The organism is Rhizobium sp. Root1334 (assembly GCF_001426665.1).
GTDB lineage: Bacteria > Pseudomonadota > Alphaproteobacteria > Rhizobiales > Rhizobiaceae > Pararhizobium.
In genome coordinates, this window is the sequence record NZ_LMEY01000001.1 from 57,672 (window position 1) to 171,603 (window position 113,932).

General features: G+C 60.2%; 111 protein-coding genes (2 of these 111 only partly in view). 57 read left to right on the forward strand and 54 right to left on the reverse strand.

The genetic code is table 11. The annotated features are described in order from the left end of the window. Positions 1–11 carry the beginning of an aspartate--tRNA ligase gene (gene aspS / locus ASD36_RS00250; RefSeq protein WP_060502198.1) on the reverse strand. The gene continues 1,783 nt to the left of window position 1, outside the view, so 11 of the gene's 1,794 nt are visible here — the first part of the coding sequence; its start codon is at positions 9–11; the stop codon falls past the left edge of the window. A 304-nt stretch (positions 12–315) separates the two neighbouring features. On the opposite strand from aspS, the gene ASD36_RS00255 reads away from it, so the two are divergent. From ASD36_RS00255 to rnd, 4 genes are all read left to right on the forward strand, one after another. Beyond that, positions 316–1,266 carry a sensor domain-containing diguanylate cyclase gene (locus ASD36_RS00255; RefSeq protein WP_060502199.1) on the forward strand — a complete coding sequence of 317 codons (951 nt, stop codon included), beginning with the start codon at positions 316–318 and terminating at the stop codon, positions 1,264–1,266. Positions 1,267–1,415: 149 nt separating this feature from the next. Next, positions 1,416–2,648 (forward strand): MFS transporter, encoded by a 1,233-nt coding sequence (locus ASD36_RS00260; protein WP_037107441.1) that lies wholly within the window; start codon positions 1,416–1,418, stop codon positions 2,646–2,648. 95 nt (positions 2,649–2,743) lie between these two features. Next, positions 2,744–4,147 (forward strand): multicopper oxidase family protein, encoded by a 1,404-nt coding sequence (locus ASD36_RS00265; protein ID WP_060502200.1) that lies wholly within the window; start codon positions 2,744–2,746, stop codon positions 4,145–4,147. A gap of 86 nt (positions 4,148–4,233) precedes the next feature. Next, positions 4,234–5,379: a ribonuclease D gene (rnd, locus tag ASD36_RS00270; protein WP_060502201.1), complete on the forward strand. Its 1,146-nt coding sequence runs from the start codon at positions 4,234–4,236 to the stop codon at positions 5,377–5,379. Between the two features lie 9 nt (positions 5,380–5,388). On the opposite strand, the gene ASD36_RS00275 is transcribed toward rnd, so the two are convergent. Continuing rightward, entirely contained in the window at positions 5,389–5,796 is a 408-nt protein-coding gene (locus tag ASD36_RS00275) for a DUF2000 family protein (protein WP_060502202.1), read from the reverse strand. 100 nt (positions 5,797–5,896) lie between these two features. Here ASD36_RS00275 and ASD36_RS00280 point away from each other — a divergent pair, with 100 nt between their 5' ends. The 3 genes from ASD36_RS00280 to ASD36_RS00290 all read left to right on the forward strand — a co-directional run bounded on the left by ASD36_RS00280 (position 5,897) and on the right by ASD36_RS00290 (position 9,322). Further along, positions 5,897–6,703 carry an AraC family transcriptional regulator gene (locus tag ASD36_RS00280; protein WP_060502240.1) on the forward strand — a complete coding sequence of 269 codons (807 nt, stop codon included), beginning with the start codon at positions 5,897–5,899 and terminating at the stop codon, positions 6,701–6,703. Positions 6,704–6,790: 87 nt separating this feature from the next. Continuing rightward, the gene (locus ASD36_RS00285; RefSeq protein ID WP_060502203.1) at positions 6,791–7,858 is read left to right on the forward strand and encodes an adenylate/guanylate cyclase domain-containing protein; all 1,068 of its coding nucleotides are present in this window, start codon (positions 6,791–6,793) and stop codon (positions 7,856–7,858) included. A 105-nt stretch (positions 7,859–7,963) separates the two neighbouring features. After that, positions 7,964–9,322 carry an esterase-like activity of phytase family protein gene (locus ASD36_RS00290; protein ID WP_060508663.1) on the forward strand — a complete coding sequence of 453 codons (1,359 nt, stop codon included), beginning with the start codon at positions 7,964–7,966 and terminating at the stop codon, positions 9,320–9,322. Between the two features lie 81 nt (positions 9,323–9,403). On the opposite strand, the gene ASD36_RS00295 is transcribed toward ASD36_RS00290, so the two are convergent. The 5 genes from ASD36_RS00295 to ASD36_RS00315 form a co-directional block, all read right to left on the reverse strand. Then, a complete protein-coding gene (locus ASD36_RS00295) occupies positions 9,404–10,462 on the reverse strand; it encodes a calcium-binding protein (protein WP_060502204.1) in 1,059 nt (352 codons plus the stop codon). An 89-nt stretch (positions 10,463–10,551) separates the two neighbouring features. Then, the gene (gene ppx / locus ASD36_RS00300) at positions 10,552–12,072 is read right to left on the reverse strand and encodes an exopolyphosphatase (RefSeq protein ID WP_060502205.1); all 1,521 of its coding nucleotides are present in this window, start codon (positions 12,070–12,072) and stop codon (positions 10,552–10,554) included. Positions 12,073–12,084: 12 nt separating this feature from the next. Then, entirely contained in the window at positions 12,085–14,271 is a 2,187-nt protein-coding gene (locus tag ASD36_RS00305; RefSeq protein WP_060502206.1) for an RNA degradosome polyphosphate kinase, read from the reverse strand. Between the two features lie 67 nt (positions 14,272–14,338). Further along, positions 14,339–15,025, reverse strand: a complete 687-nt coding sequence (hdaA, locus tag ASD36_RS00310) for a DnaA regulatory inactivator HdaA (protein ID WP_060502207.1) — start codon at positions 15,023–15,025, stop codon at positions 14,339–14,341. 5 nt (positions 15,026–15,030) lie between these two features. Further along, positions 15,031–16,161: an AI-2E family transporter gene (locus ASD36_RS00315; RefSeq protein WP_060502208.1), complete on the reverse strand. Its 1,131-nt coding sequence runs from the start codon at positions 16,159–16,161 to the stop codon at positions 15,031–15,033. A 218-nt stretch (positions 16,162–16,379) separates the two neighbouring features. Here ASD36_RS00315 and purM point away from each other — a divergent pair, with 218 nt between their 5' ends. Further along, positions 16,380–17,450: a phosphoribosylformylglycinamidine cyclo-ligase gene (gene purM / locus ASD36_RS00320; protein ID WP_060502209.1), complete on the forward strand. Its 1,071-nt coding sequence runs from the start codon at positions 16,380–16,382 to the stop codon at positions 17,448–17,450. Positions 17,451–17,458: 8 nt separating this feature from the next. Beyond that, the gene (gene purN, locus ASD36_RS00325; RefSeq protein ID WP_060502242.1) at positions 17,459–18,079 is read left to right on the forward strand and encodes a phosphoribosylglycinamide formyltransferase; all 621 of its coding nucleotides are present in this window, start codon (positions 17,459–17,461) and stop codon (positions 18,077–18,079) included. A gap of 31 nt (positions 18,080–18,110) precedes the next feature. Here purN and ASD36_RS00330 read toward each other — a convergent pair whose 3' ends face one another. Beyond that, a complete protein-coding gene (locus ASD36_RS00330; RefSeq protein ID WP_060502210.1) occupies positions 18,111–18,725 on the reverse strand; it encodes an NUDIX domain-containing protein in 615 nt (204 codons plus the stop codon). Between the two features lie 6 nt (positions 18,726–18,731). Beyond that, positions 18,732–20,864, reverse strand: a complete 2,133-nt coding sequence (locus tag ASD36_RS00335) for a molybdopterin oxidoreductase family protein (protein ID WP_060502211.1) — start codon at positions 20,862–20,864, stop codon at positions 18,732–18,734. A 67-nt stretch (positions 20,865–20,931) separates the two neighbouring features. Between ASD36_RS00335 and ASD36_RS00340 the strand changes: the two genes are divergently transcribed. From ASD36_RS00340 to ASD36_RS00355, 4 genes are all read left to right on the forward strand, one after another. Next, positions 20,932–21,798, forward strand: coding sequence for a 23S rRNA (adenine(2030)-N(6))-methyltransferase RlmJ (locus tag ASD36_RS00340; protein WP_060502212.1), 867 nt, complete (start codon positions 20,932–20,934; stop codon positions 21,796–21,798). Between the two features lie 90 nt (positions 21,799–21,888). After that, positions 21,889–22,338: a hypothetical protein gene (locus ASD36_RS00345; RefSeq protein ID WP_060502213.1), complete on the forward strand. Its 450-nt coding sequence runs from the start codon at positions 21,889–21,891 to the stop codon at positions 22,336–22,338. An 8-nt stretch (positions 22,339–22,346) separates the two neighbouring features. After that, positions 22,347–23,105 (forward strand): ribonuclease, encoded by a 759-nt coding sequence (locus ASD36_RS00350; RefSeq protein ID WP_060502243.1) that lies wholly within the window; start codon positions 22,347–22,349, stop codon positions 23,103–23,105. Positions 23,106–23,145: 40 nt separating this feature from the next. Beyond that, the gene (locus ASD36_RS00355) at positions 23,146–23,736 is read left to right on the forward strand and encodes a glutathione S-transferase (RefSeq protein WP_060502214.1); all 591 of its coding nucleotides are present in this window, start codon (positions 23,146–23,148) and stop codon (positions 23,734–23,736) included. Positions 23,737–23,813: 77 nt separating this feature from the next. On the opposite strand, the gene ASD36_RS00360 is transcribed toward ASD36_RS00355, so the two are convergent. Further along, positions 23,814–24,455, reverse strand: coding sequence for an outer membrane protein (locus ASD36_RS00360; RefSeq protein WP_060502215.1), 642 nt, complete (start codon positions 24,453–24,455; stop codon positions 23,814–23,816). A 333-nt stretch (positions 24,456–24,788) separates the two neighbouring features. On the opposite strand from ASD36_RS00360, the gene ASD36_RS00365 reads away from it, so the two are divergent. Together ASD36_RS00365 and uvrC are read left to right on the forward strand one after the other, a co-directional pair. Continuing rightward, a complete protein-coding gene (locus tag ASD36_RS00365) occupies positions 24,789–25,577 on the forward strand; it encodes an SDR family oxidoreductase (protein ID WP_060503499.1) in 789 nt (262 codons plus the stop codon). Beyond that, entirely contained in the window at positions 25,574–27,601 is a 2,028-nt protein-coding gene (gene uvrC, locus ASD36_RS00370; RefSeq protein ID WP_060503500.1) for an excinuclease ABC subunit UvrC, read from the forward strand. The genes ASD36_RS00365 and uvrC overlap by 4 nt, the downstream gene beginning before the upstream one ends. 63 nt (positions 27,602–27,664) lie before the next feature. Here uvrC and ASD36_RS00375 read toward each other — a convergent pair whose 3' ends face one another. From ASD36_RS00375 to ASD36_RS00385, 3 genes are all read right to left on the reverse strand, one after another. After that, positions 27,665–28,351 carry an alpha/beta hydrolase gene (locus tag ASD36_RS00375; RefSeq protein ID WP_060503501.1) on the reverse strand — a complete coding sequence of 229 codons (687 nt, stop codon included), beginning with the start codon at positions 28,349–28,351 and terminating at the stop codon, positions 27,665–27,667. 108 nt (positions 28,352–28,459) lie between these two features. Further along, entirely contained in the window at positions 28,460–29,191 is a 732-nt protein-coding gene (locus ASD36_RS00380) for a helix-turn-helix transcriptional regulator (RefSeq protein ID WP_156393790.1), read from the reverse strand. Next, positions 29,164–29,550: a hypothetical protein gene (locus ASD36_RS00385; protein ID WP_060503503.1), complete on the reverse strand. Its 387-nt coding sequence runs from the start codon at positions 29,548–29,550 to the stop codon at positions 29,164–29,166. The genes ASD36_RS00380 and ASD36_RS00385 overlap by 28 nt, the downstream gene beginning before the upstream one ends. Before the next feature lie 214 nt (positions 29,551–29,764). Here ASD36_RS00385 and pgsA point away from each other — a divergent pair, with 214 nt between their 5' ends. The 3 genes from pgsA to ASD36_RS00400 are packed head-to-tail and all read left to right on the forward strand — an operon-like array spanning position 29,765 to position 31,081. Beyond that, positions 29,765–30,352: a CDP-diacylglycerol--glycerol-3-phosphate 3-phosphatidyltransferase gene (gene pgsA / locus ASD36_RS00390; protein WP_060503504.1), complete on the forward strand. Its 588-nt coding sequence runs from the start codon at positions 29,765–29,767 to the stop codon at positions 30,350–30,352. After that, the gene (moaD, locus tag ASD36_RS00395; protein ID WP_060503505.1) at positions 30,352–30,612 is read left to right on the forward strand and encodes a molybdopterin converting factor subunit 1; all 261 of its coding nucleotides are present in this window, start codon (positions 30,352–30,354) and stop codon (positions 30,610–30,612) included. The genes pgsA and moaD overlap by 1 nt, the downstream gene beginning before the upstream one ends. Positions 30,613–30,616: 4 nt before the next feature. Further along, entirely contained in the window at positions 30,617–31,081 is a 465-nt protein-coding gene (locus ASD36_RS00400; RefSeq protein ID WP_060503506.1) for a molybdenum cofactor biosynthesis protein MoaE, read from the forward strand. Positions 31,082–31,093: 12 nt separating this feature from the next. Here ASD36_RS00400 and ASD36_RS00405 read toward each other — a convergent pair whose 3' ends face one another. Next, on the reverse strand, positions 31,094–31,990 hold the full coding sequence (locus tag ASD36_RS00405) for a branched-chain amino acid ABC transporter permease (protein ID WP_060503507.1): 897 nt from the start codon (positions 31,988–31,990) through the stop codon (positions 31,094–31,096). Between the two features lie 65 nt (positions 31,991–32,055). Between ASD36_RS00405 and ASD36_RS00410 the strand changes: the two genes are divergently transcribed. Together ASD36_RS00410 and ASD36_RS00415 are read left to right on the forward strand one after the other, a co-directional pair. Further along, positions 32,056–32,616: a CGNR zinc finger domain-containing protein gene (locus ASD36_RS00410; protein WP_060503508.1), complete on the forward strand. Its 561-nt coding sequence runs from the start codon at positions 32,056–32,058 to the stop codon at positions 32,614–32,616. Next, positions 32,613–33,122 (forward strand): hypothetical protein, encoded by a 510-nt coding sequence (locus tag ASD36_RS00415; RefSeq protein WP_060503509.1) that lies wholly within the window; start codon positions 32,613–32,615, stop codon positions 33,120–33,122. The genes ASD36_RS00410 and ASD36_RS00415 overlap by 4 nt, the downstream gene beginning before the upstream one ends. Positions 33,123–33,212: 90 nt before the next feature. Here the strand turns inward: ASD36_RS00415 and ndk are convergent, their stop codons facing one another. Beyond that, positions 33,213–33,635: a nucleoside-diphosphate kinase gene (gene ndk / locus ASD36_RS00420; protein WP_037108924.1), complete on the reverse strand. Its 423-nt coding sequence runs from the start codon at positions 33,633–33,635 to the stop codon at positions 33,213–33,215. Positions 33,636–33,734: 99 nt separating this feature from the next. Further along, positions 33,735–34,424, reverse strand: a complete 690-nt coding sequence (locus ASD36_RS00425) for a glutathione S-transferase family protein (RefSeq protein ID WP_060503510.1) — start codon at positions 34,422–34,424, stop codon at positions 33,735–33,737. A gap of 142 nt (positions 34,425–34,566) precedes the next feature. Between ASD36_RS00425 and ASD36_RS00430 the strand changes: the two genes are divergently transcribed. Together ASD36_RS00430 and ASD36_RS00435 are read left to right on the forward strand one after the other, a co-directional pair. After that, a complete protein-coding gene (locus ASD36_RS00430) occupies positions 34,567–35,082 on the forward strand; it encodes a DinB family protein (protein WP_060503511.1) in 516 nt (171 codons plus the stop codon). A 116-nt stretch (positions 35,083–35,198) separates the two neighbouring features. Next, entirely contained in the window at positions 35,199–35,420 is a 222-nt protein-coding gene (locus ASD36_RS00435) for a hypothetical protein (RefSeq protein ID WP_060503809.1), read from the forward strand. Positions 35,421–35,431: 11 nt separating this feature from the next. Here ASD36_RS00435 and ASD36_RS00440 read toward each other — a convergent pair whose 3' ends face one another. Then, on the reverse strand, positions 35,432–36,610 hold the full coding sequence (locus ASD36_RS00440) for a low temperature requirement protein A (RefSeq protein WP_060503512.1): 1,179 nt from the start codon (positions 36,608–36,610) through the stop codon (positions 35,432–35,434). A gap of 253 nt (positions 36,611–36,863) precedes the next feature. On the opposite strand from ASD36_RS00440, the gene ASD36_RS00445 reads away from it, so the two are divergent. The 3 genes from ASD36_RS00445 (at position 36,864) to ASD36_RS00455 (ending at position 41,129) form a co-directional block, all read left to right on the forward strand. Then, entirely contained in the window at positions 36,864–37,943 is a 1,080-nt protein-coding gene (locus tag ASD36_RS00445; RefSeq protein WP_060503513.1) for a GGDEF domain-containing protein, read from the forward strand. Positions 37,944–38,001: 58 nt separating this feature from the next. Then, complete coding sequence (locus tag ASD36_RS00450; RefSeq protein ID WP_060503514.1) at positions 38,002–39,891, forward strand: ABC-F family ATP-binding cassette domain-containing protein; 1,890 nt, start codon at positions 38,002–38,004, stop codon at positions 39,889–39,891. Positions 39,892–40,109: 218 nt separating this feature from the next. Then, positions 40,110–41,129, forward strand: coding sequence for a transporter (locus ASD36_RS00455; protein ID WP_060503515.1), 1,020 nt, complete (start codon positions 40,110–40,112; stop codon positions 41,127–41,129). A 181-nt stretch (positions 41,130–41,310) separates the two neighbouring features. Here ASD36_RS00455 and ASD36_RS00460 read toward each other — a convergent pair whose 3' ends face one another. Together ASD36_RS00460 and ASD36_RS00465 are read right to left on the reverse strand one after the other, a co-directional pair. After that, positions 41,311–42,216, reverse strand: coding sequence for an EamA family transporter (locus ASD36_RS00460; protein ID WP_060503516.1), 906 nt, complete (start codon positions 42,214–42,216; stop codon positions 41,311–41,313). Between the two features lie 134 nt (positions 42,217–42,350). Further along, complete coding sequence (locus ASD36_RS00465) at positions 42,351–43,214, reverse strand: DMT family transporter (RefSeq protein WP_060503517.1); 864 nt, start codon at positions 43,212–43,214, stop codon at positions 42,351–42,353. An 82-nt stretch (positions 43,215–43,296) separates the two neighbouring features. Here ASD36_RS00465 and ASD36_RS00470 point away from each other — a divergent pair, with 82 nt between their 5' ends. Further along, the gene (locus ASD36_RS00470; protein WP_060503518.1) at positions 43,297–44,715 is read left to right on the forward strand and encodes a PLP-dependent aminotransferase family protein; all 1,419 of its coding nucleotides are present in this window, start codon (positions 43,297–43,299) and stop codon (positions 44,713–44,715) included. A 17-nt stretch (positions 44,716–44,732) separates the two neighbouring features. On the opposite strand, the gene ASD36_RS00475 is transcribed toward ASD36_RS00470, so the two are convergent. Further along, positions 44,733–45,950 carry an MFS transporter gene (locus ASD36_RS00475; protein ID WP_060503519.1) on the reverse strand — a complete coding sequence of 406 codons (1,218 nt, stop codon included), beginning with the start codon at positions 45,948–45,950 and terminating at the stop codon, positions 44,733–44,735. Between the two features lie 119 nt (positions 45,951–46,069). Between ASD36_RS00475 and gcvA the strand changes: the two genes are divergently transcribed. Together gcvA and ASD36_RS00485 are read left to right on the forward strand one after the other, a co-directional pair. Further along, on the forward strand, positions 46,070–46,984 hold the full coding sequence (gene gcvA / locus ASD36_RS00480; RefSeq protein ID WP_060503520.1) for a transcriptional regulator GcvA: 915 nt from the start codon (positions 46,070–46,072) through the stop codon (positions 46,982–46,984). Positions 46,985–47,065: 81 nt separating this feature from the next. After that, positions 47,066–47,284 carry a hypothetical protein gene (locus tag ASD36_RS00485; RefSeq protein ID WP_060503521.1) on the forward strand — a complete coding sequence of 73 codons (219 nt, stop codon included), beginning with the start codon at positions 47,066–47,068 and terminating at the stop codon, positions 47,282–47,284. A gap of 6 nt (positions 47,285–47,290) precedes the next feature. Here the strand turns inward: ASD36_RS00485 and ASD36_RS00490 are convergent, their stop codons facing one another. Continuing rightward, positions 47,291–48,133 carry a GNAT family N-acetyltransferase gene (locus ASD36_RS00490; RefSeq protein ID WP_060503522.1) on the reverse strand — a complete coding sequence of 281 codons (843 nt, stop codon included), beginning with the start codon at positions 48,131–48,133 and terminating at the stop codon, positions 47,291–47,293. A gap of 176 nt (positions 48,134–48,309) precedes the next feature. On the opposite strand from ASD36_RS00490, the gene ASD36_RS00495 reads away from it, so the two are divergent. After that, positions 48,310–49,236: a Gfo/Idh/MocA family oxidoreductase gene (locus tag ASD36_RS00495; protein WP_060503523.1), complete on the forward strand. Its 927-nt coding sequence runs from the start codon at positions 48,310–48,312 to the stop codon at positions 49,234–49,236. Positions 49,237–49,506: 270 nt separating this feature from the next. Here the strand turns inward: ASD36_RS00495 and ASD36_RS00500 are convergent, their stop codons facing one another. Both ASD36_RS00500 and ASD36_RS00505 read right to left on the reverse strand, forming a co-directional pair. After that, complete coding sequence (locus ASD36_RS00500; RefSeq protein ID WP_082512058.1) at positions 49,507–50,400, reverse strand: MBL fold metallo-hydrolase; 894 nt, start codon at positions 50,398–50,400, stop codon at positions 49,507–49,509. A 15-nt stretch (positions 50,401–50,415) separates the two neighbouring features. Beyond that, a complete protein-coding gene (locus ASD36_RS00505) occupies positions 50,416–50,970 on the reverse strand; it encodes a cysteine hydrolase family protein (RefSeq protein ID WP_060503524.1) in 555 nt (184 codons plus the stop codon). A 55-nt stretch (positions 50,971–51,025) separates the two neighbouring features. Between ASD36_RS00505 and ASD36_RS00510 the strand changes: the two genes are divergently transcribed. Then, positions 51,026–52,039, forward strand: a complete 1,014-nt coding sequence (locus tag ASD36_RS00510) for a helix-turn-helix domain-containing protein (protein WP_060503525.1) — start codon at positions 51,026–51,028, stop codon at positions 52,037–52,039. Here the strand turns inward: ASD36_RS00510 and ASD36_RS30420 are convergent. The 3 genes from ASD36_RS30420 to ASD36_RS00520 all read right to left on the reverse strand — a co-directional run bounded on the left by ASD36_RS30420 (position 51,996) and on the right by ASD36_RS00520 (position 54,287). Continuing rightward, positions 51,996–52,244 carry a hypothetical protein gene (locus ASD36_RS30420; protein ID WP_156393791.1) on the reverse strand — a complete coding sequence of 83 codons (249 nt, stop codon included), beginning with the start codon at positions 52,242–52,244 and terminating at the stop codon, positions 51,996–51,998. The two genes, ASD36_RS00510 and ASD36_RS30420, sit on opposite strands and share 44 nt — an antisense overlap. A gap of 88 nt (positions 52,245–52,332) precedes the next feature. Next, a complete protein-coding gene (locus ASD36_RS00515; RefSeq protein WP_060503526.1) occupies positions 52,333–52,782 on the reverse strand; it encodes a DNA polymerase III subunit chi in 450 nt (149 codons plus the stop codon). Positions 52,783–52,790: 8 nt separating this feature from the next. Further along, the gene (locus ASD36_RS00520; protein WP_060503527.1) at positions 52,791–54,287 is read right to left on the reverse strand and encodes a leucyl aminopeptidase; all 1,497 of its coding nucleotides are present in this window, start codon (positions 54,285–54,287) and stop codon (positions 52,791–52,793) included. Between the two features lie 323 nt (positions 54,288–54,610). Between ASD36_RS00520 and lptF the strand changes: the two genes are divergently transcribed. The 6 genes from lptF (at position 54,611) to rsmA (ending at position 62,240) form a co-directional block, all read left to right on the forward strand. Further along, a complete protein-coding gene (gene lptF, locus ASD36_RS00525) occupies positions 54,611–55,786 on the forward strand; it encodes an LPS export ABC transporter permease LptF (RefSeq protein WP_060503528.1) in 1,176 nt (391 codons plus the stop codon). Beyond that, positions 55,783–56,868, forward strand: coding sequence for an LPS export ABC transporter permease LptG (gene lptG / locus ASD36_RS00530; RefSeq protein ID WP_060503529.1), 1,086 nt, complete (start codon positions 55,783–55,785; stop codon positions 56,866–56,868). Before lptF ends, lptG begins: the two co-directional genes overlap by 4 nt. Next, positions 56,868–59,201 carry an LPS-assembly protein LptD gene (locus ASD36_RS00535; protein ID WP_060503530.1) on the forward strand — a complete coding sequence of 778 codons (2,334 nt, stop codon included), beginning with the start codon at positions 56,868–56,870 and terminating at the stop codon, positions 59,199–59,201. Before lptG ends, ASD36_RS00535 begins: the two co-directional genes overlap by 1 nt. 232 nt (positions 59,202–59,433) lie before the next feature. Continuing rightward, a complete protein-coding gene (locus ASD36_RS00540; protein ID WP_060508670.1) occupies positions 59,434–60,375 on the forward strand; it encodes a molecular chaperone SurA in 942 nt (313 codons plus the stop codon). Positions 60,376–60,384: 9 nt separating this feature from the next. Next, positions 60,385–61,413, forward strand: coding sequence for a 4-hydroxythreonine-4-phosphate dehydrogenase PdxA (gene pdxA / locus ASD36_RS00545; RefSeq protein ID WP_060503532.1), 1,029 nt, complete (start codon positions 60,385–60,387; stop codon positions 61,411–61,413). After that, positions 61,413–62,240, forward strand: a complete 828-nt coding sequence (gene rsmA / locus ASD36_RS00550; protein WP_060503533.1) for a 16S rRNA (adenine(1518)-N(6)/adenine(1519)-N(6))-dimethyltransferase RsmA — start codon at positions 61,413–61,415, stop codon at positions 62,238–62,240. The genes pdxA and rsmA overlap by 1 nt, the downstream gene beginning before the upstream one ends. 169 nt (positions 62,241–62,409) lie before the next feature. Here the strand turns inward: rsmA and gmk are convergent, their stop codons facing one another. The 7 genes from gmk to fabD all read right to left on the reverse strand — a co-directional run bounded on the left by gmk (position 62,410) and on the right by fabD (position 69,353). Beyond that, on the reverse strand, positions 62,410–63,075 hold the full coding sequence (gene gmk / locus ASD36_RS00555) for a guanylate kinase (protein ID WP_060503534.1): 666 nt from the start codon (positions 63,073–63,075) through the stop codon (positions 62,410–62,412). Continuing rightward, the gene (locus ASD36_RS00560) at positions 63,072–63,959 is read right to left on the reverse strand and encodes a YicC/YloC family endoribonuclease (RefSeq protein WP_060503535.1); all 888 of its coding nucleotides are present in this window, start codon (positions 63,957–63,959) and stop codon (positions 63,072–63,074) included. The genes gmk and ASD36_RS00560 overlap by 4 nt, the downstream gene beginning before the upstream one ends. A gap of 156 nt (positions 63,960–64,115) precedes the next feature. Further along, the gene (gene mltG, locus ASD36_RS00565) at positions 64,116–65,294 is read right to left on the reverse strand and encodes an endolytic transglycosylase MltG (protein ID WP_060503536.1); all 1,179 of its coding nucleotides are present in this window, start codon (positions 65,292–65,294) and stop codon (positions 64,116–64,118) included. Positions 65,295–65,602: 308 nt separating this feature from the next. Next, positions 65,603–66,862 carry a beta-ketoacyl-ACP synthase II gene (gene fabF / locus ASD36_RS00570; RefSeq protein ID WP_060503537.1) on the reverse strand — a complete coding sequence of 420 codons (1,260 nt, stop codon included), beginning with the start codon at positions 66,860–66,862 and terminating at the stop codon, positions 65,603–65,605. Between the two features lie 220 nt (positions 66,863–67,082). Beyond that, on the reverse strand, positions 67,083–67,319 hold the full coding sequence (locus tag ASD36_RS00575; RefSeq protein ID WP_018327362.1) for an acyl carrier protein: 237 nt from the start codon (positions 67,317–67,319) through the stop codon (positions 67,083–67,085). A 325-nt stretch (positions 67,320–67,644) separates the two neighbouring features. Next, positions 67,645–68,382 (reverse strand): 3-oxoacyl-[acyl-carrier-protein] reductase, encoded by a 738-nt coding sequence (fabG, locus tag ASD36_RS00580; RefSeq protein ID WP_060503538.1) that lies wholly within the window; start codon positions 68,380–68,382, stop codon positions 67,645–67,647. 26 nt (positions 68,383–68,408) lie between these two features. After that, positions 68,409–69,353 (reverse strand): ACP S-malonyltransferase, encoded by a 945-nt coding sequence (gene fabD, locus ASD36_RS00585; protein ID WP_060503539.1) that lies wholly within the window; start codon positions 69,351–69,353, stop codon positions 68,409–68,411. A gap of 229 nt (positions 69,354–69,582) precedes the next feature. Here fabD and ASD36_RS00590 point away from each other — a divergent pair, with 229 nt between their 5' ends. After that, positions 69,583–70,626, forward strand: coding sequence for an aldo/keto reductase (locus ASD36_RS00590; protein ID WP_060503540.1), 1,044 nt, complete (start codon positions 69,583–69,585; stop codon positions 70,624–70,626). Between the two features lie 93 nt (positions 70,627–70,719). On the opposite strand, the gene ASD36_RS00595 is transcribed toward ASD36_RS00590, so the two are convergent. The 3 genes from ASD36_RS00595 to ASD36_RS00610 form a co-directional block, all read right to left on the reverse strand. Then, positions 70,720–71,712: a DUF1254 domain-containing protein gene (locus tag ASD36_RS00595; protein ID WP_060503541.1), complete on the reverse strand. Its 993-nt coding sequence runs from the start codon at positions 71,710–71,712 to the stop codon at positions 70,720–70,722. A 165-nt stretch (positions 71,713–71,877) separates the two neighbouring features. Then, complete coding sequence (locus ASD36_RS00600; RefSeq protein WP_060503542.1) at positions 71,878–73,284, reverse strand: DUF1254 domain-containing protein; 1,407 nt, start codon at positions 73,282–73,284, stop codon at positions 71,878–71,880. 742 nt (positions 73,285–74,026) lie between these two features. After that, positions 74,027–74,926 (reverse strand): LysR substrate-binding domain-containing protein, encoded by a 900-nt coding sequence (locus tag ASD36_RS00610; RefSeq protein ID WP_060503544.1) that lies wholly within the window; start codon positions 74,924–74,926, stop codon positions 74,027–74,029. 225 nt (positions 74,927–75,151) lie between these two features. Here ASD36_RS00610 and ASD36_RS00615 point away from each other — a divergent pair, with 225 nt between their 5' ends. The 3 genes from ASD36_RS00615 (at position 75,152) to ASD36_RS00625 (ending at position 79,230) form a co-directional block, all read left to right on the forward strand. Then, positions 75,152–75,775, forward strand: coding sequence for a glutathione S-transferase family protein (locus ASD36_RS00615; protein ID WP_060503545.1), 624 nt, complete (start codon positions 75,152–75,154; stop codon positions 75,773–75,775). A 27-nt stretch (positions 75,776–75,802) separates the two neighbouring features. After that, positions 75,803–76,852 carry an LLM class oxidoreductase gene (locus ASD36_RS00620; protein ID WP_060503546.1) on the forward strand — a complete coding sequence of 350 codons (1,050 nt, stop codon included), beginning with the start codon at positions 75,803–75,805 and terminating at the stop codon, positions 76,850–76,852. Positions 76,853–77,013: 161 nt separating this feature from the next. Further along, positions 77,014–79,230, forward strand: coding sequence for an adenylate/guanylate cyclase domain-containing protein (locus ASD36_RS00625; protein ID WP_060503547.1), 2,217 nt, complete (start codon positions 77,014–77,016; stop codon positions 79,228–79,230). 32 nt (positions 79,231–79,262) lie between these two features. Here the strand turns inward: ASD36_RS00625 and ASD36_RS00630 are convergent, their stop codons facing one another. Continuing rightward, positions 79,263–79,787 carry a YHS domain-containing (seleno)protein gene (locus ASD36_RS00630; RefSeq protein ID WP_060503548.1) on the reverse strand — a complete coding sequence of 175 codons (525 nt, stop codon included), beginning with the start codon at positions 79,785–79,787 and terminating at the stop codon, positions 79,263–79,265. 44 nt (positions 79,788–79,831) lie between these two features. Continuing rightward, positions 79,832–80,422: an ankyrin repeat domain-containing protein gene (locus tag ASD36_RS00635; protein WP_060503549.1), complete on the reverse strand. Its 591-nt coding sequence runs from the start codon at positions 80,420–80,422 to the stop codon at positions 79,832–79,834. A 603-nt stretch (positions 80,423–81,025) separates the two neighbouring features. Between ASD36_RS00635 and rpsF the strand changes: the two genes are divergently transcribed. From rpsF to rplI, 4 genes are all read left to right on the forward strand, one after another. Then, positions 81,026–81,469 carry a 30S ribosomal protein S6 gene (gene rpsF, locus ASD36_RS00640; protein ID WP_037107253.1) on the forward strand — a complete coding sequence of 148 codons (444 nt, stop codon included), beginning with the start codon at positions 81,026–81,028 and terminating at the stop codon, positions 81,467–81,469. Positions 81,470–81,481: 12 nt separating this feature from the next. Continuing rightward, positions 81,482–81,730 (forward strand): 30S ribosomal protein S18, encoded by a 249-nt coding sequence (gene rpsR / locus ASD36_RS00645; RefSeq protein ID WP_037107250.1) that lies wholly within the window; start codon positions 81,482–81,484, stop codon positions 81,728–81,730. A gap of 201 nt (positions 81,731–81,931) precedes the next feature. Beyond that, positions 81,932–82,909, forward strand: coding sequence for a DUF2232 domain-containing protein (locus ASD36_RS00650; RefSeq protein ID WP_060503550.1), 978 nt, complete (start codon positions 81,932–81,934; stop codon positions 82,907–82,909). 25 nt (positions 82,910–82,934) lie between these two features. Further along, a complete protein-coding gene (rplI, locus tag ASD36_RS00655) occupies positions 82,935–83,510 on the forward strand; it encodes a 50S ribosomal protein L9 (RefSeq protein WP_060503551.1) in 576 nt (191 codons plus the stop codon). 108 nt (positions 83,511–83,618) lie between these two features. Here the strand turns inward: rplI and ASD36_RS00660 are convergent, their stop codons facing one another. The 3 genes from ASD36_RS00660 to ASD36_RS00670 all read right to left on the reverse strand — a co-directional run bounded on the left by ASD36_RS00660 (position 83,619) and on the right by ASD36_RS00670 (position 86,817). Next, entirely contained in the window at positions 83,619–84,674 is a 1,056-nt protein-coding gene (locus ASD36_RS00660; RefSeq protein WP_060503552.1) for an HlyD family secretion protein, read from the reverse strand. Positions 84,675–84,692: 18 nt separating this feature from the next. Next, complete coding sequence (locus tag ASD36_RS00665; RefSeq protein WP_244482047.1) at positions 84,693–86,264, reverse strand: MFS transporter; 1,572 nt, start codon at positions 86,262–86,264, stop codon at positions 84,693–84,695. A gap of 109 nt (positions 86,265–86,373) precedes the next feature. Next, complete coding sequence (locus tag ASD36_RS00670; RefSeq protein ID WP_060503554.1) at positions 86,374–86,817, reverse strand: MarR family transcriptional regulator; 444 nt, start codon at positions 86,815–86,817, stop codon at positions 86,374–86,376. Positions 86,818–87,173: 356 nt separating this feature from the next. Here ASD36_RS00670 and ASD36_RS00675 point away from each other — a divergent pair, with 356 nt between their 5' ends. The 7 genes from ASD36_RS00675 to ASD36_RS00705 all read left to right on the forward strand — a co-directional run bounded on the left by ASD36_RS00675 (position 87,174) and on the right by ASD36_RS00705 (position 95,604). Further along, on the forward strand, positions 87,174–88,676 hold the full coding sequence (locus ASD36_RS00675) for a replicative DNA helicase (protein WP_060503555.1): 1,503 nt from the start codon (positions 87,174–87,176) through the stop codon (positions 88,674–88,676). Positions 88,677–88,810: 134 nt separating this feature from the next. Beyond that, a complete protein-coding gene (locus ASD36_RS00680) occupies positions 88,811–89,458 on the forward strand; it encodes a TerC family protein (protein WP_060503556.1) in 648 nt (215 codons plus the stop codon). A 130-nt stretch (positions 89,459–89,588) separates the two neighbouring features. Beyond that, entirely contained in the window at positions 89,589–90,749 is a 1,161-nt protein-coding gene (alr, locus tag ASD36_RS00685; protein WP_060503557.1) for an alanine racemase, read from the forward strand. Between the two features lie 179 nt (positions 90,750–90,928). Beyond that, the gene (gene radA, locus ASD36_RS00690) at positions 90,929–92,332 is read left to right on the forward strand and encodes a DNA repair protein RadA (RefSeq protein WP_060503558.1); all 1,404 of its coding nucleotides are present in this window, start codon (positions 90,929–90,931) and stop codon (positions 92,330–92,332) included. A 143-nt stretch (positions 92,333–92,475) separates the two neighbouring features. After that, positions 92,476–93,090, forward strand: a complete 615-nt coding sequence (locus ASD36_RS00695) for a CvpA family protein (RefSeq protein ID WP_060503559.1) — start codon at positions 92,476–92,478, stop codon at positions 93,088–93,090. Between the two features lie 153 nt (positions 93,091–93,243). Further along, positions 93,244–94,734 (forward strand): amidophosphoribosyltransferase, encoded by a 1,491-nt coding sequence (purF, locus tag ASD36_RS00700; protein ID WP_060503560.1) that lies wholly within the window; start codon positions 93,244–93,246, stop codon positions 94,732–94,734. 129 nt (positions 94,735–94,863) lie between these two features. Then, positions 94,864–95,604: an SDR family NAD(P)-dependent oxidoreductase gene (locus ASD36_RS00705; RefSeq protein ID WP_060503561.1), complete on the forward strand. Its 741-nt coding sequence runs from the start codon at positions 94,864–94,866 to the stop codon at positions 95,602–95,604. An 88-nt stretch (positions 95,605–95,692) separates the two neighbouring features. On the opposite strand, the gene pssA is transcribed toward ASD36_RS00705, so the two are convergent. Further along, positions 95,693–96,550, reverse strand: a complete 858-nt coding sequence (pssA, locus tag ASD36_RS00710) for a CDP-diacylglycerol--serine O-phosphatidyltransferase (protein WP_060503811.1) — start codon at positions 96,548–96,550, stop codon at positions 95,693–95,695. Between the two features lie 32 nt (positions 96,551–96,582). Then, complete coding sequence (locus ASD36_RS00715) at positions 96,583–97,281, reverse strand: phosphatidylserine decarboxylase (protein ID WP_060503562.1); 699 nt, start codon at positions 97,279–97,281, stop codon at positions 96,583–96,585. Positions 97,282–97,474: 193 nt separating this feature from the next. On the opposite strand from ASD36_RS00715, the gene ASD36_RS00720 reads away from it, so the two are divergent. After that, the gene (locus tag ASD36_RS00720) at positions 97,475–98,122 is read left to right on the forward strand and encodes a VOC family protein (protein ID WP_060503563.1); all 648 of its coding nucleotides are present in this window, start codon (positions 97,475–97,477) and stop codon (positions 98,120–98,122) included. Positions 98,123–98,125: 3 nt separating this feature from the next. Here the strand turns inward: ASD36_RS00720 and ASD36_RS00725 are convergent, their stop codons facing one another. Together ASD36_RS00725 and ASD36_RS00730 are read right to left on the reverse strand one after the other, a co-directional pair. Further along, entirely contained in the window at positions 98,126–100,012 is a 1,887-nt protein-coding gene (locus tag ASD36_RS00725; protein ID WP_060503564.1) for an ABC transporter ATP-binding protein/permease, read from the reverse strand. Positions 100,013–100,216: 204 nt separating this feature from the next. Then, on the reverse strand, positions 100,217–102,082 hold the full coding sequence (locus tag ASD36_RS00730) for a LysM peptidoglycan-binding domain-containing protein (protein ID WP_060503565.1): 1,866 nt from the start codon (positions 102,080–102,082) through the stop codon (positions 100,217–100,219). Between the two features lie 258 nt (positions 102,083–102,340). Between ASD36_RS00730 and ASD36_RS00735 the strand changes: the two genes are divergently transcribed. The 3 genes from ASD36_RS00735 (at position 102,341) to ASD36_RS00745 (ending at position 103,608) form a co-directional block, all read left to right on the forward strand. Further along, positions 102,341–102,961, forward strand: coding sequence for a TIGR00730 family Rossman fold protein (locus tag ASD36_RS00735; RefSeq protein ID WP_082512060.1), 621 nt, complete (start codon positions 102,341–102,343; stop codon positions 102,959–102,961). Between the two features lie 117 nt (positions 102,962–103,078). After that, positions 103,079–103,315 carry a hypothetical protein gene (locus ASD36_RS00740; RefSeq protein WP_060503566.1) on the forward strand — a complete coding sequence of 79 codons (237 nt, stop codon included), beginning with the start codon at positions 103,079–103,081 and terminating at the stop codon, positions 103,313–103,315. A gap of 5 nt (positions 103,316–103,320) precedes the next feature. Further along, complete coding sequence (locus ASD36_RS00745) at positions 103,321–103,608, forward strand: type II toxin-antitoxin system RelE/ParE family toxin (RefSeq protein WP_060503567.1); 288 nt, start codon at positions 103,321–103,323, stop codon at positions 103,606–103,608. An 86-nt stretch (positions 103,609–103,694) separates the two neighbouring features. Here the strand turns inward: ASD36_RS00745 and rarD are convergent, their stop codons facing one another. After that, positions 103,695–104,633, reverse strand: coding sequence for an EamA family transporter RarD (gene rarD, locus ASD36_RS00750; RefSeq protein ID WP_060503568.1), 939 nt, complete (start codon positions 104,631–104,633; stop codon positions 103,695–103,697). A gap of 244 nt (positions 104,634–104,877) precedes the next feature. On the opposite strand from rarD, the gene ASD36_RS00755 reads away from it, so the two are divergent. Both ASD36_RS00755 and ASD36_RS00760 read left to right on the forward strand, forming a co-directional pair. Beyond that, a complete protein-coding gene (locus ASD36_RS00755) occupies positions 104,878–106,863 on the forward strand; it encodes a bifunctional 2',3'-cyclic-nucleotide 2'-phosphodiesterase/3'-nucleotidase (RefSeq protein ID WP_060503569.1) in 1,986 nt (661 codons plus the stop codon). Between the two features lie 160 nt (positions 106,864–107,023). Then, complete coding sequence (locus tag ASD36_RS00760; protein ID WP_060503571.1) at positions 107,024–107,905, forward strand: DMT family transporter; 882 nt, start codon at positions 107,024–107,026, stop codon at positions 107,903–107,905. Between the two features lie 83 nt (positions 107,906–107,988). On the opposite strand, the gene cimA is transcribed toward ASD36_RS00760, so the two are convergent. The 8 genes from cimA to cysS all read right to left on the reverse strand — a co-directional run. Beyond that, entirely contained in the window at positions 107,989–109,605 is a 1,617-nt protein-coding gene (gene cimA, locus ASD36_RS00765; RefSeq protein ID WP_060503572.1) for a citramalate synthase, read from the reverse strand. Between the two features lie 210 nt (positions 109,606–109,815). Beyond that, positions 109,816–110,775 carry a prolyl aminopeptidase gene (gene pip, locus ASD36_RS00770; protein WP_060503573.1) on the reverse strand — a complete coding sequence of 320 codons (960 nt, stop codon included), beginning with the start codon at positions 110,773–110,775 and terminating at the stop codon, positions 109,816–109,818. A gap of 34 nt (positions 110,776–110,809) precedes the next feature. Next, positions 110,810–111,283 (reverse strand): GFA family protein, encoded by a 474-nt coding sequence (locus ASD36_RS00775; RefSeq protein ID WP_060503574.1) that lies wholly within the window; start codon positions 111,281–111,283, stop codon positions 110,810–110,812. Between the two features lies 1 nt (position 111,284). Then, positions 111,285–111,779: a GFA family protein gene (locus ASD36_RS00780; RefSeq protein WP_060503575.1), complete on the reverse strand. Its 495-nt coding sequence runs from the start codon at positions 111,777–111,779 to the stop codon at positions 111,285–111,287. Continuing rightward, positions 111,779–112,258, reverse strand: coding sequence for a GFA family protein (locus ASD36_RS00785; RefSeq protein WP_060503576.1), 480 nt, complete (start codon positions 112,256–112,258; stop codon positions 111,779–111,781). The genes ASD36_RS00780 and ASD36_RS00785 overlap by 1 nt, the downstream gene beginning before the upstream one ends. Next, on the reverse strand, positions 112,255–112,677 hold the full coding sequence (locus ASD36_RS00790; protein WP_060503577.1) for a type II toxin-antitoxin system VapC family toxin: 423 nt from the start codon (positions 112,675–112,677) through the stop codon (positions 112,255–112,257). Before ASD36_RS00790 ends, ASD36_RS00785 begins: the two co-directional genes overlap by 4 nt. Next, on the reverse strand, positions 112,674–112,928 hold the full coding sequence (locus tag ASD36_RS00795) for an AbrB/MazE/SpoVT family DNA-binding domain-containing protein (protein WP_112834565.1): 255 nt from the start codon (positions 112,926–112,928) through the stop codon (positions 112,674–112,676). Before ASD36_RS00795 ends, ASD36_RS00790 begins: the two co-directional genes overlap by 4 nt. Before the next feature lie 56 nt (positions 112,929–112,984). Beyond that, positions 112,985–113,932, reverse strand: partial view of a cysteine--tRNA ligase gene (gene cysS / locus ASD36_RS00800; RefSeq protein WP_060503579.1) — the 3' portion only. Its footprint extends 483 nt past the window's final position; 948 of the gene's 1,431 nt are visible here — the last part of the coding sequence; its start codon lies off the right edge, out of view; the stop codon is at positions 112,985–112,987.

Below are 113,932 nucleotides of genomic sequence, written 5' to 3' on the forward strand. Positions count from 1 at the left end.
TAACGATGCATGATAATATCCTGGAACCGAGGGGCCGCGCGGCCACGCCAAAGCGCGCTGCGGCAGCGTCAAAATCGGGCGGAAAAGCGCATGGTGGGGCCGATTTGTCAAGGCCGGGACAACTCAGCTGTCCTATGCAAAGAACTGCTTGCCCCATAAACGGCGTCAGAACGGCAGGTAGTAACCTCGCCGGCAATTGCTCTGCGTTGAGTGTTTCGAAGGAATTTCAGACTACCATCACATTCAAGCGATACGATGCATCGCAAACACGATGCCCGGCAATGCAATGAACGACGAGCGTTGGAAGCAGGATTCATGAGTGCCTCACCGAGCCTTCTCTCTTTGGTCACACAGAAGGAAAGCGGCACGCTTTTCTCCCGCGAGCAACTCACGTTCATCCTGTCCGCCTTACCGGACCCCGCCTTCATCCTGACCCGCAGCGGCCGCTATGCGGCGCTATTCGGTGGATCGGACCACCGGTATTACCACGACGGCAGTTCCCTTGTCGGACAGACGGTGTTTGACGTTCTCAATGAAGACAAGGCCGAATGGTTCGCCGGGGAAATCCGGCATGCACTTGATTCCAGGGTTCTTCACATCGTCGAATACAGCCTGGCGGGCAGCGATGTGAAAGGCTTGCAGGACACCGGACCAAGCCATCCCATCTGGTTTGAAGGACGCATTCAGGCGCTCGATTTTCCGGTCGACGGAGAGGATGCGGTGGTCTGGGTTGCCAGCAACATCACCGAGAAGAACGCCATCGAGACCCGGTTGCGCCTGCAGAGCGAAACCGATGCCCTGACGGGACTTTTCAACCGGCGCAAACTGATGGATGTTCTCGACAGCCGCTTCGAACTGTTCCGGCAGGACCATCATCCCACCGCCGCCTTGATGTTCGACGTCGACAACTTCAAGCATATCAATGACGTCTACGGTCATCCGGCCGGAGACCAGGTCCTCGTGCTAATCGCCAACGCCTGCAAGGAGGTTCTGCGGGGTAGCGATTTTGCGGCAAGGATCGGCGGCGATGAATTTGTCATCCTGATGCCGTCGATGCGGCGTGACCACGGCCATCTGGTCGCCGATCGTCTGCGCCAGCGCATTTCATCCGAACTGACACGGACGCTGAACCTGTCCATCACGATCAGCGGCGGTCTCAGCGAATTTTCCCGCGCGGACAAGACCTGCGACGATCTCCTCAAGCGCGCGGACGACGGCCTCTACCAGTCAAAACGTGCAGGGCGTGACCGGTTGACAGCTGCCTGATGTGAACGCCTCGTTCTGTTTTCCCAAAATTCCGATCCGGCAGGGAAAATCGGTGAATCCATGCTGTCTTCGCCCCAGAGAGGCAGCTACAAGCGTATTCGGTGCTCAAAATGCATCCGAGTCGCCGCCGAAATCCGGATTTTTCTTCGATGTCGCAGCTTCGTCCCCTCATCCCCCTCCTCATCACGGCCGGCATCCTGATCGGCGGCAACGGGCTTCAGGGGACCTATATTTCACTGCGCGCCCTGCAGGAGGGGTTTTCGACCTCGCTGATCGGCCTCGTCGGCACCGGCTATAATATCGGTTTTGCTATCGGCTGCATCTATGTGACGCGCATCCTGCGCTCGATCGGCCATATCCGCACATTTTCAGCCATGGCGGCAATTGCGTCGGCCGCTTCACTGGCCATGGTGCTTTTGATCGATCCGTGGTTCTGGTTCCTGATGCGGCTGATTGCCGGCATCTGTTTTGCCAGCCTCTTTGCCACCGTCGAAAGCTGGCTGAATGCCCGCGTGACCAATTCCAACCGCGCCCGCACATTGTCGATCTACCGCCTGGTCGATCTCGGCTCGGTGACAGCGGCCCAATACCTGATCCCTACCGTCGGGATCGAGGGCTTCCAGCTGTTTGCCATCGTGTCGATGGCGCTCACCCTGTCGCTGGTGCCGATCTCCTTTGCCGACCGCTCCAGCCCCGGTGCGCCGGAAGCGATCAAGTTCGATATCAAGGCGCTCTGGAACATCTCGCCGCTTGCCACGATCGGCTGCATCGTCGTTGGCCTTACCAATTCGACCTTCCGCTCGCTTGGACCGATCTATGCCGAGGGCATCGGCCTGTCGATCACGGCGATTGCCACATTCATGAGCGTCGGCATCATCGGCGGCGTGGTGCTGCAATATCCGCTCGGCCTCTATTCCGACCGGCTGGACCGGCGACTGATCATCCTGTTCGCCACCTTCGGCTCGCTGCTGGCCGGGCTTTTTCTTGCCTTTTATGCCGGTAGCGACGAATGGCTGAACTTCATCGGTATCTTCATCTTCGGCGCCTTCGCCATGCCGCTTTACTCGCTCTGTTCGGCCCATGCCAACGACCATGCCGCGGAGGGGCAGCACGCGCTGGTCTCGGCCGGCATGCTGTTCTTCTGGTCCTGCGGCGCCATCATCGGCCCACTGTTTGCCTCTTTCATGCTGGACATTTTCGGGCCGCAGGCGCTGTTCATCTATACCGCGGCGGTGCTGGCGGCCTTCATGCTCTACACGCTGCAGCGCATGACCGCCCGGCGCGCCGTGCCAACCGGCGAGCGCTCCATGCGGTTTCGCAATCTCTTGCGCACCTCCTCTTTCTTCAACAAGCTGGCGGCAAAGCCCGGCGACAAGAAATAGAACCTGCGGGCTGCGGCAAGATGCGCGCAAATGCCAATTGATGAATGCCTTCATCAAGTTTAAACCGGGACATCTCAATCTCCGGAATCCTGTCCATGCCGATTATCAGCCGCCGTACACTTCTGAAAGGATCGGCTGCGGCCGCTGCCTCATTCGCCGTCGGCGGCGGACTTGCGGCGCGCAACGGCATTGCCGCCCCGGCACCGTTGCTGCTCAAGGCGCAATTCACCGAGGCACAGATTGCCAGCGACGGCATCACGCCGAAAATCATGACCTACGGAACAGGCGAAGCGCCGTCCACCGGCATGCCGCCGGTGATCCGCATGAAGAAGGGCCAGCCCTTCGCCGCCCGGCTGGTGAATGCGCTGGACGAACCGACAACGGTCCACTGGCACGGCCTGCGCATCGTCAACGCCATGGACGGCGTACCGGAGATGACCCAGCCTTACGTCTATCCCGGCGACGGCTTCGACTATGCCTTCACGCCGCCGGATGCCGGCACCTTCTGGTATCATCCGCATTGCAACACGCTGACACAGATGGGCCACGGGCTGACCGGCGTCATCGTCGTCGAGGATCCGGCCGATCCGGTGTTCGATGCCGAGATCGTGCTCAACCTACGCGACTGGCGGCTCGGCACCGGCGGTGCGTTCATCGCACCCTTCAAGCCGCGCGATGCCGCACGCGGCGGCACCTACGGCACCGTGCGTACCGCCAACTGGGAGCAGGCGCCGAGCTACGATGCGCCGGCCGGCGGCCTTGTCCGTATCCGGATCGCAGACACGGACGTAACGCGCATCTATTCGCTTGCCGCAGAAGGTGCGCCAGCCCTGGTCATGGCGCTCGACGGCAATCCGGTCGACGCGCCCTACCCGCTCGATCTCCTCGATTTCGGTCCCGGCCAGCGTGTTGAACTCGTCGTGCGCATGCCGGACGACGAAGGCGCTAAGGTCAGGCTCGGCAATCTCCGTGGCTCCAACCCCTTCACGATTGCCACGCTGCGTGCGACCGGCGCTTCGCTGAAACGCGATATCCGCGACGTAAAACCGTTGCCCTCCAATCCGATTGCCGAAGCCGATCTGTCAACGGCGACCCGCATCCCGCTCGATTTCACCGCAACGGCTGAACATGCACCGGTTCCAAGCATTTGCGGCACCATTGGATATACATTCTGGGCGATCAACAAGGTGCCGTGGCAGGGCGATACGCCGGATCCGGGCGCACCGGTTTCCGAGCTGAAGCTCGGCAAAAGCTATGTGCTGCAGGTTCGCAACCGTACCCCGCATGCACACCCGATCCACCTGCACGGACTGAGCTTCCGAATTCTCAATTCCAACAAGCGTACGATCCTGCCGCCACCGACGGACACGATCCTGCTTCTGCCGGATGAACAGGCTGAACTCGGTCTCGTCGCCGACAATCCCGGCGACTGGCTGCTCCATTGCCATATCATCGAGCACCAGAAGACCGGCATGTCGGGATATTTCCGCGTCGTCTGAGCTTTTTTCGTTGTGGCACCGGGCGCGAAGGGATACATCGGGTGAGTTTTTAACGGCCGCATTTCCGCCACAGTGATTGAAGTTTGATGATCGAGACAACCGCCGAACTTGCCGCCGCCTGCGAAACGCTGGCCAGCGGGGAATACCTGACGATCGATACGGAATTTCTCCGCGAAACGACCTTCTGGCCACAGTTGTGCCTGATCCAGATGGCCGGGCCGGACATTGCCGTCATCGTCGATCCGATGGCCAAGGATATCGATCTTGCGCCATTCTTCGAACTGATGGCCAATACGAATGTCGTCAAGGTGTTCCATGCGGCCCGCCAAGACATCGAAATCATCTACAATCTCGGCAAGTTGATCCCGCACCCGATCTTCGACACGCAGGTTGCCGCGATGGTCTGTGGCTTCGGAGACAGCGTTTCCTACGACCAGCTCGTCAGCCGGATCAAGAACGTCCATATCGACAAATCATCGCGCTTTACCGACTGGAGCCGCCGGCCGCTGACGGAAAAGCAGCTCGACTATGCACTGGCCGACGTCACCCATCTGCGCGATGTCTACCTGCACCTGAAGGCCGAGCTTGAGCGCGAAGGCCGCTCGCTGTGGCTGACAGAGGAAATGGCCATTCTCGAGGCCAAGGAAACCTACGACATCCATCCGGACGATGCCTGGCAGCGCCTGAAGATGCGGTTGAAAAAGCCGATCGAGCTTGCTGTCCTGCAGAAGGTTGCCGCCTGGCGCGAGCGCGAAGCGCGCAACCGCAACGTTCCGCGCGGCCGCATCCTCAAGGACGACGGCCTCTACGAGATCGCCCAGCAGCAGCCAAAGGACGTCGAGGCACTCTCGCGCCTGCGCACCATCCCCAAGGGCTGGGAACGGTCGGCGGCAGGCACCGCAATCCTTGAGGCGGTCAGTGCCGCCCTCGAACTGCCGAAGGCCGAGATGCCGAAGCTGCCGCGCCAGAACCAGGCGCCGGAAGGCGCGCAGGCCGCCGGTGAAATGCTGAAGGTTCTGCTGAAGCTGATCGCCGAAAAGCAAGGTGTTGCCGCCAAGATCATCGCCAACAGCGACGATCTGGAGCGGATCGCCTCGGAAGGCCCGAAGGCCGATGTCGGCGCCCTGAAGGGCTGGCGGCGCGAGCTGTTCGGCGACACCGCGCTGAAGCTGATCAACGGCGAAGTCGCCCTGCGCTTCGTCGATCGCAAGATCGAAGCCGTCGAGCTTTAAGCAATTTTATCAGGGGTGCATCCTTGCCCCCTTGGTGATCTTGTCGGCGATCTTCTTGTCGGCGTGTAGCGCAATGCCGACAACTTTGGCATCGTCCGGTCCGAACTGGGAAAACACCTCACGATTTGCCGCATCATGGCCGGTCGAAAACATTTCCTCGACATAGAGCGAGGTTTTCACTTCGCGCTCCAGCGCCCGGCGATGAATGGTGCTCATGGTCTTTTCGTCGGCGGAGAGCACGATGACCGGCTGAATACTCAGCGGGTTATAGACGTTGCCATCGGCATCGCGGTAAACTTCGCCGATAATGCCGGGCTTTTCGGCAATGATGCCACTGGTCAGGAACGCGGTGACGTTCAGCTTTTGCCAGACGGCCAGGTCCTCGCGCAGCACGATTGCAAATTTGGTATCGAACATGAATGCCAACTCCACTCTTGGGAACAGGACGCTTGAAACGTCCGGGGCCTCCTTAGCCTGCGCCGGCAAGGGCGATCTTGAACGTTCGTGCACATCGGCGATGTCCGACAGCATAAAGGTCGCTCCCGTCTCCGGCGGCATCGAGCGAATCGAGGCGCATTTCCATGGCAACGCCTTCGAACCGCATCGCCACGACACCTATGCGCTCGGCTTAACGCTGCAAGGCGTGCAGGCCTTCCGCTATCGCGGCATGGTCCGCTACAGCCAGCCTGGCAACATCATCGTGCTCCACCCCGACGAACTGCATGATGGCGGGGCCGGAACCGACGAGGGGCTGCGCTACCGGATGATGTACCTGCCGCCGGAAATGCTGGCAGAGGCGCTCGGCGACACGCCGCGCGGCCTGCCCTTCGTGCCCTCACCCGTCATCGCCGACCGCACCTTTGCTGCCCATCTGGCGGGGGTGATGCACGATCTGGATGGTGCCATCGGCGGGCTGCAGCTGGACGAGATGCTGACCGGCATTGCCGACGCCCTGCTGCGGCATTCGGATGGTGGCGGCAAGGCGCGGATGAAACGGGCGGACCAGACTGCCATCCGCCGGGCCTGCGACTTTCTGCAGGCGCATTCCGATCGCCAGGTGAACTCCGATGAGCTCGAGGCCATCACCGGCCTCGACCGGTTCACCCTTGCCCGGCAATTCCGCGCGGCCCTTGGCACCAGCCCGCATCGGTACCTGGTGATGCGTAGGCTCGAGCGGGCACGGGCAATGATCGGCAACGGCAAAAGCCTCGTCGAGATCGCGCTCGATACCGGCTTTGCCGATCAGGCGCATTTCACCCGGCATTTCAAGAAGACCCACGGAATGACACCCGGCCGCTGGGCGAGCCTGTGCGGCCGGACATGAAGCGCCACAAACCGTTACACGAAATTGCTTGACCCGACCTGCTCAAATGGAACAATGCCTGCAAGCCCGGGGGAGCGGAGCTGATTCATGAGAGAAATATCCCCGACAGAGAACTGGTTGCTGATCACGCTTGGCATGGCTTTGAGCGGTGTCATTTACGGCCTGATCGCCTTTCCGGGTGAGCCGATGATCATCGGCGCGGTCTTCGCCGTGTTCATGGGCGTGCCCATGATTGCCTTCGAGCGGCGGATCTTGTTGCGCCCACTGTACCGGCGGATCGAGCGGCTTCCCACAATCGCCTACATCGCCGTGGCGTTGGTGATCTATGAAATACTGATGAGCGCCGGTTATGCTGCAGCAGCTCTGTTGATGTGGGCGCTGAAATTTATCGAGCCGAGATCACTGGCAGACGTCCTTGTCATGCCGTTCCACGTCTTCCTCTATGCGCTGGCCGTCTGCGCGCTGATCGTCTTCATCCTGCGTGTCCGTGACCTGCTCGGGCGCGATGTTTTCACCAGCATGTTGATCAGCCGCTACCGCCGGCCGGTGAAGGAGGAGCGCGTCTTCCTGTTCATCGACCTTGCCGATTCCACATCCTTTGCCGAGAAGCATGGCGACCTGCGGGCGCAGGAGTTTTTGAAGGCCCTATTTGCCACGTTTGCCGAACCGGTCCGGCGTCACCGGGGCGCGATCGATGACTATGTCGGCGATGCCGCGATCGTCACATGGCCGCTGGAACGCGGCGTCAAATTTGCGCGCTGTGTTCGCTGCATCTTCGATATCCTCGATGATATCGAAGCCAATGCAGCCACCTGGCGCAAGAATTTCGGCCAGGTCCCGCGGCTGCGCGCCGCCCTGCACGGCGGCTTTATCATCACCGCCGAAATCGGCGTCGATCATCACAAGATCACCTTCTTCGGCGATACGGTGAATACCACCGCGCGGCTGGAATCCTTGTGCAAGTCGCTGGGCCGGCAGGTGCTGATTTCAACCGAACTCGCCCAGCGGATCCGGCTGCCGGCGACAATTGAAGTCGAGGATCTCGGTGATCACGCCGTCAAGGGCCGTGGTCAAACACTGGGCGTCATGGCCTTGAGACAACAGGAAAAACTTGAAATGGCGCCCGCGTTCGATCTGCGCGTTCCAGCGGAGTAACGGCTCGTTCCTCAGCCGTCACCAAAGCTTCATCCAGCCGTCAATTCGCCGACATCAATGCCCTGCTAAGCGGTACGCCTCGACCAACCGCTCAATGGGGATATGATGAAAAACGCTCTCTTCGCTTCCGTGGCTTTCAACCTTCTGACGACATCGGCCGCTCTTGCCGAAGACACCGTCTTCCCGGCCAAGCTCGCCGCCCACGCCATTCTGCCGGCCAACACGATCATTGCAGCGCCTGCGGATGCGGCCGACTACCTGAAGACATCGGGCAAGTTCACCACTGCAGATCGCAAGCGCACCGAGGCGCTCGGCACCGTTCCCGGCAAGGATGGTGTGCGCCTCACCGGTCTGTCGCTGCCCTTCGACGGCCAGCCGATGCAGGGTTTTTCCGGCATCAAGACCATGCCTGATGGCACCTTCTGGAGCATGTCCGACAACGGTTTCGGCTCGAAGCTGAACTCCTCCGACGCGATGCTGATGCTGCACAACATCAAGATCGACTGGGATGCCGGCAAGGTCGAAGCCGTAAAGACCCTGTTTCTTTCCGATCCCGACAAGAAGGCTCCCTTCCCGATCGTCATGGAAGGCGCCGAAAAGCGTTACCTGACCGGCGCCGATTTCGACGTCGAATCGATCCAGCCGGTCGCCGACGGTTTCTGGGTTGGCGAAGAATTCGGGCCTTACATCCTGAAATTCGACCTCGACGGCAAGCTGACCGACGTCATCGCCACCACCGTTGACGGCAAGGCCGTCATGTCACCCGACAACCCGACGCTCGCCGTTCAGGCCGATCCGTCCAAGCCGATGCCTGCACTCAACGTCAAGCGCTCCGGCGGCTACGAGGGCCTTGCCATGTCGAAGGACGGCAGCAAGCTATACGGCCTGCTCGAAGGTCCGCTCTGGACCGACGCTGAAACCGTGGAACAGGCCGAAGGCCGCCCGGCATTGCGCATCATCGAACTCGATGTCGCGTCGAAGGCCTGGACCGGCCGCAGCTGGCTCTATCCGCTGGCTGAAGGCGGCGAGGCGATCGGCGATTTCAACATGCTCGACGACACAACTGCGCTGGTGATCGAGCGTGACAACGGAGCAGGTACCGTCGACAAGGCCTGCGCCGATCCGAAAGCACCGGCAGCCGATTGCTTTGCCGTCGGTTCCAAGGTCAAGCGCATCTACAAGATCGAGATGACCGACGAAAACGCCGGCAAGGCCGTGCGCAAGATCGGCTATATCGACCTCCTGAAGATCGCCGATCCCGACAACAAGAAGCGTCAGGGCGGCGGCGAAGGTTTTTACGACATGCCGTTCGTCACCATCGAGAACGTCGATCGCGTCGATGACACCCACATCATCGTCGGCAACGACAACAACCTGCCGTTCTCGGCCGGCCGCTTGCTCGACAAGGCCGACGACAACGAGTTCGTGCTGCTCGAAGTGGGTGAACTCCTGAACGCCAAGTAAAATCACCATCTGCGACAGACGAAGGCCCCGCAAAATCAATTGCGGGGCCTTTCGCGCCTCACTCAGATGGGCAAACCTGCCTCAGAGGATAAAATAGCCCTTCGACAACGTCAGCACGTCGTCAAAACGGATGGCGAAATCTGCCGTCTTGTCGCCATTGATATCGCCGTAGACGAAGGTCTCCGAGCCCTGTTTGACATAGCGCAATTCACCCGCCTTGCCGTGAAATTCTTGAGTGCCGATATAGGTGAAGGCGTCATTCTTGGCAGTATTGCTATTGGCGTCGATCGCCGACAGATCGATCCTGTCGCCGCCTGCGCCGGAAAAATCAAGGATCGTGTCACGGCCAGCGGCCGATAATGTCGAGTCGGAGGCTACACGGAACACAAATGTGTCCTTGCCCGAACCGCCGGTCAGCTTGTCCGCGCCTGCATCGCCATAAATTCTGTCGTTGCCGGCAGCACCATCGAGAACATCATTTCCTCCTGCACCCGCCAGGACATTGATGCCACTATCGCCAGTGAGCTTGTCGGCGAAACGGGATCCGACCAGATTCTCGATGGACGAATAGGTATCGCCTCTTGCTTCACCCGTGTTGACAGAACTCTTCGCGAGATTGGCGGTCACGCCGCTTGCCGCTGCAAAGTAATAGGCCGTGTCCTTGCCCGTTCCACCCACAAGTTTATCGGCACCGGCACCACCCATCAGGTTGTCGTCGCCACCATTCCCGTTCAACGTATCGTTGCCGCGGCCGCCGACGAGACCATCCGAATATTTCGTGCCATTGATCACATCGTTGCCCGACAGAACCAGATCGATGAATGCTGCATCATTACCGGCAAAAATCGTATCGGCCACCTTGGCGGCTGAGAGTTTGAGGCCGGTGACCGTCAATGCATCCTTGCCGCCGACCACGACCTTGATCCCGGTCAGCGTTCCAGCCGTTATGTCGGTAAGCCGTCCGAAACTCGACGTACCTTTGAAGCCCGTACCGATAAAGGAGGTGTAATACGAAGCGTTATCGTAGACTTTGATGTGTGTGGGGGAAATCTGTGAGAAATCATAGTCGAAAAGACCTGCAGTACTCGTCGCCAACATATCGACGCTACCGCCGAAGTCCGCATAACTAAACGTCGCCATCAACTTCCTCCATCACGCTTTCCAAAAACGGAAAACCGCTCCACAGCGGAGAAAATATACAGGCGGCGCTTGCAATTACAACGCGAATATTACTCGAACCGGAATGCAATCCGCTTGCCTGTCAGCTTGGCAAGTTGCTGCAGGCGGCCATCGAGCCGTTCGCCGGCAAATTCCGAGTAGGCGGATGGAACGATGAATTCCAGATCGAGGTCTGGCGAAGCGGATGGCCGGATATCGAGATTGCGCACGACGCCCGGCATGGACGCCGACAGCAGATAGACCACCCTCAGAAGGCCACCGAGAAGCTTGGCGAGTTCCAGCAGACGCGGCGTGGCGATCGCGGCCAACGGCTCGGTTGCGCCGTCGTCGTTCAGGCCCTCGAAACGATAATAATTGGCAAGGGCGACATAGGCGCGGCCTGCATGGGTGATGCCGGAAAAGGTGCTGTGGGCGATGATGTTGATCGCCTGCAGGCCGCGATAATCCGGATGGGCGCGCCAGCTGATATCGGCAAGCAGGCAGGCAGCCTGACGGTAACGCCCCTCTTCCTCAGTCTCAGCGATCCCGAAATGCGGCACCATCTTGCCGCTCCAGTCGGCCAGCTCGCGGGCATGTTCAGGCGAGCGGGCCCGCAGGATGGCAATTTCGCGCGCGGCAGCCAGCAGCGGATCGTGCGCCCGCACGGTGTCGGACAAAAGTGAATAGAGATAACCTTCGCGAACACCAAGCGCCGAAAATGAAATCACCGACGGCCTCATCTGGGCGATGACTTCCTGCAGGGCAACAGCGCCGAACGGCAGAAGCACACGGCGGCTTTTCGAAATATGCGAATAAGCCGGCGACTTCATATCCTTCGGCTCAATCACCTCGGGCAGAAAGGCCATGGCTTCGTCAAAGGAGATTTCATAGCCCTGCATCATGTGCAGCGGATAATTGCGCAGTTCCATATGCAGCTTGGCGATCGCCCGCCAGGTACCGCCAACCGCGTAGAATGTACGGCCGCTGGTGTTCTGCAGAACCTGGGCGCCCTTTACGTAGCGGCGCACGTGGCTGCGGGCCTTGACCACCGATCCCTCTGCATGCTCCGACAGACGGATACCGCCAAGCGGCAGGGTGATGCCCTTGCCGACCTTGGGGCCGAAGACATCGACGAGCTCCAGTGAACCGCCACCGAAGTCGCCGACAACGCCGTCCGGGTCGTGATAGCCACTGATGATGCCGAGGGCGGAGAAATAGGCTTCTTCCTCGCCGGTCAACACACGGACTTTCTGACCAAGGATAATCTCGGCCCTGCGGATGAAATCAGGACCATTCGAGGCATCGCGCGCGGCAGCCGTCGCCAGCACGAAAACCGTGGAGGCGCGCGCCTGCGTCGACAATGCCCTAAACCGATGCAGCGCCTTCAGCGCCCGCTCGACGCTTTCAGCGTCCATCCGGCCGGTCGCATCAATGCCCTTGCCGAGACCGCACATGACTTTTTCGTTGAACAGAATGGCCGGAGACCGGCTCAGCCCCTCATAGATCACCAATCGAATCGAGTTCGACCCAATGTCCACGACGGAGACGGGGGCAATACCAGGCAAACGCCCCTGGGCTTCAGACTCTACCATGCAATTCCAGTTTTATCTTCTGCGGCCGCTATCCCAGCCGGCAATTACCTTCGGCGTGCTGGATTTCAAGGCCTCGCCCCGCCCGGACAGGCTGGGATTGGTCATGAAATAGACCTGCGCATTGAACGGCTCGGAATCCTTGGCGACTTCCATACGCCGGGACGTTCCGTCAGGAAGAATCTCGTAGCTCTGCTGGTTATCGATGAGATTCCCCAGCATGATCTGCGACAGCACCTGTTCATGCACAGTCCGGTTGATGAGAGGCACAAGGGTCTCCACCCGCCGGTCCAGATTACGCGGCATCATGTCCGCAGACCCGATATAGACGAGCGCGTGCTCGGAGGGAAGCCCATGGCCGTTGCCGAAACAGAAGATGCGGGAATGCTCCAGGAACCGTCCGACGATCGATTTGACGCGGATCTTGTCGGATAGTCCGGGAACCTGCGGCCGCAAGCAGCAGATGCCGCGCACCACCAGATCGATCTCGACACCGGCACGGCTGGCGCGGTAGAGCGCATCGATGATTTCCGGATCGACCAGCGAATTCATCTTCATCCAGATCGACGCCGGGCGGCCAGCCTCAGCATGAACGATTTCCTCGTCGATATGCTGCAGGATGCGCGGACGCAGCGTATGCGGCGAAATCGCCAGTTTCATGCCCGCCTCCGGCTCGCCGTAACCGGTGATGAAATTGAAGATATTGGCCATGTCATGGGCAATCTTCGGATTGCAGGTGAAGAACGACAGGTCGGTGTAGATCTTCGCAGTGACCGGGTGATAGTTTCCGGTGCCGAGATGGCAGTAGGTTCGAAGCTTGCCCTCTTCGCGGCGCACCACCATCGACATCTTGGCATGCGTCTTCAGCTCGATGAAGCCGAACACGACCTGCACGCCGGCGCGTTCCAGATCGCGCGCCCAGCGGATATTGGCCTCTTCGTCAAAGCGCGCCTTCAACTCGACCAGTGCCGTTACGGACTTGCCGGCCTCGGCCGCATCGATCAGCGCCCGCACGATCGGGCTGTCGTTGGAGGTGCGGTACAGTGTCTGCTTTATCGCCAGAACGTCAGGATCGCGCGCAGCCTGAAGCAGAAACTGGACCACCACGTCGAAGCTTTCGTAGGGGTGGTGGACGACCATGTCCTTTTCGCGGATGGCGGCGAGGCAGTCTCCGGCGTGTTCGCGGACGCGCTCGGGAAATCGCGCATTGTACGGCTCGAAGCGCAAATCCTCGCGCGGCGCCTTTGTGATCTCTGAAAGCGTATTGAGGGCCAGAAGGCCCGGCAGCACGGCAACGCGATTTTCCGGCACGCCAAGTTCGCCGACAACGAACTGACGCAACCCGGCCGGCATTTCGGAATCGATCTCGATGCGGATGACCGAACCGCGGCGGCGGCGCTTCAGTGCCGTCTCATAGAAACGCACGAGATCTTCGGCCTCCTCCTCGACCTCGATATCGCTGTCTCGAATGATGCGGAACGTACCGGAGCCCTTCACCTCGTATCCCGGGAACAACCGTTCGATGAACAGGCTGACGGCATCTTCCAGCGTGATGTAGCGGATCACCGACTTTACGTCGGGCAAGCGAATGAAACGATCCAGCGCGACAGGCAGGCGCAACAGCGCCGTCATCGGTTCGCGGCCGCGTGTGCTCACCAGTTGCAGGCCCATCGTGAAGCCGAGGTTGGGAATGAACGGAAACGGATGGGCGGGATCGATCGACAGCGGCGTCAGGACCGGGAAGATCGACTGCTCGAACTCCATGGCAAGCCATCCGCGATCCTGTACCGACAGCGAGATCGGCCGGACGATCAATATGTCTTCCTTGGCCAGATATTGCTGCAGCACGGCCAGCGATGCCTGCTGTTCCATCTGGAGATTGTCGATCTCCTTGAGAATATCCTGCAACTGCTCGGCCGGCGTCTTGCCATCCGGGCTGCGTACGGCCACGCCCTGGCGGACCTGCCCTTCGAGACCGGCAACGCGCACCATGAAGAACTCATCGAGGTTTGCAGCCGAGATCGACAGGAAACGGACGCGTTCCAGCAGCGGATGGGCGGTATTGAGGGTTTCCTCGAGAACGCGGCGATTGAACTGCAGCCAGGAAAATTCGCGGTTTATGAAGCGCTCGGGACTGGTCAGAAGATCGATTTCCTCGGTCACCGGCACGTTTGCAGCCGTTGCAGATGTCGCAGTGTCCATGTCCCAGCCCGCCTTTTTTTGCTTTTCTCGAAGCAGCTAGCTCAGTTTGACGACGGAACTGTGACAGTCAATCGATTTCGCGTGTCTTTCCAAGGGTACTGAGCACTTCCAGAGCCAATGCCCGGTTGATGCGGCTGCCCCGCGCCAGCGCCAGATGATCCAGCCTTTCGACAATCGTCTGGGCGGATGCGAGCGAACGCTCCATGCGCGCAACGATATAGCTGATCAGCCGGTCATCAACAGCAAGCTGCCGGTCGGCCAGAAGCTTCACCAGAACCTGCGCCAGCAGCTCATCGTCCGGCTCGCCGATCTCGACGACGGTTGCCGCCTTCAGGCGCGAGCGCAGATCGGGCAGTTCCACCGGCCACGACATCGGCCAGAGCCGGCTGGTAATCAACAGACTGGTGCCGTTTTCGCGGACGCTGTTGATGACGTGGAACAGGGCGCGGTCATCAAAGCCTTGGCGGTCGGCATCCTCGAACAGAACCGGGCCGCCCGCCGCGAGCTCGGCAGCGTTGCTGCCAGCGGTTGGATGGATAGAAACCGCTTCGCTGTTTTCCCGCCAGATCGCCGCAAGATGCGATTTGCCCGACCCGACGGGGCCAGCCAGGATCACCACCGGCGATGGCCAGCGCGGCCAGCTGTCGATGATTGTCACCGCCGCCTTCAGGCGCTCGGATACGAGAAGATCGTCACGACCCGTCTGCGGTTCGTGCTCGAAAACGAGCGGCAATTGTTCGAACTTGCGGACCATACGCGTTACTCTGGAAGCTTGTGACTTTTGTGTTCGGGCTCGATCGTCAGAATATGACGGTGACCGTGGTAGAGCGTGCTGTCGAGATAACGGCCAATGCCAAAACGGACGAGCACACCGATGGCGGCAGCACAAGGGACCGCGACCAGCAACCCGACAAAGCCGAACAACGCCCCGAAGGCCAGCAGCGCGAACATCAGCCAGACCGGATGCAGGCCGACACTCTTACCGACCAGCCGCGGCTGTAGAATGTTGCCTTCCATGAACTGCCCGGCAAAAAAGATCGCTGCAATAATGACGATATGCAGGTAATCCGGCCAGAATTGGACAAGAGCCACACCAATGGCAAGCACAAGGCCAACCATCGACCCGACATAGGGAATAAAGCTGATCATGCCGGCAAACAGGCCGATCAACAGGCCGAAGTTAAGGCCGGCGAAGGATAGCGCGATACCGTAGAACAGGCCGAGAATGATGCAGAGCGATCCCTGCCCGCGCACGAAACCGGCGATCGTCGCATTCATGTCACGGGCGATCTGGCGCACGGTCGCGACGTGGTCACGCGGGATCCAGCTATCGACCCGCTCCACCATCCGGTCCCAGTCGAGCAGCAGATAAAAAGCGACGACGGGCGTGACGACGAATAGCGAGATGATGTCGAGCAGCGCCATGCCGGAGTTCCAGAGTTGCTGGAACAGTGTTCCCAGGAAACCTGCCCCCTGCTCGAGCAGCTTGGCGGAATTCTGCTTGATCGTATCCATCTGGCTGGAAATCCAGTCCGGCAGCCAAGCCGCGTCGGGACTGGTCAGGAAAGCCTGCAGCATCGAAATATAGCCCGGCATCTTCTGGATGAAGTCTGATGCCTGGGTGAACACGATCGGGATGATCACCACCAGCGACAAGGCGAAAACGACGATGAAGCCGATCAGGATGACGATCGTTGCCATCAGGCGGCTGAGGCCAATTCTCTCCAGCCGGTCGGCGACGGGATCAAGGAAATAGGCGAGCGCCATGCCGGCGATGAACGGCAGGAGAATGGTGGAGAACACCATGAGGAAAGCAATGAAGGCCGCAAGGAAAAGCAGCCAGAAGATGATCTGGCGCTGCAGCCCGCTGCCGCTCAATTTGTTGACCATACCGCTGTTCCGATGCCTTGCCGCCCGCGCCTCGCTGCGCCGCTTCTAGGGTTTGAGATAGGATGTGCCACCGACGATGGTCAAGCCTGCGGCGTAAAAGCCCGGCAATGGCGGGCAAAACATCAAAAAAGCGGGAGTAAACCGGGCAATATGCTTGCACTTGCGCCACCACCATGCCAATCGCAATCCAAATATGACGAGCCGGCGGAGATCAAGCCATGAGCGAGCCAGGAAAGAACGGTCTGACCTACAGCGATGCGGGTGTGGATATCGACGCCGGAAACCTTTTGGTGGAAAAGATCAAGCCGCATGTTCGCTCGACGCGGCGCCCCGGCGCCGACGGCGAGATCGGCGGGTTTGGCGGCCTGTTCGACCTGAAGGCCGCGGGCTTCAAGGATCCGGTCCTCGTTGCCGCCAATGACGGCGTCGGCACCAAGCTGAAGATCGCCATCGACGCCAACAAGCATGACACGGTCGGCATCGATCTCGTCGCCATGTGCGTCAACGACCTCGTCGTCCAGGGTGCGGAGCCCCTCTTCTTCCTCGACTATTTCGCCACCGGAAAGCTTGATCCCGACCAGGGTGCTGCCATCGTCGGCGGCATTGCGGCCGGTTGCCGAGAGGCAGGCTGCGCGCTGATCGGCGGCGAAACCGCCGAAATGCCGGGCATGTATGCTGGCGGTGACTACGATCTCGCAGGCTTTGCGGTCGGCGCTGCCGAGCGCGGCCAGTTGCTGCCGGCCGGTGATATCGCCGAAGGTGATGTCATTCTCGGCCTCGCCTCCTCCGGCGTTCATTCCAACGGCTACTCGCTGGTACGCAAGATCGTTTCGCTCTCGGGCCTTGCCTGGGACGCGCCAGCGCCGTTCGGCGAAGGTACGCTGGCTGATGTTCTCATGACGCCGACGCGCATCTACGTGAAGCCGCTGTTGAAGGCGATCCGTGAGACCGGCAAGCTGAAGGCACTCGCCCACATCACCGGCGGCGGTTTTCCGGAAAATATTCCGCGGGTGCTGCCGAAGCATCTCGCTGCCGAGATCGACCTTTCCGCCATCCAGGCCCCCTCCGTCTTCTCCTGGCTTGCAAAGACCGGCGGCGTTGCCGCCAATGAAATGCTACGCACCTTCAACTGCGGCGTCGGCATGATCGTCGTTGTGGCCGCTGAAGATGCCGATCAGGTCACGTCGGTGCTGAAGGCCGAAGGCGAGACCGTCTTTGCGCTCGGCCGCATGGTCGCCCGCGACGAAGGCGCCGCCGGCACGATCTACAAGGGCACGCTTACTCTATGAACGACACGGTGAAAGCGGCCCGCAAGCGAGCCGTGGTGTTCATTTCCGGCGGCGGCTCCAATATGCTGGCGCTGGTCAAGGCTGCCTCCGCACCGGATTACCCCGTCGAAATCGTTGCCGTCATTTCCGACAAGGCGGATGCGGGCGGGCTCGCCAAGGCCGCCGCTCTTGGTATTGCGACCTTCTCGTTTGTCCGGAAGGACTATGAAAGCAAGGACGCGCACGAAGCAGCGATCCTGTCGGCGCTGAAAACGCTTTCGCCCGACATCATTTGCCTGGCCGGCTACATGCGGCTGCTCACCGCCACTTTCATCAATGCCTATGAGGGCCGGATCATCAACATCCACCCGTCCCTGCTGCCACTCTTCCCCGGCCTGCACACGCATCAGCGGGCCATCGACGCCGGGATGACCGAGGCAGGCTGCACCGTGCATTTCGTCACCGAAGGCATGGACGAAGGGCCGGTAATCCTGCAGGCCAAGGTCCCGGTATTGCCGGGCGATACTGCCGACAGCCTCGCCGCCCGAGTGCTCGTCGAAGAGCACATGTCCTATCCGGCAGCGCTACGGCTGGTTGGCGAAGGCAAGGTGCGGATGGATGGTGATAAGGCGGCATCAGCGGCGGGCTGAGTTATCTCCGCCCGCGGCTTTATCCTGGCCCTCATGCACTGCTTGGATCTGCCGACTTCAATTTCCCTCTGTTCAGCATCGCCCACTGCAGCAGCATGATCGTCTTGCCGTCGCAGATCTCGCCACTGCCGATCATCGCCATGGCATCGGCAAGCGGGATTTCCAGGACCTCGATATCTTCGTCCTCATGCGCGGCACCCCCACCGTCTTCGGCGCGCACCGTTGCGTCGATGATGGCGACGAAGAAATGGACGGTTTCGGTGACCGCACCGGGCGACATGAACGCATGAAAGAGCGGCTGCACATCCGTCACCAGATAGCCGGTCTCCTCCATCACCTCGCGCTTGATCGCCTCGGCCGGATGGTCGCCGTCGAGCAGCCCCGCCGGTGTTTCCAGCAACCAGCCGGAATGAGCGTTGAGATATGCTGGGATGCGGAACTGCCGCACTAGAACGACGCTGTCACGCTTGGGATCGTAAAGCAGGATGGTGGCGCCGTTGCCACGGTCATAGACCTCCCGTTCCAGCTTTTTGGTGGTGCCGTTGGAGCCAGTATAGTTGAAGGTCACTTTGCGCAGGTGGTACCAGTTTTTCGATAGCGTCTCGTCCTTGAGGACGTCGACCTTCGCATTCTTAAATTTCGTCATTACCTGCTAATCCTTGCGCATCCATACGCGATTGTCATGAAAGGCCGCACCGCCATAAGGGGCTGCCGCATCGGCTCCGGTGAGAACGTTGATGCCCTCGCCATCCAGATGCGCATCATTGGGCCAGAGCCCTTCGGCAATGACGACGCCACGCCGTGCGCCGCCGCCAAGCTTGGCATGCAGGCGGATTTCGCCGCGCTCGTTGCCGATCCGCACGATATCGCCGTTAACAATGCCGAGGGCCTCGGCGTCATCGGTATGGATCATCGCTTCCGGGCGGACTTCCTTCTGCAGCGAGGACGGCGTTTCGGCAAAGGTCGAATTGAGGAAGGACCGGGCCGGCGAGGTCGCCAGCCGGAACGGATGGGTGGGTGTCGCAACCTCGATCAGGTCGACATGGTCTGGAAACTCGGGCAGCTCGGCATGCGGGCCGAAGACGCCGAGCGCCTTGGGCGGCCGGTTCGGCGCGGGTGTCCCGATCCAGTCTGCCTTGAAACGAAATTTTCCATCCGGATGGCCAAACCCTTGGACAAAATGCGCCGTCTCGAAATCCGGCTGGATATCCAGCCACTTGTCGCGCTTCAGCCCTTCGAAATCGGTGCCGTGGTTGACGAGGATATGGTCGATATGCTGACGCTCGGTAAGGCCGAAACCGGGCTTGTCCGCAACATCCAGACGCTTTGCCAGTTCCTCGATGACAAACAGGTTGGTGCGCACGGTCGATGGCGGCTCGACGACCTTGGGACCGAGCAGGATATGCTGATGACCGCCGCCGCGATAGAGATCGTCGTGCTCGAGGAACATGGTAGCCGGCAGCACGATATCGGCGACCTTGGCGGTATCGGTCATAAACTGCTCATGCACGGCAACGAACAGATCATCGCGCAGAAAGCCGCGCTTCACCAACCGCTGTTCCGGCGCGACATTGACCGGGTTGGTGTTCTGGATCAGCATCGCCGTGACCGGGCCGCGATGGCGCAACGCTTCCGCATCGCCGGTCAGCACCCGGCCGATCTGCGACTGGTCGAGCATGCGGATATCCGGGTCGAGCATGGCCGAGCCCATTAGTTCGCGCTTGTCGAATTTGAAGATATCGTTGTTGGTGTGGAACGCCCCACCGCCCTCGTATTGCCAAGAGCCGAGCACGGTCGGGACAGAAGCAGCCGCATGAATGGCGACCGCGCCATTGCGCTGACGGGTGAACCCATATCCCAGCCTGAAATAGGTTTTCGGGGTCGTGCCAACCAATTTGCCGAACGCCTCGATCTCGTCCACCGCAAGCCCGGTGATGTCAGAGGCCCATTGCGGCGTGCGCGTCTTCAGATGGTTTTCAAGCCCTGCCGGATCATCGGCGTATTTCGTAAGGTAGGCACGGTCGGCATAACCATCGCGGAAGGCAATGTGCATGACGGCGCAGGCGAGCGCCGCGTCAGTGCCGGGCTTCAGCACCAGCCCGATATCAGCCTGCTTGACGGTCGGGTTGTCATAGATGTCGATAACGACGATCTTGGCGCCGCGATCCTTGCGGGCCTTGATCGCATGGGTCATGACGTTGACCTGAGTCGCCACCGCATTGGTGCCCCAGATGACGACGCAATCGGATTTCGCCATCTCGCGCGGATCGGGGCCACGCAACGAACCAATCGCCATGGCCAGCCCGGTCCATGCCAGGTTGGTGCAGATCGAGCCGAAGAAACCGGAATACCTCTTGGCGTGACGCAGGCGGTCAATCGAATCGCGCTGTACCTGCCCCATCGTCCCGGCGTAGAAATAGGGCCAGACGGCCTCGGAGCCGTATTGCTGCTCGGCCTTGACGAACGCACCGGCAATCTCGTCGAGCGCATCGTCCCATGATAGCTGCTGCCAGTGGCCGTCGCCCTTAGCGCCCTTGCGGCGCTGCGGCACCATCAGACGGCCGGGATGATAGATGCGCTCCGAATAACGGGCGACCTTGGCGCAGATCACGCCGGCCGTATAGGTATTGGCGCTGGCGCCGCGCACCCGGCCGATCCGGCCTTCGGGAGACACATCGACCTCCAGCGCGCAGGCGGAGGGACAGTCGTGCGGACAGACAGTGTGGCCGACGGACTTTTCTGGTTTTATAGGGGTCGCAACGTTCATGGCTTTTCTATATGGCATCGCGAAAGGGTCTCACAGTCCCCTTGGCCATCCATTCCAATATTTCATCGGGACGTAAGGGACGCGAATGAATTACCGTCACATCTATCACGCCGGAAACTTCGCCGATGTCCTCAAGCATGCCGTGCTTGCCCGGCTGATCGTCTACATGGCGCAGAAGGACAAGGCATTTCGCGTGCTCGATACCCATGCCGGTATCGGCCTCTATGACCTGTCGAGCGAGGAAGCGCAAAAGACCGGCGAATGGGTCGATGGCATTGGCCGTATTCTCGACACGGACATTCCGGCCAAGGCAAAGGCCATTCTCGAGCCTTATCTCACTGCCATACGCGACCTCAACCCTGATGGCGGCCTGACGCTCTATCCCGGATCTCCGAAGCTAACCCGCATGCTGATGCGGCCGCAGGACCGGCTGTCGGCAATGGAGCTGCATCCCGACGACTACGAGACGCTGCGCCGCCTGTTCGACGGCGACTTCCAGAGCCGCATCACCGAACTGGATGGCTGGCTGGCGCTCGGCGCGCATCTGCCGCCCAAGGAAAAACGCGGCATCGTGCTGGTCGACCCGCCGTTCGAGATATCAGGCGAATATGAGCGGCTGGTTGACGGCCTGCACAAGGCTTACCGGCGCTTTTCCGGCGGCACGTTCTGCCTTTGGTATCCGCTGAAGCAAGGTGCGCCGATCGCCGAATTCCACACCGCGCTCAAGGCACTGGAAATCCCCAAGATGCTCTGCGCCGAACTGTCTGTCCGCAGCGACCGCGACACGACCGGGCTTTCGGGATCCGGTCTGATCATCGTCAATCCACCGTTCACGCTGAAGGGCGAACTGGATATCCTGCTCCCCTTCCTCAAGGACCGGCTGAAGCAGGATCGCCACGCCTCGGCCCGTGCCTTCTGGCTGCGCGGCGAGGAAGTGCTTGAACGAGACTGAGCAAGCGCGATTGAACAAGAGCGGGATTGAACGGGGCTTGACGGCCGGCGCGCAAGAGACGCAATCTGCGGTTCGCTGGGAGAGAGGATCATGACAGCCATGCTTGTGCGCACCGTCGTTTTCTCACTCGCCACGCTGGCATCTGGTGCAATGGTATCTGGTGCAACGGCGGCAAAAGCGTCCGATCATCTCAACTATGGCATGGCCCACGTCTCGGATGCCTGCGGAAGCCCCGGAGTACTCGACTTCATTACATCCGGCTTCGGCAGCCGGGCTGCAGATTATTTAAAAATGGATATCGCCATCGCCGAAATCCGCGACACCCGGCAAAAGCGCATTGAACTGCGCGACAAGACCCGACCGGTCCAGCGTGAATATTGCCGCGCCACCGCCATCACCAGCGACGGCGAAAAACGGGCGCTCTGGTATCTGATCGAGCGCGACTTCGGCTTTGCCGGTATCGGCTCGAATATCGAGTTCTGCCTGAGTGGCCTTGATCCCTGGTATGTTTACGGCGCGCAATGCGCGTCGTTGCGGTGACGGCTGCGATGCATCGTTTCCGTTGTGTGATTATTGCGCTTGCCGGCTTACTGGCACTTTCCGCGTGTAGCGGCGAGGAGAAATCCCCGCAGCCTAAAAAAGACGCGCCTGCTTCCGGCACTACTGCCGCCAACACGCCGATCATCGGCACGCCGGGCACCGGTACGCGTCAGAAAACGACTTCCGTACCGCTAGGCAGCGGTTTCGACTTCTATGTCCTGTCGCTGTCGTGGTCGCCAAGCTGGTGCCTGGACAACGATCCCTCGGGACGCTCGATGCAATGCGACCCGGACAACAACCACGGTTTTATCGTTCACGGGCTTTGGCCGCAGAACGAACGGGGATACCCGGAATTCTGCCGCACAAGGGAATCCGACCGTGTGCCGGATGCCCTTGGACGGCCCCTGTTCGACATCATGCCCTCAATGGGGCTGATCGGTCATGAGTGGCGCAAACACGGCTCCTGCTCGGGCCTGAGCCAGAAGGACTATTTTACCGTCCTGCGCGCTGCCCGCGAAAGAGTGGCGATACCGCAAAGTTTGCAGTCGGTCGGATCCAGCCAGCGAACAAATGCCGCGCAAATCGAGACGGCGCTGACATCGGCCAATCCGGGCCTGCGCAACGATGCGCTCGCTGTTACCTGCGCGTCCGGCCGCGTCGATGAAATCCGCATATGCTTCAACAAGGATTTGAGTTTCCGCGCCTGCGGCGAGATAGATCGGGCCGGCTGCAAGGCGAAAAACCTGGAACTTCCAGCTACCCCTTAGTTCACTCAAAAATTTGACTGTTCAACGAAAGAAAGCACGCATGAAAATCTACTCTTCCCCCACCTCGCCCTATTCCAACAAGGTGCGCATGGCTGCGCGCTACGCCGGTCTCGCTGCCGAAGGCGTCCTGACCGATACCAACGGCACCCCACAGGACCTGATCGCCAACAACCCGCTCGGTAAGATTCCGACATTGGTCACCCCCGATGGCAAGGCGATCTATGACAGCCGGGCAATCATGTACTTCATCGACCGCGAGACGAAGGGCAAGCTTTATCCGCGCAATGCGGAAAAGCGGACCGACGTGGAAATCCTGGAGGCGCTTTGCGACGGCATCTGCGACTGCCTGCTGGCGATCGTCTATGAAAAGCGCGTCCACCCGCCGGAAAAAATCCACCAGCCCTGGATCGACCGTCAGTGGGAAAAGGCAGGCCGCGGCCTCGACTATCTCAATGCCAACCTGCCGAAGACCGGCGCCAAGCTGCATGCGGGCCATTTCGCGCTTGCCGCCCTGTTGCGCTATATTGAAGTCCGGTTTGCCGGCGAGTGGCAGAAGGGCCGCCCGAAACTGAAGAACTGGCCGCAGAAATTCGAAAAGTTCTTCCCGGACTACGGACAGTTCAAAGCCTGACATGTCTACAAACTACTAATTTTAAATAACAAAAAGGCCGGATTTCTCCGGCCTTTTTGTCAGTCTTATCGCATGGATCAGAACTTGACGCCCATACCAACGCGAACACTGTGTTCGTCGTAGCCAGACGAAACCCGCCCGCCGCCAATACCGAAATCCTTCGAACCGTAGTCGGAGTAACGATACTCGACGCGTGCCGTGACGTTGTCGGTCACAAACGCTTCGGCACCGGCACCGGCCGTCCAGCCGATGAGCGTGTTCTTGTCCGAGCCGCCGCCATTAGCCGTTGCCTTGACGCTGCTTGCAGCAACACCGGCCGTACCATAGACGAGAACCGGGTTCAGGTCATAACCGACACGGCCGCGGACCGAACCGTTGACGCCCTGCTCCATGCGGCGTGCGCGGTTGCGGGTGTCGTTGTCGCCGTAGTTGATATCGGCTTCCGCACCGTAAACGATGTTACCGCTCTGCATGTTGTAACCGCCATAGAGGCCGCCGCCGAAGCCGGCAGCACCGCGTCCGCCGGTCGCGTCGTATTCGCCGCGGGCCCAGTTCGCCGTACCACCAACATAGGCGCCCGACCAGTTCTTGACGGCCGGTTCGTTGTATTCAGCAGCCGGAGCGGCCGGCACTTCGTCGATCGCATCAGCAGCCTGAACAGCGGAGAAGGCGATGAGGGATACGGCAGATGCCATGAGGGTGGTGATGAGAGTACGCATAAAAGTCTCCTTTACGAACCGATGTTCCGGACCCTCGCGGTCCTAAATTGATACATCGGGGAATTTGCAATTAACCCGCCCGGTTGACGGAGAAATTGACAATCAAATGCGGATTCTCAAGAGCCAAATTGTGAAATTTTAGTGGCACGACCATGGCTAAAATTCGATGTTGCTTCATCGCCACAGGGTAAATATTAACTAAAAAACAATATTAATAAAAAATATACTATAACATCTGAAAACAATTCAATTTAGCGCTTTTGCATTAATTTTTCCGAAACGAATGCGTGGGGCGGTTTCGCAATATTGGCGTGCCTCCTATATCCTTGCCGTATGCACACACACGAATCGCACGGCGGGACGCTGCCTTTGAAAACTGCATTGGTGACGGGTGGCGCCCGGCGCATCGGCAAGGCAATCGTTGAAGATCTGGCCGCGCACGGCTTTGCCGTGGCCATCCACGCCAATACGTCGCTTGCCGAGGCCGAGGCTCTGGCGGCGAACATCCGGGCGGCAGGTGGCAAAGCCGCGGCGATCGCCGCGGATCTGGCCGATACGGCCGCAGCGCAGACGGTCGTCGGCAAGGCAGTTGCCGCACTCGGGCCGATCGGTCTGCTGGTCAACAATGCATCCCTGTTCAAGAAGGACAGCCTCGACGAATTCGACGAAGCGGTCTGGGACCGGCATTTCGCCTTGCATGTCAAAGCACCATCGCTGCTGGCCCGCGACTTTGCCGCGCAACTGCCCGGCGGGAATTCCGGCCTGATCATTAATATCATCGACCAGCGTGTCTGGGCTCCAAATCCGAGATTTTATTCCTATATGTTGTCGAAATCAGCACTTCTGACGGCAACGGGAACGATGGCACAGGCTTTAGCACCGGCAATCCGCGTCAACGGCATCGGCCCCGGTCCGACATTGCCGAACGAACGGCAGGATAAGGAGGATTTCGACACACAGGTCGAGGCACTCATCTTGAAGCGTGGTCCCGCGCTCGACGAATTCGGCCGGACGATCCGGTTCCTGTTCGACACGCCGTCGATCACCGGGCAGATGATTGCGCTCGACGGCGGCCAGCACCTTGCCTGGGAAACGCCGGATATTTTGGAGATCGTGGAATGAACGGGCGCGTGTCCGGCGATGGCGGCATTCTCTATGATGAAAATGCCAGCGACGACGAAGACCTGATCGAGACGCCGGACGCGGCTGCGCCGGCGGCTATCGTCGACTGGGCGGAGACCAGCGCCATTCCCGACGGCTTGCGCGGCGCCGACCTGATCCAGGCCTTCGTCAAGCTTCTGCCCAACAGTCCCGGCGTCTACCGCATGTTCAACGAGGCGGGCGATGTGCTGTATGTCGGCAAGGCGCGAAGCCTGAAGAAGCGCGTCAGCAATTATGCGCAAGGCCGCCTGCATTCCAATCGCCTGACCAAGATGGTGCGCGAAACCGCCAATATGGAATTCGTCACGACGCGCACCGAGATCGAGGCGCTGCTGCTCGAAGCCAACCTGATCAAGCGCCTGCGGCCGCGCTTCAACGTACTTCTGCGCGACGACAAGTCTTTTCCCTATATCCTCGTCACCGGGGACAGCCGCGCACCGGCGCTGTACAAGCACCGCGGCGCCCGCAGCCGCAAGGGTGATTTCTTCGGTCCCTTCGCGTCGGCAGGCGCCGTCGGCCGTACCATCAACTCGCTGCAGCGCGCCTTCCTGCTGCGCACCTGCACCGACAGCGTCTTTGAAAGCCGCACCCGCCCCTGCTTGCTGCACCAGATCAAGCGCTGCGCCGCCCCCTGCACCCATGAGGTCAGCGACGCCGATTACGCAGAGCTTGTCACCGAGGCCAAGGACTTCCTGTCGGGCAAGAGCCAGGCGGTGAAGGCGACGATCGCCGCGGCGATGAGCGAAGCATCCGAAAACCTCGATTTCGAGCGGGCAGCGCTTTACCGCGACCGGCTGGCGGCGTTGTCGCATGTCCAGAGCCACCAGGGCATCAATCCGTCCGGCGTCGAGGAAGCCGATGTCTTCGCCATCCATCACGAAGGCGGCGTCTCCTGCATCCAGGTGTTTTTCTTCCGCACCGGCCAGAACTGGGGCAACCGCGCCTATTTCCCCAAGGCCGATCCGACACTCAGTTCCGCCGAGGTGCTCAGCGCCTTTCTGGCGCAGTTCTATGACGACAAGCCCTGTCCGCGGCAGATCCTGCTCTGTGAGACCGTCGAGGAACAGGAACTGCTGGCCGAGGCGCTCAGCGAAAAATCCGGTTACAAGGTCGCCATTCATGTGCCGCAGCGCGGCGAGAAGAAGGATCTGGTCGAGCATGCCGTTGCCAATGCGCGCGAGGCGCATGGCCGCAAGCTGGCCGAAACGGCCTCGCAATCGCGCCTGCTCGAAGGCTTTGCCACGACATTCAAGCTCGAGCGCATACCGCGCCGCATCGATATCTACGATAACTCGCACATCATGGGCACGAATGCCGTCGGCGGCATGGTGGTCGCGGGGCCGGAAGGTTTCGTCAAAGGCCAGTACCGCAAGTTCAACATCAAATCGACCGACATCACCCCCGGCGACGATTTCGGCATGATGAAGGAAGTGATGACGCGGCGGTTTTCACGCCTGCTCAAGGAAGAGGGAAAACCCGACCGCAACATCGAGATCGCCGAAGATGCGGCCTTCCCAGCCTGGCCAGACGTCATCCTGATCGACGGTGGTCAGGGGCAGATGACAGCAGTTCGCGCTATCCTGAAAGAATTGGATATCGAGGATTGCGTCGTTGCCATCGGCGTCGCCAAGGGTGTCGATCGCGAGGCCGGCCGCGAGCGGTTCTTCCCGCCGGGCGGCAGCCGCGACGGCTTCACTCTACCGCCGCGCGACCCCGTTCTCTATTTCATTCAGCGCATGCGCGACGAGGCGCACCGCTTTGCTATTGGCTCGCACCGGGCGCGGCGCAAGAAGGAGATGGTCAAGAACCCGCTCGACGAGATCGGCGGCATCGGCCCGACGCGCAAGCGCGCCCTGCTCCACCATTTCGGCACCGCCAAGGCCGTATCCCGCGCCGGCATCAACGACCTGATCGCCGTCGAGGGCATTTCGGAGGCGGTGGCACGGCTGGTCTACGACCATTTTCATGAGGATGGCACGAAGTAAGAATGGCGGGCGTGCTTGCCCGCCACCATTGCAAGTCCGGTCCGGGGATGAGGCCGGCCGGTGCTAGGCTTTTGCCGCCTCATCGATCAAGGCCGCGACTTCGACCGGCATCGACGCCAGCGAAGCATGGCTCGCCTTCAGCGTGATCACCTTCTTTGCGCCCAAACGGCCCGACATCCAGCGCTGGTTGTCGGGATGGATCATGTGATCCTCGCTGGAAATCTGGTACCAGCTGCTCTTGTTCTTCCATGCCGGATTGCTGATCTCGTTGCCGAATGTGCTGGCAAGCGGCGCCTTCTGGGTGATGCCCATGACCAGCCCTTCGTTGGCAGTCAGGTCCTGGCAGAAACTCTCGTGAAATTTCTCCGGCTTGACCCAGAGATAGCCGTCGCTGTCGGGTGCCAGGTTGGCGGCGGCAGCGGGCGGATTTTTGCCGGTGATGCCGCCGGGGCTCTCGCCGGCGTCAGGCGCAAACGCGGCAATATAGACAAGCCCTGTGACATTCGGCTGATTGCCCGCCTGGGTAATGACCGCGCCGCCGTAGGAATGGCCAACAAGAAGAACAGGCCCGTCGACCTGGGCAATCATCTTGCGGGTGCGCTCGGCATCGTCAGCAAGCGATGTCAGCGGCAACTCGACAGCCTTGATTGATCGATGGCCCAGACGGGCGAGTTCCACGATAACTTTGCTCCAGTGGGCCGCCCCGCCCCAGAAGCCGTGAACGAGAAGAATCGTCGGAACTTGTGCCATAAATTAATCTCCAGGTTATCGGATTGGAAATGACTGACAAGGATGGGTTATAGTCCCATCCCCATGCTCAGAAAATCCCTTTTCCATGACCGGATTGTGGCGCCGCCATCACGTCGCCAGCCGCCCCAGACCGGACAGCATCCGGGTCAACTCCGCCTGACGCCGTGTCCCCGTCTTGAGAAAAATACGCTTCAGATAGGTACGCACCGTTTCAAGCTTTAATCCAAGCTTGATCGACACGGCTTCCAGGCTTGCCCCGGAGGCCAGTTCACGCGCGACCCGCGCTTCCCCGGGGGTCAGATCGAACAGCCCGCTGAGGACGCGCATATCCGGCGCTCCGGCCGCGCAGACCGGCGTTGCGATCAGCACCGCAAAGCTTCGGGAAAAAATGTCGCGCGCATTTCTTCGAACAGGCATCAGGTGCAGGATCAGGGCCGGCGCGTTTCCCTCCGCAGCCAACGGGATGGATTGCACGTTTGACACCTGCGCGACGCTCAATTGCTCCAGCGCGGTGAGAACCAGTCCATTCGCCGCAAGGTTTTTCAACGAAATCCTGTTGCCGGCGCCAGTGCGGATGCGCGGTGCAAGCGCCTCCATATCCCCGTTCATGGCCAGAACCCGATTGTCGTCGCTGAGGACGGCGGCGGGAAGGCCAATCAATGACAGCGTCGATGTGATGCTCTGTGCCTGGCGGAAAATCATGCGCGACGAGATCAGCGCAGCGCGGGCGAGATCGCCTTTCAGGCTGTTGATGCGATCAAGCGCCTGACTTGAGAACGGCCCGTCTTCGCTGCGGGCAAGAAAATCAAAGATCAACGTGTGGCCCGAAGGTTCGGGCAAGACTGCTCCCAGCTCCAGCCAAGCCCGATCGGCCGCAGGAACGTGTTGTAGATGGCATCGTCTGCAATCTCGTCTGCGGTCATGATATCCACGTCGCGGGCAAAGGCCATCGGCGCCAACAACATGGAGCGTTCCGGGCGCGGATTATGCGGCCTCGCATCCGTCCCGGCATAGCGCTCCATTGCCTCTTCGATGTTTGGGGAACAGACCCACCGGATTGCCCCGCCGGTGTCGGCGGTCAGGATGCAGGCTGAAAAACCGCTCACCTCTTCCGCCAGACTGACGCAGACATCCGGCCAAAGCTCGGGAATGACCGCGGCTTCGTAGATTCGATCGATCAACGTCATGGCATCGGACATTATCTGCTCTTTGTTGGAGCATTTATTCGATTGTGCCTCATGGCCAACCGTTTTGCCAAGCGCAATGCGCAAACCCACCAAAAATGGGGGGATTGGTTCACCGTGCGTTCAGACGAATTCCGCCATAATTCGAGCCGATCTCTAATGACTGGTTGACGCCGCAGTCACAAAGTCCTTCATCTGTCACCAAAGAAATCGCAGAGAACCCGAATCGATGTCCACCACGCCTGCCGCCTACAACATTCCCAATCTCCTGACATATGCCCGTATTCTGGCCGTGCCGTTGATCGTCCTGTGTTTCTTCGTGGAAGGCAGACTGCAGAGTTCGGACTTCGCCCGCTGGACAGCACTGGGGCTGTTTGCCTTCGCCTCGATCACCGACTTCTTCGATGGCTATCTGGCGCGCATCTGGAAGCAGACCTCGAATATCGGCCGCATGCTCGATCCGATCGCCGACAAGCTGCTGGTGGCGTCCGTCCTGCTGCTCGTTGCCGCCGATGGCACGATTGCCGGCTGGTCGATCTGGGCTGCCATCATCATTCTCTGCCGCGAGATCCTGGTTTCGGGCCTGCGTGAATATCTCGCCGCGCTGAAGGTCAGCGTGCCGGTCACCCGCATCGCCAAGTGGAAGACGACGATCCAGATGGTGGCCATCGCCTTCCTGCTGGCAGGCCCCGCCGGCGACAAGGTCCTGCCCTACACGACCGAAATGGGCATCGGCCTGCTTTGGCTTGCCGCAGGCATCACCCTCTATACCGGCTATGACTACTTCCGCGCCGGCCTGAAGCACATGGTGGACTGATGACCAGCGTCAACCTCGTCTATTTCGCGTGGGTGCGTGAGCGGATCGGCAGGGACGAAGAAACGCTGGAGCTTCCCGACAGTGTGGTGACGGCGGGCGATCTGCTCGCCCACCTGAAGACACTCGGCGACGAATACGAGGCAGCGCTTGAGCATGAAAATGTCATCCGCGTCGCCATCAACCATGAACATGTCGAGCACGACGAAAAAATCGCCGGCGCACGCGAGATCGCTCTTTTCCCACCGATGACCGGAGGCTGAGGCCGTGGCTCCCGTCAAGGTTCGCGTCCAGCGCGACGATTTCGAACTTGCTGCGGAAGTACAGGCACTTTTGGCCGGCCGCCACGATATCGGTGCAGTCGTCACCTTTTCCGGACTTTGCCGCGACGAAGCCGGAACGCTGAGCGCGCTGGAGCTGGAGCATTATCCGGGCATGGCGGAAGCAGAAATCCGCCGCATCTGCGAAGAAGCCGTTGGCCGCTTCAGCTTGCAGGCCGCAACCGCCATCCATCGTTATGGCAAGATCGCGCCCGGCGAAAACATCGTGCTCGTCGTCACCGCCTCGCCGCACCGGCAGGCCGCGTTCGACGGCGCAAATTTCATCATGGATTTCCTCAAGACCGCAGCCCCCTTCTGGAAGAAGGAACATGCCGCCGATGGCTCCACGCGCGGCTGGGTCAGCGCCAAGGACGAGGATGACAGCGCCAGGGACCGCTGGACGAAGGATTGACTGGTCCAGCCGTCAGGGCTGAAACTGCTCCTTGCGCGTCAGCACCAAAAGCAGGACGAGGAACGAAAAGATCGCAAAATCCCGCCACAGCATTGGCCCATAGGCGCTCCAGAGCGTTTCGCTCAGGCCCATGGCGGCCGCGCCAACGGCCGCCAGCACCGGCGCCGTCTGCCCGCCGATCGCGGCAATGAACAGCACCTTGACCCCGAACACGATACCGGCGCCGAAATCCATCGTGCCATAATAGGCCGTGGCGAGAATGCCCGCGATCGCTGCCAGAAGCGAAGATAGGCCATAGGCGGCAATGAAGATGCGCCTGCCGTCGATACCGCAGAGTGCAGCCGCGCCCGCATCGTCCGACACCGCCCGCCAGGCACGGCCCCAGGCCGAGCGTGCCAGAAACAGATGCCCTGCCCCGACGAGCACTAGCATCAGCACCGTGTTCAAGAGCTGCACCACCGTCAGCGTCACCGGAAACTGCGGATCGGACCAGAGGGTCACCGGCGTATTGAGAAAAGGCGGCAGCCACAGGCTGCGCGTCTGCGCCGCGATCCGCGACAGCTCCATCAGCACCAGCGCAATGCCGAGCGAGACGACCACCACCGTATTGGCCGAGGTTGTCGCCAGCCGGTGCATGACCGAACGGCCGATCAAAAGGCCGGCCCCGAGCGTATAGACCAGCGCCGAAACAGCGCCGACAGCCAGGGCCGCTGGCAGAACCAGCCAGAGACAGTTCCAGGCAAAATCCGAAAACAGCAGAAACATCTGACCCGCAAAACCGAACAGCGCGCCATAGGTGAGGTCTGCCCGGCGGGTTACGGAAAAGGCAATGGAATAGCCGAAGGCGAGCAGCGCATAGAGAGCTGCGATAGGCAGGGCGCTGGCAAGCTGCTGCAGGAAATAGGCCATGACACATCCACTGATGACAAAATCAGTATAACTGGTAAAATACGTTTTACCAGTTAGGATATCGCATGACATTTTCCTGGACCCAGCATCGTTTTGCCGGTGGCGCGCTCGCTCTCGATGTCGCCAATTCGGTGATCCTGCGCTTTGACCCCGAGCGCCGGATCGACCGCTATGCCGATCCCGTTGCCATGCGCGACTTTGCCGCCGCGGCAAACCGGTTTTCGGTGGAGAAGGAACTATTCGGGACGCTGGAACCGGTGACGGTCGAAAACCGCGATGCGTTTCTCAATCTGCGCGAGACAACCGACCGGCATTTTCGCGCCAATGTGCTTGGCGCATCCACCGGAGCGGACCTTGCCGACCTGCTGGATGCGGCCTCCATCATCATCCGCAGGCATCCGGCAAAAACCGCACGTACGCCGCTTGATGCCGCCACAGCACGTTCGGCGCTCATGCTTGCCACGTTCACCGAACCGGAGCGGCTGAAAATCTGCCCCAATTGCCAATGGCTGTTTCTGGATCGCAGCCGCAACCGCAGCCGCACCTGGTGCGACATGACAGTCTGCGGCAATCGTGTGAAGGCAAACCGCCACTACCGGCGCCAGAAGAAGGAACTTGCCACATGACCAGCACACGCTTCGCCATGGTCCTTCTTGCCGCACTTGCGGGTCTTTCCGGCTGTCAACGCGAAACCGGACCGGACCCACTCGAACTCACCGGCAAGATGTTCGTCTTCAACTACCGCCTCGCCTATGCCACCTACATGATCACGCTGACGAAGACCGAACAGGTCGCCGATGGCAGCACGGTTACCGCCACATTCGAAGACCCATCGGGCGGCCCGCCCCTGACGCTTGACCGCAAGTTGTTTCCAAAACTCGACAAAGTGGTTCTCGAAAGTCCGGATGTCACCTGCGTGAAAAAGCAAAAACCCTATGCGGTGACCATCGAGGTCAAAGGTCCTGACGGCACTGTGCTGCAGACACTGAAGACCTCGGTCATCTCCAATCTCGACCAGGATATCATGCCGGCCGAAGCCCTGGTCGTCGGCCCGGCCTATGACAAGAACCCGGATGTCTTCAAGAACGGCAAGGCGCCAGAACATTTCCAGACGGCGAAATGCCCGGTTTGAAGCACCAAAACGTAAAAAGCCGGAGCGTTTCCGCACCGGCTTTTCTTCATTCATTTCAAGTCCTTCGGGCCAAAACCCTCAGGAATTGATTCAGCCGACGATTTCGGTGTCGGAGAACCAGTACTTGATTTCCTGGGCAGCGGTTTCCGGAGCGTCCGAACCGTGAACCGAATTTTCGCCGATCGACAGGGCGTGGGTCTTGCGGATCGTGCCTTCGTCGGCGTTGGCCGGGTTGGTCGCGCCCATGATTTCGCGGTTCTTCAGGATGGCGCCTTCGCCTTCGAGAACCTGAACGATCGTCGGGCCGGAGGTCATGCCTTCAACCAGTTCGCCGAAGAAAGGACGTTCCTTGTGAACAGCGTAGAAGCCTTCAGCTTCGCGGGTGCTCATCCAGACACGCTTGGAAGCGACGACGCGCAGACCTGCGTCTTCGAGCATCTTGGTGATGGCGCCCGTCAGGTTACGCTTGGTTGCGTCCGGCTTGATCATCGAAAATGTGCGTTCAATCGCCATTGTCTCAATTCCCTTGGTTTCCATAATCGGCGGCTTTTCCGCGAATTTGGCGGTTCAATAGCCGCCAAATCCGCGCAAAACAAGGGGGGCGGCGAAGTTTCACGCTGCTGTCACAGAGCGCCCGGCACCGTTATGGAGATCGAGGCAGCGCTCGAACCAGTCAAGGACCGGATCGCCCGGCTCAAGGATCGTCTTCGGCGAGACGATGCGCGACCATTGCAGCGGACCAAAGACGATATAGTCGGCAAACAGCGGCGTTTCGCCACCGATGAACGGCTGTTTCTTCAGTGTGGTGCGCAATGGCTCCAGCTTGGCGGCAAAGGTTTTCAGTTCACCGATCCCGGTTTCGGCGACCGCTTCCAGGCTCATCCCGAAGCGGGGTTCGCGCGAGGTGCGGAAAAATGCCTGGTCGGCCGGAGCAAGGCTGTCGTGGATATCCATCAGGATGATCCGGACAAGGGCCGGATGCAATGTCAGCTGCGACCAGCTTTCGACGAACCGTGCCATTGCCTGACCGCCCTCGCCGCCAAACAGCGATGGACGATCCGGATAGACATTGTCCAGATAGAGTGCGATGTCGAAACTGTCGCGAACCAACTGGTCACCGTCGCGCAGCACAGGCACCAGTGTCGTCGCGCCGTTTTCGATCGTCGGTATCTGCGTGAACCCGACCGCCTTGGTATAGTAGTCGAGCCCCTTGTGGGAGAGCGACAACATCGTCTTCCAGACATGCGGCGAAAACGGCCGGCTCTTGTCAGCGCCGCAGAGTGCGTAAAGGGTTCTATTCATGCCTGACCTCATCGATGGTGCGTGATCCGAGCCTTATTCGAAACCGGCAATCACGAACAATCAAATCAGTAAATTTCATGGGTCGCATCACCCACCGCGATGCGAATTGGCGCTAGACTGCAGAGAATCCTGGAGAACCGCGATGCTTGATCACTACAAGATGTTTGCCGACTACAACCGCTGGGCCAACCGCTTGGTCTATGAGGCCGCCGGCAAGCTTGACGACGCGCAGTATCGCGAAAACAAGGGGGCCTTCTTCGGCTCGCTGCATGCGACGCTCAACCATGTGCTATCGGCCGACCGGATCTGGATGAAACGCTTTACCGGCAGCGGCGAAGCGCCGAAAACACTCGACGGCATCCTGTTTGATAATTTCACCGCGCTATCGGCTGCTCGCGCTGCCGAGGACGATCGCATCGTCGCCTTCATCGCCGGTCTCAGCGAAGACGCGCTTGCCGGCCGCTTTACCTATACGCCGGTCAGCACCCCCGCTCCCGTCACCCAGCGCCTCGCCCCGCCACTTGCCCATTTCTTCAACCACCACACCCACCATCGCGGCCAGTGCCATATGACGCTGACGGCGCTTGGGGCACCGAGCCTTGGATTGGACATGAGCTATTTCCTGCGCACGCCGGAATTCCGGCATTACGCAGACTGACTCAACCAGCGGAAATCATTCGGCTCTTCGCGTCAGTCACATCAATGTCACAAGGCTTGAGCAAGTCAGCCGCGTCATAGTCCCTTCATATTTTAAGAATGGAGCAGGACAACACCATGGATTGGTATCCCATCGAAGCGCTTGAGGCCGGCAAACTGGCTGTTCTGCATTTTGAAAACCAGGGCGAACAGCGCTGGGTCGGATATATCCACGGTGACGGCATCTGCCATTGGCCGGAAAATGTGTCGGGCCGCCGCCCCGATGGCTGGCAGGATTTGTCCGCCCTGTTTGCAACGCTGCCCAAAAGCGCAAAGCAGATCGTCTCGGCATCCCTCTGACGCCTGCCCGGTTATGCGGCCCTGCCCTTGGCGGGCCGCAACGCCAGATATTCCCATATAGCGACAATGAAAAGAACCGCAGTCGCGGTGATCTGGATGACGTAATTGCTGCTGAACGGCACCAGCACGGCGCTTGCCGTCAGCAGAACCAGCCCGGCGATATGCGAGACCGGGATTTTCCGCGCAACCGCCATTTTCACCCAGATATTGCCCGCCAGAAACAGGATCGGGCCACCGATCATCGCCAGCGCATTTTTCAAAGAGCTATCCTCCTGCGCATGCGACAGGCTGAAATCCTCGCCGACTGCCGTCAGGATGATACCGGCAATGATCGGCAGGTGGCCGTAGGTGAACAGATTATGGGCCACGCTCTCCGGCCGCGAAGTGTTCTCCGCCTTGTCGGCCGCATCCGCCTGCCCGTGGTGGAAATAGATCCACCACATGAAACCGGTGCTCAGAAACGCGCTGCAGAACACGGCGAAGGTCGTGTTCGAGTTCATATGTTCAGCGGCGTTCTTGCCGGTCGTCAGGATCGCCTCGCCAAGGCAGATGATCACGAACAGGGCGCAACGCTCGGCCATGTGCTCGCCCGAAACATCCAGCGTTTCCGGTGGCGACTTTCCAAGCCCCGGCACGGCGTAGCGAAGTGCGGGCAACGCATAGTCGATGGCAACAGCCAGGCTCCACAAGGCGATCCGGCCTTCTAGGTCCATCATCGCGCCCGCCAGCCAGAAGACCGCCGAGGCCAGCGACCAGAGCGTGATCCGCACGAATGTGGTGAATGCGGCATCATCGACGCCGCGATAGGCGTAAAGCGTGAAGAGCGAACGGCCGGTCTGCATGGCGCAGTAGATCAGCGCAAACATCACCCCGTGCGCGCCAAAGGCTTCCGGCAGAGCAAGCGCTAAAAGCACGCCGCCGAACATCAGGCAAAACAGCATCAGCCGGACAGCCTCCCTGCCGGTGTGCAGCAAATTGGTCACCCAGGTAGTGTTGATCCAGACCCACCAGATCGCCAGCACCAGAAGCGCCGATTCAAAGGCGGCGGTCGGCCCGAAATCGGAAGCGAGCGTATGCGAGAGCTGCACGAGCGCAAAGACGAAGACGAGATCGAAGAACAGTTCTGGAAAGCTGGCGCTGGTCTGGTCCGGCTCTTCGGTGCGCAGCCAATTCGAACGTTTAAGCGGCATGAGACGCTCCGTGCTCGACGTTGACGCCGATTTTTTCACCGCTGCTTTTCACCCGACCATCCTGCGCAAGATATGTTCCCGCCTGCGGGGCATATAGAGCGCTGCCCTCTGCAGGCAACGGCGCAGTTCAAGGCGGCCCGGCAGTTGTGCCTGGGGTGAAACGCTCGCGCCTTTGACAGTCTTTTAATCCCGATGGTTTATCAGCAATGTCTTGCAACCACCGCGCATCAAGCGGTTTTGTGAAGGATAGGCTATGACGGACAAGCCCCAGCTCGATGGCAATCAGGCGCAGAATGCCGCGATCCTGCTCAAGGTCGCCCAGACCATGGCAAAGCTTGGCGTCGCGCCCTTTCCGCGCAATTACGAGCTGTTCTATGAGGCTCTGTCGGGCCACAATCCGCAGCTCAGCCGGGAATTTGCAGCCCTTGGCGCTCACCCCCAGCAAAACCAGATCGAACAGCTCGGCGTCAAATATCATCTCTCCGGGTTTGCCGCGATCGAGGCCGATACGATCCGCGCCGATACCGCCCGTTCGATCTCCGCGGTCAGCCATGCCTTGAAGGACAGCATCGCCAAGAAGGAGGTCTTTGCCGCGATGCTGCGTAGCTTCATCACCCGGCTGGAAACCGATCCCGTCGCCGGCATGTCCGATTTCGCCGACGATGCCGCGCGCCTGCGCGACGCGGTTGCGGTGTTCGAGCGGGAGGAAAAAGCTTTTGCCGCTGCCATGAACGAGACGGTGACGCAGCTTGGCGGCATCGACAGCGATATCGAAGCGATGCGCAAGGCCGCGACCCGCGATCCCATCACCGGCCTGCCCAACCGCATAGCCTTCTCGGCCAAGCTGACGGCGCTCTATGACGACGGCAAGGCTGTTGGCCCGGCAGCTTTGGCGCTTGTCACCGTTGAAGGCCTGCGCGAGATGGGCGAGCGCCATGGCGCCGCGGCCGTCGAGAAGGCACTGAAGAAGTTGGCGCCGGAATTCCGCAAGTCCGTCAAGAAGAACGATTTCGTCGCCCGCATCGGCACCGACGAGTTCGCCTTCGTCTTCCACGACGTTTCGGCCGATAACGCCGAAGCCATCGCCCAGCGCATCTGCGCCTCGGTCGAAGGCGTGCAGGTCGCCCTGCCGAACCGGGCGTTCACGACGCAGACCCTGTCGCTCTCCACCGGCATTTCCATGGCCTTTACCGCGTCGGGCGGCGTCGATCTGTTCACCCAGGCCGAGCTTGCGCTCAGAGCCGTACGCAGCGGCGGCAAGCCCGGTACATTGGTGTTCTCGGCCGCGATCGGCGGCCGGATAAAAAAAACCTACGCTCCACACGTCGCCTGATCAGTGTGCGGCGCGGCAAACCCTTGCCTTCTCGGCTGAGTTCGGCCAAAACGCCGCCATGATCACGCTCAATAACGTTTCGGCCCGCATCGTCGGACGCCTTCTCATCGACCAGGCCACGGTTGCGCTGCCGGCCGGCATCAAGGCTGGCCTCGTCGGCAAGAACGGGGCTGGCAAGTCGACCCTGTTCAAAATCATCACCGGCGACATGGAAGCCGAAACCGGCTCGGTTTCGATCCCCAAGAACGCCCGTATCGGCCAGGTGGCGCAGGAAGCCCCCGGCACCGAGGAGCCGCTGCTCGAGATCGTGCTGAAGGCCGACAAGGAGCGCGAGGCGCTGCTGGCCGAAGCGGAGACCGCGACCGATCCGCACCGCATTGCCGAAATCCATATGCGGCTTGCCGATATCCAGGCGCATTCGGCCGAATCGCGCGCCGCCAGCATCCTGGCCGGTCTCGGCTTCGATGCGGCCGCGCAGTTGCGGCCGGCCTCGTCGTTCTCCGGCGGCTGGCGCATGCGCGTCGCTCTGGCGGCCGTCTTGTTTTCCGAGCCGGACCTGCTTCTGCTCGACGAGCCGACCAACTATCTCGACCTTGAAGGCACGCTGTGGCTTGAGGATTACATCGCCAAATATCCGCACACGGTCATCATCATCAGCCATGACCGCGATTTGTTGAACACCGCGGTCAACGCGATCATCCATCTCGACCAGCAGAAGCTGACCTTCTATCGGGGCTCCTACGACCAGTTCGAGCGTCAGCGCGCCGAAGCCAACGAGTTGCAGGCCAAGGCAAAGGTAAAGAACGATGCGGCGCGAAAGCACCTGCAGTCGTTCATCGACCGCTTCAAGGCCAAAGCATCAAAGGCCCGCCAGGCGCAGTCGCGCGTCAAGGCGCTGGAGCGCATGGGGACGGTCTCGGCCGTCATCGAAGATCATGTTCAGGGCTTCAAGTTCCCTGATCCGGAAAAGGAAGCGGCCTCGCCGATCATCGCGCTGGAAAACGGCACCGTCGGTTACACGCCGGGCAAGCCGATCCTGCAGCATCTGTCGCTCCGGATCGATACGGACGACCGCATCGCGCTGCTCGGTTCGAACGGCAATGGTAAATCGACCTTCGCCAAGCTGATCTCCGGCCGTCTTCCCGCGACCGGCGGCTCGGTGCAGGTGGCACCGGGACTCAAGATCGGCTTCTTCGCCCAGCATCAGCTTGACGACCTGATCCCCGAACATGATGCAGTCGAGCATGTGCGCCAGCGCATGCCGGGTGCGACCGAGGGCAAGGTGCGCGCCCGCGTCGCCCAGATGGGGCTTGCCACTGCCAAGATGAGCACGCCTGCCAAGGATCTCTCTGGTGGCGAAAAAGCCCGCCTGCTGATGGGGCTTGCCGCGTTCGATGCGCCGAACCTTTTGATCCTCGACGAACCGACCAACCATCTGGATATCGACAGCCGCAATGCGCTGATCCAAGCGCTGAACGAATATACCGGCGCCGTCATTCTGATCTCGCACGACCGGCACCTGATCGAGGCGACGGCCGACCGGCTGTGGCTGGTGAAAGACGGCACCGTCTCCAACTATGACGGCGACCTTGAAGACTATCGCTCAACCATCGTCCAGAGTTCGCGCGGCAAGGGCAACAAGGACAAGGGCGCAGCCGTCGAAGACAACCGGTCCAAAGCCGAGCAACGCAAGGCCGCAGCCGACAAGCGGGCGGCATTTGCCCCCTTGAAGAAAAAGATCAACGATATTGAATCCTTGACGGCAAAGCTGGAGAAACAGATTCAGGTTCTCGACAAGGAGCTTGAAGACCAGGACCTCTACGAGAAATTTCCAGCCAAGGCAGCGGCCAAGGTCAAGGAACGCGCAGAGGTCGTCAGCAAACTGTCCAAGGCCGAAGAGCACTGGATGGAACTGTCGACCGAGTATGAAGAGGCGATGGCGAGCTGATCGACGGCCCCATCGGGGCGTGGACTTGCTATCAGGATCGGCGCTGCCTGCAACAGAGGCGCGACGCGCCTCAGGCCGCGAAGGTGTATTTTCAACGCGAATTACCACAAACACCACTTTGCGGCAATTCAAGCGGATCCCCTCATATTTATCGAACTGGCTAGCGGGCATCCGCCCGACTCGGTATATCTAGGCAATGTGCTTAGGGGGAAGATGACATGACAACGCCAAATAGACGCCACCGGTCAACTTCCCGGCTTCGTACACGCTCTGCCATCGGGCTGGGGCTGGCGGCTCTGTTGACACAAGTCTCTGCCGCTTATGCGGATGAAGGGGGCATCAGCGTCTATCTGCCAGGTTTCTATGGCAGCTTTGCTTCCGCGCCGACGGAACCGGGTTGGTCACTTGCAACCGTCTACTTCCACACGAGCGTCGATGCCGGGGCAGACGCGGCTTTCCCCCGCGGTGGCGGAGGTCAGGTCGACGTCGGCCTTGAGGGACGGAGCGATGCGGTGTTTTTCGTTCCGACCTACACCTTCGCGGAGCCTGTTCTGGATGGTGCGCAGGCCTCGGTCGGGATGCTGTTGCCCGTGCTGCGCAGCCGGGCACAAGTCGATGCGACGCTGACCGGCCCTCTCGGCGGGACTATTTCCGGAAGCCGCAGCGACACATTGACCGCATTTGGAGACATTGCGCCGTTCGGAACGCTGAAATGGAACGACGGCGTCAACAACTACATGGTCTACACGACTGTGAGCCTGCCAGTCGGGTCCTATGATGCCGATCGCATCGTCAATGCCGGGTTCGGGCATGCTGCCATCGATTCAGGCGTGGGCTATACCTATTTCAATCCCGCGTCCGGCAATGAATTCTCGATCACAGGCGGCCTGACCTACAATTTCGAAAATCCCGACACGGACTATAAAAACGGGATCGATGGCCATATCGACTGGGCTGCCTCGCACTTCCTCAATGAACAGCTCCATGTGGGGGTCGTCGGCTATGCCTTTCAGCAATTGAGTGGCGATAGCGGCGAAGGCGCTTCTCTCGGCGACTTCAAGTCGCGTGTGTTCGGCATTGGGCCACAGGTCGGATACAAATTCGCCGTCAGCGACGAGACGGCAGGCTATGTCAATCTGAAAGGCTTTTACGAGTTCGGGGCGAAGAACCGTCCAGAGGGTTGGAATACCTGGCTCACCTTGAGCTTTTCGCCCGCCAGCAAGCCCAAGGCGAATTAGCGTCCGCTGGATCAACCCGGCAATGCCCGATGATGGCGGCTTGCGGCGCGTTCCGGCTGGGTGATCGCAAAAGTCAGCCGGGCAATTTCACTGCGCAGCCGGCTTTGCGGCTGCATGCATTCCACGCCCAGGTTCTGAGGGGAACCAGTCCCGTCTCCTACCCGTGCGCGCATCTTGGCATTCACGCTGCCAACGGCCGTTTCCTGCCCGGGATGGTCATGGCCATGACGCCGGCGATCACGCAGGCAAGCCCCACCAAGGCTGTGCTGCTGATGCTCTCCCCCAGATAGATGACGCCGATCGCGACCCCGATGGGCACGCGCAGATAGGCCTGTGCGGTCGTGCCGACGGAACCAAGCGTGTGCACCAGCCGGAAATAGATGACAAAGGCCAGCGCCGTCGAAAACACCGAGAGGCACAGAAGCGCGAGAATGGAGGCTACGGAAGGCGCCAGCGTCCATGGCCGGTCGATGACAAAACTGAGCGGCATCAGGATGAAAGCACCGCAGATCAGCGATCCCGCCGCAGGCATCATCGGATCGAGAGCCTTGAAGCCGCGGCCGAAGATGGCGGCACCGGCATAGCAGATCGTCGCGGCGACGATCGCAAGCTGGGCCGGTATTTGTTCACCCGCCCCGTTCAACGCCCCGAGGCCAACGACCAGGGTAATTCCCGCGATACCCGCGACAACGCCAAAAAGCTTGCGTCCCGTCACCGGTTCGTGACGCGTCAACAGCGCCGTCAGCAGAAAGGCGAAGATCGGTGTGGTCGAATTGAGGATCGCCGCCAGACCGGCATCGACGGTTTTTTCCGCCCAGGCAATCAGGGTGAAGGGAATCGCGCTGTTCAGGCACGCCTGAAACAGGAACCGGCCCCATGTCGCCCTGTCCTTTGGCAGAGAGAGCCCCCGAAAATGCAGAACCACCAGCAGCAACAAGCCGGCGATCAGCGTGCGGGTGGCAATCAGCGTGATCGGGGGAATGGTCTCCACACCGATCTTGATGAAAGTGTAGGAAGCACCCCAGAGCGTTGCGAGCCCCAGCAGCAGCGCCAGCTCTTTCCTCAGGTTTATCGTGTCCGCAGTCATGATCGTCTCGCCTCAGAGGAATTGTCAAATTCCATCCTGTTATAGCGACCGTAACGCCGGAATGCTTCGATGAACACCGAAGTGTAAAAGCTCGTTTGCGGGAACTCAATTAGCCACAGGCAAAGCCATCTTGTTTACCGGGCGAATTTTCGCGCACCGGCGACGCACAGAATGACCGCGACGGTGACCGCCAGCATCATGGAACTCACCGGCTCATGCAAAAGGGTTGCCGCCAGCGCCAGACCAAAGAACGGCTGCAGCAATTGCAACTGACCGACCGCAGCGATGCCGCCTTGTACAAGGCCACGATACCAGAAGATGAAACCAATCAGCATGCTGAACAGCGACACATAGGCAAGGCTGAGCCAGGTGGGCAATGCGACATCAGAGAATGTCGGTGGCATAAAGGCAATCGACAGGGCGATCATCACCGGCAGCGACAGGACGAGCGCCCAGGAGATCACCTGCCAGCCGCCGAGCGTCCGCGACAGTCTCGCCCCTTCGGCATACCCGAGCCCGCAGACGATGATGGCGGCAAGCATCAGTCCATCGCCTACGGGTGACGACGCGCCGCCCTGCAGCAGAGCAAAACCGGCCACCACTGCACTGCCGAGTACGGAGAATATCCAGAAGGCCGGCTTCGGTCGCTCGCCACCGCGCAGAACGCCGAAGATCGCCGTCGCCAATGGCAGCAGGCCGACGAAGACGATGGAATGCGCCGAGGTGACATACTGCAGCGCCAGTGCCGTCAGCAGCGGAAAGCCGGCGACCACGCCGAGGGCAACCACTATCAGCGAGATGATATCGTTTCGCGACGGCCGCTTCTGCCGGAAGACGACAAGCAGGCAGAGAGCCAGGACACCGGCAATCGCCGCGCGCGCCACCGTCAGGAATACCGGATCCAACTGCATCACCGCCACGCGGGTCGCGGGCAGCGAGCCACTGAAGATCACCACGCCGATCAATCCATTGATCCACCCGCTCGCCACCCGGTCCATCCGACACTCCTTCGTTTTCCCCTTATCGGCGGCGGTGGCTGGCAAAGCCAGCGACACTCCTATACAGTTTGGCAAAACTGTTATGGTATCGGATCACATACAGATGGCTGACGAAACGAAGAGCGGCACCCGGATAGCCATGGTCATCGCCACGATCAGGCAACGTATCGCGGGCCGCAGCCTGACATCAGGCGACAAGCTGCCGTCGATCCGTGCGTTTGCACGGACGTTGCAGGTCTCCACCTCCACCGTGGTCGAGGCCTATGACCGGCTCGCTGCTGAAGGAGTGATCCAGCCGCGTCCCGGCTCCGGGTATTATGTGGCAAGCCAGGCCGCCCCGTTTGCCGTGTCCGAAGCCGGGCCGAAGCTGGACCGGGCGGTCGATCCCTTCTGGGTGTCGCGCCAGTCGCTCGATGCAGCCAGCGATGATCTCAAGCCGGGATGCGGTTGGTTGCCGCCCTCCTGGCTGCCGGACGACGGCATGCGCCGCGCCTTGCGAACCCTGTCGCGCGCCGACGGCCCCTCGCTCGCCGACTATGGCACGCCGCTTGGCCTGCCACCGTTGCGCCAACTGATTGCGCGCCGAATGGGCGATCACGGCATCGACGCCTCGCCGGGCCAGATCATGCTGACGGAATCGGGAACCCAGGCGCTGGATCTCCTGTGCCGGTTTCTGCTCGAGCCGGGTGATACCGTCTTGATTGACGATCCCTGCTATTTCAATTTTCATGCGCTGCTGCGTGCCCATCGCGCCCGCATCGTCAGCGTTGCCTACACGCCCACAGGCCCGGATATCGAGCAATTCGCGAGGGTGCTGCAGGAGCACAAGCCGCGGCTCTACATCACCAATTCCGCCATTCACAACCCGACCGGGGCGACGCTGTCGCCGGTGACGGCGCACCGGGTGCTCAAACTCGCCGAACAGGCAGGGTTGACCATCATCGAGGACGATATCTTCGCCGATTTCGAGCATGTGGCCGCCCCAAGGCTGGCTGCCTTCGACGGGCTTGAACGCGTCATCCATATCGGCAGCTTTTCCAAGACGCTGTCGGCATCGGCGCGCTGCGGCTTCATCGCCACCCGCCCGGACTGGATCGAAGGACTGATCGACCTGAAGATCGCCACCACATTCGGCGGTGGCCCCCTGACCGCCGAACTGGTGCTGAATGTGCTGCGCGACGGCAGCTACCGGAAACACATGGAGGGGCTGCGCCTGCGCCTTTCCCGCGCCATGGCTGACGTCTGCGCCCGGTTGAAGAACCTTGGGCTCGTCCCGTGGATCGAGCCGCAGGCCGGGATGTTTCTATGGTGCCAGTTGCCGGATGGCCTTGATGCGGCAGAGATCGCCCGCGAAGCGCTGGCCGGCAACATCGTCCTTGCCCCCGGCAACGTCTTCAGCCTGTCGCAGTCGGCCACCAGCTTTCTGCGGTTCAATGTCTCCCAGTGCCAGGACGGCCGCATTTTTGAGGTCCTGCGAAAGGCAATCGCGCGGCAGCGCTAACCGGCCACCCGCAAATCTCAGGCGTCCTGCGATTGTGCGGCGGGCAGCTCCTCCTCGTCCGCGGCGGTTTTCTCTGTGCCGAAAATTTGGCGCGGAAAAAGCGGAACAATCAGCACCGGCAACAGCACCAGAAGATAGAAGAATGCCAACGGGCCGAAATGCTCCGCCATCAGTCCGGCGAGCACCGGTCCGGCGATGATTGCAAGCGACAGAACGAAAAACACCGTTCCCGCTCCCACCGACGGCCGGTCCCGGAAGAGCGATATGCCCCAGACGAGGAACCCGTTTCCCGGGGCGATGGACGAGACGCCGAACAGAATGGCTGACGTGAACACGGCAGCCGGATTGCCTGGCGCCACGGTAAGCAGCAAGTAGGATAGGCCGCAGACAGGCATGCTGATCGCAAGCAAGCCCCGGACACCAAACCGCCGCACCGCCTCCCCCGTGAACATCGCCGGCAGTCCGGCGACACCGAGCAGAACCCAGAAGAGCCGGTCGGCCGGGAAGGACATGCCGCCGGTCGAGACGATGAGGTCGACGGCGAAGGTCAGATAGGTGCTCAGAAGCAATCCATAGACAAAAAGCGACAGATAGAGCGGCAGACATATGGCGCGCAAAAATAGCCCCGGACGGAGAGGCAACCTTGCCTGCCCCCCTTCTCGGTGCAGCCGGTCCTCGGGAAGAAGCCAAGCCTGCCACAGCGTCACGGCGAGGCCAATGACGCCCATGGCGATCCAGACCTGCTGCCAGGACGATTGCAGCCAGTAGGCCGCCAATCCGGTGACAATCAGGCCGGGTGCCGCGCCAGCGTTGACCGCCGCAATGGCCCGCGTCTTCCATCGCGCCGACAGCCAGGCTTCGATTGCCTCGAACATCGCAGGCGACAGGATGCCACCACCGATCCCGGCAAGGACGATGCCACCAGCCGCGACTTCAAAGCGTGTCGCAAGACCGGTTAGCAGCAGGCCGCAGGTGGTGATCAGGCCCGCCGCGACAATCACGGTCCGCGGCCGGAAATAGATGGCGCTCGCCGAAGCAATGACGGTTGCCAGAAGATAGACGGCGGTATTGAGGCTTGCGATCAGGGCAAGATCGACAGTGCCAACATCGAAGTCCGTGCGAATGGACGGCAGGAAGAGGCCATAGGCATATCGCCCCATGCCATAGGTAACGCTGACCATGGCCACACAGCCGGCGATGAAGGGGAATGAAAATCCGTCCGGTGCGCGCTGCATGCCCTGTCTTTCAAATCCATTTTGCCGTGATGGCTTGCAGTGGGATATTCAGCATTGTTTCGCTTCGTGAAAGCGCATAATTCTATCCGTAACTGTTAGTTTTATTTGAAGCTCCGCTCATGGTTCGACACATTCCCGGAACGCGCTCGCTGCAGGTGCTCGAACTGGCCGGGCGGCATCTCAACTTCACCCGTGCCAGCGAGGAATTAAAGCTCACGCCCGCGGCCGTCAGCCACCAAATCAAGGAACTCGAGGCGCAGCTTGGCGTGACGCTGTTCGTCCGCAAGGGACGGTCGCTGGAACTTACCCGGGCCGGAGAAATCCTCTGCGAAGCCGCCTCCGACGCGCTGGCAAGCCTTAGAAGTGCTGCCAGCCAGGCCCGGAAAAGCCAGGAGCAGCACAAATTCCGCCTCAACGTCACAGCACCGACCTCGATTGCGGCGAAGTGGCTGGTGCCGCGGCTGGATCGGTTCGCAGCGAAGGAACCCAACGCCGAAGTCCGCCTCAACGTCACCTGCGACGTGCAGGATTTCGACCGGGACGAGGTCGATGTGGCGATACGCTTCGGACCCGGCGTCTATCCCGGCCTGCAGGCCGGCCGGCTGTTCGAGCACGTCATCTTTCCGGTCTGCAGTCCCGCACTGCTGCAGCGCGGCGCGGCCGTCTCAACGCCTGAGGATATTCTCCGCTATCCGTTGATCCACCAGTCCTGGAGCGGACAGGGCGTCGTCTGGCCAGACTGGGGCATGTGGATGCTGGCGGCAGGCGTCGATGGTTTCGATCCGCAACCGGGTTTGCTCTACAAGGATACCCATCTTGCCCTTCAGGCGGCGATCGACGGCCGGGGCATAGCGCTTGGCGACGAGGCGCTGGTGGCGGACGATCTTGCTGCGGGCCGGCTGGTGCGTCCGTTCGCCTTGTCGATTGCAGGACCGCCCGGCTTTGCCTATTTCGTCCTCTCGCCTCTGAAAGCGAGCCCGCTGGCCGCAAGCTTTCGAAGTTGGCTGCATGTGGAGGCGGGCCGCACCGCCTGAACCGGCATCCACAAGCAAACACTAAAATTTTACCAAAACCTTTAAGTCACCGTTCAAATGGAGGCTTTAACTTTCCGTTCCATGAAACACGAATCGCAAAATGCCTTCCGGTTCCGGCGCGTCAAATGGGGCGATCCCAGGCACGCGATGAATGCGCTGCGCAACAAGGAGCCGGTTTTCATCGAGGAGGAACCGGCGTCAAACCGCCTGTTCTGGACCCTCGTCGTGCTTCTGGTGATTGCGGTGTTCGTCAGCATCGTCATCTTCGGCAGCCATCGCAACCTGCCGTTTTGGAACTGACGCGCCCTATCCCAACTCGAAAGTGGTAATTCCGTAGATCTGACCGAGCGGCAGGTCCGGCGCAGGGCCGCGATACATCCGCGCCGTTTCGAAGACCGGCTTTAGATTGTAGCGATCACACAGCGCGCGGGCGGCCGCGTTCGGCTCGGGAATATCCAGATAAACCTGGCCACCGCCGACACTGGTCACCAGCTTGCGGAAAATCAGATCGGCGTTCGTTTCGCTGTCGGCAAACAGCGGACCGATCTTGTGACCCTCGCGGCAGGCGCGAATCGTCCCGTAACCAACGACTTCGGAATTGCGCAGGAGAGCAAAGCTTTCGCGCGTATCCATGGCTTTCAGCCATTCGCGCAGGAACGCATCTCTGCGCACCGGATTGAACCGCGCGTCATAATCGGCCAGCATCGGCACAAGGACGGGCGAGACAGAAACCAGTTCCGTGCCGGGCGGCTCGGTGCAGACAACCTCGCCGCCGTAGCGGAAATTGGCATGAGCATAGGCAAACCCGGACTTGCGGTAATTGTCCTGCTGGGCCACCACCCCATCCAGCCCCACCGTTCGGCTGCCTGCCTCCGAAAGCGCCCTTTGCCATAGCGCCAGACCGATCCCCTGCCCGCGATAATCGGGATGGGCCATGTAAAAACCCAGAAAGGCATAGGTTTCGTCGTAGCGCACCAGCGACAGTGCCGCAGCCATGGTGCCATCCTCTTCGGCAATCCAGTAGCCGTCCGGATCCGCCGCCCAAAACGCCGGCGCATCGTCGAAACCGGGGTTCCAGCCCTCCGTCGCAGCCCAGTCTATCAGGATATCGAGATCGGCGCGGCTGGCTTTTCGAATGATCGGGGACATGGCGACTCCTGTTTCAAAATGCAGACTACCCAAATAGCGCAGCTTGGCTATTGTCCACCACCGGCAAAGACGATTGTCTGCAAGTCATCGTTTACAGACTGCGACAGCCGCTTGCCCGGAACCGTCTTTCTGCTACAAAGCCCACCATAAAAGTCATACAAATCGAGCGACACATCATGAGCCCCATTCATATCTCGATCGTTGGCGTCGGCAAGATCGTCCGCGACCAACACCTTCCCTCCATCGCCAAGAATGCCGACTACAAGCTGATCGCCGCCGCCAGCCGCCATGGCGTCGTCGATGGCATCGACAATTTCAAGTCGATCGAGGCGATGCTCGACGCGGTTCCGGCCATCGATGCCGTCTCGCTCTGCATGCCGCCGCAGTTTCGGTATGCCGCCGCCCGTACGGCACTCGAAGCAGGAAAGCACGTCTTCCTCGAAAAGCCGCCAGGTGCGACCCTGAGCGAAGTCGCCGACCTTCAAGCGCTTGCGGATTCGAAAGGCCTGTCGCTGTTTGCCAGCTGGCACTCGCGTTATGCGCCCGCTGTCGAGGCAGCCAAGGCCTTCCTGGCTTCAACGAAGATCAACGATGTCAAGGTGATCTGGAAGGAAGACGTGCGCCACTGGCATCCGAACCAGGACTGGATCTGGGCCGCCGGCGGTCTCGGCGTCTTCGACCCGGGCATCAACGCCCTGTCGATCGTCACCCATATCCTGCCGAACCCGCTGTTCATCACCTCGGCAACGCTGGAATTCCCGGAAAACCGCGATGCGCCGATCGCTGCCTCGATCGTCTTCAGCGACGCCAACAACCTGCCGGTCTCGGCAGAATTCGACTGGCGCCAGACCGGCCATCAGAGCTGGGACATCGTCGCCGAAACCGATGCCGGCATGATGGTTCTCTCCGAAGGCGGCGCAAAACTGTCGATCGACGGCAAGCTGGTGCATGACGAACCGGAGCAGGAATACCCAGCGCTTTACGCCCGCTTCGCCGAAATCATCAAGGCGAAGACGTCGGACGTCGATCTCTCCCCGCTCCGCCACGTCGCCGACGCCTTCATGCTCGGACGGCGCAAATTCGTCGACGCGTTTTTCGATTGAGTCTTCAGTCTGCCTCCAACATCAAAGGGGCCGTGAAGCGATCCGCGGCCTCTAACTGAATGTGGAACCAACGCATATTTTGAGATCGAACCGCTTGCAGCACAAACATTCAGCTGCCGCCGGATGCCCATTTTGCAACAACGGCACGATGTCCGCTTTCGGCCCTGAGCGGACACCGGGGAGTTCGGCATCGCAATTGCAGAGTTAGGCCGCAATGCCCCGCGGCCTAACTTGTTGTTGATGGTATGTTCAGCAATCCTCGCCTATAGCTCAGACGGTTAGGGTTTCCCCGTCGGCTGGGATGAGCAGGCTTCCCGCGAAACCGCGTCTGTCGGCAAAATCTTTCAGATCAGCACGGCTGAGGATGCAATGGTTGATCGCCTCCATGTGCGTCGCGACGATCTTGGCTGCCGGGGCGGCCTTATGGACGGCCAAGACGTCTTCGCGTCCCATTATGATCGGGTCCAACCCGAGCACGACGGCGTTGCCCGTGTTGAGGATGATCACATCTGGCTTGTGCTGGGCCATACTGCTTGCGACGAAGCTGTTCCAAACGGTATCGCCTGCGAGATAGATCGTCTTCTGATCTGGATGGCTGAACACGACGCCGCAGACCTTTCCGAGGACCTCACCTGCAACAGCAAGTGTTGCATCCGAGCCGTGCTGACCTTCAGTCTTTGTCAGTTTCACGCCCTTGAACTCCGACGTGCCCGAAAGCACACGGACATCGCTGAAACCATCCTTCCTGATCAGCGCGGCATCCGTATCGTTCTGGGCGTAGATGGGCAGAGACTTTGGCAGTTTCGATTTCGCCGCTTCGTCCCAGTGATCGGGATGTAGATGGGTGACGATGGCTGCGTCGACATCGATGATCCTGTCTATGGGCATCGGCAGTTCGACGAGCGGGTTGCGAAGCTGGCTATGGGCCGTTCCAGGAAAACCCGGAAACGCGCCCTTGTCGGATAACATCGGGTCGACGAGGAACCGTGCTCCACCGTATTCGACGAGAAGGGTCGCGTTGCGGACCTGGGTGATTTTCGCGTTGCCGCCTTTGGTCGCGGTCTCGGCCAGGGAGAGAGAGGGCGATATCAACGACGAGGCAAGGGCCGCGCCGCCGATCATCAGCGTATGTCGTCGTGTTACGGAGTTCGTTTTGATATTCATGACAGGCTCTTTCGATCAGTTTTTGCTCTGCGAGGCGAGTTCGGCGGCAGACAGCACCTGGCCATAGGCGAACGCGAGTGCCGACATGTAGGCTGCGTGGACCTTGGCGGCGGAAACGACTTCACCTCTGAACTCGACATCGCGTGTGGCGCAGGCATCTTCGACAATGGTAGTACGGTAGCCGAGATCGACTGAGGCCCGTGCGGTTGCGTCGATGCACATATGGCTCATCGCGCCGACCAGAACGACATCCTCTACTGCCGAGGCATTGAGGACGCCGGCAAGGTTCGTTTCGCGAAACGCATTGGGGTAATTTTTTGTAATCACCGTCTCGCCTTCAGCCGGGGCGATCGCCGGAATAAACTCCGTGCCCTCGGTTCCGATAGCGAAGAACGGTGCTTCTGCGGGGCTCTCATGCCGGACATGGATGACGATGTCACCCTTGTTCCGGGCAGCCTCTACAACCTGCGTCGCCTTTGATACTGCCGCATCGATCCCCACCAGCGGAAACCGGCCCGAACCCAGATAATCCTTTTGGAGGTCGATGATGACCACTGCGCGTTTGCCCATCAGGCATCTCCTTTTCTGAAGTGATGAGCTAGAATAGTCGCGTCATTTGCACCATGTGAGTGGCGGTAATGACAAATGGCGGGTCGATATGGACAACGATGAGCTCATTCCTGAGATAGGCATTGTAGACTACGAGGGCGCACAGACAGCCTCGGTGCTCGGGATGACCGACCTCTTGGCCGCCGCCGAGGCTCGTGCGCGCGAGCGAGGCGGCGGCAACCAGTTAAGACTAAGAATTAGCCATTGGCGCACAGCTGCAGGCCAGAGTGCACCCGAGAGAACCTACGACACCCTGCCGGGAGCACTTGGACACCCAACGGTGATCATTGTTCCGCCCGGATTGGGCGATCTGCCTCCGACGGCCGAGGCAGAGGTCTATGCGGATTGGCTTCGCGAGCAACACGCCAAGGGCTCGGTTCTCGGTTCGGTCTGCAAGGGAGCATTCCTTCTAGGCGAGACGGGACTTTTTGCGGGGCGAACGGTCACGACCCACTGGACCTATGAGGAACAACTTGTCCGAACGTTTCCCGGCGTCTCGATCAACACGGACAGGATCATCATCGACGACGGTGATATTCTGACAGCCGGCGGCGTGATGGCCTGGATCGACCTCAGTCTCAAGCTGATCGAACGCTTTCTCGGTCCTAGCGTGATGTTGGATACTGCTCGTGCATTCTTGGTCGATCCCCCCGGTCGAGAGCAAAGCTACTATAGCGCCTTTTCTCCGCGCCTGAACCATGGTGACGCGGCCATCCTGAAGGTCCAGCATTGGCTTCAGGCCATTGAAGGAAAAGAGACCAGGCTAGGTGTCCTTGCCGAACAGGCTGGTCTTGAAGAGCGCACCTTCATGCGCAGGTTCCAGAAGGCTACCGGCCACACCACAGGCGAATATGTGCAGCGCCTGCGCATGCATAAAGCCCGCGATCTCCTGCAGTTTACCCAAGACCCCGTCGGTACGGTCGCCTGGAAAGTGCATTACATCGATCCGAGCGCGTTTCGAAAAGTATTCAATCGGATTGTCGGTCTCACTCCGGCGGAATACAGACAGCGATTTCGAGGTGGATTGTAGCTTGCGCCACGGCAGTCCCGATTTTTTGCTCCCAGTCGAGTTGGATCGAAGCTTCAAATACCCCGAGATATCCGGCCATTGGTTCGCAACGACATAGGCAGATCATGCAGTCCCATTGTTGCTGTCTCGACCATACAGAGCCGTCGACTTCAGTTTCAATGTCCGGTATTGGGCGCAAAGCCGACGTGATGCCGTCGACTTTCATGACCGCTTCCTGCAACAATACGCCTTCCACGTTCAAGCCAGAGGCTAACGGCACGATCCTTGGCCTCTTCGATTGATGCCCGAAAGCATCACGCCTTCTTCACCCAGCGCCCGTCCTGATTCTGCTGCCAATAGGTCAGCGTGTGCCCCTCGCCCTTCAGCACCTTCCAGTGCGCCCGCGCCCCTTCCAGCTGTTCCTGATCGTATCCATCGAACATGAACACCACCCGTTCATAGTCGCCGACCGGTGGCGGCATGGCGCCGTCGATGATGAAGCGGACGGTGGCGGCGTTGCCGTTCCCCTCGCCTGCCGTCAGGAGAATCGGCTGGTCGCCCGAAAACTCCGTCGCATCGGTGCCGTGCGGCAGGAAACTGTCATCCCGATAGGTCCACAGATGACTGTCGAGCATGTCGCGGCGCTCGTCGTTCAGCGTCTGGACGACGACACGCCAGCCGCGCTCGACACAACGGTCGAGCAACGGCGGCAGCGCGTCTTCGAGCTTGGATTCTGTCAGGTGGTAGAACAGGATTTCGGTCACGTCGCGGGTCAGTTCTCGTAATTGGCGCGGACCAGTTCATCCAGCAGCCGCACACCGAAGCCGGAGGCCCAGGACTGGTTGATCTCGTCGGTCGGTGAACCCATCGCGGTTCCTGCGATGTCGAGATGCGCCCAAGGCGTATCCTTGACGAAGCGCTTCAGGAACTGGGCGGCGGTGATGGACCCGGCGTAGCGACCGCCTGTATTCTTCATATCGGCAAACTTGCTGTCGATCATCTTGTCATATTCCTTGCCGAGCGGCAGGCGCCATAGGCGTTCCTGCGTGGTCAGCCCGGCCGCGGTCAGCTGCCCGGCCAGCCGGTCGTCATTGGTGAACAGGCCGGCATGATGGCTGCCGAGCGCCACCATGACGGCGCCAGTCAGCGTCGCCAGGTTGATCATGAACTGCGGCTTGAAGCGGTCGTTACAATACCACAGCGCATCGCACAGCACGAGCCGGCCCTCGGCATCGGTGTTGATGATCTCGATGGTCTGGCCGGACATCGAGGTGACGATATCGCCCGGACGCTGGGCGTTGCCATCCGGCATGTTTTCCACAAGGCCGATGATTCCGACGACATTCGCCTTGGCCTTGCGGCTTGCCAGCACGTGCATCAGGCCGGTCACGGCGGCAGCGCCGCCCATATCGCCCTTCATCTCTTCCATGCCCGCACCAGGCTTGATCGAGATGCCGCCACTGTCGAACACCACGCCCTTGCCAACGAAGGCAACCGGCTTATCCTTCGGCTTGCCACCCTTCCACTGCATGACCGCCAGACGCGGCGGCCGCACCGACCCCTGTGCCACGCCGAGCAGCGCACCCATGCCGAGCTTCTTCATTTCGCGCTCGGTGAGGAGCTCGACTTCGACGCCGAGCTTTTCCAGCTCCTTCGCTTTGGCCGCGAATTCGACAGGTCCGAGAATATTGGCGGGCTCGTTGACGAGGTCACGGGCGATGAAGACACCTTCGGCAATCGCCTGCGAATTGATCGCGGCCTTCTTGGCGGCAAGGACGGCGCCTGTGACGATCGTCACCCTGACCGGCTTGGGCGGCCCTTTCTGGTCGTCATCGTCCTTCTTCGTCGTCTTGTAGGCGTCGAAGCTGTAGGCATTCATCTCCATGCCGAGGGCGAAATCGGCCGCCGCCTTGCCCGACACCTCGATGCCCGGTGCATCGAGGAAAATCACCACCTTGTCGGCACCACGGATTTTCGACGCAGCAGCACCGCCAGCCCTCAGCCAGTCATGCGCCGCCAGCTCGGCACCATCGCCGATGCCAAGCACCACGATGCGATCGACGGGCGCGCCCTGCGGCGCAACGATGTCGAGTGTCCGTAGCGATTTCGCCTTGAACTTGGCGATTCGCGCAGCCTTTTCAATAATTGCGCCGGGATCGGCTTCCGCAGCCCCAGCCGCCTCTTTTCCGTCAAGAGTCTTCAGCAGGATCGCCAGGCCGCCTGACAGGCGCGCTGACTTGCTGAAACCGATTTCAAATTTCAATGACATGAAGAAACTCCAGAATTGCCTTTGGCCGACGCCAGTCTGTTACATGGCGGTTACAGTGGCAAACATTCGCCATCAACCGCAAGCCCGGAAACATGTTCATGCACCGTTGTCGGTTTCGATGACCTTGGCAAGGCGCCGCCTTGCGTTTACATGCTGTTAACTATCATTCTTTGCCGAGCCTTAGCCCTGCTCTTTTACAATTTGGTTATCGTGGAAAACTTGCAAACCGGTTCGATCAGCGCGATAGGGACATTTGGCTTGGCCATGCCCAGACTGGCGATGGCAAACCGGACATACGGCAGGAAGATGGGCCAGGACCCCGCATGAAACTGATCGAACGCTATATCCTGAAGCGGGCAACGGGCATGTTCTTTGCCACGCTTTTGCCGCTGATGGCGATTGTCTGGACGACGCAGGCGCTGGCAAGCGTCAATCTGGTTACCGATAGCGGCCAGTCGGTGCTGGCCTTCATGCGCCTTGCAACGCTCGTCCTGCCGTCGATCATTCCCCTTATTCTCCCCTTCGCGCTGGTCATCGGCGTGGCACAGACGCTGACGGCGATGAATGCCGATTCGGAGTTGACGGTGCTAAATGCCGCCGGCAGCTCCCGCATGATGATCATCCGGCCGATCATCTATCTCGGCCTCGCGCTCAGCGCGGTGTCGTTCACCGTCGATAACTTCGTCGAGCCTTATTCGCGCATGGCCGTGCGCAAGATGATTGCTACCGCGCATGCCGACCTTCTGTCGTCGGTCGTTCAGGAAAACACCTTTCGCAAGATCGCCGATGGCCTCTATGTCCAGGTCGCCTCACGGCGCAGCGGCGGCGTCCTGCACGGCATTTTCGTCGCCGATTCGCGCGACCCTGCCTACGAACTCGTCTATTATGCCCGCGAAGGCGCCGTTGATGACAGCGGTTCTGCACTGGTGATGAAAGACGGCGAGGTGCATCGCAAACTGCCCGACGGCAATGTTTCGATCATCAAATTCGACAGCTACGCCTTCGATCTGACCGATATGACGAAAGCAGCCGGCCAGGCGACGATCCGCGCCAAAGACCGGGACCTGCCCTTCCTGATCAATCCCGATCCGAAGGACCCGGTCTATGAGAAAAATCCGGGATCTTTCGAGGCGGAACTGCATCGCCGTCTCACCGAATGGACATATCCGCTACTGTTTGCCTTGATCGCGCTGGTCTTCAGCAGCGATGCCCGCTCGCACCGCGAAGCTCGCGTGCATCCGATGATCACGGCGCTTTTGACCTGTCTGTTCATCCGCTGGACAACCTTCTATGCGGCCAACAGCGCCGAGGAATCGCGCTTCTTCATCCCGATCATGTATTTGATCCCGCTTGGCACCGGCTATCTGGCGATACGGCAGTTGATGGGCAACAGGCGGCTTGAAATTCCTCTCACGCTGGAGCAGAAGGTCAACGAGATTCTGGTTCGCCTGCGCCTGACCAAGGCCAACCCGGCATCTGACGGGAACCAGGTGAAATGATCTTCACGACGCTCGGGCGTTATTTTTTCAAGCGATACGCGATCACCACATTCTGGTTCCTCGCCGGTATCTTCGCGTTGATCTTCATCATCGACTTCAGCGAACTCGCCAACCGGATGTCGCAACTGCCGCGCTACTCTGTTACCGGGGCGCTGTTGATGACGACGTTCCGCATCCCGATGATTTTGCAGCAGACAGTGCCTTTCGTCGCCCTGTTTGCTGGCATGGCCGCCCTGATTTCACTCAATCGCCGCTATGAACTGGTGGTGACACGCGCCGCCGGCATCTCCGTTTGGCAGTTCCTGCAGCCTTTCGTTATCGGCGCATTCCTGTTCGGCGTTGCAACGGTGATCGTGCTCAATCCGATCGCATCCTGGGGCACGAAACAGGCAGAAGCGCTTGAGGCTGAATGGGGCAGTTCATCCTCGGCCGTCTCGGCAATTTCCATCCCCTGGCTGCGCCAGATCTACGGAAAAGACGATACGATCATCGGCGCCCGGTCCGTTCAGGACGAAGGCAAGACGCTGATCAATGTGACGGTGATCCATTTCGATCCGCTTGGCACGATCGTTTTAAGGCAGGACGCCGCCTCGGCAAAACTGGAAGATGGTTACTGGCTTCTTAATGGGGTGACGGAAACCCGCAACGGTGAGCTGCCACGCCGCCTCGCAACGGTACAACTGCCGACCCATCTGAAGCCGGAATTCGTCCAGGAAACGTTGACGAAGGCTGATTCTATTCAATTTTTCGACCTGAGGCGCAAAATCGAAGTAGCGAAGTCCTTCGGCTTCCCGACCAATGCGATGGAAACCCAATTCCACTCCATGCTGGCGCTCCCGCTGCTTCTGGTCGCAATGACTCTGATCGCTGCAAGCGTCTCGTTAAAATTTAGCCGGTTTAACCAATCGAGACCGGTAATTCTCGGTGGAATCCTGTCGGGCTTCGTGCTTTATGTCGTCACCGTGCTTGTCAAAGCATTCGGGAGCAGCGGCATAGTGCCTCCGTTCGTTGCAGCCTGGTTGCCAGTTGTTGTAGCGATGGCGCTGGGTTCGACGATTCTATTGCATGAGGAGGATGGCTAGTGGCGGCAAGCAACCGCAAACATATCAGGCTGCTGGCGGCCATTCTGCTTTCCGGTGTTGCGCTGCAGGTGCTGACGCCGATCGCACCCGCATGGGCACAAGACACCAATATCGATTCGCTCAATCCGAAGCTCCCCGAAGACGCCAAGATGCTTCTGTCGGCCAACGAGCTCGTCTACAACAAGGATGCGGAGCGCGTCATCGTACGCGGCGCAGTCCAGATCAATTATGGCGGCTACCAGATGGTCGCCCAGCAGGTCGAATACAGCCAGAAGACCGGGCGCATCATTGCGACCGGTGAAATCGAGCTGATCGAGCCCGGCGGCAACAAGGTCTATGCCGACCAGATGGACGTGACCGACGATTTCGGCAACGGCTTCATCGAGCGGCTGCGGGTCGAAACCACCGACCTGACGAAGCTCGCCGCCGTGACCGGCGAGCGGCGCAATGGCGAGGAGATGATTCTCAACAACGCCGTCTACACGGCCTGCACCCCCTGCGCGACCGATCCCGACCACAAGTCGCTCTGGCACGTCAAGGCGCAGCGCATCGTTCAGAACGGCAAGACCCATACGATCCGTATGGAGAATGCCAAGTTCGAGCTGTTCGGCAAGCCGATCCTGTACCTGCCGGTGCTCGAGGTTCCTGACCAGACGGTCAAGCGCAAGAGCGGCTTCCTCATTCCGAAATTCGGCTATACCCAGAAGCTCGGCGCCGGTGTCAGCATTCCTTATTACTGGGCGATCTCGCCCTATATGGATGCGACGGTCACGGCAACCGGCCTCAGCCGCCAGGGTTTCCTGCTGCAGGGCGAGTTCCGCCAGCGCTTCGAAAACGGCGAACATATTCTCAGCATGGCTGGGATCAGTCAGCTGAACCGCAGCAGCTTTACCGGCAACACCGTCGACGCCCAGGAAACCAATCGCGGCATGATCGGTTCCAAGGCCAAGTTCGATATCAACCCGCGCTGGACCTTCGGCTGGGATGTTCTCGTCCAAAGCGACAACAACTTCGCCAAGACCTATGAGCTTTCGACCTTCGACGGCACGACCTTTACAAACCAAGTCTATCTGTCGGGTCTCGGCAAGCGCAATTCCTTCGATGCCCGCGCCTTCTATTTCGATATCCAGGATGCCGATCCGGACAGCATCGCGGAAAACAAGCAGGCCGTCGCTCAGGTTCTCGATTATTCCTATACCCACCCGGCACCGGTGTTCGGTGGCGAGTTGACCGCCGATATCAATCTGACAAACATCAATCGCAACCGCGAGGATGAGCTGGAAATACCGGGCATTGTCGATCGCTTCCGCGGCCTTGAGGGCACGTATCAGCGTTTCACGGCCGACCTTGAGTGGAAACGCAATTTCATCGTTCCCGGTGGCCTGTCGCTGACGCCGATCCTGGCGGCTCGCGGCGACCTGATCGGATCGTCGATGACCGATCCGGGCATCGACTATACCGGCAACTTCAACAGCGACGACGCCACCACGCGGCGGATGCTGACCGCCGGTATCGATGCACGTTACCCCATCCTTTTGGCGACCGACTACAGCAGCCACATCATCGAACCGATCGCCCAGATTTTCGCCCGGCCCAATGAGGAATATGCTGGCGGTTTGCCGAACGAAGATGCGCAGAGCTTCGTCTTCGACGCGACATCGCTGTTCGACCGCGACAAGTTCTCGGGTTATGACCGTATCGAAGGTGGAACACGCGCCAATCTTGGCGTGCGCTATACCGGTGCTCTTGGCAACGGCTATGCCTTGCGTGCCATCGCCGGCCAATCCTTCCATCTTGGCGGCGTGAATTCGTTTGCAACCGACGACCTGGTCAAGGCCGGTGCGAATTCGGGCCTTGAAACCGACCGCTCCGATTATGTAACGATGATCGGCATCGACGCGCCTTCCGGCATCACAGCCAGCCTCAGTGGCCGCTTCGACGAGAAAGATTTCAACATGCGCCGTGCCGATGCGACGCTTGGTTATCAAGGTATCTTCTGGCAGACGGCCCTCACCTATACCAGTATCCAGGCACAGCCACTTTATGGCTCGACCAGTGATCAGGATGAAATCCAGACGGCTGCGGCCTACAAGTTTGCCGATTACTGGTCGGTGTTCGGATCGATTACGTACGATCTGAACAGTAATGTCATCACCCGCAATGGCATCGGCATCACCTATGACGACCGGGATACGATCTTCTCGCTGGTCTACAAGGAAGAGCGCGACAGCAATCAATCCATTGCCAATGACTGGTCGATCGGCGCGCGTATCAGCTTCCGTACACTCGGCGATATCTACGTTGGTGACACGAAGTTTGACGGCTTGAACTGAGGCGCGCCGCCCTGATGGCGCCCTCGTCTCCGCTGTAACAGCCGTTTTCTAAACGTGCTGTCACAGAGAATTGACGGCCGAAGCGCTATTTTGCGGCGAACGGCAGGTCTTGTCATTGTTCGGCCGCATGTATTATGCATCTGTTGCGCAGAAATGCGCAGGATGATGGCGCTTGGCATGAAGACCATGGCCCGGACACAGGATGTCCAGGGCAAATGAAAAGGACTAAAGAATGGGCGGGAAGCTTTCGATCACGCGCACGGTTTCGGCAATAGTTCTTGCCTGCGGCCTGGCTCTTTCCTCCGCGCCGGTCACTTACGCCGCAAGCAAGGTGGTTGCTGTCGTCAACGGTTCGCCCATCACATCCGGCGACATTGCCAAGCGCGCTGCTTTCATGCGCCTGCAGCGACAGAGCGGCGGCCCGGGCGCTGCCCGCGAGCAGATGATCGATGAAGCCCTCAAGCGCGAGGAAGTTCTGCGCGTCGGCGCCTCGGTCAGCACCACGGAAGTCGAAGGCGCCGTTGGGCGCTTCGCCGCCGGCAACAAGCTCTCCGTTCAGCAGCTGTCGCAGGTTCTCGATCAGGCAGGGGTCGGCATCGATCACTTCAGGAACTATGTCGCCGTTGCCATGAGCTGGCCACGGGTCGTCAATGCCCGCTTCGGCGGCGGCGGCGGTGGACGCCTGTCGAACGAAGACCTCGTCCGGCGCATGCAGGAAAACGGCGGCAACAAGCCGGTCACCACGGAATACTTCCTGCAGCAGGTGATCTTTGTCGTGCCCGCCGCCAAGCGCAACGCCATCATCGGCAAGCGCCAGGCTGAGGCCAATGCGTCGCGCTCGAAATTCCCGGGCTGTGAGCAGGCAAAGGTCTTTGCTGCCACGATGCGCGACGTATCGATCCGCAATCTCGGCCGCATGATGGCGCAGGAGCTTCCGGCCGACTGGAAGCCACTGATCGAAAAGGCTGGCGACAACGGCACGACCGGCACCCGCGTCACGGAACATGGTGTCGAATATCTCGCCATCTGCAAGAAGCGCGAAGTCTCTGACGATCTGGCTGCCGAAATCGTTTTCCGTGCCGAAGATCTCGGTAAGAAGACCGGTGGGGAAGATCCCAACAGCAAGCGTTACATCGAGGAACTGCGCAAGCGCGCACAGATCATCGAAAAGTAATAAAACAGCATGAACCCGACGCGCGCCAGGCCGCTCGCCCTGACCATGGGCGATCCCGCCGGGATTGGCCTCGACATTACCCTTGACGCCTGGATCAACAGGCAAGCCTGGCAGACGCCGCCGTTCATTCTGATCGGCGATGCCGCTGCGCTTGAGGCCAGAGCCCGTGTTCTCGGCCATAGCGCTGCCATCCGCGAAACGGATTGCGCCAGCGCTATCAGCATCTTCAACGATGCTCTGCCAGTGCTGCCAGTGGCCTGCGCGGCAGCTGTCACGCCCGGCATGCCGGACTCCACCAATGCAGCCGCCATCACCGGTGCCATCGAAACCGCGGTGCGGCTGACGATGGAAGGTTCCACCTCCGCCATTGTCACCAATCCGATCGCCAAGTCGGTGCTCTATGACGCCGGCTTTCAATTTCCAGGCCATACGGAATTTCTCGCCGACCTCGGCGAGCGCCTGACAGGTGAGCCGCTGCTTCCGGTCATGATGCTTGCCGGGCCGAAGCTGATGGCCGTTCCGGTGACGATCCATATCCCGCTGAAGGATGTGCCGGAGCAGTTGAGTGCCGATCTGATTTACCGCACCTGCGCGATCACCGTGCGCGACTTGAAGGAACGCTTCGGTCTTGCCTCCCCTCGCGTCGCCGTTGCCGGTCTCAATCCGCATGCGGGTGAAGGCGGCGCACTTGGGCTGGAAGACGATGCAATCATCCGCCCCGTCATCGAACGATTGAAGATCGAAGGCGTCGATATCACCGGCCCCCTGCCCGCCGACACCATGTTCCATGACCGCGCCCGCGCCACATACGATGTAGCGATCTGCATGTATCACGATCAGGCGCTGATCCCTGCCAAGGCGCTCGGCTTCGACGACAGCGTCAACGCGACGCTCGGGCTGCCGTTCATCCGCACCTCGCCGGATCACGGCACGGCGTTCAGCCTTGCCGGCAAGGGCATTGCCCGCGCCGACAGCCTGCTGGCAGCACTGCGGATGGCACAGCAATTGGCCGATAATACCGCACGAGGAGAAAACTGATGGCAGCGATCGACGGTTTGCCGCCGCTGCGCGACGTTATCGCCCGCCACGGCCTGGATGCTAAAAAGGCGCTCGGCCAGAACTTTCTGCTCGACCTCAACCTCACCCAGAAGATCGCCCGCACGGCTGGTCCGCTTGAGGGCGTGACGGTGATCGAGGTCGGCCCCGGTCCGGGCGGCCTCACCCGCGCCATCCTGTCGCTGGGCGCCAAGAAGGTCATTGCCATCGAGCGCGATTCCCGCTGCCTGCCCGCTCTTGCCGAAATTTCGGATTTCTATCCCGGCCGTCTCGAAGTGGTCGAAGGCGATGCGCTGAAGACACGGTTCGAGGAGCTTGTCACCGAGGGGCCAGTCAAGATCATCGCCAACCTGCCTTACAATGTCGGCACGCAGCTTCTGGTCAACTGGCTTTTGCCGAAGGTCTGGCCGCCGTTCTACCAGTCGATGACGCTGATGTTCCAGCGCGAAGTGGGCCTCAGGATCGTTGCCGAAGCCGATGACGACCATTACGGCCGCCTCGGCGTGCTTTGCGGCTGGCGCACGAACGCCCGCATGGCCTTCGACGTACCGCCACAAGCCTTCTCACCGCCGCCGAAGGTCACGTCATCCGTGGTGCATCTCGAACCGCTCGAAAACCCGATCCCCTGCTCGGCAGAAGCCCTCGAAAAGGTAACGATGGCCGCCTTTGGCCAGCGCCGCAAAATGCTGCGCCAGAGCGTCAAATCGATCGGTGGAGAAGCCTTGCTGGCCAAGGCCGAGATCGACCCGAAACGCCGGGCGGAAACACTGTCGGTGGAAGAGTTCTGCCGGTTGGCGAATTGTATGTAGCCTGTCCTCTTCTCCCCAGCGGGGAGAAGTGCCGAGCGCATTCGAGGCGATGAGGGGGAGCTTTCCACGAATCGGAAGCCTGCCGCCCCCTCATCTGGCCCTACGGGCCACCTTCTCCCCGCTGGGGAGAAGAGAGAGCAATTGGCACCTGATCCCTAACCAGAGACCATCAGAGCTTCGGCGTTTCCGTCAGCAAACCATTGACGAATTCGAACAGTCCCGGACGACGGTCGCGGCGAAGCCGCTCGGCCTCGACAATGGCCTTGACGGAGGCGAAGGCGCTGTCGAGATCCTCGTTGACGACGATATAGTCATATTCCAGCCAGTGCTCGATCTCCGAGCGCGAATTGGCCAGCCGCGTGGCAATCACCTCTTCGGTATCCTCGGCACGCCGATGCAGACGGGACTGCAGTTCGGCCATGGTCGGCGGCAGGATGAAGATCGAGACGACATCGCCGCCCATCTTTTCCTGCAACTGCTGGGCACCCTGCCAATCGATATCGAACAGCATGTCCTGCCCTTCCGACATCGCCGTCTCGACGGCATCGCGTGGCGTGCCGTAGAAATTGCCGTGAACCTCGGCCCATTCCAGCAGCGCATCGGTCTGGCGCAACCCCTCAAATTCGCGGATCGACTTGAAGAAATAGTGCCGCCCTTCGATCTCGCTCGGACGCCGCTTGCGCGTCGTGACACTGACCGAAATGCTCATATGCGGATCGGATTCGAGCAGGTTGCGCGCAATCGTCGACTTGCCCGCGCCCGAAGGCGACGAGATCACCAGCATGAGACCGCGGCGCTGAATGGCTTTGGTGGACGTTTGGCTCACGGGGTTCACTCCAGATTTTGGACCTGTTCACGGAACTGGTCGATGACGACCTTCAATTCAATACCAGCGGCAGTGACCGCAGCGGCATTCGACTTGGAACAGATGGTATTTGATTCGCGGTTAAATTCCTGAGAAAGGAAATCGAGTTTGCGGCCGACAGGGCCGCCTTTTTGCAAAAGATCCCGGGCTGCCGTCACATGGGTGCGCAAGCGGTCGATCTCCTCGCGGATATCGGCCTTGGCCGCCAGCAGTGCCACTTCGGCATAGAGACGTTCCGGATCGATCTTCGAGCCGCCGTCCATCACCAGGGCCACCTGGCTGGCAAGGCGGGCGGTAATGACGGCCACACTGCGCGACGGGTCTGCCTCGATCTCGCTGGTCAGCGTCTCGATCCGGTCGATCTGTTCCAGCAAGACCCGGCGGAGCGCCACGCCTTCCCCCTCGCGCATCGAGGTCATGTCGGAAAGGGCCTGACGCAATCCGGCGAGGATATCGCTATCGCGGGTGGCGCGCTCGCCCTCCTGTTCTTCCGGTTCGCGAAAATCAACGATGCCGCGAATGGACAGAAGCGTATCGAGGCGCAGTGGCGCCGGATCGATGACATCGCGCAACTGCTCGCGCAACGACAGGACGGCTGAAAGAGCCCCCTGGTTGATCACCGGCTCGACGCTGGTTTCGCTGGCGCTGACGGTGAGGTTGACCTGCATGTTGCCGCGCGCGAAGCTCTCACCGGCCAGCTTGCGGACGTCCGTTTCCAGATGCTCCGTGCCCGTCGGCAGCCGCAACCGCAGATCCAGCCCCTTGCCGTTGACCGAACGGAGTTCCCACGCCCAGCGGTAACGTCCGCAAGTCCCCTCGCGGCGGGCAAATCCCGTCATGGATTGCAGCGGCATCGTTTTTTCCTCCGGCCCGGCAGTATTCTCCTCAACGAAGTGTCGGAAGCTGCGGAACTTTGAATTGTTGCATGAATGTGTACGGCCCCGGCACGGTCAACCGCAAGGGTCAAGCGTACCGGAGCCGTGTCATCCACAAGCCTGATGGAGGCCCGATTATTCCTGGGCTGGTGCGGTCTCCGCCGCTTTCGCCGCAGCGGCCTTTTCGGCCTCGATCTTGCGCCAGCGGCGGACATTGCTGTTGTGTTCATCGAGCGTGGCGGCAAACACATGCCCACCCGTGCCGTCGGCGACAAAATAGAGGTCGGACGTGCGCGACGGATTGGAAACCGCTTCGAGCGCTGCCCGGCCTGGATTGGCGATCGGTGTCGGCGGCAGGCCCTTGATCATGTAGGTGTTGTAAGGCGTGTCCTTCTCGAGGTCAGACTTCAGGATCGGCCGGTCGGTCGGTTTGCCATCACCGCCAAAAATCCCATAGATGATCGTCGGGTCGGACTGCAGCCGCATGCCCTTTTCCAGGCGATTGATGAAGACCGATGCAACGCGCGACCGTTCATCCGCAATGCCGGTTTCCTTCTCGACGATCGATGCCAGGGTGACGAATTCTTCACGGCTGGCAATCGGCAAGTCCGGATCACGCCGGTCCCAGATCTGATCGACAAGCTGCTTCTGTGCCGCTGCCATCTGCGCGACGATTTCAGCCCGCTTGGTACCACGCGAAAACTTGTATGTATCCGGACGCAGCGTGCCTTCTGCCGGCATTGCCGCGGGAAGGTCGCCTTCCAGAACGGGGTCACTGCTCAATCGGGAGAACATCTGCTTGACCGTCAGGCCTTCCGGCAGCGACACCGAATAGAGGATGGACTTGCCCGATTTCAGGAGCTGCATGATCTCCTGCATCGAGGAACCGGCCTTGATCTCGTATTCGCCGGCCTTCAGCGTATCGTTGTCATCGAGATAGGCCTCCGACATGAAACGGAAGACGCGACCATCGGACACGATATTGTTGCGCTCAAGGCTGCTGGCGATTTCCTGGATGCCGGCGCCATTGCGCACGATGAAATTCGTATTGGCCGTCAGCGGGCCGTTGTCCTCATAGGCGGACATTGCATAGTAAACCGTACCGGCTGCCGCGATCGTCAGGCAGACGATCACGGTCATCAGGAAATTCAGAAAGATAACGACCTGGCTTTTTGCCTTGCGCGACCGCTTTGGCGGCTGCGGCACTTTTTCTGGACGAAGAGCTTCGCTCGCCGATTTCGGGATGATCGGGCCGTTATTGCCCGCCTCGTTGCGGCCGAAAGGCGCTGCGCTGTTTTCGTTTGCGTCGTTCACTGGTGTCCTGGGTCTGGAATTCGCGTCATGCACGTCTTCATCCCTGATGCGAACTCCAGAAGAGAAACAGGAATGAGAATCACCTTGTTGCGATTGTAGCCGCAGTACGCTTTTGGCCTTGTGTCAGTATGGACACAAGGCACTGGGCTGACGATACCGGTTCAGTCGCAAACGTCCGTATGCCATGTTTGAACCGAGCAATGCGGCAAAAGCACGATAGTGGGAGAATTATCGTGCTTGCGGGGTACGCCGGAATGATACCGGCGTTGATGACGGGCCGCCATCCGGCAGGCCCGCTATATCCAAAATCAGGCGTAACGACGCAGAACCAGCGAGGCGTTGGTGCCGCCGAAGCCGAAGGAATTCGACAGGGCGACATTGATCTCGCGCTTGCGCGCCACATGCGGCACCAGATCGATCTTGGTTTCGACCGACGGATTGTCGAGATTGAGCGTCGGGGGAGCGACATTGTCGCGGATCGCCAGCGCGCAGAAAATCGCTTCGACAGCACCGGCTGCACCAAGCAGGTGGCCAATCGCCGACTTTGTCGATGACATCGAGACCTTGCCCGCATGCTCGCCGAGAACGCGCTCGGCAGCACCCAGTTCGATCGTGTCGGCCATGGTCGATGTGCCGTGGGCATTGATATAGTCGATATCGCCTGCCGACAGGCCAGCGCGCTTCAGAGCCATCTGCATGCAGCGATACGCGCCGTCGCCGTCCTCGGCCGGTGCCGTGATATGGAAAGCGTCGCCGGAGAGACCGTAGCCAACGACTTCGGCATAGATTTTGGCGCCGCGCGCCTTGGCGTGCTCGAGTTCTTCCAGCACGACGATACCGGCGCCCTCGCCCATGACGAAACCGTCACGGTCCTTGTCATAGGGGCGCGATGCCTTGGTCGGGTCGTCATTGTGCTGGGTGGAAAGCGCCTTGCAGGCGGCAAAGCCGGCCAGCGCAATGCGTGAAATCGGTGACTCCGTCCCGCCGGCGACCATCACGTCGGCATCGCCCAGGGCGATGAAGCGGGCGGCGTCGCCAATGGCGTGGGCGCCCGTCGAGCAGGCGGTAACGACGGAATGATTGGGGCCGCGCAACTTGTGGCGGATCGATACCTGGCCGGAGGCAAGGTTGATCAGGCGGCCCGGAATGAAGAAAGGAGAAACCCGGCGCGGGCCACGGTCGCGCAGCGTGATGCCGCCTTCAACGATGCCTTCGAGGCCGCCGATGCCCGAGCCGATCATCACGCCGGTGGCGATCTGGTCTTCGTCGGTCTTCGGATGCCAGTCAGCGTCGGCAAGCGCCATATCGGCGGCGGCCATTGCATAGACGATGAAACTGTCGACCTTGCGCTGCTCCTTCAACTCCATCCAGTTGTCCGGATTGAAGGTACCATTGGTGCCATCGCCGAACGGCAGGCGGCAGGCGATTTTTGCGGGAAGGTCTTCGACTTCGAATTCTGTGACTTTACGGGCGGCGTTTTCGCCGGCGATGAGCCGCGACCAGGATATCTCAGTCCCGCAGCCCAAGGGAGATACCATGCCGGTACCGGTGATAACGACACGTCTCATGCCCGTGATCCATCCTGCCTGTTCGTTCCAGAACCGGACCGGACCTCGCGCAAAAAACCGGATCCGTACATCCTATTCCGTGATGCTGTACTGCGTGATCTCAGGTACGGAAGCCTTGAGGCTTTCCTTGATCATGCTTTTTGCTCTCGTAACGGAGAGCGCGCCCCATGAAGGGACGAAAGGCGGGCCGCAAAGCGCCCCGCCCGAACACGGCCTGATATTAGGCCTGTGCCTTCTCGATGAACTTGACAGCGTCGCCGACCGTCAGGATCGAATCCGCTGCATCGTCAGGAATTTCGACGCCGAACTCTTCTTCGAATGCCATGACCAGTTCGACGGTGTCGAGCGAGTCAGCGCCCAGATCGTCGATGAAGCTTGCGCCTTCCGAGACCTTTTCGGCATCGACGCCAAGATGATCAATAACAATTTTCTTTACGCGTTCTGCTACGTCGCTCATGTCGGATTCCTCGACCTTTGTTTTTCTCAACGATGCCGTTCTGACATCGGTACCCTATTAACGCCTGACAGATCAAGACGATCCGCCTGGCAATTCGTTCAACCGGAAGCGGGCAAACCACGCCTGCCAAAGCCAGCATATACCGCATATCTTCCGATCGACTGCGCACAGTCATGGCCCGCTTAACACGGTTTAAGTCTGCCGCAAAGTCCGAAAATGGCCGGGAATGGCTTGGTCAACATGCAATTCCCGGTATTTCGGCCCCACATCTCCGATAGAGCCGGAAACGTGGTGGCACAGGCCTTTGACGGCCTATGCCAAGGGGTTAGATCATCGCCATGCCGCCGTTGACATGGATGGTCTGGCCGGTGACGTAGGCCGCCTCGTTGGAAGCCAGATAAGCAACCGCCGACGCCACTTCGCCGCCGGTGCCCATCCGCTTCATCGGGATGGCGCCCATGATGGCGTCCTTCTGCTTGTCGTTCAGCTTGCCGGTCATCGCACTTTCGATGAAGCCCGGGGCGACGCAGTTGACCGTCACGTTGCGGGTGGCGATTTCCTGGGCAAGCGACTTCGACATGCCGATCATGCCGGCCTTGGCGGCACAGTAATTGGCCTGGCCCGGATTGCCGGTCACGCCGACGATCGAGGTGATGTTGATGATGCGGCCATGGCGGCGGCGCATCATCGGATGCGTCAGCTCGCGGGTCAGCCGGAAGACCGAGGTCAGGTTGACTTCGAGAACGGCATCCCAGTCTTCGTCGCTCATCCGCACGAACAGGCCGTCCTTGGTGATCCCGGCATTGTTGACGAGGATGTCGACGCCGCCGAGTTCGGCTTCGGCCTTTTCGCCGAGCGCCTTGACGGCATCGCGATCAGCCAGATTGGCCGGGAAGAGATGAACACGCTCGCCAAGCGAATTGGCAAGCTCTTCCAGCTTTTCGACGCGGGTGCCGTGCAGGCCGACGATGGCGCCCTGCGCATGCAGGATGCGGGCAATCTCTTCGCCGATGCCGCCGGATGCGCCGGTAACGAGGGCCTTGCGGCCAGACAGATCGAACATGGTCTTGGGTCCTTGTTGGGTTCGGCTTAGCCGAGCAGAGCTTGAAGCGCCGTATCGATATCGGCGGGAGAATTGACGGCGATGCCGGTGACAGTCTTGTCGATGCGGCGCGCCAGGCCGGTCAACACCTTGCCGGAACCAACCTCGTACAATGTCGTCACATCATGGGCGGCAAACCACTCGACGGTCTCGCGCCAGCGGACCTGGCCGGTGACCTGCTCGACCAGTAGCTTGGCAATCTCGTCCGCATCGGTGACCGGGGCTGCGCGCACATTGGCGATCAGCGGCACGGCCGGATTGTTCTTTGCGACCGTGGACAGCGCCTCGCGCATGGCGTCGGCAGCCGGTCCCATCAGCGTCGAATGGAAGGGAGCGGAAACCGGCAGCAGGATGGCGCGCTTGGCGCCTTTTTCCGTCGCCAGGGCAGCCGCCTTTTCGACAGCCGCCTTCTCGCCCGAAATCACCAGCTGGCCGCCGCCATTGTCATTGGCGATCTGGCAGGAACCGAGGGCGGATGCTTCCGTGCAGACGGCATCAACATCCGCATGCTCAAGCCCGATGATCGCTGCCATCGCGCCTTTGCCGACCGGAACCGCCGCCTGCATGGCGTTGCCGCGAATGCGCAAGAGCCGCGCCGTATCGGCGAGCGAAAACGTGCCGGCGGCACAGAGTGCGGAATATTCGCCAAGCGAGTGGCCGGCGACGTAGGAAACCTTGGATTTCAGGTCGAGACCTTTTGCTTCGAGGACCCGCAGCGCCGCGATCGACACCGCCATTAGCGCCGGCTGGGCGTTGGCTGTCAGCGTCAGCGTTTCCTCGGGACCGTTCCACATGATATCGGAGAGCTTTTCGCCGAGTGCGTCGTCGACTTCGGCAAAGACGGCGGCGGCTTCCGGAAAGGCCTCGGCCAGATCCTTGCCCATGCCCAGCGCCTGGCTGCCCTGTCCTGGAAATGTGAATGCAATTGCCATGAGGTTATTCCTCGTCATGCGCAGCCTGGCTACGCCGTTTCATTCCAACCCATTGCCGGCAAACATAAGGCAGGCAGGAGCTTTTTCCTCTCCATTCACATTCCTGACGCATGAGTCAAGCTTTCGAGCCCCAAAGCCGGCGCCTGTGCACGGCTCTGCTTTTCTCTTGCGCCGCAGCAAACAGCCTCTACATTCGCCGCCGGACACAGTTTGAGGCACGTTAAGCACCATGAAATACAACACACTCGGCCGCACCGGCATCACGGTTTCGGAAATCTGCCTGGGCACCATGACCTGGGGCACGCAGAACAGCGAAGCGGAAGCGCATGAGCAGATGGATTATGCCGTCGGCCAGGGCGTCAACTTTTTCGACACTGCTGAGCTTTACCCCGTCACTCCGGCCGGCCCCGAAACCATGGGCCTCACCGAAGACTATATCGGCACATGGCTGAAGAAGAGCGGCAAGCGCGATGACATCGTCGTCGCCACCAAGGTCGCCGGTCCCGGCCGTCCCTATATTCGTGGTGGAACGCCTGCGAGCCCCAAGACCATGCGCGAAGCGCTTGAAGTCAGCCTGAAGCGCCTGCAGACCGATCATGTCGATCTCTACCAGATGCACTGGCCGAACCGCGGCCACTATCATTTCCGCCAGTCGTGGACCTATGATCCCTCGCATCAGGACACGTCCGCGACGATCGACGATCTCCACGCCATCCTCGAAACGCTGGGCGCCTTCGTCAAGGAAGGCAAGGTCCGCGCCGTCGGCCTCTCCAACGATACCGCCTGGGGTACGATGAAGATGCTGGCGCTTGCCGAGAAACTCGGGGCTCCCCGCATCGCCTCGCTGCAAAATGAATACAATTTCCTCTACCGCGCCTTCGACCTCGATCTGGCCGAAGTCAGCCATCATGAAAATGTCGGCCTGCTTGCCTATTCGCCGCTCGCCGCCGGTCTTCTCTCCGGCAAATACCTGAACGGCGCCAATCCGGAGGGTTCACGCCTGTCGATCAACGGCGACCTCGGCGGCCGCTACACCGAATATCAGGAGCCCGCAGTCCAGGCCTACGCGGCGCTGGCTCGCGAACACGGTCTAGACCTCGCCCAGATGCAGCTCGCCTTCAGCCTCACCCGCCCCTTCATGACCTCGGTGATTATCGGCGCGACGAGCATGGCACAGCTGAAGACGAATATCGGCGCAAAGGATGTGGTTCTGTCAGCCGACGTGCTGAAGGGCATTGCGAAACTGCACAAGATGTATCCGGCGCCCATCTGAAACATTCGGCCGGAAGGCCACACCGTCCTTTCGCGGGCGGTGTGGCTCTGACGTATTCAAGGCGCTCCCGCATGAATGTGCGGCACAGCCGGCCTACCGGACAGGCTTAGGCTCGGGGAAGGTCCAGGAGCCATCGAGAATGTCCGCGCGTGGACGATACAGCCTCACCGTGTAGTTCCAGCCCTTCATGACCGGCAGGCAATTGGGGATTTTCCCGTCGCAGCCGCCGAACTGCACCGAAATCGATCCGTCCGGATTTTTCTTGGCCGTCACATTGTTGAGCGAATAGGAATTATAGGGATTCTTTTCGTAGTAGCCCCCGGCATCGTAGAGACTAATCGACCAGAAGCCATCGACCGGAACATCCTTGACGTCGAGCTTGTAGACGACCGTTCCATCGTTGTTTGCCGGTGTAATGTTGAGGTAGGTCGCATCCTTGTCGGGGTTTCCGCCCCATCCGGCAGCACTGGCAACGAGATGGCGGACTGGATCCACGTCAGTCTTTGATCCGAACGCCCTGTTGAAATCCGGCATCGTCGTCGCCAGGATCAGCAGCGCGTCGCGCACCTTCTTCTGGCTGGCCTGGTCCCATTCCGGCAGGTCGAGTTTTCCCGGTCCTCCGGGCTGCTCAACATTCAGCTTGTCCTGAAGCGCGTGCACCTGCTTGACGTCGTCCGGGCTGTTCGGATCGACGAAGGTTCGAACCCCCACAACGGCATACCGGGTTCCCACCCCCTCCCTCGTCAGGGTGGTCGTCCCCGTGTAGGAAACCGTCGAGATGTAATGATCCTGGTTGATCACCATGAGCGACATAAAACGCCCGCCGGCGTCAGGCAGGGCGATACTGACTGGCCCTGCGTCGAGATCCACAACCGCCGACGAATACAGAGTGTCCCGGTTCAGGCGGATGACGGTCTGCTTATCGACATCGGCCGGCTCGCGGCGATGAAGAAATGTACCTAAGCCGCCCTCCCCGGCGAGATTATGGAAATAGAGATCGCTTTCCGCACGGATGAAATTATCGACGGTTACCGCGTCAGCGGCAAAAACGTCCGGGATGTGCAGAAGGAATGCCAGTCCAAGCATTCCGGCCCTTGCTGTAACTATACGGATCATTTCATACCTCTATCTAGCTGGCGTGAACGAGAACCGGCGCTTTCCCAGCGGCCGCCCACTGCTTCCTTCTTCGCAGCTGCATGGCCATAAAGTAGGGACCGTTGCATCGGGCAGGCACAATTGCCGGAACCAAGTCTATTTCCGGACCTGCTCAACGTCCGAAAGCACCCATGTCTTGTCGAACAAGGCCTTTGTCGGTGCATAGAGCCGGAACATCAGTTCGAAGTCCCGCTTTGGATCGGTCGGTATCCAGTTCATATCTTTGCCATCAGGCGCTTTCGGTCCGAGGAACAGATCGACCGAGCCGTCGGCATTCTTGATCAACTCCGGGATCTGCGACGAGCGGCTGGCGCGCGGCATGTTGCGGATCAGCGCATGGGTCTCACGATCATAGGCGGTCAGCGACCAATATTGCTCAACCGGCACGTTCGCAGGCACATTAAGACGGTATGTTTTTGATCCGTCAAAGGTCTTGCCATCCTTGTCCTTGATGGAAATTAAATAGAACTGGCCCGTTCCGAGGCGTTTGATGCCAATGTAGCCGTAGCTGTAAGTCAGGCCGCGAATATCGACGGGATAAGCGTCAGGCTCGTCGAAGGAGGCGGATGCGGCTTTGACCAATTCGGGGTTGGCCGGAAAATTCCAGCGTCCCTTGTCATAGAAGGGTATCAGTTCCGAGGCATATTTGGCTTCGAGCCACTGCTGCGCCTCATGAACACCAACTTCAAGCTGCTTGCTCGTTTGCACATCCGGTTCGAAGGGTTTGCCCTTCTGGATGCCAAGCGTCCTCAACTGGTCGATCATCACCCGGTCACGTGGCAGCCACGGTTCGGTTTGGATGATGCGGTCGAGCGATTTGAAAAAGCTGGCATCGTAGCGGATGGTGCTATCGAACAGTACGTCCTTGGCGTCGCTGAAAACCGTCTCCGATGGGTTGGCCGCCTGCGATAACGGATAGACCTTCAGTTTCTTTCCGTAGGCAACCGACTTCTCGATATCGGCTTCGCTATGGCTGGGGAGATTCGACCGGAGCAGCGCGTAGCCGCCATAGGTATCCGACTTCAGCGGGATGTAACCGTCTGGGATCTTTTCGGCGTAACCAGGCGGCAGGATGAGATATTTGCCGCCCTTGCCCTGATCCGCCCCCATAGGCCCCGCGTCCTCAAGCGGCATCTGCCAGACGTTGACGATGTTGCCGTTGATCGAGCCGCCTTGCGCAGGTGGTACCTCGATGACGATCGGCCCAACGTCCTTTGTGTTGGTGAAGGTCATCAGATAGATCGCGTCCGGATTGGGCGTCAGCGTCTGGTTGTGCCAGTCGAGTGGCCGGGACCAGTAGACGATCTGGTTGACCTTACCCTTCGTCTTTGCCAGCATTTCCTGCAGCATCAGATCATAGTTGACGGCCGGAATACCCCAGATGACGGCTTCCACAGCGCGGCGCTCAAGCGTACGTTGCCGCAATTCTTGAGGAGAGAAGGCCGCGACGGTCGTCGAGATCATCGCCGTGGCCAGCACGGTAACGAGGAACAAGCGTCTCATAACAATACTCCTTTGGATGCGGGTATCACAGGAGCACTTAGCGGCCGGGCGGGGAAGTACGTTACGGTTACAATGGTCGCAATGCACCGCACGGCAAGGGCTCGGGTGATATCCTGGGCAAAAATCATCCCCGCAAATCCCCGCCCTTAAAACCAGTGCCATACTCGCTGCGTCCCATCACGGATACACCGGAAAGCGTTGCCGGCGAGGTGGGGCCGGTGCCCGGATGGTTTGGCGAAACGCGCGCGAAATCCCCGGGGCTGCGTGAAAGGTGGTTCTCCTCCGGTTCGCAAATGAACCGGGCGTGCCGGGTGGTCACACCGTTCTTGGACGGTCCAGGGCCAAACCCCGCCGGATTGAAAGGCTTGGCGGATAAGCGGCNCCTCCGGTTCGCAAATGAACCGGGCGTGCCGGGTGGTCACACCGTTCTTGGACGGTCCAGGGCCAAACCCCGCCGGATTGAAAGGCTTGGCGGATAAGCGGCCGGGCTGGGGCATTGGAGGCTTTCCGGTCAGAGCGGAAAGCGCAGAAGAACCTGAGAAACGCGGCAAAAGACATAGAACGGGGCGCTGAGAGGTGTCACCTATTACTACTTTACGAGGCAGCTTTCAGCGCCCCGGCCAAGTTGCTCTTTGACACCCACGGCGACATTTTCGCGCGGGGATGGATCACGATGCGCGTCTGACGGCGTTAAGAAGAGAAAACACGCCACCTTCTGTCATGCATATTTTTTCAAAAGCCCTCAGATGGGCACGAGGCTCCCTGACGCCTCTTCCTTCAGCCAGCCGATGAAGTTTTGCACCGTGCTGCGAGTGGCAGTGTGCGGATGCGTGACGGCGTAATAGGCAAAATCGGTTGGCCAAGGTGTGTCCAACACAAGGGCAAGACGGCCAAGGGCAATCTCCTCGGTAACATAAAGGTCGCGGACCAGGGCCATTCCCTGACCAGCGATAGCGGCACGGACGAGCAGGAAATCGTCGTCGAATGAGGGGCCACGCCCGGCACGCTGATCGTCGGGTACACCGAGGGCCTGAAACCACATCGGCCAGTCCGCCCGTGCGCCATCCTGAAGAAGCGGATAGGCAAGGCAATCTGCGGGAGTGTTGATCGACGGTCCGTCCCTCAACAACGCAGGCGCTGCGACCGGCAGGAGGACCGGCGCCATCAACAGTTCCGAAACGAGGCCCGGATAGCGGCCAAGACCATGCCGTATCGCAACGTCGACGCGATCCCTTTGCAGATCGGCGAGTTCCGCCGTCGCCTCGACACGGACCTCGATATCCGGATGCCGGGCAGCAAACCGCCCTAGGCGAGGCACCAGCCAGGATGCGGCAAAAGATGGCTCCGTGCTGACGGTCAGTGCCGGTGGGACGTTTGCTGTTTCCAGAATTTCAAGACTTCGAGCGATCTGGTCGAAAGCCAGAACAAGCGCCGGGTGAACTCTCTCGCCAGCTTGCGTCAAACGGACACCATAGCGGGTGCGGGTGAACAGGATCACGCCGAGCCGCTCCTCCAGCTGCCGGATCTGCTGGCTAATGGCCCCGGCTGTGACACCCATCGCATCCGCGGCTTTCTTCAAGCTGCCATGGCGCCCGGTTTCAGCAAACGCCCGCAGCGCAAGAAGAGGGAGAACAGGATTCAAAGATTAGCCTACCTAAACTCTAAGAGAAGATTGAATCGTTTTTTATCGGTACCTATTCAATCTATTAACAGACAGGTGGCCGTCACACAAATTTAGAAAAGCGTATATCAAAAAGAGACACAGAACAGATGCCTAACCTAGTCCATGGACGAATTTCCACGACCACAGTCATGAATGGGTCAGCGGATCACACCGGATTTTTATCTCCCCAGCAGGACAACCTGAATGATTGACCTTTATACCGACGCCTCCCCGAACGGGTTCAAGGCAACAATTGCACTCGAAGAGCTCGCCTTGCCCTATCGCCTGCATCATATCGCCATCGACAAGGGCGAACACCGGCAACCGGCCTTCCTGGCCCTCAATCCACACGGCCGGATTCCCGTGATCACCGATCACGAGACTGGCGTCACCCTGTTCGAATCTGCCGCCATCCTGCTCTATCTCGCAGAAAAAAGCGGGCAGCTTCTTCCGCAGGCACCCCTTGCGCGATGGGAAGCGATCAAGTGGCTTCAGTTCCACTCATCGAGCCTCGGACCCCTTTTGGGCCAGCGGGTGCACTTCGAAATGTTTGCTGGCACAAAAATACCCGATGCAATCGAGCGCTACCGCCGCCTGACCGAAGATGCGTTCGCCGTGCTCGACGGCCAGCTGTCGGCGAATGAATGGCTGGCGGGTGACACTTATTCCGTCGCGGATATCGCCAATTTCGGCTGGACCCACATCGCCACGATCTGCGGGTTTGGCCTCGCTCATCACCAGCACCTTACCCGATGGCACGATCAGGTTGCGCTTCGCCCCGCCGTCCAGCGCGGCATTTCCCTTCCGGCTCCGGCAACGGGCCCTTGAGCACGCGTTTCACAGGATACCATCACGATGAACATCATCAACAACACTGTATCGACGGACAGCCTGCCTGGAGGCGCTTCCTTTGACGCCTTCGCGGCGCATCCGGGCTATCGCCGCATGTTCGCACCCGGCCACCTGACCATCGGTATCTTCCTGCCGCTGCGTTTCTGGCAGGGTGACATGCGGGTGCTGGAAGGCCAGGCCGAGCACGTTGCCGATATTGATCGGCGCGGTTTTGCGGCCGTGTGGGTCCGCGACGTCCCGCTCTACGATCCGAACTTCGGTGACGCGGGACAGGTCTTCGACCCGTTCACCTATCTCGCCTATCTGGCGGCGAAGACCGAACGCATTGCGCTGGCAACCGGAAGCGCGATCTTTAGTTTGCGCCATCCCATCGACCTTGCGAAAATGTCGACAACGATCGACCATCTGTCGGGTGGGCGGCTGGTGATGGGCATTGCGTCTGGCGACCGGCCTGTCGAGTTCCCGGCTTATGGCATTGATTTCGACACGCGAAGCGCACGTTTCGCCGAAACCGTCGCCTGGTTTCGCCAGCTTGTCGCCGCAGGCCAACCTTCCATCCGCGGAACTCTGGGCACGATCCAGGAGGCGACCCTCATGCCCAAGGCCGTAACAGGGCGTATCCCGCTCATTGTGACAGGATCAAGCCGGCAGTCGCCGGAATGGGTGGCTGAGCACGCGGATGGCTGGCTGACATATCCGCAGGCTACCCATACCGCGGATGGCCCCAAACGGCTTGCCGCCAACATCCGTGCATGGCGCAATCTTATCCCTGATGGCGGGTTCAGGCCGCATATGACCAACGAATGGCTCGATCTGGTCGATGATACCGACTTCCCACCCACCCCGCTGCAGGGCGGTTTCGTGCTCCGAACCGGCAGAAAAGGCCTGATCGCGCTGCTTCATGCGTGGCGGGAGGCCGGTGTCAATCATGCGGCCCTTGGCATCCAGTTTTCTCAACGCCCTGTTAAGGAGATTATCCAGGAACTGGCCGAGGAGGTCCTGCCGCACTTTCCCTCGTTTGAAGGTCATGAGCGGGTGGGAGCAAAATGGTGAGGGATATCGGCGCGAAGGATGAGGTGCTGCCAGCCGACGTCATGAAAGGCGGATGGGGCCGGCAGGCCTGTCCTGACAGCTCTTGATTCGGACAGCCGCGATGGCATCGGCGATAGACCTACTGTAGGATAATGCCCAGAGCACGCCGAGAAAGCCCGGATATGGAGCGCCATCTCGCAGCAATCCTGATCGCCGATGTCGTTGGTTACAGTCGTTTGAGCCAGATCGACGAGGAAGGCACGCGCGTTCGTTTCCAGACCGACATGAAACAGATCTTCGAGCCGGCGATTGCTGAGCACAATGGCCGGCTGGTCAAGACCATGGGAGACGGCGTGCTGGTGGAATTCCATAGCGTCGTTGATGCCTTGCGCTGTGCGATAGGCGTGCAGCAGCAGAAAGCAAAGCAGAATGCCGCCACGCCACCCCATCTCCGGCTTGAGTTCCGCATCGGTGTCAATCTCGGCGACATCATCGTCGAGGGGGAGGACATCCATGGCGACAGCGTCAACATTGCGGACCGGATACAGGCGCTGGCCGAACCGGGCGGCATCGCCATTTCCGGAACGGCCTATGACCAGGTGAAGACGAAGCTTGCGGTCGGCTATGCCTCGCTCGGCGAACAGAAGGTCAAAAGCATCAGTGAGCCTATCCGGGTATACCGGATTTTGCTGAACCCGGCAGTGGCGGGCATAACGATTGGCGCCCCCAGAAAACGGCGTTCCTGGCGGGTTCCGGCCGCAATGGTGGCGATACTTGCCCTTCTGTTGGCGGGTGCTGCCTTCTGGTGGCAACCGTGGACACTTCTCCAGACGCCTGCGGCCGTGAACCGTCTGGCTTACCCGCTGCCGGACAAGCCCTCGGTCGCCGTATTGCCCTTTATCAATGTCAGCGGCGACAAGGAACATGATCACCTTGCTGAAGGGCTGACAGACGATCTCATCACCGAACTGTCGAAGGTGTCCGGCCTATTCGTCATCGCACGCCATTCCGTTTTCGCGATCGGCGATGCATCCGGAAAGATTCAGGACGTGGCTGCGGAACTCGGCGTCCACTACGTTCTGGAAGGCACATTGCAGCGGGCGGGAGCAAGATTGCGGATCAACGTCAAGCTGATCGATGCGCTCACCGGACTGTCGCTCTGGGCCGAACGCTACGATCGCCAGTATGCCGACCTCTTTGCCGTGCAAGACGATGTCATCGGCAAGATCATCTCGGCCCTGGCCGTCAAGCTCAGCGAGGGCGAGCGGGACCAGTTGGCGCGAATCCCCACCGACAATCTGGAGGCCTACGATTATTATCTGAGAGCGGAACAGGAGGGCATAACCTATAGCGACGTCGAGACCTATCGCAGGACCCTGTCGTTTTACCAGAAAGCAATCGATCTCGATCCAAACTTTGCCAATGCTCACGCCGGCATCGCCCGCGTCGCCGTCGATGTCTGGCGCAACGACTACACCTATCTCTGGTCGGCGGCCGTGGCCCGCAAGATCGCCTACGACGCGGCGGGGCAAGCCTTGAAGCTGGATGCCAAAAACGCCAGGGCGCTGGCTGTACTTGCCTTGCTTCAACTGGTCGACGGGCGGGAGACCGAGGCGATTGCGTCCGCCAACCAGGCGGTGGAAGCCCAGCCAAGCGATGCGGAAGCCTTTGGAAATCTGGCACTCATTCTCGCCCACACCGGTAGCCATGAACAGGCCATCGCTGAAATGGAGAAGGCTCTGCGGCTTGACCCCTCCCCGCCGCCAAGTTTTCAGCTCCTGGCCGGCATCGTCTTTTACACGGCGCGCGACAACGAGCGGGCCATCCCCTTCATGGAAGCGGCGCGGATAGCGCTGCCCAACGCCGAACCGGTGCATGAATATCTGGCGGCGGCATACATGACGCAGGGCGACCGGACGCGCGGTGCTGAAGAAAAGGCAAGGTTGCTTGAACTGTTTCCCGACAGCAATCTGACCTATTACGGCTATCTCTATGACTACTGGCACGAGGACGACCTGCAGTATCACCTGACCGGCCTGCGGGCAGCCGGCATTCCCGAATGGCCTTTCGGGTTTGAAGGCGCCAAGGCCGATCGGCTCAGCGGGGCAGACCTGCGAAATCTGGTGAACAACAAGACATGGACCGGCAAGCACAAGAACGGCACCGATTTCATCCAGTATTTCGACACGGCAGGAAACACCGCCTATCGCAGCGCCAATACCAGCATTACCGGTGTGACCGAAATTCAGGACGACCGCCTCTGCGAGACGTTTGCCGGCTATTTTCTGGATCGCATGGTCTGCGGATATGTCTACCGCAACAGGGACAAGCAGAACCCTGCCGCGCAATATGTCCATGTCACGCCGCAAGCCCTGAAGTTTTTTTCGCTATCCCCCTGACGGAAGACACAAACCCGGCGGCGGCGGACGGATCAATTGACGCTCTTGCGCCAATCCTTGTGCAGCTTTTCCGTGACAAGGGTTTGCTGGACTTCTGCCCAATGCTTTTGTGAATTGCCGACCTTGGCCGGGTTCTTTTCAAAACCGTCGGCAGCACCCGGATCATAGCTGATATAGAGTTTTCCTTCGATGATCCGCCAGGCTTTCGGATCGATATTGGTGGTCACCGTACCAAGCGAGACACCGTCGGCACAATATCCGCCATACTGCGGCGCATATCTGGCCGGTTCCTTTATGAAGAGGTCCCGGTTTTCGGCGCTCACAAAATGCCAGGTCGCGCCCAGCCAGTGATGACTGTATTTCTCTGATCCTTCCACGGCTTCATTCTGCGTGAAATAGGCAACCGGATCGTAACCTCGAATCGCCACGTCGCCGAAATAGCCCGTGTTGACCAAGGGATCCTCGGCCGCCGCGCCAGAGGCAAACAGCAGCAAACCGGCAAGACCTGCGGCCACTGCTGCACGCGTGACAAAGGTTTTTCGCTTAGCATCAGACATAACATGCTCCGTTTGGCCGGCCGGCGTGCGGTTTGAAGGAAAACTCACTTTCGTTTCGTACATTCGGTGTAGAGCCACTCGCCAACGATACCGGCTTGCTGGCAGACAGCGCCTGCCTTCAAAAGCAGGCCTGCGGCCTCCCAATGCTCCCGCCAACCGGCCTGGGTCAAAGGCGTCACGCCGTTTCGTTCCTTTGCCTCGATGTCCGCCTTGCTCTCCAACAGAAATGCGACCACATCCGTGCGGCCCTCTTCGGCGGCCGCGTGAAGCGGCGTCATATGATAGAAATTCCTGTTATCGTTCACGGCCGCGCCCTTCGCGACAAGTAGCTTCACGACATCAAGATTTCCGCCATAGGCAGCGGCATGCAAGGCAGTCAGTCCGCCTTTATTGCGCACCTCGATGTCAGCGCCGCGTTCCAGCAGAACGGCAACGACGTCCGCATGTCCGGCAAGCGATGCGAGAACAAGCGGCGGATCGCCCGCGCCATCGGGTTCCGCCACATCAGCACCCTGATCCAGCAGGTGTTTCGTGCCCGCAACATCTCCATTTTTGGCCGCATCGTGCAAAGGGCCAGCCAATACAACCGACGCCCAAAACATGGTCCCAACAACGGAAGTGCAAAGAAAATTCATCTCTCACCCACCCATCCCGCTCTGGTTTGGCAACAGCCGAAGGGTATTTAAGATATCATGAATGTACCCCTGGAACAAGAATCGCACGGGAAAGTCGCCGTTTTGGGCAGAGGCGATCCGGTTCCCGCCACGATAAAAATTATCCCCGTAACCCACGGCGATCCTTCGCGCGGCGACGATGCATGTTGTGGGTGCGACAGATACCGGACCACTCCCTCCACTTGTGGGTAGGATTAGGGAGCAGCAAGGCCACAGGCGCGGAGCACAAGAAGCCCCTCCCGGCCCGTTAAGCCACCCTCCCCACAAGGGGAAAGGAAAGAAGGGCCGCCCGCCCCCTAAATTCCCCTCACCCCTTGCTTCCTGCCCGAAAATGCGTATAAGCGCGCTGTTCGCAACACCCGGTCTTCTGGCTGGTGGCTGAACGGAGGGCCGGTTTCCCTTAAGAGACCTGTCAGGACCTAAAGGGGTCCAGCCTCCCGTGTCTCCGCTCTCGACCGTCTCGAAACAACACTTTCTTGCCGGCTGCTCGCAGCCACTTGAACAGTCGTTGAGGCTTAGCCGCCGATTTCCGGGTGACGATTAACGCAAGAAAGGCAAAGCCTCATGGCTCTTTATGAACATGTATTCCTTGCCCGGCAGGATATTTCCGCACAGCAGGTCGACGCTCTCGTCGAACAGTACAAGGGTGTACTGGAAGCTAACGGCGGAAAAGTCGGGCGCGTCGAAAACTGGGGCCTCAAGTCCCTGACGTACCGCATCAACAAGAACCGCAAGGCTCACTACGTTCTGATGGACATCGATGCTCCGGCACCGGCCGTTCACGAGATCGAGCGCCAGATGCGCATCAACGAAGACATCCTTCGTTACATGACCATCGCTGTTGAGCAGCATGAAGACGGCCCGTCCGCCATGATGCAGAAGCGCGACCGCGACGACCGTCCGCGCCGCGATGGCGACGATCGTGGCCCGCGCCGCGAATTCGGCGACCGCCCGCCACGTGGTGATCGTGAAGACCGTCCGCGCCGTCCGCGCGAAGACCGGGCATAAGGAGAGAAGACCATGGCTGATACACTGTCCGCTCCGGCACGCCGCCCGTTCCATCGCCGTCGCAAGACCTGCCCCTTCTCCGGCGCCAACGCTCCGAAGATCGATTACAAGGACATCCGTCTGCTGCAGCGCTACATTTCCGAGCGCGGCAAGATCGTTCCTTCGCGTATCACGGCAGTTTCCCAGAAGAAGCAGCGCGAACTGGCCCAGGCCATCAAGCGCGCCCGCTTCCTCGGCCTCCTGCCTTACGTCATGTCCTAAGACTTGACCGTCCGTTGAGGCATTGACTCAACGGAAGCTGACTCAAGGTGAGGCGAACAGCCGATGGCATCGCCTCACCTTCTCCCTTCCGCGTTGGGCGCGGATCGGAAACACCGGCGCACTCAGCGCTAAAACCCATGTTGGGGCTTTGTTTCTGAATCAAGAAACGCCTCTAACTGCTTGATAGCAGGACAGCGAACCGTGAAGACATTGAACCAAACATCGCTGTTGACCGGCGCTTTCGCCGGCGTGACCGCTGCCTTGCTTTCGCTTGGCGCGAACACGCAGTCGTCGTTTGCAATCGTGCTTTACGCTGCGTCCGCGCTACCCATCCTGATTGCCGGCCTTGGCTGGGGCAACACCGCCGCGATCACCGCCGTCGTCGTTGCCGGCCTGACCGGCACCGTGCTTGTCTCCCCCTATTTCGCGCTTCTGATCGCCGTCATCACGCTGATCCCTGCCGCATGGCTCAGCCACCTCGCCAACCTCGCCCGTCCGGCGTCCGAGCTTGGCGGCCCTGATGGGGCAATGGCCTGGTATCCGCTCTCGGATATCCTGACCAATCTCGCCATCCTCGTGACGATCGGCATGCTCATCGTCGGCGTCATCATCGGTTACGACGGCGCCATGTCCGACCGGATGATCGATATCGTCATGGAAGCGCTGAAGGCGCAGGAACCCGGCTATAATCCGGATGCCGCCTCGATCGCGCAGATCAAATCGATCTTTTCCGTCGCCCTGCCTATGGTTCAGGGCGCCATCTGGGTGCTGATGCTGTTTGCGGCCTATTACATCGCCACCCGCATCGTCCAGACCTCCGGCAAGAGCCTTCGTCCGCGCGAAGACATGCCCTCGACGCTGCGCATGCACCGCTTTTCGATCTTTGCCTTCCTCGGAGGCCTTTTGCTCGCCTTCACGGGCGGCGTTCCGGCAATCGTCGGCGCCCTCATCTGCGGCACATTCGGCGCCGGATTCATGCTGGCCGGCTTTGCCGTCTTCCATTTCCGCACACGCGGCAAGTCCTGGCGGCTTCCCGTGTTGTGGCTTGGCTATCTGTCGGTTTTGCTCTTCACGATCCCGGCATTCTTCTTTCTCCTGTCGGGTCTGATGGACACGCGGCGCGCCATCGCGCTGTCACCGGCAGGGAAAACCACTGAGACTGACACTAAAGACCTCTGAACAGACACACGAAAGGACTAAACCAATGCAAGTCATTCTTCTCGAACGCGTTGCCAAGCTCGGCCAGATGGGCGAAACCGTCAAGGTTCGCGACGGCTTTGCCCGTAACTACCTGCTGCCGCTCGGCAAGGCGCTGCGCGCCAACGAAGCCAACAAGAAGCGTTTCGAAGCCGAGCGTGCAACGCTTGAAGCCCGTAACCTCGAGCGCAAGTCCGAAGCCCAGGCTGTCGCCGAAACGCTTGGCGGCAAGTCCTTCATCGTCGTCCGTTCGGCCGGCGAAACCGGTCAGCTCTACGGTTCGGTTGCTGCCCGCGACATCGTCGACGTTCTGGCTGCCGAAGGCTTCAACATCGGCCGCAACCAGGTCGACCTGAACAACCCGATCAAGACCATCGGCCTGCACGACGTTGTCCTGCACCTGCATTCGGAAGTCGAAATCAAGGTTCAGATGAACGTTGCCCGTTCGGCTGAAGAAGCTGAGCGTCAGCTCAAGGGCGAAAGCCTGACGTCGGCCGACGCCATCTACGGCGTTGACGAAGACGCCCTGAAGCCGGAAGACTTCTTCAACCCGGAAGCCGAATTCGAAGGCGAAGACGAGTAATCGTCAAAACGATCGGTGCACCGGCGGCACCTATCTTGCCAGACCGGCAAAACGAAAGGCCCGCGATGCAAATCGCGGGCCTTTCGCGTTTCAAGGGTTGATTGGCAATTACTTTAGCAGTTGCGGTTCCGCCGCCTTGTCGACGCTGACCTCCACCGACATGCCCGGCGCCAAAGCTGCTGCCAGCGGTTGGTCCGGATCGATCGAAACGCGAACGCCGACACGCTGGGCCACCTTGGTGAAATTACCGGTGGCATTGTCGGCACGGATGACGCTGAATTCGGAGCCGGCCGCCGGCGAAAAGCGCTCGACATGGCCGTTCAACCGCGCCTTGTTAAGGGCATCCACCGTAAACACCACCGGCTGGCCGATCTTCATCCCATCAAGCTGGGCTTCCTTGAAATTGGCGATGATCCAGACATCCTTCGGCACAACGGCCATCAATTGCGTGCCTGCCGTCACATACTGCCCGAGCCGCGCGCCGACTTCGCCAAGCCTGCCATCCTGCGGCGCGGTGATCGTGGTGTTGTCGAGATCGATCTGCGCCAGCTGGACGGCAGCTTCCGCGCTGCGCACACCGGCTTCGAGCCCTGCCCTGGAGCCGATCGTGGTGGCAAGATTTTGGCGAGACACCTCGATCGCCGCCGTCGCCTGATCGACACCGGCCTTTGCCTGATTAAGCGTTGCCTGAGCGGTGTCGACATCGACCGATGTGGCGATACCCTTTTCGGCCAGCGGTTGAATCCGCACCCAGGCCTGATTGGCCCTCGTCAACGCGGCGGCAGTGATGTCGCGCTGGGCTTCGCTGGCGACGATGCTTGCCCTGGCCGAGAGCTCCTGCTGGTATGAGTTGGCAAGCAACGCCTTCTGCGCGTCCAGCGTACCCTTGGCTTGCGCCAGCTTCTGGGCAAAAATCCGATCGTCGATCTTCACCAAAACCTGCCCTGCCCTGACCGCCTCATAATCCTTGACCGGGACTGCTGCCACATAGCCGGACAGCTGCGGGCTGACGATCGTCACAAAACCGCGAACGTAGGCGTTGTCGGTCATCTCTACGGTGGTGGCAAACGGCGGCAGGCGCCATGCGTAGAGGACCAGTAGCACGCCGGCAAGGCCTGCCAGGAGCGTCAGGATGGTCGCGGGGGAACGAAATGTCTTCAGCATGGATGAACTCTGGGCGTGTCAGGACTGGGTGGCAACCGCACTCGCGGCTGTTTTGTGCGGAATGAGGCGCTGCCAAGCGAGATGTCCGAGCAGCAGGACAAGACCAATGGCGGAGGCAACGGCAATGACGAGAAAGGCGTCGTTATAGGCAAGGATATTGGCTTCGCGCGTCACCTGCTGGCCAAGCAATTGCAGGCCTTCGGCATTCAGCAGCGACTTGTCGGTGATGACCTTGCCATAAGAGGCGGAGAGTTGCGACACGCGCTGCGCCACAAAGGGATTTGTAAGCAGGATATGCTCGACCAGGACGTTGGAGTGGAATTTTTCCCGCAGGGTGACAAAAGAACCGAGCGCCGCCTGTGCCAAAAGCGCTCCGATGCTCTGGGTGAACAGGAAGATCAGCAGGAAATTGACGATGAAAGCTGGCCCCCTGGCCAGGGCGGCAGCAAATCCTCGGGACATGACCGGCGGCAGGAACATCGCAGCGCCCGCCGCCACCATCGCCTGGCTAAGATACATCTGCTCCGGCCGGGTGAGGCTCGTCGATTGGCTGTCGAGAAAGGCGCCGGTGGCGATCAACACCAGGGCCAGCGCATGCGCCGTTTCGACATATCTCGTCAGCATCAGAACCGTGCAGGCTAGCCCGCCGGCAATCGAGGCCATCAGGATGATCGCGTACATCGTCTGCGTCTGCTCGTTGAGCAAACCCAGCTGCATGTAGAAATTGGCCGCTGTCGTGGTCTGCTCGGAACTGACAACACGAAACAGAAGCAGGATGCCGGCCATATGCATGTTCTCTTTCGAGAACACCCAGCGAAGATCGATCAAAGGTAATTTACGCGGCAACTCAAGCGCCACCATCAGCGTCAACGCTGCGATCGATCCGGCCAAAAGCAAACCGAGCCACGACGCCTCGAACCACCAGTAGAGCCGTCCGAGCGTCAAGAAGACCGCCAGACAACCGAAACCAACGGCCAGCAACAGATAACTGAGAATGTCCATCTTCTGGATGACGTTTGCACGTGGCGGCGGCGTCAACGGCAGAAGATAGACGACCGGCAGCGCCATCAATGCCAGCCCCATCTCGAAGGTGTAAAGCGCATGCCAGCCGCCGAGATCCATCAGCGGCGGCGAGATGATGCGGGCGATCGGCGCTGCGAGCGTCGTGTTCATCAAGGCAAGGCTCACCCCCACCGACAATTTACGCGCCGGCGGGAAGGCTTCGAGCATGTAGAGGAAGCCGAGTGTCGACAGAGGCGCCGCCGCCATGCCGCTGAGGAAGCGGACGACGGTTGCCGAATGCAGGTCGGAGACGAAGAGATTGAGGACGGACGCAAAAACGAAACAGATGATGCTGAGTTCGGCAAACCGCCGCAGGCCAAACTGGGCGCGAATCTTGAACAGCCCGATCGACATCGAGGCATAGGGCGCCATGTAAGCGGCCGAGAGCCAGGCGATTTCCGATGTCGTTGCCGAGAGTGATCCTTGAAGCTGGTAGATATTGGCGTTGAGCAGGTTCATGCCCAGGCCCTGTGTAAGAAACAGGAGAAGCGAGGACACCATGTAGATGGCAGCCCTCGCCGGGCTCATCGGCTCCGGCGGCGGCTGGATGGGGAGTGGGACCGGATCGGCGACCGGCGGTTCGCGCTCGATGTCATTGTCATCATCGATCCGCTGGTCCACCGTGCTCATGTGCAGCTCAGTTCCGGCCGATGGCAAGAATATTGCCATTCATCAGGCTGACCACCTGCAAAGCTGTCGCCTTGTCCCGCGCATCGACACCGCCCAGCACCTGTTCACGGATTTCGCAGGCGAGCTTGTCGATTTCGTCGGCGATGCCGCGGCCGTGGGCTGTCATGTGGATCTGCTTGGCACGTCTATCGCTCGCCTCGACCCGCCGCTCGATGAACCCCTGCTTCTCCATACCATCGAGCAGGCGCACGATCGTCGGCGTCTCGATGCCGAGCTCGTCGGCCAGTTCGCGCTGATTGAGGCCATCGCGCTTCGACAGGGCAAACAGGGCTCTGGCACGCGACAGCGTCAGCCCCCGCTCCTTCACCCGCGCATCAAACAGCGCCCGCAGCTTGCGGTTCACCGAAGCCAGCGCATCGAAGAGTTCGCGATTGACGGCGGAGTTCAACATTTCGTACCTTTTTCATATTAGTAGCATACTACTTATTTTAGTCCTACTTAATCGATCGAGGTCCGTCTTTCAAGCTGTTGATCCCGTCTCAGGTAAAAACCGTGTGAACTGCAATGGATCGGGGTAAGACACCGCAACCTACTGCCGGACGCCGATTCGAAAGGAATCCGGTCAACAGGAAATAGCGCTATCGACAGATTTTTCGAGTTCGCCCATAAGCCCCTGTGAACAACGGTGACGGCTGGCCGCTACTGCCACTGTGGCGGCCACTGTTGCAGCCAGGTCATTGACGCTTGGCAGCAAGCCGCTCAAACCGGTGGCACACCAAAAATGACGAAAGACAAAGGCGGAACGCCATGAATGAAGCAGCGCGGAGAATTGTACCCATGACGAAAGATCAGGGCGACACAGCCTATCGCGAAGCGCCAAACAATCTTGAGGCGGAACAGGCGTTGCTGGGCGCTATCCTGGTCAACAACGATGCCTTCTACCGCGTCTCGGACTTTCTGAAGCCCGTCCATCTTAACGAGCCCCTGCACCGTAAAATCTTCGAGGTCGCCGGCGACATCATCCGCATGGGCAAGACCGCCAATCCGGTGACGATCAAGACCTTTCTGAAGGCCGACGAGAAGGTCGGCGACATGACGGTGGCGCAGTATCTTGCCCGCCTCGCCTCGGAAGCCGTCTCGATCATCAACGCGGAGGACTATGGCCGGGCGATCTACGATCTGGCGCTGCGCCGCTCGCTGATCACCATCGGCGAGGACATGGTCAATATCGCCTATGACGCACCGCTCGACATGCCGCCGCAGAGCCAGATCGAAGATGCCGAACGCCGGCTGTTCGAACTTGCCGAAACCGGCCGCTACGACGGCGGCTTTCAGGCGTTCAACGATGCCGTGGCCCTGGCGATCGACATGGCCGGACAGGCCTTCGAGCGCGACGGCCATCTTTCCGGCATTTCCAGCGGCATCCTGTCGCTCGATGCCCGCATGGGCGGGTTGCAACGCTCCGACTTGATCGTTCTGGCCGGACGCCCGGGCATGGGCAAGACCTCGCTTGCCACCAACATCGCCTGGAACGTGGCGCATGCCTATGAACCGGAAGTCCAGGCAGACGGCTCCTTCAAGGCGAAGAATGGCGGCGTTGTCGGTTTCTACTCGCTCGAAATGTCCTCCGAACAGCTGGCCACGCGTATCATCTCCGAGCAGACCGACGTTTCGTCCTCAAAAATCCGGCGCGGTGATATTTCCGAAGCCGAGTTCGAGAAGCTGGTCGTCTTTTCCCAGACGATGCAGAAAACGCCGCTCTATATCGACCAGACCGGTGGTATCTCGATCGCCCAGCTATCGGCCCGCGCCCGCCGCCTGAAGCGCCAGCGCGGCCTCGATTGCCTGGTGGTGGACTATATCCAGCTGATGACCGGCTCGGGAAAGTCCGGCGAAAACCGCGTGCAGGAAATCACCCAGATCACCACGGGCCTGAAGGCGCTCGGCAAGGAACTGAACGTGCCGATCATCGCGCTGTCGCAGCTGTCCCGTCAGGTGGAAAGCCGCGAAGACAAGCGCCCGCAGCTCTCCGACCTGCGTGAATCCGGCTCGATCGAGCAGGACGCCGACGTCGTGCTGTTCGTGTTCCGCGAAGAATATTACGTGAAGAACCTTGAACCGCGCGACGAGTTCGACCCGAAATACGAAGAGTGGAAACAGAAGTTCGAATCGGTCAAGGGCACGGCGGACGTGATCATCGCCAAGCAGCGTCACGGGCCGACCGGCACGGTCAAGCTCGCCTTCCAGTCGGAATTCACCCGCTTCACCGATCTGGCAGATCCGTCCTTCACCCAATACGAGGAACCGTGACCCGCGAAAAATGACCCTTCCCCCGGCAACGGCCGCTGGCCGTGTTGCAAATATCCAGACTTGCGGTTAAGCGGGAAGAAATTTAGCAAAGCCTTCGCAGCCCTTGGCCGCGAAGGGCAGTCTGGAGAAATCAGTTGACGGAAGCTATTATCGCGCTGCTGCAGGTGCTTGCGATCGATCTCGTTCTCGCAGGCGACAATGCCATTGTCATCGGTCTTGCGGCAGCCGGTCTTCCCAAGGAACAGCGTGGCAAGGCGATCCTAATCGGCATCGCTGCAGCCACAGTCCTGCGTATCATCTTCGCCCTTCTCGCCACCCAGCTTCTACAGATTCTCGGTCTTCTGCTCGTCGGCGGCATCCTGCTTCTGTGGGTCTGCTGGAAGATGTGGCGCGAGCTGCGGACGTCCGCGAAGGAGGAAAACGAGGGCCTGGAGACGCTGACCGGCGAAGACATGGACAAGAGCGGCACAGTCGGCAACGGCGCGCCGCGCAAGACGCTGAAGCAGGCCGCAATCCAGATCGTCATCGCTGACGTTTCCATGTCGCTCGATAACGTGCTGGCCGTGGCCGGTGCCGCGCGCGAGCATCCGAACATCCTCATCCTCGGCCTTGCGGTATCCGTCGCGCTGATGGGCATTGCCGCATCGTACATCGCCAAGCTTTTGCACCGCTTCCCCTGGGTTTCCTATCTTGGCCTTGCCATCATCCTCTTCGTCGCGCTGAAGATGATCTACGAAGGCTTCATGGAAGTCGAACCGCTGATCACATCATCGCTGATGTAATCCGGCGGGCGAAACGTCGCCCTTTCCGTGATCGCAACCGTTGCGATCGCGGGCCACACAACGCACGGTGCCGGCCGATGCATGGTGCTGACGATTGCAGCCGCCCCGATCTGGCTGTATCTCTCTTGCCATGGCCAATTTGCACACTCCCCCCTTCGCCGATCCCGCCTTTGAGGCTGCGTCCAACCGTCTGACCATCGATCTCGGTGCGCTCGCCAGCAACTGGCGCCATATGGACAAATTGTCCGGCAAGGCGCGGGCCGCGGCGGTGCTGAAAGCCAATGCCTATGGGATCGGCATCGAACCTGCGGCAAGCACGCTCTATGCCGCAGGTGCCCGGGATTTCTTCGTCGCCAGTGTCGAGGAAGGCGTGGCGCTTCGCCCGATCGTTCCGGATGGCCGCATCCATATTCTTGCCGGTATGTGGCCGGGCAACGAGCAGCTATTCTTCGACAATGGTCTAGTGCCAATCATCAATTCCGAGGAGCAACTGGCCTTCTTCATGTCGGTGCTGTCGGAGCGCGGCGATCATCCTTGCGTCCTACACATCGATACCGGCATGAACCGCCTGGGGCTGACGCTGGACGAAGCACTGGCACTTGCCGGTGATCCGGCTCGCCCCGCGAGCTTCTCGCCCATTCTGGTCATGAGCCATCTCGCCTGCGCCGACGATCAGGCGCATCCGCTCAACCGCCGGCAACTCGAATCATTCCGCGCGGTTACGGCCGCTTTCGAAGGCGTCGAATCAAGCCTTGCCAATTCGGCAGGCATTCATCTGGGACCAGATTTCCATTTCGACATGACCCGCCCGGGCATTGCTACCTATGGCGGCGAAGCCGTCAATGACGTGAAAAATCCGATGAAACCGGTGGTGACGGCCGAGGCGCGCATCCTGCAGATCCGCCGTGTACGGACCGGCGACACGGCAAGCTATGGCGGCTCGGCCCAGTTTTCCCGCGACAGCCGGGTGGCGATCGTCGCCATCGGCTATGCCGACGGCTATCACCGCTCGGTCTCCGGCGGCGGCGTCACCCTGCGCCAGGCGACACCATCGGGTGCCTACGGCTTCCTGCACGGACAGAAGGTGCCGCATCTCGGCCGCGTCACCATGGATCTCAGCCTGTTCGACATCACTGATTTTGCTGACAATGCCGTTCGACCCGGCGACTATATCGAACTGTTCGGCAATCATGTCGCCATCGATGACGTTGCCCGCGCCGGTGGCACGATCGGCTACGAGATGCTGACGAGCCTCGGGAGCCGGTATGAGCGGGCGTATATCGAGGCCTGATAGCTTTTCGAGATTGCGGCTTGGAATCGGGAAAGTGATGTTATAGATTGGAACAAAAGGAGATCATCGCTATTTTTGCAACCTGACCTCCCGCCGCCCCATCCTCGCGTCTCACCTGTCCGCATCCTTCACGGCCGCCAGGACATGACCTCCGAAGACTTCCCCGAAAGCGAAATTTGATGGCGAAAGCCCGGACACAATTCATCTGCCAGAACTGCGGAACCGTTCACGCCCGGTGGGTGGGGAAATGCGAAGGCTGCAACCAGTGGAACACGATCGTCGAGGAAGACCCGATGGGCGGAATCGGCGGCGGGCCTGGCCGGACGCCGAAGAAGGGCCGTCCCGTTGCGCTCACCACGCTATCGGGCGAGATCGAGGATGCACCGCGCATTCAGACGGGGATTTCCGAGCTTGACCGGGCAACCGGCGGCGGGTTCGTGCGCGGTTCGGCCGTGCTGATCGGCGGTGATCCCGGCATCGGCAAATCGACGGTGCTGATGCAGGCGGCCGCGGCTCTCTCGCGGCGCGGTCACAGGATCATCTATGTCTCGGGCGAAGAGGCCGTGGCGCAGGTGCGGCTCCGGGCACAACGGCTGGGGGCTGCCGATACCGAGGTACTTCTGGCTGCCGAAACCAACGTCGAGGATATCCTTGCCACACTCGGCGAAGGTAAGCGGCCGGACCTCGCCATCATCGATTCGATCCAGACGCTTTGGAGCGACACGGCCGATTCGGCACCCGGCACGGTGACGCAGGTGCGCACCGGCGTTCAGGCGATGATCCGTTTTGCCAAGCAGACGGGGGCCGCCATCGTTCTGGTCGGCCACGTCACCAAGGAAGGCCAGATCGCCGGTCCGCGCGTCGTCGAACATATGGTCGATGCTGTACTCTATTTCGAAGGCGACCGCGGCCATCACTACCGCATCCTGCGCACCGTCAAGAATCGTTTTGGCCCGACCGACGAGATCGGCGTGTTCGAGATGTCCGACAAGGGACTGCGCGAAGTCACCAATCCGTCCGAACTGTTTCTCGGCGAGCGTAACGCGAAATCGCCGGGTGCTGCGGTCTTCGCCGGCATGGAGGGGACACGGCCCGTGCTGGTCGAAGTCCAGGCGCTGGTGGCGCCAACATCGCTTGGAACGCCGCGCCGCGCCGTCGTCGGCTGGGATTCGGCACGGCTGTCGATGATCCTTGCGGTGCTCGAGGCCCATTGCGGGGTACGACTCGGTCAGCACGACGTTTATCTCAATATTGCCGGTGGATACCGGATTTCGGAGCCCGCGGCAGACCTTGCGGTCGCTTCCGCATTGGTTTCCTCGCTTGCCGGTCTTGCCCTTCCCTCCGATTGCGTCTATTTCGGCGAAGTCAGTCTGTCCGGGGCCATCCGGCCGGTTGCGCATACCGCCCAGCGCCTTAAAGAAGCCGAAAAACTCGGCTTTTCACAGGCCGTCCTGCCTTCCGCCTCCGCCGACCTGCCCAAGGGCAACGGCATGAGTTGCGCGGAGATGGAAAGCTTGCCGGATCTGGTGGCGCGCATTGCCGGCTCGAAGGGAGCCCTGAAGCAGGCGGATAATGATGATTGAGGAAATTGCCGCTTAAAAATGGCGAATTCCGGTGAAAACAGTGTTCAATCATGGACCATCGAAAGACGCCCCTCGCGTCATCATATATGGTTCGCGAAAAATCAGCGTGGGGCCGTCTCAAGGCGGTTTCGGAGTAGGACAATATGCCCATTACAATTCTCGACGGTATCGTTCTCGGCGTCGCGCTCTTCTCGGCCATTCTGGCGATGGTTCGCGGTTTTTCCCGGGAAGTTCTGTCGGTCGCAAGCTGGGTCGGCGCTGCAGCTGCCGCCTATTTTCTCTACCCATATCTCCTGCCTTACGCCAAGAACTACACCAGCAGCGATACAGTCGCGATGATCGGCTCGGCCGGCGTCGTCTTTCTCGTCGCGCTGATCATCGTCTCCTTCATCACCATGCGGATCGCCGATTTCATCATCGACAGCCGCATCGGGGCGCTGGACCGGACACTCGGCTTTCTCTTTGGCGCGGCGCGTGGCGTCCTGCTGGTCGTCGTCGCCATGCTGTTCTTCAACTGGCTGGTCGCCCCGCAGCAGCAGCCGGTCTGGGTCACAACCGCAAAATCCAAGCCGCTGCTCGACAATCTCGGCGGCAAGCTGATCGCGCTCCTGCCTGAAAATGCCGATGCCACCATTCTCGACCGCCTGCGCGGTAAGGACACGACCGGCGAAGGCGAAAACGAGGCCCCTGCTGGCGCGACCACTCAGCCCCCGGCCGAAGAAACGCCCGCCACCAACGGCGCAGCTACCAACGGCTAAGGCCGGATGCTAAAATGAGAGCCCGCTCCGGCGGGCTCTGTGCATTTTGCAATGATGATATGCGAAACCCTCAAGTCATGACGGCTTGAAGGCCGCAAGACCCGATACGATATGCCAAACGCGTTCCAGCCGTTAACACAAAGGCCAACAGCGATGACCCATTTGCGAGCCGCAGAAATTCACGATGAGATCGACGGCGACACGCTGCATGAAGAATGCGGCGTGTTCGGCATTCTGGGACACCCGGATGCCGCGACGCTGACGGCGCTCGGGCTGCACGCCCTGCAGCATCGCGGCCAGGAAGCCGCCGGTATCGTCACCTTCGACGGCAAGCAGTTCCATACCGAAAAGCGCATGGGCTTGGTCGGCGACCACTATACCGACCCCGCAGTTCTCGCAAAGCTGCCCGGCTCGATTGCCATCGGCCATACGCGCTATTCGACCACGGGCGAAGTGGCACTGCGCAACGTGCAGCCGCTGTTTGCCGAACTCGAAGTCGGTGGTATCGCCATTGCCCATAACGGCAACTTCACCAACGGCCTGACGCTGCGCCGCCAGATCATCGCCACCGGCGCCATCTGTCAGTCGACATCGGATACCGAAGTCGTGCTTCATCTCATCGCCCGCTCGCGCCACACCTCGACAGCCGACCGCTTCATCGATGCCATCCGCCAGATGGAAGGCGGTTATTCGATGGTGGCCATGACCCGCACCAAGCTGATCGCGGCCCGCGACCCCACCGGCATCCGGCCGCTGGTGATGGGCGAACTCGACGGCAAGCCGATCTTCTGCTCGGAAACCTGCGCACTCGACATTATCGGTGCGAAGTACATCCGCGACGTCGAGAACGGCGAAGTGATCATCTGCGAGATCCAGGCCGATGGCTCGATCCAGATCGATGCGCGCAAGCCCGTCAATCCGCAGCCGGAGCGGCTCTGCCTGTTCGAATATGTTTATTTTGCCCGTCCCGATTCCGTGGTCGGCGGCCGTAGCGTCTATGTGGCCCGCAAGAACATGGGCATCAACCTTGCCAAGGAATCGCCGGTCGAGGCCGATGTCGTCGTCCCGGTGCCGGATGGCGGTACGCCCGCAGCGCTCGGCTATGCCCAGCAGAGCGGCATTCCGTTCGAATACGGCATCATCCGCAACCACTATGTCGGCCGTACCTTTATCGAGCCGACGCAGCAAATCCGCGCCTTCGGTGTCAAGCTGAAGCATTCGGCCAACCGCGCGATGATCGAAGGCAAGCGTGTCGTGCTCGTCGATGATTCGATCGTGCGTGGCACAACCTCGCTGAAGATCGTCCAGATGATCCGGGATGCCGGCGCAACCGAAGTTCACATCCGCGTTGCCAGCCCGATGATTTTCTTCCCGGATTTCTACGGCATCGACACGCCGAATGCCGAAAAGCTGCTCGCCAACCAGTACAACGACATCAAGGCGATGGCGAAATTCATCGGCGCCGATTCGCTGGAGTTCCTGACGATCGATGGCTTGTATCGCGCCGTCGGCGGCGAGGACCGCAACAATGCCCGGCCGCAGTTTACCGATCACTATTTCACCGGCGACTATCCGACACGGTTGCTCGACAAGAATGGTGAAGCCGTAAGCCCCAAGCTTTCCATGCTTGCCAGCAATGGCTGATCCCCTTCCTTGAGCCCGAAAGGGCTTGAGGATCGCGCTTGTTCCCTCAACATCCGGTTCCCGGCTTGCGCGGGAAGCAGGACGTGTGGCACAGCAAGCCCGCATCAATGAATTCGGAGCCACCCAGACATGATCGATCTCAAAGGCCGCATTGCCTTGGTCACCGGCGCATCGCGCGGTATCGGCTATTTCACCGCACTTGAACTGGCGAAAGCCGGCGCACAGGTCATCGCCTGCGCCCGCACGGTCGGCGGCCTGGAAGATCTCGATGACGCAATCAAGTCCGCGGGCGGCCTGCCCGCAACGCTGGTTCCTTTCGACCTTGCAGATATGGCAGCGATCGACAAGCTCGGCGGCGCCATCAACGAACGCTGGGGCAAGCTCGACATTCTCGTCGCCAATGCAGGCGTGCTTGGCGTCATCTCGCCGGTCGGCCATGTCGAGGCCAAGGTGTTTGAAAAGGTGATGACCGTCAACGTCACGGCCACCTGGCGGCTGATCCGGTCCGTTGATCCGCTGCTGCAGCAGTCCGATGCCGGACGCGCGCTGGTCCTGTCGTCAAGCGCCGCCCATAAGTGCAAGCCCTTCTGGGGACCCTACTCCGCCTCCAAGGCCGCCGTCGAAGCGCTGGCCCGCACCTGGGCCGGGGAAACGCAGCGCCTGCCCTTGCGCATCCTCTCGGTCGATCCCGGCGCCACCCGCACTGCCATGCGGGCACAGGCCATTCCAGGCGAAGACCCGTCGACTGTACCGCATCCGTCCGAGGTGGCCGCAAAGTTGCTGCCGCTGGTTGGTCCGGATCAGACGGAGACCGGCAAGCTCTTCATCGTCCGCGAAAACCGCATCGCCGACTACCGCCTGCCGGATTGAGATTCTTCGCAGCTGCGTGAACGCCGGCACAAAAAAGCCGCCCGCAACAACGTTGCCGGCGGCATTTTCTATGAACTCAATGTCATGTCTAAGTCTTGTCGCCCGGCAGGCCATCTTCTCCGGGCTGCGAATGATCGGGGTGACCCGGCCATTTGCTGCCATATTTGCGGTGCCAGGCGCGCGCGCCGAACGGTAGCGTCAGCAGATAGCCGACGGCGGTAATGGCCATCGTTTCCCACGTAAAGCTCATCAGCGTTGCGACATAGAGCACAACAACCAGAATGACCGGGAGAACCAGATCGCGACGGACGCGGTTTTCCGACTTGCCCGACCAGACCGGCAGACGGCTGACGAGCAGGAATGCAATGAGGGCGGTGTAGGCGGACGAAATCAGGCCCAGCACGCGGTCCGTCTCGACGCCCAGCAGCCCAAGATAGACGGGCAGCAAAACCAGCATGGCTCCGGCCGGGGCCGGCACGCCGACGAAATACTCCGACTGCCATTTGGCCTTGATGTCGCGCTCGGCCATGACGTTGAAACGGGCCAGACGAAGACCGGCGGCGATGACGTAGATCAGCGCTGCGATCCAGCCAAACGACCGTGCCTGATCAAGCACATAGGCATAGAGGACGAGCGCCGGCGCGACGCCGAAATTGACGATGTCGGCGAGCGAATCCATCTGCACGCCGAACTTCGACGTTGCCTTCAAGAGACGGGCGACGCGCCCGTCGATACCATCGAGGAAGGCTGCGACCAGCACCATGGCAACGGCAAGCTCGAAGCGGCCTTCGAAGGCGAGACGAATGCCGGAAAGCCCGGCACAGATGGCAAGCACCGTAATCAGGTTGGGCACGAGCAGCCGCAACGGAATTTCTCGAAGGCGCGGGCCACGGGCCTCGTCGTCGTTCGGACCGTGCGGGTCAAAGGGCGGAAAGGGCGTTTCCATGATCTGCTCCTGTTTCGCTTTCGCCTCTTGCATCAACCGCGACGGCTGATGACCGGTCCCTTGGCAGAGCCGAATTCCGCCAGAACGGTTTCACCGGCAATGGCCGTCTGGCCAAGGCTGACGCGGGGCTCGGCACCTTCCGGCAGGAAGACATCGAGGCGCGAGCCAAAGCGGATGAGGCCGAACCGTTCGCCCACCTGCAGCGTGTCGTTCGGGGCCGACCAGCACATGATGCGCCGGGCAACAAGGCCGGCAATCTGGACGACACCGATGTCGCCATGCGTGGTTTCGATGACGAGGCCGTTGCGCTCGTTCTCGTGGCTCGCCTTGTCGAGTTCGGCATTGACGAATTTACCGGCCCGGTAGGCGATCCGGCTGATCTTGCCGCGCATCGGCGCACGGTTCACATGGCAATTGAAGACATTCATGAACACGGTGATGCGCAGCATCGGCACCGTTCCAAGGCCAAGCTCTTCCGGCGGCGTCATCATCGCGATCGACGAGACGCGGCCATCGGCCGGGCTGATCACCAGATCGTCGTCGAGCGGCGTCATACGCTCGGGATCGCGGAAGAAATACGCGCACCAGGCTGTCAGGATGAAGCCGACCCACATCAGTGGCTCCCAGAGGAAACCGAGAACCAGCGAAACAACGAAGAAACCGGCAATAAAGCGATAACCTTCCTTGTGCACCGGAACCAGTGTGTTGCGCACTGTGTTGATCAAGCTCATCTTACGGCATCTCCTGCAAATTTAACGCCATCGACCTAACCTGAAAACATGGCGGGAGCAATGCGGGGCGGTTGCTTTGCAGCCATGTTGACAATCTACGTGCGACGAAAGAAAATCTCCTTGTTGCTGTAGGGCGCATCGGCAGGAGCCGAAGGGGCTAAGCCCACCTACGACAGAAACCGTAGTTGCGCCCATGCCAAACATCGAAAACCTGAAGAAGCAGGCCAAGCGATATCTGCGCTGGCATCGTGAACGGCACCATCCCGTGGCGGCGGTCATTCGCGCCACCCTGCCCCGTTTCAGGCATCTCGCTGACCGCGACGTACTGGATGCACCGTTCTCGCTGGCCGATGCACAGGAGCTTGTTGCCCGCCAGAATGGATTTGAGCGATGGGAGGCGCTGACGACAGGAACCCACGCCATGAACAATCCCACCGGGACAATCTCTGAACGTCCCTATCTCAGCGGGACAGAGGCGGTTCTCTATGTCTCCGACTTCGCCGCATCCCTCAGTTTCTTCACCGGAAAACTCGGCTTTGCCGTCGATTTCTCCTATGGTGATCCGCCATTCTTCGGCATCGTTAAACGAGACAAGGCGCGGCTTTGCCTTCGGCTTGTTTCAGAGCCTGTGTTCGTGGGCGATATCCGCCAGCGTGAGGAACTGCTGTCGGCGGCGATAACGCTCGACAGCGCCGCTGATATCAAGGCACTCTTCCTTGAGTATCAGGCGGCCGGGATTACCTTTCAGCAGACATTGAAGACACAGCCCTGGGGCGCACGGACTTTCATCGTGCTTGATCCGAACGGCAACCTGATCCTGTTTGCAGGACCGGGCGACTGACGCTCAGACCGCTGCCGGGCCACGAACGATGACGCCGAGATCGTCGCTCTCGCGCACCTTCTTGAGTGTCTCTTCCGCCTGCGTTGCCTCACGCTGACGGTTCCACATCGAGGCGTAGAGACCGTCTCGGTCGATCAGTTCGCCATGGGTGCCTCGCTCGGCGATGCCGCCGTCCTTCAGGACGATGATCTCATCGGCATGGATGACGGTGGACAGCCGGTGAGCGATCACCAGCGTCGTGCGGTTCTGCGAGACGATGTCGAGGGCCGTCTGGATTTCCTGCTCGGTGCGGGTATCGAGCGCCGAGGTTGCCTCGTCGAGAATCAGGATCGGTGGACTTTTCAAAACGGTGCGGGCGATCGCCACGCGCTGTTTCTCGCCGCCAGACAGCTTCAGGCCGCGCTCACCGACCATGGCGCCATAGCCTTCCGGCAGGCTCTTGATGAAACCGCCGATCTGGGCGATGTCGGCTGCCGCCTCGACCTCCGCTTGTGTGGCGGAGATGCGGCCGTAGCGGATATTGTAGGCAATGGTGTCATTGAACAGCACGGTATCCTGCGGCACCATGCCGATGACGGCGCGCAGGCTCTTCTGCTTCACGTCGCGCACGTCCTGACCATCGATGGTGATCGAACCGTCCTGCACGTCGTAGAACCGGTAGAGCAGCCGCGACAAGGTTGATTTTCCGGCACCCGAGGGACCGACGACGGCGACCGTCTTTCCGGCCGGCACCTCGAAAGAGATGCCCTTGAGGATCGGCCGGGCCGGATCATAGGCGAAATGCACATCCTTGAAGGCGATGGCGCCCTTGTCGATCGCCAGTTCCTTGGCATCCGGGCTATCGACGACCTCTGCCTCGACTTCCAGCAGGTCGAACATCTGCTCGATATCCGTCAGGCCCTGACGGATTTCGCGGTAGACGAAGCCGATGAAATTGAGCGGAATGGAAAGCTGCATCAGCATGGCGTTGATGAAGACGAAATCGCCGAGCGACTGTTCGCCGCGCTGCACCGCCAGGGCGGACATTACCATCATCACCGCGGTGCCTGCGCCGAAAATCACCGCCTGGCCGAAGTTCAGCCAGCCAAGCGACGTCCAGACCTGCGTCGCCGAACGCTCGTAGCGCTCCATCGACTGATCGAAGCGCTGGGCTTCCATCTGCTCGTTGCCGAAATACTTTACGGTTTCGAAGTTCAACAGAGAATCGATCGCCTTGGTGTTGGCGTCGGTATCGCTGTCGTTCATCGAGCGGCGGATCGCAATACGCCAGTCGCTGGCCTTGATGGTGAACCAGATATAGAGGGCGACGGTGACGGCCGTGACCAGCAGGTAGCTGAACCCGTACCCCCACCAGAAGATCACCGCCGTCATCAGGAACTCGATTAGCGTCGGCACCGTGTTGAGGATGGTGAAGCGGACGATCGTTTCTATGCCCTTGGTGCCGCGCTCGATGATGCGCGACAGGCCGCCGGTGCGCCGCTCCAGATGGAAGCGCAGCGACAGCTGATGCATGTGGACGAAGGTGCGATAGGCAAGCTGGCGCACCGCATGCTGGCCGACACTGGCAAACAGCGCATCGCGCAGCTGGTTGAGACCAGCCTGCAACAGGCGGGCAAGATTATAAGCCAGCACCAGCATGACGGCACCGGTGAAGACCGCCGGCAGGACGCCGACAATATCGGTCTTGCCGTTAAGCGCATCGGTCGCCCATTTGAAAAAATAGGGAACAAGCAGCAGCACGACCTTGGCGACCAGCAGGATCACGGTCGCCCAGACGACCCGCATCTTCAGATCGGTGCGGTCACTCGGCCACATATAGGGCCAGAGATTGATGATCGTCTGCAGCGGATTACCCGAATCCGCCGATACCGTTTTCTTTTGCGCTGCCACGTCCTGTCCCGCCTTCGTTCACCCACCGCACGTCACATGCGGCAGTCCTTGCGCGTCTTGGATGTCACGACAATGAAGGACATCGAGGAGGTGGCGCGCAGATGCTATTTTCAATCAAAAGCGGCGCCCTTTTCAAGGCGCCGCTTTGTATCTCAGATAGGTCTTATCATCGGCAGCCGCAATGGAGCGGCAGTTAAAAACCGGTCAGGGCAGATGCTTCACATGCTTGCGGTGCATCTCTTCCGATTCGGATTCCGACATCGCCTTGTCCGGCACGCCGAAAATCTGGCCCGGAAGAATCCGGTCCGGATCGGCGATCTGGTCCTCATTGGCAAGGTAGATCGTCGTGTAGCGGACACCGGCGCCATAGACGCGGCGCGAAATCTGCCAGAGCGTGTCGCCACGGCGGATGATCACCGAGGTCTTGCTCTGCTGTAACGGTGCCTGCTGGACGGTTTTCGGTTCGGCAGATGCTTGGCCGGTGGCAGCGGAGGCATCATCGGTTACCGTAGCGGCAGTGCCTGACTCTGCGGCAGGCTTCTGTGCCGTCTCCGTCGTCGCAGGCTTGGCTGCATCGCTGCTTTCAACCGGTGCCGTGCCTGCCGCTGCGGCAGAATCCTGAGCAGGTGCCGGTGTCGTGGTTTGGCTGGCAACGGCATCGTTACCCGTACCATCAGTGCGCGGCATCAAGGCCGAACCGACCGCAGTCTCGATCTTGCCGAGCGATGCAGAGACACTTGCCGCATCCTTGGGGAGCGCCTTCAGCATGGTCAGCGCATCCGTCGCGGCCGAGGCGGTCTTGGCCGCCATTTCCTTGACATTCGCATCCAGATTGTCAGCAACCTTGAAATCGGCGAGCGACTTCAGAGCGATTTCTGTCGCCGAACGCGCCGCCGCCAGTTCTTCTGCCGACGGCACCTTGCCACCCGCAAACAGGCCCTTCAGCAGGCTCAGAGCCTTGGTCGCTTCCAGACGCAAGCCATCGAAGCTGCCGCCTTCGAGCGGCACGACGGAACCCTGTGCGTTACCCTGCGCCACGGCTGCCACCTGATCACCGGCCGGACGATCGAACGGCACGGCGGCACGCAACTCGACCTTGCTGCCATCAGCGCCCATCATGTCGGCACGGATCGTGTGGTTGCCGACAGGCAGCTCGATCGTGCCGTCGACGACGAAGCGGCCCTGCTCGTCGGTCTTGGTTTCTCCGACCAGCGTGTCGTCGGCGTAGATGCGCACCAGCGCACCCGCCTTGGCGTTACCGGCCACGAAAATCTTCTTGCCTTCAATCTCGACGGCCGAAACGCCAACAACGGATTTGTCGCCGGTTGCTGCGGCGGCAGCCGCATCGCCTGTCGCCGGAGGCTGAGCGGAAATTGCCGTACCGGCAGGCTGGGCGACATCCGTCGCGGTCTGTGCAACCGCCGGTGAAGGCTCGGCTTTGGCCACTTGACCGGAAGCAACGGCGGCCGCGCCTGCTACCGGCTTGGTGATGATACGGCTGGCCTCACCGGGCTTGGAGACCATGGCGAGCAATTCGCCTGTCTTGTCTTTCGGGATCGAGACGGTTGCGACTTCATCCGAGGACGTGGTCACGCCGTTTTCACCGATGCTGCGCAGCGTCAGCTGATAGTCGCCTGCCGGCAGCGGATTATCGAAGATCGCAGCGAAATCGCCGGTCGCACCGACATCTGCAGTCGCAACGACTGTTTCGCCGTTGACGATCTCCAGTTTGGTATTGGGCTGTGCCCGTCCTGCAATCACCGTCGAACCATCGGGCTCGACGCGCAGCACGTCGAAGGCAGGCACGGTCAACGCCGAAGCCGCATCGGCGGGCTTGGCATCGGTCGCAGTCGCGGTGTCGCCTGCGGCGGCCGGGCGCGCACTCTTGGCGTCTGCCGGCTTGGCGTCTGCCGTTTTGCTATCGGCGGTATCTGCTGGCGTTTGCGCCGGAGCTTGCGCCGTGACCTTGTCCTTACTGCCGTTGATATTGGGCATGACAAAGAAAATCATCAGCAGTGTCGCAATTGCCAGGACGATAAGAGCCACCCAGCCGGCCTTGTTCTTCATCATGCACATCTCCAAATGGCCCGGAACCGCCTACGCCCGGCATGGGCGCAGAAGGGCAGCTTTTTCCAAGCCTTACTGCCAGCAGCTTTCCGTCAGTTGCTGTTGAACGGAATCAACCTCACTATAACGTCAGCTCAAGCTTAAAAAATGCTAACGATTCCCGAGGTTTTCCACAAGCATCGCCGCATGTTCAGACCGGCCGAAAGCCCCGTTTCCCGTCATTTTTCTTGACGCATCCTGCCCACGGTGTCTCTTTGGGGCATGAGCGAGAAAAACATCCCGATTCGATCCGTTTGCGTCTACTGTGGCTCCCAGCCCGGACGCGATCCGTCCTTCATGGACGCCGGCCGGATTCTCGGCAAATCCATCGCCGAAAATCACCTTCGCCTCGTCTATGGCGGCGGCACGAAAGGCATCATGGGAGCCGTCGCAAGCGGCGTTCTTTCGCATGGCGGCCGCGTGACAGGTATTATACCAGAATTCCTGATGGATATGGAGGCCACCCGCCATTCGCTGGGGCAGCTCAGCGAACTGATCGTGACGCCGGACATGCATGAGCGCAAACACAAGATGTTTGAGCGTTCGGATGCGTTCGTCACCCTGCCCGGCGGCATTGGCACGCTCGAGGAGATCGTCGAGGTCATGACCTGGGCGCAGCTTGGCCGCCACCGCAAACCGATCGTGCTGGTCAACATCAACGGCTTCTGGGATCCGCTGATGAAGCTGATCCATCATATGGCCGACAGCGGCTTCATCCACACCGCCCACCTCGTCCAGCCGCTGGTCATCGACAGCGCCGACGAAGTCGTTCCGGCCCTGCTTGCCCATTGGGCCAGCCAGGTCGACCGCGACGGCGACGACGGCATCATCGCCAAGCTGTAATCGTCGCGGCGCAATGGTATTTGACGAGACCATTCGGCCGGTTCCTGCCCGTATTGATCGACCGGCTGCAGAGTTGTACTCTGGCGGTAGAACAAGGTGTGCCGGAAATATATTTTGATGAGCGACAAAAACAGCATTTCCGAAGATTTAAGCCGCCGCATCGATAAGCTGGCTGCCCGGTCAGCTTTGACGCGCCAGCAGATCATTGAGGATGCGCTATCGCATGGCCGCTCCCTTGCCTGGCAGGAAAAATGGGTTGAAGGCGTGCAGGACGGCATCGAAGAAGCCGATCGTGGCAATTTCGCCACCTCGGAGGACATTGCAGCGGTTCTGAACAAGTACAACCAGGCATAAGGGCCGTGCGGATCGTATGGACGAAACGCTATCTGCTCGAGCTTAGCCGCATCGGTGATTACATTGCCACGCGAAACCCACGGGCCGCTGCGCGCATCGTCAACGACATTCACGCAAAAACAGAAAGGCTGCTGTCCAGCAATCCTTTCATCGGACGCCGTGGCGAAATTCGCGGGACGCGGGAACTCGTCATTCCCGGCACGCCCTACATTGTTGCCTACCGCGTCGGAGATACGCAGGTAGAAATACTCTTCGTCCAGCATGGCGCCCGTGAATGGCCGGAAGACGCTTAACGCACGTCCGGATCCATCGGGATCAGGATGTCTCCAGGCTCATCGCGCCACGCAAACCCGCAAAGCGGATTTTGCGTGGCTTTGGCCTATTCGGCCGCGTTCGGCACGGCTGCCCGGCGGGCGCGGCTTTCCAGGATCATCGATGTCGAATAGACCGCCAGCGCTGCCCAGATCAGGATGAAGGCTATCAGCTTCGATGTGCCGAAAGGCTCGTGGAAGACGAAGACGGCGATGATGAAGATCATCGTCGGGGCGATGTACTGCATGATGCCGATCGTCGACAGTTTCAACAGCTTGGCGCCGTTGGCGTAGATCATCAGCGGGATCGCCGTGACCACGCCGCAGGCCATCAGCCACGCGACATCGGCCCAGCCGGTATCGGTGAAATGGCCCTGCCCGGTGAATTCCAGATAGGCGATATAGCCGAGTGCGGGAACGCTGAGCAACAGCACTTCGAGGAAGAAGCCCTGATTGGGTCCAACCGGCAACGTCTTGCGGAAGAAGGCATAAAGCCCCCAGGACAGCGCCAGGCCGATAGACACCCAGGGCAGACCACCTGCATCGAAGGCAAGCACAACGACGGCGATGGCGGCGAGAACGATCGCCACGATCTGTGCCGGGTTGAGCTTTTCCTTCAAAAGAACCGCGCCGAGGAAGATCGAGAACAGCGGATTGATATAATAGCCAAGCGCGGTTTCGAGCGCCCGCCCTGCCCCGATCGCCCAGACATAGATGCCCCAGTTGATGGTGATCAGCACCGCCGTCAGCATCGCCATCTTCAGCATGCGCGGGCTGCGCAACGCCACCTTCACGTCCTCCGTGCGGCCAAGCAGGATCAAGACGGCACCGGCGAGCGGCACCGACCAGACGATCCGGTGCGCCACAACCTCGAAGGCCGGAATATGCGCCACAGCCTTCATGAAGAACGGCAGGAAACCCCAGAGCAGATAGGCCGTTAGCGCAAAGGCGAAGCCACGAGGAGAATCGCCGTTTTGCACCGCTGGTGTTTGTTTCGCGTCAGTCATGGCATTTCATCCCGTTGCAGGCTGCCAATGGCAGTCCTTTGTCATTACGGCCGTCCTACTCCAAACACGGGTGATCAACCAATTCATTTCCGTGAACCTTGCTACAGCAATGCTCACAATGCTCTGCCCCGGCTGTTTCACCGCAGCTTGTCGAAAATACCCGATATTTTACGGGGTGCATTCTGGCGTTTGCCGCTTTAGGTTCCTTACCAGGCAATGACCGGTCAGAGATAAGGACTTCACGATGTCATCCATCCTCGCGCTCCACCCGATTACCCGCCGCTCGCTCCTGAGCGGTGTCGCAGCCACCTCCGCCCTGGTTCTCCTGCACCCCTTTGCCGCGCGCGCGGCCGCCAACCAGGCGCATCTGCGCATCATGGAAACCACCGACATCCACGTCCACGTCTTCCCTTACGACTACTACGGCGACAAGCCGAACGACACGCTGGGACTTGCCCGCACCGCCTCGATTATCGACAAGATCCGTGCCGAGGCCGGTAATTCCTTCCTCGTTGACAATGGCGATTTCCTGCAGGGCAATCCGATGGGCGATTACATGGCCTATCAGCACGGCATGAAGGAGGGCGATGTCCACCCGGTCATCAAAGCGATGAACGTGCTTGGCTACGAGGCCGGCACGCTGGGGAACCACGAATTCAACTATGGCCTCGACTATATGTTCAAGGTGCTGGGTGGTGCCAATTTCCCTTATGTCTGCGCCAACCTGACCAAGGGGCAGCTCGCAGCGAATCCGAAGGACGACCAGCTGTTCTTCAAGCCCTACACGATCGTTGAAAAAACCATCACCGATGGTTCCGGCGCCGCAAACGAACTGAAGATCGGCATCATCGGCTTCGTGCCGCCGCAGATCATGCTCTGGGACATCAAGAATCTCGAGGGGAAGGCACAGACGCGCGATATCGTCGAGGCGGCCAAGGCTTGGGTGCCTGTGATGAAGGAGGAAGGTGCCGATATCATCATCGCGCTCTCCCACTCCGGCATCGATGGCTCCGGCCAGAGCGACCGCATGGAAAATGCCTCGCTCTATCTTGCCGGTGTCGAGAGTATCGACGCCGTGTTTACCGGCCACCAGCATCTCGTCTTCCCTGGCCCCAAGAGCTTTGACGGCATCGACGGCGTCGATCCAGTCAAGGGCACGCTGCTTGGCAAGCCGGCCGTCATGGGCGGCTTCTGGGGCTCGCATCTCGGCCTGATCGATCTTCTCTTGGAAAAGGACGGCAACAGCTGGAAGATCGTCGATTTCACCACCGAGGCGCGGCCGATCTATCACCGCGAAGACAAGAAGGTGGTGGCTGATGTGCCCGACCGCGCCGATGTCCTCGCCGCCGCCAGCGCCGAGCACGAGGCGACGCTTGCCTATGTCCGCACGCCGGTCGGCAAGACCTCGGCGCCGCTCTATTCCTACTTTGCGCTGGTGGCCGACGATCCTTCGGTGCAGATCGTCTCCAACGCGCAGACCTGGTACATCCAGGACATGCTGAAGGACACGGAATACAAAGACCTTCCGGTTCTTTCGGCCGCTGCTCCCTTCAAGGCGGGCGGGCGCGGCGGTGCGGACTACTACACCGACGTTCCGGCCGGCGACATCGCCATCAAGAACGTCGCCGACCTCTATCTCTATCCGAACACGGTTCAGGCCGTCGTCATCACCGGCGCGCAGGTGAAGAACTGGCTGGAAATGTCGGCCGGCATGTTCAATACCGTTGCGCCCGGCGCCAAGGACGTGGCTCTGCTCAACACCACCTTCCCCTCCTACAATTTCGACATTATCGACGGTGTCACCTACCAGATCGATCTGTCGCAACCGGCGAAATATGACGGCGACGGCAAGGCCGTAAACCCGGATTCCAACCGTATCCGCAACCTGTCGTTCGAAGGCAAGCCGATCGACCCGGCCCAGAAATTCGTCGTCGCCACCAACAATTATCGCGCCGGTGGCGGTGGCAAGTTCCCGGAAATCGCCAGCGACAAGGTGGTCTTCGCCGCCCCCGACACCAACCGCGACGTCATCGTCCGCTATATCATCGCCGAAGGCACCATCAACCCGTCGGCCGACGGCAACTGGAGTTTTGCGCCCGTGGAAGGTGCAACGGCGCTGTTCGAGAGCGGCCCGAAGGCACGCGGGCTGATGGCTGATGTCAAGAGCGTGAAGATCGAGGATGCCGGCGATGGCGCGGACGGGTTTGCGAAATTCCGGCTGGTGTTGTGACTTTCGAGCGCTCCGATAGGCGCGCTCCACCGGCACAGGATCCGAAGTGTACCGGGGCATGACGTCTTAGCCCGCCTGATTAAATCAGGCGGGCAAGCTCCCGCCCCCTATAATACTAGGTGATCCCGAGCCACCACTCGAACTTGAAAGCACACCTCGCATGGATAACAGCCCGTCAATCGCAAAGGCGGCAGCATGGATGGTGACGTCTGTGGTCCTAATCCTGCTCATGGCTGTGTCGGGCCGCGTTATTACCCGCGAGCTCGACGTTTTCCAGGCAATGGAGATGCGGTCCGTCATTGCCTTTTTCATGCTGTTGCCGCTGGTATATCGCGAAGGCGGTATCAGAGCGATGCGAACCGGCATCCTGCCCAAACATATCGGCCGCAACGTTGCGCACTATGCGGGGCAATATGCCTGGTTGATGGGCCTGACGCTCATTCCGCTGGCTCAGGTCATTTCGATTGAGTTCACCGCCCCCATCTGGGCTGCGTTTCTGGCCGCAATCTTCCTCGGCGAGCGGCTGACATGGCGAAAAGGTGTCGTGATCCTTTTCGGTCTGGCAGGTGTGGCGCTCATCGTGCGTCCGGGGGCAGCGCCCCTCAATCCCGGCCATCTGATCACACTGGGCGCCGCCTTCGCGTTTGCGATTTCCTTCATTTCCACGAAGGCACTGACCCGCTCCGACAGCGCAACAAAAATCCTTTTCTGGATGCTCGTCATCCAGTCGATCATCGGGATCATTCCGGCGATCAACGTCTGGCTTTGGCCATCGGCCTCAACATGGCCGTGGATATTCCTGTTCGCATTCGCTGGCTCGTTTGCCCATTTCTGCATGGCGAAGGCGCTGTCTCACGCGGATGCCACTGTTGTCATGCCGATGGATTATCTGCGGGTGCCCTTGTCGGCAGTGCTGGGTTTCCTCCTGTATTCCGAGGCGATCGACAGTTTTACGGCGATCGGCGCTGGACTGATCCTGGTTGGTAACCTCTTCAATCTGCGGCGGCCGAATGCCAAGAAAGTCGAACCGACACCGACGTGACGATTGCAGGAGGTGGCGCGCGCCCTCGGTTAAGAAAGCGCGCCTCCTCCACAACAGCAACATGGGGCTTGCAGGCGAATACCCTACTCGGCCGCAGCCAAACCGGCCTGATCGCGGTTCTTCAACAGCTTGAACACGATCGAATCCATCAGCGCCTGGAATGATGCGTCGATGATGTTGTCCGAAACCCCGACCGTCCACCAGCGGGCACCGGTACCGTCGACGGATTCGATCAGGACGCGGGTGATGGCCTCGGTGCCGCCATTGAGAATACGCACCTTATAGTCCACCAGTTCCAGGTCCTCGATCTCCGACTGGTATTTGCCGAGATCCTTGCGCAGGGCCAGATCGAGCGCGTTGACCGGGCCGTGGCCCTCGGCGACCGACATGGTGGCTTCGCCATCGACCGAGACTTTGACCACCGCTTCCGAGACGGTCTTCAAATGACCGTTGGCATCGAAACGCCGCTCGACCATGACGCGGAAGCTTTCGACATGGAAGAAATCCGGCACCGAGCCGAGAATGCGCTGGGCAAGGATGGCGAAGCTGGCATCAGCACCTTCATAGGCATAGCCGGTTGCCTCGTTTTCCTTGACGATGGAAATCAGCTGATCGAGCTTGGGATCATCCTTGGAAACGGTGATACCGCGGCGCTTCAGCGCGTTGATGAAATTGGCCTTGCCGCCCTGGTCCGACACCATCACCTTACGCAGGTTGCCAACGCTTTCCGGCGTCACATGTTCGTAGGTGCGCGGGTCCTTCAGGAGTGCCGAGGCGTGGATGCCGGCCTTGGTGGCAAAGGCGGAGGCGCCAACATACGGCATCTGATGATCCGGCGAGCGGTTGAGAAGCTCATCGAACGAATGCGACAGCTGGGTGAGTTCCTGCAGCCGGTCGGCGTCGATCGCCGTCTCGAAGCGGCTGGTATAGGTTTCCTTCAGTGCCAGCGTCGGGATCAGCGTCACCAGATTGGCGTTGCCGCAGCGCTCGCCGATGCCATTCAGCGTGCCCTGGATCTGGCGCACCCCCGCCTCGACGGCAGCGAGCGAATTTGCAACCGCCTGGCCGGTGTCGTTATGCGCATGGATGCCGAGATTGGCGCCCGGTACGCCATGGGCAATCACAGCTGCGACGATGTCGCAGATTTCGGGCGGCTGCGTGCCGCCGTTGGTGTCGCAAAGCACGACCCAGCGGGCACCGGCGTCATAGGCGGTCTTGGCGCAGGCCAGCGCATAGGCCGGGTTGGCCTTGTAACCATCGAAGAAATGTTCGCAATCGATCATCGCTTCCTTGCCACTTGCGACAACAGCTTCGACCGAAGACTGGATCGATTCGAGGTTTTCTTCATTGGTGCAGCCAAGGGCGACGCGGACATGATAGTCCCAGCTCTTGGCGACAAGACAGATCGCATCGCTTTCGGCCTGCAAAAGTGCTGTCAGCCCCGGGTCATTGGAGGCGGACACACCGGCGCGCTTGGTCATGCCGAAGGCGACGAAGCGCGCGTTCTGGGTGCGTTTTTTTCCGAAGAATTCGGTATCGGTCGGGTTGGCGCCGGGATAGCCGCCTTCAACATAATCCATGCCGAACTCGTCCAGCAGCGCGGCAATGGCGATCTTGTCCTCGACGGAAAAGTCGATGCCCGGCGTCTGCTGGCCGTCGCGCAGCGTGGTGTCGAAGAGGTGGATTTTTTCGCGGGTCATCGGCTGGCCTCCGAACGTGTATTCCGAGCATGAGGTACATTACCCCCCTCTGTCGGCGACGCCGACATCTCCCCCACAAGGCGGGAGATTAACCGAATGCTCCGTGCTCGCCTCAACGGAAAGCTGGAAAGGGAAATGAATGATCTCCCCCCTTGTGGGGGAGATGTCACGAAGTGACAGAGGGGGGGGCAAGCGGCAAACGCTGTCATGTCAATTCTTCCCCGCAAACCCGTCCGTCGCCCGGATCAGCCGGTCGAGAATGCCGGGCTCGGAATAGGCATGCCCTGCCCCTTCGATCAGGTGAAACTCGGCTTCCGGCCAAGCCTTGTGCAGCGCCCAGGCATATTTTGCCGGGCATGGCATGTCGTAGCGGCCATGGACGATGACGCCGGGAATGCCATGCAGCTGGTGGGCGTCACGCAGCAACTGCCCCTCATCCAGCCAGCCGGCATTGACGAAGAAATGGTTTTCGATACGGGCAAAGGCGTGGGCATATTCCTCCTGCTCGAACGGCGTCGAGGTCGACGGTTCCGGCAAAAGCGTAATGGTTTCGCCTTCCCAGATGCTCCAGGATTTGGCGGCGGCAACACGGGTCGCCCGGTCATCGCTTGTCAGCCGCCGGTGATAGGCGTGCATCATCTCGTGGCGTTCGTTTTCCGGGATCGGTGCGATGAAGCGCTCCCATTTGTCGGGAAACAGTTCCGAGACGCCGAACTGATAGTACCAGTCGAGTTCGGCCTTGGTCAGCGTGTAGATGCCGCGCACGACGAGTTCGGACACGCGTTCGGGATGTTTTTCCGCATAGGCGAGCGCCAAAGTCGAGCCCCAGGAGCCGCCGAAAACCAGCCATTGTTCGACGCCGGCCATTTCACGCAGCCGCTCGATATCGGCAACGAGGTGCCAGGTGGTGTTGGCTTCCAGTTCCGCTTGCGGCGTTGACTTGCCGCAACCGCGCTGGTCGAACAGGGTCACGTCATAGAGTTTTGGATCGAACAGCCGGCGATGGTTCGCAGAGATCGTGCCGCCCGGGCCGCCATGCAGGAAGACGGCCGGCTTTGCGCCCGGCGTTCCGGATTTTTCCCAATAGATCGTGTGGCCGTCGCCAACGTCGAGATGGCCGGACGCATAGGCCTCGATTTCAGGATAGAGCGTGCGGAGAATTTCGGTCATGCTGTCTGCTTTCAAGGATGATCTTAAGCGCCGGTCAGGAGGCGTGCGGAAATTGCGGCCAGACTTCGGTGTCGTGGTCGGGATGCTGGAAGGAGATGATCTGTTCCTGCTGCATGTAGTAATTGGGATCTTCATGCACCGGCTGGTCGAAGATCGTTGTCACCCAGGCATTGCGGGCGGCGAAATTGACCTGGATCTGCGGCGCGAGATCGTCGCGGTTGTCGAAGGCGCCGATGGCAATTTCGAGCCCACCCGGATGCCTGTAGGTCAACGGCGTGCCACAGGCGGCGCAGAAGCCGCGGGCAATGTTGATGGATGACTGGAAATAGCTCGGCTCGCCGCGGGTCCATTCCGCCTCGCCTTCAACGGTGACCAATGGGCCGAAGAAGCCACCGAAGGCTTTCTGGCACATGCGGCAATGGCAGATCGACGGGCGGCCGAGGGCGCCATGGATCTTGAAGCGAATGGCACCGCACTGGCAGCCTCCGGTTCGGGTGGTTTCGGTCATCTCAGTCCTCCGGTGGCCAATGTTCAGTATCGTAGTCGGGATGCTGGCGGTTCGATTCCAGAATGGCAATGTGCCGCTCGGCGCTCGGCGCTGCGCCGTCATCGGTCTCCGTGCCGGGCAATCCCGGCAGGTGCGAAAACCATGGCATGCGCGATTCGACGCCGGATTGGGTCAGCGGCCGCACGTCATAGGGATCATCGAGCGACCCCAGCACGATATTAATGAAATCAGCCTCCGGCATATCGTAAAACAGCGGCGTGCCGCAAAGAAAACAGAAGCCGCGCCGGACCAGATGCGAGGAACGAAACCAACCGGGAGCGCCGCGGGTGATGCTGAAACTGGCGCGCGGCGCATTGGCGAGCGGCATGAAATAGTTTCCGGACGCCTTCTGGCACATGCGGCAATGGCACAGATGCGGATCGCCAAGCGTTCCTTCCGCCCGGTAACGCACCGCGCCGCACTGGCAGCCGCCGGTATAGATGCGGCTGATGCTCATCAGCGCTCCTCCGGCGGCCATTCGGCCGTATCATGATCCGGGTGCTGATAGGAAACCAGATTGGCAAGGAAGGATACGGCGTCCTGATCGGCCATCGTATCGTCGCCCGGCAATTGCGGGATGTGATCCACATAAGGCAGCTTGGCCTCAATGCCCCACTGGATTGTCGGGACGATCCCTTCCGGCCGGTCAAAGGCGGCGATCGTCAGCGCCACACCATCCGGTGCCTCGTAGGTCAGCGGCGTACCACAATCGCCGCAAAAGCCGCGCGACGCTGCGTTGGAGGACTGGAAGCGCTTGGGTTCGCCGCGTGTCCAGACAAGCTTTGCCTGACGCACAGAAACCAGTGGCAGGTAGAAATTCCCCGCGGCCTTCTGGCACATCCGGCAGTGGCAGACGGACGCATCGCCAAGCGCGCCTTCGACACGGAAGCGAACCGCACCGCATTGGCAGCCGCCCGTATGGACGATAGCGGTCATGGATGTTCCTCCGGCGCCAACCAGTTTTCGATTTTCAAACCCTCGACACGGGAAAATTCACGGGTGTTGTTCGTTACGAGCGTTAAATTGAGCGAACATGCATGAGCGGCGATAAAGAGGTCAGCCAAACCGATTGGCTGACCCTGACGCTCCAAATCATTACGAATGACACTGTAGTTCTGGGAAGCCGCGTCATCGTAGGGGAGGATGGCGATGCGGGATAAGGTATTCTCGACGAGATCGGATAGCCGGGGCGATCCTTTCTTCCTGATCCCGTAGCGCATCTCGGAGGCGACGACGGCGCTCACGCACAGTGCATCTTCACCGACCCGTTCCATGTACTGACTTGCAATACCGAAAGGGTTGCGGATCGCATCAGACAGAATATTCGTATCGAGCATGTAAAGCACACCGTTCACAGACTGAAGTCCTTCGGAAGCGGGCTGTCTTCATCAAGGTCCGGGAATTCTTCATCGAGCGGTTCCTGCGCGCGAAGCCACTCCAGCAAGCCGCTTTTCTTCTTCGGCTCGATGATCAACCGGTCACCTTCCTTGCGCATGATCGCCTCGTTTCCCGGGAGTTCGAACTCCACGGGAATACGGACGGCCTGATTTCGGCCGTTGCGAAAGAGTTTTACCTCGCGTCCCTGGTCAACCTTGATGACATTCATGACAGCCTCCTTCGGCATAGGCCTCAGCATATGCCTGTATCGTCAGTGAGACAAGTTCAGCGCCTGACCTCCCACGTCGTGACCCGCTCGCCCGTCGCCGCATCCTTGCCGTCCTTCAGCTGGATGCCCTTGGCGGCGAGATCGTCGCGGATCTTGTCGGCCTCGGCAAAGTTTTTGGCCTTGAGCATTTCAAGCCGCATCGCCACAAGCGCATCGACCGCCGATGCAACCGCACCGTCAACTTCCGCCTCCTTCGGCAGAACGCCAAGCAATGCAGCACTGGCGGCAAAGACCGGCAATGCGGCCGGGTCTGCATTCGCAGCCGATGCCAGCGCATGCAGGGCCTGCACCGCGGCGACCGTGTTCAGATCATCGGCCAATGCGTTGAGCACGGACGCATCCGGCGCCACATCGCCAGGCTTGCCGGCCGGCCATTTGGCCAGCAGGCGCTCCGCCTCCTCCAGCCGTTTGATCGAAAAATCGATCGGCTCGCGGTAATGCGTCATCAGCATGGCCAGACGCAGAACCTCGCCCGGCCACTTGCGGCCGCCAAACGTCTCGGTGTGCAGCAATTCGTAGATGGTGACGAAATTGCCTTCGGACTTCGACATCTTGCGGCCTTCGACCTGCACGAAACCGTTATGCATCCAGACATTCGCCATCACCTTGGTACCATGGGCGCAACGCGACTGGGCGATCTCGTTCTCGTGGTGCGGAAAGATCAGGTCGAGCCCGCCACCGTGGATATCGAAGACCTCGCCGAGATAGGCGGCCGCCATGGCCGAGCACTCGATATGCCAGCCGGGACGGCCCCGGCCCCAGGGCGAATCCCAGCCGGGTTCTTCCGGCGAAGAGAGCTTCCAAAGCACAAAGTCGCCAGGGTTTTTCTTGTGAATGTCCACAGCGACGCGTGCGCCAGCCTGCTGTTCGTCAAGGTTACGTTTGGAGAGCTCGCCGTAAGCCGACGTCGAAACGGTATCGAACAGGACTTCGCCATTGGTTTC

Bases quoted from the DNA above. Each gene is read 5' to 3' on its own strand.
- ASD36_RS00495 (WP_060503523.1), top strand. From the start codon at position 48,310: ATGAGCCCCATTCATATCTCGATCGTTGGCGTCGGCAAGATCGTCCGC.
- ASD36_RS00340 (WP_060502212.1), top strand. From the start codon at position 20,932: ATGAATTACCGTCACATCTATCACGCCGGAAACTTCGCCGATGTCCTC.
- ASD36_RS00295 (WP_060502204.1), bottom strand. From the start codon at position 10,462: ATGGCGACGTTTAGTTATGCGGACTTCGGCGGTAGCGTCGATATGTTG.
- ASD36_RS00355 (WP_060502214.1), top strand. From the start codon at position 23,146: ATGAAAATCTACTCTTCCCCCACCTCGCCCTATTCCAACAAGGTGCGC.
- ASD36_RS00490 (WP_060503522.1), bottom strand. From the start codon at position 48,133: ATGTCCCCGATCATTCGAAAAGCCAGCCGCGCCGATCTCGATATCCTG.
- ASD36_RS00290 (WP_060508663.1), top strand. From the start codon at position 7,964: ATGAAAAACGCTCTCTTCGCTTCCGTGGCTTTCAACCTTCTGACGACA.
- ASD36_RS00435 (WP_060503809.1), top strand. From the start codon at position 35,199: ATGGATTGGTATCCCATCGAAGCGCTTGAGGCCGGCAAACTGGCTGTT.
- ASD36_RS00255 (WP_060502199.1), top strand. From the start codon at position 316: ATGAGTGCCTCACCGAGCCTTCTCTCTTTGGTCACACAGAAGGAAAGC.
- ASD36_RS00665 (WP_244482047.1), bottom strand. From the start codon at position 86,264: ATGAGCCCGGCGAGGGCTGCCATCTACATGGTGTCCTCGCTTCTCCTG.
- ASD36_RS00445 (WP_060503513.1), top strand. From the start codon at position 36,864: ATGACGGACAAGCCCCAGCTCGATGGCAATCAGGCGCAGAATGCCGCG.
- ASD36_RS00465 (WP_060503517.1), bottom strand. From the start codon at position 43,214: ATGGACCGGGTGGCGAGCGGGTGGATCAATGGATTGATCGGCGTGGTG.
- purF (WP_060503560.1), top strand. From the start codon at position 93,244: ATGACCCATTTGCGAGCCGCAGAAATTCACGATGAGATCGACGGCGAC.
- ASD36_RS00335 (WP_060502211.1), bottom strand. From the start codon at position 20,864: ATGCCATATAGAAAAGCCATGAACGTTGCGACCCCTATAAAACCAGAA.
- radA (WP_060503558.1), top strand. From the start codon at position 90,929: ATGGCGAAAGCCCGGACACAATTCATCTGCCAGAACTGCGGAACCGTT.
- ASD36_RS00345 (WP_060502213.1), top strand. From the start codon at position 21,889: ATGACAGCCATGCTTGTGCGCACCGTCGTTTTCTCACTCGCCACGCTG.
- fabF (WP_060503537.1), bottom strand. From the start codon at position 66,862: ATGAGACGTGTCGTTATCACCGGTACCGGCATGGTATCTCCCTTGGGC.
- ASD36_RS00360 (WP_060502215.1), bottom strand. From the start codon at position 24,455: ATGCGTACTCTCATCACCACCCTCATGGCATCTGCCGTATCCCTCATC.
- ASD36_RS00720 (WP_060503563.1), top strand. From the start codon at position 97,475: ATGCCAAACATCGAAAACCTGAAGAAGCAGGCCAAGCGATATCTGCGC.
- pip (WP_060503573.1), bottom strand. From the start codon at position 110,775: ATGACCGAAATTCTCCGCACGCTCTATCCTGAAATCGAGGCCTATGCG.
- ASD36_RS00715 (WP_060503562.1), bottom strand. From the start codon at position 97,281: ATGAGCTTGATCAACACAGTGCGCAACACACTGGTTCCGGTGCACAAG.
- rsmA (WP_060503533.1), top strand. From the start codon at position 61,413: ATGGCAGCGATCGACGGTTTGCCGCCGCTGCGCGACGTTATCGCCCGC.
- ASD36_RS00660 (WP_060503552.1), bottom strand. From the start codon at position 84,674: ATGCTGAAGACATTTCGTTCCCCCGCGACCATCCTGACGCTCCTGGCA.
- ASD36_RS00670 (WP_060503554.1), bottom strand. From the start codon at position 86,817: ATGTTGAACTCCGCCGTCAATCGCGAACTCTTCGATGCGCTGGCTTCG.
- ASD36_RS00615 (WP_060503545.1), top strand. From the start codon at position 75,152: ATGATTGACCTTTATACCGACGCCTCCCCGAACGGGTTCAAGGCAACA.
- ASD36_RS00625 (WP_060503547.1), top strand. From the start codon at position 77,014: ATGGAGCGCCATCTCGCAGCAATCCTGATCGCCGATGTCGTTGGTTAC.
- pssA (WP_060503811.1), bottom strand. From the start codon at position 96,550: ATGGAAACGCCCTTTCCGCCCTTTGACCCGCACGGTCCGAACGACGAC.
- ASD36_RS00775 (WP_060503574.1), bottom strand. From the start codon at position 111,283: ATGACCGAAACCACCCGAACCGGAGGCTGCCAGTGCGGTGCCATTCGC.
- lptF (WP_060503528.1), top strand. From the start codon at position 54,611: ATGAAACTGATCGAACGCTATATCCTGAAGCGGGCAACGGGCATGTTC.
- ASD36_RS00330 (WP_060502210.1), bottom strand. From the start codon at position 18,725: ATGACGAAATTTAAGAATGCGAAGGTCGACGTCCTCAAGGACGAGACG.
- ASD36_RS00475 (WP_060503519.1), bottom strand. From the start codon at position 45,950: ATGCAGCGCGCACCGGACGGATTTTCATTCCCCTTCATCGCCGGCTGT.
- rpsF (WP_037107253.1), top strand. From the start codon at position 81,026: ATGGCTCTTTATGAACATGTATTCCTTGCCCGGCAGGATATTTCCGCA.
- pdxA (WP_060503532.1), top strand. From the start codon at position 60,385: ATGAACCCGACGCGCGCCAGGCCGCTCGCCCTGACCATGGGCGATCCC.
- ASD36_RS00630 (WP_060503548.1), bottom strand. From the start codon at position 79,787: ATGTCTGATGCTAAGCGAAAAACCTTTGTCACGCGTGCAGCAGTGGCC.
- ASD36_RS00590 (WP_060503540.1), top strand. From the start codon at position 69,583: ATGAAATACAACACACTCGGCCGCACCGGCATCACGGTTTCGGAAATC.
- ASD36_RS00455 (WP_060503515.1), top strand. From the start codon at position 40,110: ATGACAACGCCAAATAGACGCCACCGGTCAACTTCCCGGCTTCGTACA.
- ASD36_RS00575 (WP_018327362.1), bottom strand. From the start codon at position 67,319: ATGAGCGACGTAGCAGAACGCGTAAAGAAAATTGTTATTGATCATCTT.
- ASD36_RS00275 (WP_060502202.1), bottom strand. From the start codon at position 5,796: ATGTTCGATACCAAATTTGCAATCGTGCTGCGCGAGGACCTGGCCGTC.
- uvrC (WP_060503500.1), top strand. From the start codon at position 25,574: ATGAACGGGCGCGTGTCCGGCGATGGCGGCATTCTCTATGATGAAAAT.
- fabD (WP_060503539.1), bottom strand. From the start codon at position 69,353: ATGGCAATTGCATTCACATTTCCAGGACAGGGCAGCCAGGCGCTGGGC.
- alr (WP_060503557.1), top strand. From the start codon at position 89,589: ATGGCCAATTTGCACACTCCCCCCTTCGCCGATCCCGCCTTTGAGGCT.
- ASD36_RS00795 (WP_112834565.1), bottom strand. From the start codon at position 112,928: ATGAATGTCATCAAGGTTGACCAGGGACGCGAGGTAAAACTCTTTCGC.
- ASD36_RS00635 (WP_060503549.1), bottom strand. From the start codon at position 80,422: ATGAATTTTCTTTGCACTTCCGTTGTTGGGACCATGTTTTGGGCGTCG.
- ASD36_RS00415 (WP_060503509.1), top strand. From the start codon at position 32,613: ATGACCAGCACACGCTTCGCCATGGTCCTTCTTGCCGCACTTGCGGGT.
- ASD36_RS00425 (WP_060503510.1), bottom strand. From the start codon at position 34,424: ATGAATAGAACCCTTTACGCACTCTGCGGCGCTGACAAGAGCCGGCCG.
- ASD36_RS00730 (WP_060503565.1), bottom strand. From the start codon at position 102,082: ATGATGAAGAACAAGGCCGGCTGGGTGGCTCTTATCGTCCTGGCAATT.
- ASD36_RS00485 (WP_060503521.1), top strand. From the start codon at position 47,066: ATGAAACACGAATCGCAAAATGCCTTCCGGTTCCGGCGCGTCAAATGG.
- ASD36_RS00620 (WP_060503546.1), top strand. From the start codon at position 75,803: ATGAACATCATCAACAACACTGTATCGACGGACAGCCTGCCTGGAGGC.
- ndk (WP_037108924.1), bottom strand. From the start codon at position 33,635: ATGGCGATTGAACGCACATTTTCGATGATCAAGCCGGACGCAACCAAG.
- ASD36_RS00600 (WP_060503542.1), bottom strand. From the start codon at position 73,284: ATGAGACGCTTGTTCCTCGTTACCGTGCTGGCCACGGCGATGATCTCG.
- ASD36_RS00755 (WP_060503569.1), top strand. From the start codon at position 104,878: ATGTCATCCATCCTCGCGCTCCACCCGATTACCCGCCGCTCGCTCCTG.
- moaD (WP_060503505.1), top strand. From the start codon at position 30,352: ATGACCAGCGTCAACCTCGTCTATTTCGCGTGGGTGCGTGAGCGGATC.
- ASD36_RS00440 (WP_060503512.1), bottom strand. From the start codon at position 36,610: ATGCCGCTTAAACGTTCGAATTGGCTGCGCACCGAAGAGCCGGACCAG.
- ASD36_RS00785 (WP_060503576.1), bottom strand. From the start codon at position 112,258: ATGACCGCTATCGTCCATACGGGCGGCTGCCAATGCGGTGCGGTTCGC.
- ASD36_RS00740 (WP_060503566.1), top strand. From the start codon at position 103,079: ATGAGCGACAAAAACAGCATTTCCGAAGATTTAAGCCGCCGCATCGAT.
- lptG (WP_060503529.1), top strand. From the start codon at position 55,783: ATGATCTTCACGACGCTCGGGCGTTATTTTTTCAAGCGATACGCGATC.
- gcvA (WP_060503520.1), top strand. From the start codon at position 46,070: ATGGTTCGACACATTCCCGGAACGCGCTCGCTGCAGGTGCTCGAACTG.
- fabG (WP_060503538.1), bottom strand. From the start codon at position 68,382: ATGTTCGATCTGTCTGGCCGCAAGGCCCTCGTTACCGGCGCATCCGGC.
- cimA (WP_060503572.1), bottom strand. From the start codon at position 109,605: ATGACCCGCGAAAAAATCCACCTCTTCGACACCACGCTGCGCGACGGC.
- ASD36_RS00365 (WP_060503499.1), top strand. From the start codon at position 24,789: ATGCACACACACGAATCGCACGGCGGGACGCTGCCTTTGAAAACTGCA.
- ASD36_RS00350 (WP_060502243.1), top strand. From the start codon at position 22,347: ATGCATCGTTTCCGTTGTGTGATTATTGCGCTTGCCGGCTTACTGGCA.
- rarD (WP_060503568.1), bottom strand. From the start codon at position 104,633: ATGACTGACGCGAAACAAACACCAGCGGTGCAAAACGGCGATTCTCCT.
- pgsA (WP_060503504.1), top strand. From the start codon at position 29,765: ATGTCCACCACGCCTGCCGCCTACAACATTCCCAATCTCCTGACATAT.
- ASD36_RS00695 (WP_060503559.1), top strand. From the start codon at position 92,476: ATGCCCATTACAATTCTCGACGGTATCGTTCTCGGCGTCGCGCTCTTC.
- ASD36_RS00410 (WP_060503508.1), top strand. From the start codon at position 32,056: ATGACATTTTCCTGGACCCAGCATCGTTTTGCCGGTGGCGCGCTCGCT.
- purM (WP_060502209.1), top strand. From the start codon at position 16,380: ATGAGCGAGCCAGGAAAGAACGGTCTGACCTACAGCGATGCGGGTGTG.
- ASD36_RS00505 (WP_060503524.1), bottom strand. From the start codon at position 50,970: ATGGGCAAACGCGCAGTGGTCATCATCGACCTCCAAAAGGATTATCTG.
- rnd (WP_060502201.1), top strand. From the start codon at position 4,234: ATGATCGAGACAACCGCCGAACTTGCCGCCGCCTGCGAAACGCTGGCC.
- ppx (WP_060502205.1), bottom strand. From the start codon at position 12,072: ATGGTAGAGTCTGAAGCCCAGGGGCGTTTGCCTGGTATTGCCCCCGTC.
- ASD36_RS00405 (WP_060503507.1), bottom strand. From the start codon at position 31,990: ATGGCCTATTTCCTGCAGCAGCTTGCCAGCGCCCTGCCTATCGCAGCT.
- ASD36_RS00540 (WP_060508670.1), top strand. From the start codon at position 59,434: ATGGGCGGGAAGCTTTCGATCACGCGCACGGTTTCGGCAATAGTTCTT.
- ASD36_RS00305 (WP_060502206.1), bottom strand. From the start codon at position 14,271: ATGGACACTGCGACATCTGCAACGGCTGCAAACGTGCCGGTGACCGAG.
- ASD36_RS00735 (WP_082512060.1), top strand. From the start codon at position 102,341: ATGAGCGAGAAAAACATCCCGATTCGATCCGTTTGCGTCTACTGTGGC.
- ASD36_RS00385 (WP_060503503.1), bottom strand. From the start codon at position 29,550: ATGTCCGATGCCATGACGTTGATCGATCGAATCTACGAAGCCGCGGTC.
- ASD36_RS00520 (WP_060503527.1), bottom strand. From the start codon at position 54,287: ATGTCATTGAAATTTGAAATCGGTTTCAGCAAGTCAGCGCGCCTGTCA.
- hdaA (WP_060502207.1), bottom strand. From the start codon at position 15,025: ATGGTCCGCAAGTTCGAACAATTGCCGCTCGTTTTCGAGCACGAACCG.
- ASD36_RS00285 (WP_060502203.1), top strand. From the start codon at position 6,791: ATGAGAGAAATATCCCCGACAGAGAACTGGTTGCTGATCACGCTTGGC.
- ASD36_RS00265 (WP_060502200.1), top strand. From the start codon at position 2,744: ATGCCGATTATCAGCCGCCGTACACTTCTGAAAGGATCGGCTGCGGCC.
- ASD36_RS00760 (WP_060503571.1), top strand. From the start codon at position 107,024: ATGGATAACAGCCCGTCAATCGCAAAGGCGGCAGCATGGATGGTGACG.
- ASD36_RS00705 (WP_060503561.1), top strand. From the start codon at position 94,864: ATGATCGATCTCAAAGGCCGCATTGCCTTGGTCACCGGCGCATCGCGC.
- ASD36_RS00260 (WP_037107441.1), top strand. From the start codon at position 1,416: ATGTCGCAGCTTCGTCCCCTCATCCCCCTCCTCATCACGGCCGGCATC.
- ASD36_RS00280 (WP_060502240.1), top strand. From the start codon at position 5,897: ATGTCCGACAGCATAAAGGTCGCTCCCGTCTCCGGCGGCATCGAGCGA.
- ASD36_RS00315 (WP_060502208.1), bottom strand. From the start codon at position 16,161: ATGGTCAACAAATTGAGCGGCAGCGGGCTGCAGCGCCAGATCATCTTC.
- ASD36_RS00500 (WP_082512058.1), bottom strand. From the start codon at position 50,400: ATGAATATCAAAACGAACTCCGTAACACGACGACATACGCTGATGATC.
- ASD36_RS30420 (WP_156393791.1), bottom strand. From the start codon at position 52,244: ATGAAAGTCGACGGCATCACGTCGGCTTTGCGCCCAATACCGGACATT.
- rpsR (WP_037107250.1), top strand. From the start codon at position 81,482: ATGGCTGATACACTGTCCGCTCCGGCACGCCGCCCGTTCCATCGCCGT.
- ASD36_RS00780 (WP_060503575.1), bottom strand. From the start codon at position 111,779: ATGAGCATCAGCCGCATCTATACCGGCGGCTGCCAGTGCGGCGCGGTG.
- ASD36_RS00375 (WP_060503501.1), bottom strand. From the start codon at position 28,351: ATGGCACAAGTTCCGACGATTCTTCTCGTTCACGGCTTCTGGGGCGGG.
- ASD36_RS00430 (WP_060503511.1), top strand. From the start codon at position 34,567: ATGCTTGATCACTACAAGATGTTTGCCGACTACAACCGCTGGGCCAAC.
- ASD36_RS00560 (WP_060503535.1), bottom strand. From the start codon at position 63,959: ATGCCGCTGCAATCCATGACGGGATTTGCCCGCCGCGAGGGGACTTGC.
- ASD36_RS00675 (WP_060503555.1), top strand. From the start codon at position 87,174: ATGAATGAAGCAGCGCGGAGAATTGTACCCATGACGAAAGATCAGGGC.
- rplI (WP_060503551.1), top strand. From the start codon at position 82,935: ATGCAAGTCATTCTTCTCGAACGCGTTGCCAAGCTCGGCCAGATGGGC.
- ASD36_RS00450 (WP_060503514.1), top strand. From the start codon at position 38,002: ATGATCACGCTCAATAACGTTTCGGCCCGCATCGTCGGACGCCTTCTC.
- ASD36_RS00470 (WP_060503518.1), top strand. From the start codon at position 43,297: ATGGTATCGGATCACATACAGATGGCTGACGAAACGAAGAGCGGCACC.
- ASD36_RS00595 (WP_060503541.1), bottom strand. From the start codon at position 71,712: ATGCTTGGACTGGCATTCCTTCTGCACATCCCGGACGTTTTTGCCGCT.
- ASD36_RS00460 (WP_060503516.1), bottom strand. From the start codon at position 42,216: ATGACTGCGGACACGATAAACCTGAGGAAAGAGCTGGCGCTGCTGCTG.